Below are 115,343 nucleotides of genomic sequence, written 5' to 3' on the forward strand. Positions count from 1 at the left end.
TCCGCTACCGCGACGACAAGACGTACCCGATGCTCGCGGTCACGTTGAACGAGGAATATCCCCGCCTGTTCGTCTATCGCGGGCCGCGCCGCAAGGGCGTGCGCTATTTCGGCCCCTACTCGCACGCCTGGGCGATCCGCGAGACCCTCGACCTGTTGCTGCGAGTGTTCCCGTCGCGCACGTGCTCGGCCGGGGTCTTCAAGCGGCACGCGCAGATCGGCCGCCCGTGCCTGCTCGGCTACATCGACAAGTGCTCCGCGCCGTGCGTCGGACGCGTCTCCGCCGACGAACACCGCCGCATCGTCGAGGACTTCTGCGACTTCCTCGCCGGTCGCACCGACAAACTCGTCCGTGATGTCGAGAAGCGGATGCAGGCCGCCGCGGAGGAGCTCGACTTCGAGACCGCAGCCCGACTGCGCGACGATCTCGGGGCGCTGCGCAAGGCCCTCGAGAAGCAGGCCGTCGTGCTCGGCGACGGCACCGACGCCGACCTCGTGGCGTTCGCCGGCGACGACCTCGAGGTGGCCGTCCAAGTCTTCCACGTGCGCGGCGGTCGCGTGCGCGGTCAACGCGGCTGGGTCGTCGAGAAGTCCGGCGACGTGCTCGACCGTCCCGAGGACCGCGACGTCGAAGGCGTCGAGGCCGCCGAGGGGACCGACGACGTCGAAGAACTCTCCCTGCTCGTCGAACAGTTCCTCACCCAGTTCTACGGCGAGGAGGCCGCACTCGGCACCGATGACGCGGACGCCACCAGCGCCGTGCCGCGCGAGGTGCTCGTCCCCGCCCTGCCGCCCGACCCGGACGAGATGAGCCGCTGGCTCGGGCGTCTGCGCGGCGGTCCCGTGCGTCTGCGCATCCCGCAGCGCGGCGACAAGAAGGCACTGGCCGACACGGTCGAGCGCAACGCCAAGGAAGCGCTCGCCCAGCACAAGCTGCGGCGCGCGGGCGACTTCAATGCCCGATCGGCGGCGTTGCAGGGCATCCAGGACGCCCTCGACCTCGATTCGGCGCCGCTGCGCATCGAATGCGTCGACATCAGTCACGTGCAGGGCACCGACGTCGTCGCATCGCTGGTCGTCTTCGAGGACGGACTGCCCCGCAAGTCCGACTACCGGCACTACGCCATCAAGCACGCCGCGGGTGACGGGCACTCCGACGACGTCGCTTCGATCGCCGAGGTCACCCGCCGGCGTTTCCTCCGCCACAACCGCGACCTGGCCCGACAGGCCGATCCGGACGGCTCCGCTCCGGAGGGAGGCGACGGCGGGGACCTCGCGCCCGAGGCGGCACTGGACCCGGCGACGGGCCGTCCGCGCCGGTTCGCCTACCCGCCGAACCTGTTCGTCGTCGACGGTGGTGCGCCGCAGGTCGCGGCCGCGGCCGAGGTCCTCGACGAACTCGGCATCACGGATGTTGCGGTCGTCGGGCTCGCGAAGCGTCTCGAGGAGGTGTGGGTGCCGGGGGAGGAGGATCCGGTGATCCTGCCGCGCACGAGTGAGTCGCTGTTCCTGCTGCAACGCATCCGCGACGAGGCGCACCGTTTCGCGATCACCTACCACCGCAGCAAGCGGTCCAAACGCATGACCGCCTCCGCTCTCGACGGGGTCCGTGGTCTCGGCGACACCCGGCGCAAGGCACTCGTCACCCACTTCGGGTCGGTCGCGCGGCTACGCGAGGCGAGCGTCGAGGAGATCACCGCGGTGCCCGGGATCGGGCAAGCCACGGCGAAGGCCGTCCTCGAGGCGCTGCGGGGCGACGCACCGGCTCCGGCCGAGTCGCCGCAGGACACCGACGCCCCGACCGTCGCGGACGCGAGTGATCCGGCTGCGGCACCTGCGGGCGACCCGACTGCCGCGGATGCGGGCGACACGCCGGTAGGCGATGATGGCTCAGTCGGCGTGTCGGGAGTACGAGCGGAGTCGGAACAGTGACCGAAGTGGGTCGGATCCCGGGGATGGCGGACGGTTCGGAACAGGGTGTCGACGGAGAACGGCCGGCGCAGGCCGAGGTCATCGTCGTCACCGGCCTGTCCGGAGCCGGACTGAGTACGGCGGCGACCGCCCTCGAGGATCTCGGGTGGTACGTCGCGGAGAACCTCCCGCCCCAGTTGGTGCTGTCGATGATCGATCTCGCGGTGCAGGCCGAACCTCCGCTGCAACGCCTCGCCGTGGTGATGGACGTGCGCAGCCGGTTGTTCACCGGCGACCTCGAACGCGTGGTCGCCGATCTGGCGGCCCGCCCGGTCAACACCCGGGTGCTCTTCCTCGAAGCCGCCGACTCGGTGCTCGTCCGGCGGTTCGAGCAGGTGCGCCGCAGCCATCCGCTGCAGTCCGACACGGCCGACCGCACGCTCACCGACGGCATCGCCGTCGAACGCGAGCAGCTCGCTCCCGTCAAGGCCGCGGCCGACCTCGTCATCGACACGTCCGCGCTGTCCGGGCCCGATCTGCGTCGCAAGATCGATGCGGCCTTCGGCGACGCCGCATCCGACACCATCCGGGTGACCGTGGAGTCGTTCGGCTTCAAGTACGGCCTGCCCATGGACTCCGACGTCGTGTGCGACGTGCGGTTCCTGCCGAACCCCCACTGGATCGCCGAACTGCGTCCGCACACCGGGCAGGACGCGGCGGTGAGCGACTATGTACTCTCCCGCGACGGTGCCGAGGACTATCTCGCCACCTATCACCGGCTGCTCGATCTGACGACCGCCGGTTACCGTCGGGAGGGGAAGCGCTACATGACGATTGCAGTGGGCTGCACCGGAGGGAAACACCGGAGCGTGGCGATGGCCGAGGCCCTCGCCGCACGCCTCGAGCAGGCACCGGATCTGACGGTGAACGTGGTGCACCGGGATCTGGGGCGCGAGTGAACGCCGAGACTCCGAACTCCGACAGCGCTCCGAACTCCGACAGCGCTCCGAACCCCGACAGCGCTCCGAACCCCGGGGCAGCGCCCGGACCTGCGATCACCGCTCTCGGCGGCGGACACGGTCTGTACGCGACGCTCAGTGCCGTCCGGCGCCTCACCGACCGGGTCACCGCCGTCGTGACCGTCGCCGACGACGGAGGTTCCTCGGGACGGCTGCGCGCCGAACTCGGCGTCGTCCCACCCGGCGACCTGCGCATGGCCCTCGCCGCACTCGCCGGCCGCGACGACGAGGTCCGGGTGTGGACCGAGACCGTCCAACACCGCTTCGGCGGCACAGGTGCACTCGCCGGGCACTCCGTCGGCAACCTGATCCTCGCCGGGCTCGCCGAGGTGGCGGGCGACACCGTCACTGCTCTCGACATGCTCGCTCGCGTCCTCGACGTACGCGGTCGGGTACTGCCCATGTCGCCGATCCCCCTCGACATCGAAGCCGACGTCTCGGGACTCGAATCCGACCCGCGGGTGAGCCGCTGCATCCGGGGACAGGTCGCGGTGGCGACCACCCCGGGCAAGGTGCGCCGGGTCCGCCTGATCCCCGCCGATCCGCCGGCCTGTCCGCCGGCGCTCGACGCGGTGTGCGAGGCCGATCTCGTGGTGCTCGGCCCGGGATCCTGGTTCTCGAGCGTCATCCCGCACGTGCTCGTCCCGGACCTGCACGAGGCGCTGGTCCACACGACGGCGCTCAAGGTCCTCGTGCTCAACCTCGCGGCGGAACCGGGGGAGACGGCAGGCTTCTCCGCGGAACGTCACCTGCACGTTCTCGCCCAGCACGCCCCCGATTTCCGTGTCGACCACGTCGTCGTGGATGCTGCCTCGGTACCGGAAGGACGCGAGCGCGAGCACCTGAGCCGGTCCGCGGCCCGATTCGGAGCGGACGTCTCGTTCGTCGACGTCGCCGAGACCGGTACGCATCGACACGACCCCGCCAAGTTGGCGGGGGCACTGGAAACATGTCTGTCCTCGCGCGGTGGAGTCCGTGCCGCGCGCGGGGGCGGGAGGGAGAGCGTCTCGTGGCAATGACAGCGGAGGTCAAGGACGAGCTGAGCAGGTTGTCGGTCACCAGGATCAGCAACCGCAAGGCCGAGGTGTCCGCCCTCCTGCGCTTCGCCGGGGGATTGCACATCGTCGCCGGACGAGTGGTCGTCGAGGCCGAGGTCGACCTCGGATCGATCGCACGTCGCCTCCGCCGCGAGATCTTCGAGCTCTACAGCTATCCCGCCGAGATCCAGGTGCTCGGCGCGGGTGGGCTGCGCAAGAGCTCCCGGTACATCGTCCGCGTCGGCAAGGACGGTGAGGCGCTGGCCCGCCGCACCGGCCTGCTCGACGGTCGCGGACGACCCGTGCGCGGACTGCCCGCGCAGGTGGTCGGCGGCAGTGTCTCCGACTCCGCTGCGGCGTGGCGCGGGGCGTTCCTCGCCCATGGTTCGCTCACCGAACCGGGCCGTTCCTCGGCGCTCGAGGTGAGCTGCCCCGGCCCGGAGGCCGCCCTCGCGCTCGTCGGTGCCGCCCGCCGGCTCGGCGTCACCGCCAAGGCGCGTGAGGTGCGCGGCGCCGACCGCGTGGTGATCCGCGACGGCGAGGCCATCGGCGCGCTGCTCACCCACATGGGCGCGCAGGACACCCGGCTGGTCTGGGAGGAGCGCCGCATGCGCCGAGAGGTGCGGGCGACCGCGAACCGTCTCGCCAACTTCGACGACGCCAATCTGCGCCGGTCCGCACGCGCCGCCGTGGCAGCGGCTGCGCGGGTCGAGCGGGCGCTGGCGATCCTGGGCCCCGACGTGCCCGACCACCTCGCCGCCGCCGGCGCGCTGCGCGTGCAGCACCGACAGGCGTCGCTCGAGGAGCTCGGCCAGCTCGCCGATCCGCCCATGACCAAGGACGCCGTCGCAGGACGGATCCGCCGCCTGCTGTCGATGGCGGATCGTCGCGCGAAGGAACTCGGGATCCCCGATACGGAATCGGCCGTCACCGCTGAGTTGCTGGACGAGGCATAGCGGGGCAGGCTTGCAAGGGAGTTCGCGCCACGACCGGGCGGCTCCCCACAGTACGACCGAACCCCACTAGGGTGAAGGGCACACGAGCACGACCATCGGAATACTGGACAAAGGAGCTTCATTGTGACTGTCCGCGTAGGCGTGAACGGATTCGGACGCATCGGGCGCAACTTCTTCCGGGCGGTCGAGGCGCAGAAGGCACTCGGCACCACCGACATCGAGATCGTTGCCGTCAACGACCTCACCGACAACGACACCCTCGCGACGCTCCTGAAGTACGACTCGATCCTGGGGCGCCTCGACAAGGACGTGCATGTCGAGGGCGACGACATCGTCGTCGGCGACCGGAAGATCAAGGCCCTCTCGATCAAGGAAGGCCCCTCCGCTCTTCCGTGGAGCGACCTCGGTGTCGACGTCGTCGTCGAGTCCACCGGCATCTTCACCAACGCCGCGAAGGCGAAGGGGCACATCGATGCCGGCGCCAAGAAGGTCATCATCTCGGCGCCCGCCACCGACGAGGACATCACCATCGTCATGGGCGTCAACCACGACAAGTACGACGGCACGCAGAACATCATCTCCAACGCCTCGTGCACCACGAACTGCCTCGGCCCCCTCGCCAAGGTGCTGAACGACGAGTTCGGCATCGAGAAGGGCCTGATGACCACGATCCACGCATACACCCAGGACCAGAACCTGCAGGATGGACCGCACAAGGATCTGCGTCGCGCCCGGGCCGCTGCCCTGAACATCGTCCCCACCGGCACAGGCGCCGCCAAGGCCATCGGCCTCGTGCTCCCCGAGCTGCGCGGCAAGCTCGACGGCTACGCGCTGCGCGTCCCGGTCCCGACCGGCTCGGTCACCGACCTCACCGCGACCCTCACCAAGAAGGCCACCGCCGACGAGGTCAACGCCGCACTGAAGGCTGCTGCGGAGGGTCCGCTGAAGGGCATCCTGAAGTACAACACCGATCCGATCGTCTCCTCGGACATCGTCACCGACCCGCACTCGTCGATCTTCGACGCGCCTCTGACCAAGGTCATCGACGAGCAGGTCAAGGTCGTCTCGTGGTACGACAACGAGTGGGGCTACTCGAATCGTCTTGCCGACCTCGTCGGTCTCGTCGGCAAGTCTCTCTGAAACTCGTAGAACAGGACATTTGAACAGTGGCAGTTCAGACCCTCGAGGATCTGCTCGACGCAGGTGTGGAGGGTCGGGGCGTACTCGTGCGCTCCGACCTCAACGTCCCGCTCGACGGCGACACGATCACCGACGCCGGCCGCATCCTCGCGTCCGCGCCCACCATCCGCACGCTCGCGGAGGCCGGGGCGAAGGTCGTCGTGACCGCGCACCTCGGCCGCCCCAAGGGTGAGCCGGATCCGAAGTACTCGCTCGCGCCCGTCGCGGCGAAGCTCGGTGAGGTGCTCGGCCGCAACGTCCAGCTCGCCTCCGACGTCGTCGGCCAGGATGCGCTGGCGCGTTCCGAAGGGCTGACCGACGGCGACATCCTCCTGCTCGAGAACGTCCGCTTCGACGCTCGCGAGACCAGCAAGGACGATGCCGAGCGGCTCGCCTTCGCCCGTGAGCTCGTCGAGCTCGTCGGCGACGACGGCGCATTCGTCTCCGACGGCTTCGGTGTCGTGCACCGCAAGCAGGCGTCGGTCTACGACGTCGCGACGCTGCTCCCGCACTACGCGGGTGGTCTCGTCGCGGCCGAGGTCGACGTACTCGCCAAGCTCACCACCGACACCGAGCGTCCGTACGCCGTGGTGCTCGGCGGCTCGAAGGTCTCCGACAAGCTCGGGGTCATCGAAGCGCTCGCACCCAAGGTCGACACGCTCGTCATCGGTGGCGGCATGTGCTTCACCTTCCTTGCGGCACAGGGCTACTCGGTCGGCACGTCGCTGCTCGAGGAGTCGATGATCGACACCTGCAAGCAGCTGCTCGAACGCTTCGGCGACGTCATCCACATCCCGCAGGACGTGGTGGTGGCCGACAAGTTCGCGGCCGACGCACAGTCGCAGACCGTCGCGGCCGACTCCATCCCCGACGGATGGATGGGCCTCGACATCGGACCGGAATCCGTGCAGCGCTTCGCCTCGCTCCTCGGCTCGGCGAAGACGGTGTTCTGGAACGGCCCGATGGGCGTGTTCGAGTTCGAGAACTTCGCGGCCGGCACGAAGGGTGTCGCGGAAGCGATCATCGAGGCCACCGGCAAGGGCGCGTTCAGCGTCGTCGGCGGCGGCGACTCCGCTGCGGCCGTGCGGTCGCTCGGGCTCGGTGAGGACCGTTTCTCGCACATCTCCACCGGTGGTGGCGCCTCCCTCGAGTACCTCGAGGGCAAGGAACTGCCCGGCATCGCAGTTCTGGAGGGCTGACGGTCATGGCACGGACACCGCTCATCGCGGGCAACTGGAAGATGAACCTCAACCACCTCGAGGCCATCGCCCTGGTGCAGAAGATCGCGTTCACCCTTCCCGAGAAGTACCTCGAGAAGGTCGACGTGACGGTCATCCCGCCGTTCACCGACATCCGCTCGGTGCAGACCCTCGTCGAGGGCGACAAGCTCGGCATCACCTACGGAGCCCAGGACATCTCGGTCCACGACTCCGGCGCCTACACCGGTGAGATCTCCGGTGCGATGCTCGCGAAGCTCGGCTGCACCTACGTGGTCGTCGGGCACTCCGAGCGTCGCACCCTGCACGGCGAGACCGACGAGATCGTCCGCGACAAGACCAAGGCCGCTCTGCGGCACGGTCTCACTCCGATCGTGTGCATCGGCGAAGGACTCGACGTCCGCGAAGCCGGCAGCCACGTCGAGTACAACGTCGAGCAGTTGAAGAACTCGCTCGCCGGCCTGTCCGCCGACGAGATCGCGAAGATCGTCGTCGCGTACGAGCCGGTCTGGGCCATCGGCACGGGCAAGGTCGCCTCGGCGGCCGACGCACAGGAGGTGTGCGCCGCGGTGCGCAACACCCTCGCCGAACTGGCCTCGCCCGAGGTCGCGGCATCGGTCCGCGTCCTGTACGGCGGGTCGGTCAACGCCAAGAACGTCGGTGAGCTCATCGCTCAGACCGACATCGACGGCGGCCTCGTGGGAGGCGCCTCCCTCAAGGCCGACGAATTCGCTCAGCTGTCGGCGATCGCCGCAGGCGGCCCGCTCCTCTAGAGCGACCGGCATCAGGTGGGGTGCAGGATCGACGAGATCCTGCACCCCACCCGCGTTTCGCCTCAGCGCAGTGTTGCCGTCTCGACCCGCGTAGCCACGACGACCGTCCCCGGCACACCCGCAGCATCCCCATATGGCGAGCGGGTAAGCTGACGCCGACGTCGCCCACCATCCGAAGGACATCGAACACCGACATGGAACTGTTCCTGGACATCCTCCTGATCGTCACGAGCCTGTTGCTCATCCTGCTGGTGCTGCTGCACCGCGGTAAGGGCGGTGGTCTGTCCAGCCTGTTCGGTGGTGGAGTCCAGTCCAATCTCTCGGGCTCGACGGTGGCGGAGAAGAACCTCGACCGTCTCACCGTCTTCACCGGCATCATCTGGGTGATCTCGATCCTCGGCATCGGACTGCAGATCAAGTTCAGCTGATCCCGCACATGCACGGCCGCTGTCGCGGTCGCGCCCCGGCCGCCGGGCACAGATACTGGCCGTATGACGGACACTGTGCCTGCCTCTGCGACCGAACCCCTCCGCGAGGACATCCGCCTGCTCGGTGGCATCCTCGGCAACGTCATCCGTGAGCAGGCGGGACCCGAGACCTTCGACCTGGTCGAATCGGCCCGGGTGGAGAGCTTCCGGATCCGGCGCTCCGAGATCGACCGCACCGAACTCGCCGAACGCTTCGCCGACGTCGCCACCGACGACCTGATTCCCGTCGCCCGGGCGTTCAGCCATTTCGGTCTGCTCGCCAATCTCGCCGAGGATCTGCACCGCGAACGACGTCGAGCCCTGCACGTGCGCGCAGGCGACCGACCGCAGGACAGCAGCCTCGCCGCCACCTATGCCAAACTCGACGCCGCCGGCCCGGGCCTCGACGCCGACACCGTGACCGACGCGCTCGCATCCGCTCTCGTCGCCCCCGTCATCACCGCTCATCCCACCGAGACCCGCCGACGCACCGTCTTCGACGTCCAGACCGCCGTCACCGAGCTCATGCGGCGCCGGGAGAGGACCGACGAATCCGCCGCGATCGAGGAAATCGACCGCGCCCTGTACCGGCACATCCTGACCCTCTGGGACACCGCGCTCATCCGGCTCGCGCGCCTGAGGATCATCGACGAGGTCGACAACGGTCTGCGCTACTACGACCTCGCACTGTTCGACGTCGTTCCTGCCCTCAACGCCGAAGTGCGACGCGAACTCCGGCGACGCTGGCCGGACGCGGCGGTGCTGACCGAACCGCTGGTCCGTCCCGGAACGTGGATCGGCGGCGACCGCGACGGCAACCCCAACGTCGACGGCGAGGTCGTCACCACCGCCGCGAATCGCGCCTGTGAGACCGCGCTGCGACATCACCTCACCGAACTGGCCGCGCTCGAACGCGAACTGTCCATGTCCGAACGCACCGCGACCATCAGCAGCGCCCTGAAGAAGCTCGCCGACGACTCGGGCGACGACAATCCCGCCCACAGCGACGAGCCGTACCGACGCGCCGTGCACGGTATCCGCGCTCGCCTCACCGCGACCGCGGACAGGCTGCTGCCCGGCGTGGATCTGCCCCACACGGTGCGTATCCCGTGCGAGCCCTATGCCACTCCGGCCCGCCTGCACACCGACCTGAACATCGTCGACGCCTCGCTGCGTGCCGGTGGCGCGGCCGTGATCGCCGACGATCGACTCGCGCACCTGCGCAGCGCCGTCGAGGTCTTCGGCTTCCACCTCGCGCCGCTCGACCTGCGTCAGAATTCCGAGGTCCACGAGAACGTCGTCGCCGAACTGCTCTCCTGGGCGGGGGTGACCGACCGCTACCGCGACCTGCCGGAGGACGACAAGGTCGCGCTGCTCACCGCGGAGTTGCGGATCCGCCGTCCGCTCACCGCTCCCGACGCCCACCTGTCGGACGAGACGGCCAAGGAACTCGGCATCCTGCGCGCCGCCGCCGACGTGGTCCGTCGCATCGGACCGGCCGCCATCGAGCATTACATCATCAGCATGTGCACCTCGGTGTCCGACCTGCTCGAGGTCGAGGTCCTGCTCAAGGAGGTCGGGCTGCTCGACCTCGACCGCGGTTATCCGCGCAGCACGGTGCAGGTCATCCCGTTGTTCGAGACGATCGACGACCTGCGCGGTGGTGCCGCCACGTTGACCGCCGCCCTCGCCGTGCCCGAGTTCCGCAGCCTCGTCGACGGACACGACGGACTGCAGGAGATCATGCTGGGCTACTCCGATTCCAACAAGGACGGCGGCTATCTCACCGCCAACTGGGCGCTCTACCGCGCGGAACTCGACCTCGTCGACGCTGCGCGCACCGCCGGGATCCGGCTGCGCCTGTTCCACGGTCGCGGCGGCACCGTCGGACGTGGTGGCGGACCGAGCTACGACGCCATCCTCGCCCAGCCGCCCGGCGCGGTCCAGGGCTCGTTGCGTCTGACCGAGCAAGGCGAGGTCATCGCCGCGAAGTACCGCGAACCGGTGCTCGCCCGCCGCAACCTCGAGGCGCTCGTCTCGGCGACCCTCGAGTCGAGCCTGCTCGATGTCGAAGGCCTCGGGAAGGACGCACCGGAGGCCTACCGGATCCTCGACGAACTCGCCGACCTCGCTCGCGCCGCCTACAGCCGACTCGTGCACGAGACACCGGGTTTCGTCGAGTACTTCACCACCGCGACGCCGGTCTCGGAGATCGGTGCCCTCAACATCGGCAGTCGTCCCGCATCCCGCAAGCAGACGAAGGCGATCAGCGACCTGCGGGCCATCCCGTGGGTGCTCTCGTGGACCCAGAGTCGCGTGATGCTCCCCGGCTGGTACGGCACGGGAACGGCTGTGCAGGACTGGGTCGCCGGTGATCCGGACCGGTTGGCGACCCTGCAGGATCTCTACCGTCGCTGGCCGTTCTTCCGTTCGGTGCTGTCGAACATGGCGCAGGTGCTCGCCAAGTCCGATCTCGGCCTGGCCGCCCGGTACTCCGAACTCGTCGAGGACACCGAACTGCGCGAGCGGGTGTTCGGCAGCATCGTCGACGAGCACGCCCGCACGGTCGACGCCTACCGGCAGATCACAGGATACGACTCGCTCGTCGCGGACAATCCGGCGCTCGAGCGGTCGCTGCACAACCGCTTCCCGTATCTCGAACCGCTCAACCACCTCCAGGTCGAGTTGCTGCGCCGGTTCCGTGCCGGTGAGGACACCGACCGGGTCCGGCGCGGTATCCAGATCACGATGAACGGTCTCGCCACGGCATTGCGCAACAGCGGCTAGAAAATTTTCTCGTCGGGTTGTCGATACGGCAGGTGCCCGTTCGTCGTGATGGTGTAGGACGAACACCACACAGACGGGAGCGACCGCCATGAAGTACATGCTGCTGATCTACGCATCCACGACCGACGAGCCCACCTGCACCATCGAGGACTGGCAGGACTACGAGAAGGCGATGCGCGATGCGGGTGTCCTCGTGTCCGGGCACGCCCTGCAGGATCTCGTCACCGCGACGACCGTGCAGGTCGGCGCGGACGGACGACGCACGGTGACCGACGGGCCGTTCGGCGAGAGCCGTGAGGTTCTCGGCGGATACGACGTCATCGACGTCGGCAGCCTCGACGAGGCACTCGACTGGGCGGCGCGTTGCCCCGGATCGCGGGACGGCGGCACGGTCGTCGTGCGACCGATCGCCGACTTCGGAGACTGAGCGATGGGGGAGCCGGCCGCGACCGTCGAGTCGGTGTTCCGCGAGGAACACGGCCGGCTCCTCGCCGCGCTCGTCCATCGATTCGGCGACCTCGACCTTGCCGAGGAGGTCGCATCGGACGCGCTCGAGGCGGCGCTCGTGCACTGGCCGGTCGACGGTGTGCCCGAGCGTCCGGGCGCCTGGCTGCTCACCACGGCCAGGCGCCGAGCGCTGGACCGGGTGCGCCGCGACCGCGTGTACGCGACGCGACTGGCGGAGCTCGCCGTCGACACCGAACGTCGCGCGTCGTACGAACCACCCGAGGCCGGGGAACTGCCGGACGACCGCCTCGAACTGTTCTTCACGTGCGCCCACCCCGCCCTCGCGGCGGACGACCGCGTAGCGCTGATCCTGCGCTGCCTCGGCGGCCTCACGACGAACGAGGTCGCGCGGGCCTTCCTCGTCCCGTCGCCGACGATGGCCCAGCGGATCGTGCGGGCCAAGAAGAAGATCCGCGGTGCCCGCATCCCGTTCCGGGTGCCCGGACCGGACGAACTGCCGGAGCGCCTGCCGGTGGTGCTCGCGGCGCTGTACTCGATCTTCACCGAGGGCTACGCCGCGAGCAGCGGCGAGCATCTGCAACGCCCCGACCTCGCGGAGGAGGCAATCCGCCTCACGCGCATCCTGCACCGTCTGATGCCGGCGGAACGGGAGGTGAGCGGGTTGCTCGCGCTGATGCTGCTCGTCCACGCCCGCCGAGACGCGCGCACCGATCCATCCGGCGCCGTGATGCTGCTCGACGCGCAGGACCGCGCCCGATGGGACCGCGCGATGATCGAGGAGGGCAGCACACTGGTGGTCGCCGCGCTCACCGGAGGACCACCCGGCCCGTACGGGGTACAGGCCGCGATAGCCGCGTTGCACGACGAGGCAAGCGACGTCGACAGCACCGACTGGCCGCAGATCGTCGCCCTCTACGACGTACTGACCGCCCTGAGCCCGTCACCGATCGTCGCACTGAACCGCGCCGTGGCGGTGGCAATGCGCGACGGGTCTGCGGCCGGACTCGAACTCCTCGACGGACTCGCCGAGGAGCCGAGTCTGCGCGACTACGGGCCGTACGTGGTGGCGCGAGCCGAGTTGCTGGGCCGGGTCGGCCGGAAAGGCGAAGCGGCCGAAGCGTATCGGCGGGCGCTCGAGCTCGCCGGTACCGAACCCGAGCGGCGCCACCTCAGGGCGAGGTCGGCGGAGTTGTCGCGTTCGCGGGAGTTGTGACCGATCCCGGTGCGCCGAGACCTCCGATCGGGGCGGAGCGGCGCGGTCCGGCGGTTCGTATAGCCGGGTACCTCGAGGTCGTAGCGCTTCGGCGTGTACCACTCCGGATCGACCCAATGCGGATTCCGTAGCCGGGTCGCCAGACCGTCCTCCCGGAGCTTGACGCTCTCGTGGATCTTCAGTCCTTCGGGAGATCGTGCCCCGAGAATCTCACGAGTTCCTCGCCCGATGAGCCACCAGATGCGGCTCATCCGGGTCGGCGTCGCCGTCGCGCTCGTCTGTTCCGGTCTCGGAAGCTGCCGCAGGCTCACCGTTCGGCGCAGGAGCACGCCGTGGTCGAGGGCGCCCTCGAGGACCCAGCGGAGCGAGATGTCCGCGAGTCGGCAGTCCTCGAATCCACCGCCGACGTCGGAGTGGACGCCCGTGAACCAGACCTCCTCGATCCGGTCGTTGGCGACCTCGTCCACCTTGTACGGCCTGCGGTACTCGTCGATGGAGATCGCGTGCCGGCCGGCTTCCACGTTCGGCAACTCCGCCGTCTTCTCGAAGTGGTGGTCCTTCTCGAAGATCCCGGGTGCGCTGACGCTGTCCCAGATCCCGAGGTAGTGCACGGGGACGGAGAACGTCCCGTTCGACGCGCGGCACACGGTCGTCGCGAACTGTTCGGCGCACGCGAAGTCGTCGGAGCCCCAGGACCTGCGACGGGCATACGCGGCGATCGCGTACTGCACGAGATTCTCGGACGACGCTCGTGGAAGTCCGACGAGATGCAACATCGCTGCGAAGGCACGTGCTGTGTGGGCACCCCGGCTGAACCCGAAGAGATAGATCCGATCGCCGGGTTCCCACTGCTTCATCAGGAACGTGTAGGCCTCTGCGAGGTTCGTCTTGATACCGACACCGAACGCGAGGCCGAGCGTGCGAGAGATCCTCTGTCCCACACGCGTCGAGGCCCCGGCGGAGGAGAAGGTACCGACGCCGGGGTCGTAGTAGGTGACCTGTTCGCCTGTCGTGTTCTCGAGCGCACGGAACAGGCGGACGACGTTGGTGTTCCCCTTCGCCCGAATTTCGTTTCCCGTGCCGTCGAAGCACAGGACGATGTTCTTCGACCCCTTCCTCCTGACGACCTGCTGCGCGATCTCTGTCGGTGGTGTGTTCGTTCCGGGCTGCGGCATCTTAGTGCTCCCTGAATGCGACCGGCTGGTGGATTCGACGCTAGGAGGCGACTCGGGAGGTCTCACGGGTAGTGCGCTACTCGAATCCGATGGTGCTCGTCGGGCGGATCACTGCAGCGAAAGGCGCCGGTCAGCGGTATTCGTCGACCAGGTCGAGGTAGTCGTCCCACGACGGCGGGCGGGTGCCGGCCAGTGCTGCGTCGAGGCGGTCGAGGTAGTACTGCCACCCCGGCCCGATCTCTCCGGCCTCCGAGCGCGGGACGTGCCGGTGTGTGAACTCGAGGGTGGTGACCTTCCCGACTTGGCGCAGCACCACCTCGAGCTGCCACCCGTCCACGTCGACGGCGAATCCCTCCGGGGGAGAACACCGGAGGATGTCGACGTAGGTGGTGGCCGAGTCGTGGTCGTCCGTCATGGTCAGGAGCACACGGCCCGTGGCGGGGTCGCCGGTGTACGTGCCGTACCAACGACCCAGCTTCTCCGAGTCGGTGAGTGCCGCCCAGACCTCACCGATCGGGAGCAGGAAGTTGCGGTGGTAGATCAGCCGCACCAGCGACGAGTCGCTCGGGCAATCACGCTCCGGGCTCACTTCGCCTGTGATCGTCCTCGGCGTGTTCATCACGGCTCCTCTCGATGGGCGCTCGCCTTATCGGAATTGTCGTGCATCCGGCTGCCTCCGCGGTCCGTTTCACCGCGATGGTTCCTCCGCTGTGGCGAAGGAGGTGCGCAGCCGTTGGTTCGGCAGCAGCGCGACTGCGACGAGTCCGACGACGGACAGCACCGACAGCAGGAGGAAGACCCGGCCGGTGCCGCGGTCGCGGCTTCAGCCTGCGTCGCAGTGCGACCAGTGCCACGGCGGCCGGTGCCGCGGGAACGAGGAAGCAGGCCCGCCAGCCGAGGGGCGTATCGACGAGGGCTCCGCCGAGGAGCGGACCGCCGGCCATCGACACCGCCATGACCACGGCGCCGTACCCGGAATAACGACCCTGTTCCCGCGGCGGGATGAGCGCGCCGAGCACCGCGACGGTGACGGCCACGACGCCGCCGAGGCCGATCCCTTGCACCACGCGGCCGGCGAGGAGAACGGACAGGGCCGGAGCGCAGGCAGAGACCATCGACCCCGCCGTCAGCGTCAGCAGAGCGGCCTGGACGAGAAGGCGTGTGTCGTATCGGTCGGATATCGATCCCCAGACCGGGGTGGTGGTCGCGTTGGCCAGGAGAGCGACCGTGATGATCCAGGTCATGCCTACGGACCCGCCACCGAGTTCTGCCGTGACGGCGGGCAGTGCCGGGATCGCGACGGTGCCGGAGAGCAAGGCCGCGAACAGCGCGGCGAGCAGGGGAAGCAGCACCGCGAGAATGTCGCGATGTGTAGGAGGTGGATCGACGGACGTCGGTGACGAGAGTTGCGGAACCGCAGCATGGTGCGAGGACGTGACGGGGTCCTTGGAAGAAGTCGGCGCTCGACGGAGTCGAGGGCAGGGCCGGAACCGAACGCAACACGAAGCGAGGGCACGCCGGGATCGGACCGCCGGAAGGCGGGATCACCGATGCGATACTCGTCGCTCCACGTTCTGCATTCGCATTACTTCTCCTCGGACGGGGGGACGCTTCCGTGTCCACCGAATCGATATTCCCAGTGTGCGCCATCGACGAGCATCGGCACGAGTAGTGCGCTACTCGAATCCGTTCACAGGATCGTCTCGATTCGGTACGGCGGGGTGAACCGTCGGTACAGGGAAGAGATCCGCGAATTCGGACGGCGGCAGTCGTGAAGGTCGTTGTCCGGCACTTCGGTTCTCACGGATGCCGGTTCACCTTTCCGGTCGAGCCGGATGTACCGGCCCGAGACCAGGGTCCGGTCCCGCCAGGTGCGTATGTAGGTGATCCACTCGTCGTCACACAGGGCGGTGACGAGAAGTTCCAGACGGTTCTCGGCGTCTGCGGGCGACTCGTTACGACGGGCGACCGCCTCGACCAACGCCTTACGGTGGGCGCATCTCTGCCGGGCCGCCAGGAGGTCGGTCGCGCTACGAATGCCCAGTGCGCGCAGGTCGGACAGCACTCTCGCGCCCTCGGGATCCGTCTCGGTGGTCGAATCCACGATGTGGAGTCGCAGGATCGCCTGATCGACCCAGTCGACGAGGCGGCCGACCGGAATCCGTGTCTCGAGCAGCAGATCGACGAGATCGTGATGCGCAAGGGCTTCGACGTTGGGCACACCCTCGTCGATCAGTCGTGCCCGGTCGTAGAGGTCTAATCCCTCGATGTCGGTGAGCGGTAGTTGCTCTTCGAGCATGCGGCGTTTCTTGGTGAGGGCGAAGCGCCGCAGGGTGTCGCGCAGCAGCACCATCGCGGTTTCGGGAAGCACGCCGATCACGAACGCCAACGGGAGCACGGTGGCGTCGTAGACCCGCGACTCCGGTGATTCGACGACGGCCTGGAGCAAGCAGGCAAGGATGACGACGGTGATCACTCGCACGGTGATCGCACTGTATGCCTTGGGCCGTAAGTCGTTCCGTGAATACCGGCGCAGGCAGGTGTTGAGGGAGAAGAAGTACGCGCCCAGGAATGCGAACGCGAGCGGATCGGCAAGCGCAGTGAAGAGACTCGTATCGGGCGTGCCGGACGACGCGGGGGAGTACAGCGCCATGGTCCAGCCCAACGCGATGGTGACGGTGGAAACGAGGATGGGCCACAGTCGCTGGGTGGCGTTCACCGTAGTGGTCCGTTCGTCTGCGGCGTAGAAGACCTCGTCCATTTGTCCGCCGTACTTGGCCTGCACGTCTGCCAACGTGTGGACGTTCGGGTCCAGGCGGAAGATCTGCCATTCGAAGCGGTCGCGGAGCGTACTCAGACGTTGACGGTCGAACAGGAGGAACAACGGGCCCGGCAACATGGTTGCCACGGCGACAAATGCGACTGCGACGACGGGCGCCGCCGCGATGCTCACCAGTCCGGTAGCGAATGCCGAGACAGGCACCGCCACGCTGATCACGAGCATGCACCACAACGTGACCGTGTGGAGTTGACGGCGGGAACGAGCCTTGGTGCCGTCGAGGGGTGTATCCGTTGTGGCGTGCAAGGGGACGACATATCCGTGGCGGATCAGGCCTTCCCAGGGCCACTGTCGCTCCGGGTCGGTTGGGACGCGGCGTTCGAGCGGTGCGAACACGAGCGTCCGACCGTCCGCGTGGGTGATGTGCAAGCGGGAAGGCGTCGCATTGCGCAGCTCCGCAGGTGCTGTGTCCGGGGCCGGCGCGGGGGCGCCGCCGTGGCTATCGTTGCCGGGACGGGTAGCGAGAGCATCGTCCAGGCTTCGGAGTGTCTTCAGGACAGACGCGAACCGGTTGCTCTTCCTCTTCTGCAACATGATTCGCACCCCGTTGCATCGTTCGGCCGTGTTCGAATCCTGCGCGCCTCGGGTGCGCCCGGCACGGGTAGCGAGCTACCCGTTTCCGGCGATCGCTCCGCCGGTCCGTGCGACCGAGGGGCGATTCGGACGAAATACCGCAACCGTTCCGTGACATCTCGTACGCTGCACCACGGAAGCGACGAGGGGGCGACGTGGACGACCCGCAGCACGGGTACTGGAACAGGCGGCGTTTTCTCGCCGGGATGGCCGCGACGATGGCGGCGTTGGTCGGCACCACAGAAGTGTTCGCGCGGGAGGTGAACGCGAGCCCGCTGAGCGAGACGCCTCCCGCGCGCGACACGATCAACGGGGTGCTCGCGTTCGTCGTACCCGGCAACGATCCGTACTCGCACCAGCAGGGCGTGTGGACCGACCGGCCCGGCGGCGTCACCGTCGGCACGGCGGAATCGCTCGAGCGAACCCTGGACCAGGCGTCGCCGATGCCGCTGCTCGGACCCGAGGCGGGCAACCTGCCCGGCGCTGCGGCGATCGCGGTGCTGCTCAACACCTTCGGTGTCACCGCCGACCCGCGTTCGGTGAGCGGACCGTTCGCGGCGCCGTTCGCGAACCTGAGCCATGCCGCGAAGGCGCAAGTCTTCGAATGGCTCGACACCGACCCGCGTTTCGAAGGTCTGGTGCTGAAATTCGTGGTCAACGCGATTCCCACGCTGGCGGCCTTCGCGGCGTTCTCGGAGGTCTCCGCGTACGACCGCGCCCGGCGCGAGGTCACCGGGCGCCCGGTCGGCTGGGAGCTGAGCTGCTATGCCGGGCCGAGCGACGGGTGGGACGAGTTCCTGGGTTACTACGGCGGAATCGACGAGGTGGAGAAATAGATGACCGACGTCATCGTCATCGGGGCCGGTGGGGGCGGACCCGTCGTTGCCAAGGAACTCGCGGCGCGCGGTCTCGACGTGCTCGTTCTCGAAGCAGGACCCCGTTTCGCCGACCCGGAGAACGAGTGGACCCACTTCGAGGACGACATCAACAATCCGATCACCGGGCTGTTCCGCCACGGGCCCGGAGACCGCTCGGGCACGCCGTGGCTGCGTGATCTGCCCCAGAACTCGTTCGTGTGGCAGGTGTCCGGTGTCGGTGGCACCACGCTGCATTTCTTCGGCAACTCGCCGCGGGCGGCACCCGGCGCGTTCTCCGGATACGACGGCGCCGACCGCGACATGTACGACACGGCGCACCTGTTCCCCTTCGGATACGACGAGCTGCGTCCCTACTACGAGTGGGTGGAGGCCACGCTGCCCGTGCAGACCGCACCGATGGGCGCCAAGGAGCAGGTGTTCCTGCGAGGTGCAGCAGCCATGGGGCTGCCGCACCAGACCTCGCTCGACACCGCCGGGCCCGCCCACCGCGCCCAGCAGAACGCGATCCTCCAACCCGGTGGCACCGCCGGCCGCACCCGAGACCGCGCGCGTCTGCACCATCCCGAAGCGCGGGGCTGCACGATGTGCGGGCACTGCTATCAGGGCTGTTATCTGCCGCTGGGGGCGCCGCGCAATCTCAAGGCCAAACGGTCCACCGACAACTCGTACGTTCCGATGATGCTCACCGCCGACGCGTGGTCGCCCCAGGGGCGTGCCGTCACCCTGATCGCCGATGCGGTGGTCTCCGAGATCCTCGTCGAAGAGGTGAACGGGGAGACCGTGGCACGCGGCGTGCGGTTCACGACAGCGGGGGAGGAGCACGAGGCGACCGCCCCGGTGGTGGTACTGGCGGCCGGGTGCATCGAAAGCCCGAGACTGTGGCTGAACTCGACGCTGCCCAATCCGAACGGCTGGGTCGGCCGCGGGCTCACCGATCACCACATGGACGCGGTCTTCGGCGTCTTCGACGAGTACACCGGGCAGACGCGCGGACCGGGATCCAACGCGCGCGTCGATCTGCCCGGCTACGGCGGGATCGAGCAGGTCGGCCTGCCTCCGGCGTTGATCGCATACGCGCTGAACTTCAGCGACTCCGGCATCCACGGGTACGGACGTGCCGGAGGTGTCGTCGATTCCGCAGGGGCCGACAGTGTGGGTCGGCTCGTCGGACGCGACCTGCTCGACACGATGGCCGACACCGACCGAGTCCTCGCGGCGCTCGTCATCTCGGACGACGACGTCGAACCGGACAACCGCGTGACGCTCTCGCCGATCCTGTATCCGGACGAAGGAGGTCTGGCGCCACGCGTGACCGTGCAGCATCGCAGGCGCTCGGCTCGTACCCGCCGCAATCGTGACTACGCGACCCGCAAGGCCGTCGAGTTGATGAGGGCGGCGGGCGCGAAGAGGGTGCATCGCTGCGACTGGCCACCGCTGATCCTGCACTCGCAGTCGAGCATGAGGATGGGGGTGAGCGACCGGGATTCGGTGCTCGACGCCGATGCGGAGGCCCGGTGGGTGAAAAGGCTCTTCGTCGCCGACAACTCGGCGCTCGCCAACAGTCTCGGAGGCCCGAACCCGACGTTGACGACACAGGCGATCGCCACCCGCACGGCGGAGAAGATCTTCGCGAAGTACTTCGGTGGCGATCCCTGGGTGGCACGGGAGAACCCCGTGTCGTCGATCGACGACCGCGTCACCGCTGCTGTGATCGAACGGGGTATCTGACGGCTCGATCCCGGATCGGAACGGTCGATTTCGTCCCGAGTGGAACCGTCGGGCGTCCTGGCGCGTCGAACGAGACAGAGGGCCGTGACGACAGCGGTCCACGACGGGAGGAGCTCACCGGCATGGACCCACGAACGGTGCGATGTGTCCCGGGTCGATCACCACTGCGCGCGTTGCGCTCGACGGCAGGGCCGCGTTCGATGAATCGGATGCGGTGCGTGCGAACCGGTCTCGACGACCATGGCGTCGACGAATCCTCCGGAAATCCACGGGCGGAGACGGACGAGGCCGACGATCCCGACTTCGACGGCGCCGGCGCGTGACGGCCGGATCGCCGGTCACGGCGTCAGGATGCCACCGTCACGTCGGCGATGCGACCGGAGAAGTCACCGAGGTCGCGCACGGCGGCCTGCCAGCCGGCGAGCGCCTCGTCGAGAGTGCCGGTGACGGTGCGGCCCACACCCGACGAGAACGTGCCGTCGGCCTGTCTGTTCGGTCATGAGGCCGGGAGTTGCGCTGCGGCAGCCGGATCGAGGAACCACACGGTGCGTTCGGTGCCGCGGGCACCGGCGGAGGGGACGTCCTCCGGTGCGGCGCCGCCCACAGCCGCTGCGACGGCCTCCGCCTTGGCATCACCGGTGACCAGCAACCAGACCTGCCGCGCCCGCTGCACGGCAGGCAGCGTCAGCGTCACCCGCGCCGGCGGCGGTTTCGGGGAGTCGTCGACACCCACCACGAAACGCTCGGACTCGCGCACCGCGTCGGTGTGGGGAAACAGCGAATTGATGTGTCCCTCACCGCCCATGCCGAGCAGGTGCACGTCGAAGACCGGTGCGGTGCCGTCGGGGGAGTGCGCCGCGAGGAGTTCGGTGTACCGCTGGGCCGAGTCCTGCGGTGTGCTGCACCCGTCCTCGCCGAGCGCCGGCATGGTGTGGATGCGGGCCGGGTCGATCGGCACGTGGTCGAGCAGAGCCTCGCGGGCCTGCACCTCGTTGCGATCCGGATCGCCGGGCGGCAGGAAACGCTCGTCGCCGAAGTAGACGTTCACCGCCGACCAGTCGATGGCGCCCTGGTCGCGCCGCACGTTCTCGAGCATCGCGATACCGGTACCGCCGCCGGTCAGCACGACGTGGGCCTGCACCCGCTCGCGCTGCGCGGCGACGACGGCATCGACGAAGGCGGACGCCGCGGCGCGGGCGACCTCGTCGGCGTCGGCGAAACGCCGGATCTCGGACGGAGTGCGGACCGTGTCAGACATAATCCACCTTCGGCAGGGCCGACAACGCGGCTTCGTAGACTTCGTCGGGATCGAGGCGACGCAGTTCCTCGGCGAGACATTCGGCCGAGTTCCGGCGTGCCAGGCTGATCAGCGAATCGGGCTTGTGAGTGCGTTCGAGGGTCGCCACGCGACCTTCCTGCGGGCGTTCCAGGGCGATCGTCTGCGACGCCGTGCGCAGTTCCACCCTCAGCTCGCCGACGGATCGTTCGACGGGGCAGTCGAGGCGGCTCGCGAGCCAGCCCGCGATCAGATCGACGGCCGGTTCGGTCCGCAGACCCGACACGCGCGCCGAGAGCACCGGCTCGTAGGGCGGCTGATCGAGTGCCGAGACCAGCAGGGCCCGCCAGTAGGTGATGCGAGCCCAGGCCAGATCCGTGTCGCCCGGCCGGTAACCGGACAGGCGGGTCGCGAGATCGGCACGCGGGTCGTCGGAGTTGGTCACGTCGGTGATGCGGCGGACGGCGAGGCGTCCCACCGGGTCCTCGGCCGGGACCGCGGGGGCCTGGTTGGGCCACCACGCAACGACGGGGGTGTCCGGCAGCAGGAACGGCACCACGACCGACTCCTGATGTTCACCGAGTTCGCCGTGCAGGGCGAGGATCAACGCCTCGGAGGCGCCCGCTTCACCGGCGACCCGGATCTCCGCGTCGAGCCGTGATGGGCCGTCCTGCCGGCCGCGACCGACCACGATGACGCGGCAGGGATGTTCCTTCGACGCCTCGGTGGCGGCCGTGATCGCGGCGTCGAGACCCCGCGCATCGCCGGCGCACACGATGAACGTGAGAACACGTCCCTGCGTGACCATTCCGCTCGACCGCCGCAGCTCCACCAGCTTGCGGCTGATGGCGTTGGCGGAGGTGTTGCGCAACTGGAGCCTCACGGACGCCTCCATTCCCGGCCGGTACGCCGCAGCATCTCGTCGGCCGAATGAGGACCCCAGGTGCCGGACTCGTAGGGCTCCGGTCGCCCGTTCGCCGCCCAGTGCTCGAGCACCGGATCGAGGATCTTCCAGGACAATTCGACTTCCTCGTCCACCGGGAACAGTGACGGGACGCCGAGGAGCACGTCGAGGATCAGCCGCTCGTAGGCCTCGGGGGAGGAGACCGTGAACGCCTGGCCGTAACTGAAGTCCATGTTCACGTCCCGGACCTCCATCTCGGAGCCGGGAACCTTCGAGCCGAAGCGCATCGTGATGCCCTCGTCGGGCTGCACGCGGATCACCAGCGCGTTCTGACCGAGCTCCTCGGTCATGGTCTTGTCGAACGGCAGGTGCGGGGCCCGCTTGAAGACCACTGCGATCTCGGTGACGCGACGGCCGAGACGCTTGCCGGTGCGCAGGTAGAAGGGCACACCCGCCCAGCGGCGGGTGTCGACCTCGAGGGTGATGGCCGCGTACGTCTCGGTGGTCGAATCTGCCGCGAAACCCTTCTCCTCGAGCAGGCCGACGACCTTCTCGCCGCCCTGCCACCCGGAGGCGTACTGGCCGCGCGCGGTGGTCTCGTCGAACGGCTCGGCCGGCCGGGTCGCCGACAGCACCTTGATCTTCTCCGCGTGCAGTTCCGATGCCGCGAAGCTCACCGGCTCCTCCATCGCGGTGAAGGCGAGCAGCTGCAGGAGGTGGTTCTGGATGACGTCGCGCGCCGCGCCGATGCCGTCGTAGTAGCCGGCGCGACCACCGAGGCCGATGTCCTCGGCCATCGTGATCTGCACGTGGTCGACGTAGTGCGCGTTCCACACCGGCTCGAACATCTGGTTCGCGAACCGCAACGCGAGGATGTTCTGGACCGTCTCCTTGCCGAGATAGTGATCGATGCGGAAGACGGATTCCTCGGAGAACACCTCACCGACAACCGAATTGAGTTCGCGCGCACTCTCGAGGTTGTGCCCGAACGGCTTCTCGATCACGACGCGGCTCCACGAGCCGTTGCGTTGTGCGGCCAGACCCGAACGCGACAGCTGCCCGCACACCACGGGGAAGGCGTCCGGGGGGACCGAGAGGTAGAACGCGTGGTTGCCACCCGTACCGCGCTCGCGGTCGAGCTTCTCGAGGGTCGTCGCGAGTTCCGCGAACGCCGCATCGTCGTCGAAGGTGCCCTGCACGAAGCGGATCCCCTCCGCGAGGCGCTGCCAGACCTCCTCGCGGAAGGGGGTACGCGAATGCTCACGCACCGCGTCGTGGACCACCTGACCGAAATCCTCGTCGGCCCAGTCCCTCCGGGCGAAACCGACGAGCGCGAATCCGGGCGGCAGGAGGCCGCGGTTGGCGAGATCGTAGACGGCGGGCATCAACTTGCGCCGGGCCAGATCGCCGGTCACGCCGAAGATCACCAGCGCGCACGGGCCGGCGATACGGGGCAGTCTGCGATCTCTGTTGTCCCGGAGCGGATTCACCCACTCCGCCGCACCGGATTCGGGCACGTTCAGCCCTCCGCGCCCGGCGCGTGAGCCGCGAGCTGTTCCGCCGTCGCCGCGAGCAGGTCCTTCCACGACACGACGAACTTCTCCACACCCTCGTCCTCGAGCTTGCGGAAGACGTCGGGGAGGTCCACACCGACCGATGCCAGCGCGTCGAAGACCTGCTGGGAGGCGGCGATGTTGCGGGTGACGGTGTCGCCCGTGACCTCACCGTGGTCGGCGACAGCCTCGAGGGTCTTCTCCGGCATCGTGTTCACGGTGTTCGGCGCGACCAGCTCGGTGACGTAGAGGGTGTCCGGGTAATCGGGGTTCTTCACACCCGTCGACGCCCACAGCGCACGCTGGGGAACGGCACCCGCCTCGGCGAGCTGCTCGAACCGCGTTCCGCCCTCGAACGCGCGCTGGTAGGCGGCGTACGCGAGTCGCGCGTTGGCGAGACCGGCCTTGCCGCGCAGAGCCAGCGCCTGGTCGGTGCCGATCTCCTCGAGGCGCGGGTCGATCTCGGTGTCGACACGCGAGACGAAGAACGACGCGACCGAGCGGATCTTCGACAGGTCGTGACCGGATGCCTTCGCCGCGGTCAGGCCGTCGAGGTAGGCCTCGATGACCCGCTCGTAACGCTCGACCGAGAAGATCAGCGTGACGTTGACGCTGACACCCTCACCGATCACCCGGGCGATGGCCGGCAGACCCGCCACCGTCGCCGGGATCTTGATGAACAGGTTCGGGCGGTCGACGATGCGCCACAGCTCGAGTGCCTGCTGGACGGTCTCGTCCGTCTTGTGCGCCAGACGCGGATCGACCTCGATCGACACCCGTCCGTCGAGGCCGTCCGTCGCCTCGAACACCGGCGCGAGGACGTCGCAGGCCGCGCGCACGTCGTCGGTGGTGACGGTGCGGATCGCCTCGGTGGCGTCGGCACCGGCCGCGGCGAGATCGCGGATCTGCGCGTCGTAGGCATGGCCCTTCGACAGGGCGGCCTGGAAGATCGACGGGTTGGTCGTCACACCCACGACACTGCGGGTCGCGACGAGCTCGGCGAGCTTGCCGGAGTCGATGAGGTCGCGGGACAGGTCGTCCAGCCACACCGAGACACCCTGGGCGGACAGTTCGGCCAGCGCAGCGTTCTGCGTGGAGGTCTGCTGGGTCATCGGATCATCCCTTCACTCGGGTCAGCGAGCGACGCGCGGCGTCGACGACGGCCTCGGCAGTGATGCCGAACTCGCGGTACAGGGTCTTGTAGTCGGCGGAGGCGCCGTAGTGCTCGAGCGAGACCGGCTCACCGGCGTCGCCGATGAGGCGGTACCACGGCATCGCGAGACCGGCCTCGACGGACACGCGGGCGCGCACCGACGGGGGCAGCACCTCGTCGCGGTAGGCCTGGTCCTGCTCGAGGAACCGGTCGAGCACCGGCACGGAGACGACGCGGGTGGCCACACCGTCGGCCTCGAGGGTCTCGCGGGCGGCGACGGCGAGCTGGACCTCGGAACCGGTCGCGAGGATCACGACCTCCGGGGTGCCCGACGAGGCCTCGGCCAGGATGTAGGCGCCGCGGGCGACACCCTCGGCGGCCTTCTCCCGCGTGCCCTCGAGCACCGGCACGTTCTGACGGGTCAACGCCAGGGCGGTCGGGCCGGTGCGGTTCTCCAGCGCGGCCTTCCACGCGAACGACGTCTCGTTGGCGTCGGCCGGGCGGATCACGGCGAGATTCGGGATCGCGCGCAGCGCCGCGAGGTGCTCGATCGGCTGGTGCGTCGGGCCGTCCTCACCGAGACCGATCGAGTCGTGCGTCCACACGTAGATCGCCGGGGTCTGCATGAGGGCCGCGAGACGCACCGCGGGCCGCATGTAGTCGGAGAAGACGAGGAAGGTGCCGCCGTAGGGGCGGGTCGGGCCGTGCAGGGCGATGCCGTTGAGGATCGATCCCATCGCATGCTCGCGGACACCGAAGTGCAGGGTGCGTCCGTAGGGCTGCGCGTTCCAGTCCTTCGTGGAGATCGACTCGGGACCGAAGGAGTCGGAACCGGGGATAGTCGTGTTGTTGCTGCCGGCGAGGTCGGCGGAACCGCCCCACAGCTCGGGCAGCACCGGTCCGAGCGCGGCGAGGGCCTTGCCGGACGCCGAGCGGGTCGCGGGACCGCTCTCGGTGGGCTCGTAGGTCGGCAGCGCGTCGACCCAGCCCTCCGGGAACTCACCGGCGTGCAGGCGGTCGAACAGTTCCTTGCGCTGCGGCTCGCGGGAGGCCCACGCGTCGAAGTCGGCCTGCCATGCGGCGCGTGCCTCGGTGCCGCGCGTCACCACCTGCCGGGCGTGCTCGATCACGGCCGGGTCGACGTCGAAGTTCTTCTCGGGGTCGAAACCGAGGATCTTCTTGATCTCGGCGACCTCGTCGGCGCCGAGCGCGGCACCGTGCGCGTCGCCGCTGTTCATCTTCGTCGGCGCCGGGTAGCCGATGATCGTCCGGACGGAGATGAAGGACGGACGGTCGGTGACGGCCTTCGCGGCCTCGACGGCCTCGAGCAGCGCGGTGACGTTCTCGCCGCCCTCGACGGTCTGCACGTGCCAGCCGTATGCCTCGTAGCGCTTGGAGACGTCCTCACCGAGAGCGATCGCGGTGTCGTGCTCGATGGAGATCTTGTTGTCGTCGTAGAAGACGATCAGGTTGCCGAGCTGCTGGACACCGGCGAGCGAGGACGCCTCGGAGGTCACGCCCTCCTCGATGTCGCCGTCGGAGGCGATCACGTACACGTAGTGGTCGAACGGGCTCGAGCCGGCGGGCGCCTCGGGATCGAACAGACCGCGCTCGCGGCGGGCGGCCATCGCCATACCCACGGCGGAGGCCAGACCCTGACCCAGCGGGCCGGTGGTCATCTCGACGCCGGCGGTGTGGCCGTACTCGGGGTGGCCCGGGGTGAGCGAACCCCACGTGCGCAGCGCTTCGAGGTCGGCGAGCTCGAGTCCGTAGCCGGACAGGTACAGCTGGGTGTACAGCGTCAGGCTCGAATGTCCGCACGAGAGCACGAAGCGGTCGCGGCCGACCCACTCGGGGTCGGTCGGATCGTGGCGCATCACACGCTGGAAGAGGGTGTACGCGAGGGGAGCGAGGCTCATCGCGGTACCGGGATGCCCGTTTCCGACCTTCTGCACGGCGTCGGCGGCGAGCACGCGCGCGGTGTCGACGGCCTTGGTGTCCAGGTCGGTCCAGTCGGCAGGATGCGCAGGCTGGGTGAGGGTGCGGATCTCGTCTGTGATCGACACGAGCTTGAAGTCTCCTGACATGGGTGTACGGGGTCCCGGCGGGTGGAAGTCGGCCCGCGCGCTACTTCAGACTAGTGCGCTGCTCCGAACGGGTCGATTCGGTCCGGGCAACGGTCCGGTCTACCATCGTTCGTAGTAGAGGAGCGTCCGGAACCGGGCGACCGTGAACGGGCGAAACGAAGGTGCGGATCCGCGTGGGACAAGGAGACAGTGTGCGGGCAGGGCGACGGCCGGGAGGACACGGCTTCGGCGCCCCCGAAGCGCCGAGCGCCCCGCGCCCCGACACCGCGTGGGGCCGGATCTCCGGCACCGTCCTCGCCTACATCGCGTTGACCAAGCCGCGGGTGATCGAACTCCTGCTGGTCGCGACCATTCCCGCGATGCTGTTCGCCGACCGCGGCAACGTCGACATCGTGCTCATCCTGAGCACCCTGTTCGGCGGCTGGATGGGGGCGGCGAGCGCCAACTCGCTCAACTGCGTCGTCGACGCCGACATCGACAAGGTGATGAAACGCACGGCGTTGCGTCCTCTTGCCCGGCAGACGGTGCCGACGCGTAACGCCTTCGTCTTCGGCATGGTGCTCGGGATCGCGTCGTTCGCGTGGCTGTGGTGGCGGGCGAATCTGCTGGCCGGACTGTTGGTCGTGGCGACGATCGCGTTCTACGTGCTCGTGTACACGATGGTGCTCAAACGCCGAACCTGGCAGAACGTGGTCTGGGGCGGGGCTGCCGGATGTATGCCCGTGATGGTCGGCTGGGCCGCCGTGACGGGTTCGCTGAGCTGGGAACCCATCGTGTTGTTCCTGGTCATCTTCTTCTGGACGCCGCCGCACACCTGGGCGCTCGCGATGCGTTACAAGGAGGACTACAAGGCCGCCGGCGTGCCGATGTTGCCGGTCATCGCCACCGAGCAGCACGTCACCAAGCAGATCGTGTTCTACACGTGGGCGACCGTGATCGCGACGCTGGTGATCGTCCCGGCCGCCGGTGTGATCTACGCGGCTGTTGCGCTGCTCGCGGGTGCCTGGTTCCTGATCGTCGCGCACCAGCTGTTCAACAGCGTGCGCGGTGGGGCGTCGGTCAAGCCGCTCAAGCTGTTCCTGCAGTCCAACAACTACCTCGCGGTGGTGTGCCTGGGCCTGGCGATCGACTCCGTGCTCGCTCTGCCGACGATCGGCTCGTACTTCTGATCTACGCTTCACGACGAACGCCCCGGCCGATCGGCCGGGGCGTTCGTCGTGTCGGGTCGGGAGATCACGGGATCAGGACGATCGATCCGGTGGTCCGCCGTCCTTCGAGATCGGCGTGGGCGCGGGCGGCTTCGGCGAGGGGATAGCTCGCTCCCACCCGGAGCTTCAGCGACCCGTCGGCGAGCGCCGCGAGCACGTCGCCCGCCCGCCACAGCAGCTCCTCGCGGTCTCGGGTGTAGTGCACGAGGGTCGGCCGTGTGACGAACAGCGAACCCGCCGGGTTCAGCCGCTGCAGGTCGAAGGGCGGGACGGGTCCGCTCGCGGCGCCGAACAGTGCGACCGTGCCGCGCACGCGGACGGACGCGAGCGACGCCTCGAAGGTCGCGGCACCGACACCGTCGTAGGCCGCGGCCACCCCCTCACCATCGGTGAGCTCGCGCACCTTCTCGGCGAGGTCGTCGCCGTAGCGCAGCACCTCCGCGGCGCCGGCCTCCCGCGACAGGGCCTCCTTCTCGTCGGAGGACACGGTGGTGATCACCCGCACGCCCTTCGCGACGGCGAGTTGCGTCAGGATCAGCCCCACACCCCCGGCACCGGCGTGGACGAGAACCGTCTCGCCGGGCTGTGCCGGGTGGACGGAGTTCAGCAGGTAGTGCGCGGTCATGCCCTGCAGGAGGACCGAAGCGGCCTGCTCGGCCGGCACCGAGTCCGGGACCGGCACGGCTACCTGCTCGCGGACGCGGACCAGTTCGGCGTACGAGCCGGGTGCATCGCACCACGACACCCGGTCGCCGACCGCCGTGTCCCGCACACCCTCGCCGACCGCGACGACCGTGCCCGTGCCCTCCGAGCCCGGGATGTACGGCAGCTCCGTGCCGTAGAGGCCGGTGCGGAAGTAGGTGTCGATGAAGTTGACGCCGATCGCGTCGGTGCGGACCAGCAGCTCACCCGGTCCGGGCGAGGGGTCGGGTCGTTCGACGGGGACGAGGACGTCGGGGCCTCCGTGCTGTGTCACTTCGATTGCGTGCATAGCGCTCACAGTATTCTGCAGACATGAGCGTCGAAACACAGGTCGTGGCCGCACCGGCCGACATCGTCTCGTCCATCCGCAGCTTCGTCGCCGAGCACGGAGGTTCCGGGAAGGCAGTGCTGCAGCCGATCGGTCTGTCCGGCGTCCGGATCACCGTGGTCGCCGCCGACGGCACCCTCGGCGACCGCGTCGCGAAGGACCTCCCGACGGCGCGTGCCATCGTCGAGGAGATCCCCGACGTCACCGTCTCCGAGTGGGACCGCGAGGTCACCAGCATCGCCAACCCGCAGAAGGGTCACTGGGCGAAGATGGCCGGCTGGGTGGCACGCCAGACGAAGTTCCCGAAGGCCCGCAACGAGCGCTGACCGACCCGACACCCGTACGACGACACGCGGCCCCTCTCCGGAAATCCGGGGAGGGGCCGCGCCGTCGAACGGTCAGGCCGGAACGGGTTCGCGATCCGGTGCGGTCGTGCGCGTCCGTCCGGCCGCCCAGACCGCGGCGGTCGCTGCCGTGCACAGTCCGGCGCCGGCAACGTGGAAGACGACCAGCACGGCGGGCACGTCCGTCCAGAACTGGACGAGGCCGATGCCTGCCTGTGCGACCACCAGTGCGAGAACGACCTTCAGACGCAGCGTGACGGCTCGGGGTGCATGGACGGCGTAGACGGCGAAGGTGAGGCCGATCAGCAGTGCGAGATAGCCGACGAGCGCTTCGGCGTGCAGGTGGACGAGATTGGTGATGTCGAGCGCGAGGCGCGGGACGGGTCTGTCGACACTCTTGTCTCCGGCGTGCGGGCCGGCGCCGGTGACCATCGTGCCCAGCACGAGGACCACGGCGAGCGCGACACCCGTCAGAGCGGTGAGCCGGCGCAACGGCTGGGGCAGTACCTGTACCACCGTGCCGTCGTCCGGCTCGCTCACCTTCGCGTAGAGCACTGTCGCCAGCCACACCATGAGCATCGACGCGAGCAGGTGGATCGCGACCGTCCACCAGGCGAGACCGGCCAGGACGGTGATACCGCCGATGATCGCCTGCAGCACGGTGCCCGCGGGCATCACCCACGCCCAGGCGATGACCTCCTTGCGGCGCCGTGCGCGGGTGACGGCCAGGACGATCGCGGCTGCGACGGCCACGACCACGAAGGTCAGCAGCCGGTTGCCGAACTCGACCACCTGGTGCAGGGTGTTCACCCCGCTCGACACACCCACCGGGACCAACGACCCGGGGAAGCACTGCGGCCAGGTCGGGCAACCCAGTCCGGAGGCGGTGACGCGGACGACCGAACCGGTCACGGCGATGCCGCCCTGGGTGAGAATCGTGAGGAACGCGATGATCTTCTGCGTCCGCAGCGACGGCAGGGGGAGACGGTCGACAAGGCTCAGGTAGCCGCGATACAACACGGTTCGATGGTACGGCGTGAACCACTACACGCTGTAGTTGGGTCGTGCCCGATCGGGCCGCCCACGACTCAGGTGAAGCGGAACCAGCGCGCCGCGGCCGTGCCGCCGATCACCGTCCACACGAGCAGCGAGACGATCGACAACCAGTCGAACACGCCGGAGGTGGCGTTCTCGAGCGCGAGCGTCAACGCCCCCGACGGCACGATCCGCAGCAGGTGGACCACCGCTTCGGGGATCACGTCGCCGAGCACCACGACGCTGCCGATGCCCAACAGCACGAACCACACGATGTTCGCGAGGGCGAGCACGATCTCGGCGCGCAGGGTTCCGCCGAGCAGCAGCCCCAGTGTCGCGAACATCACCGTGCCCAGGGCGATGACGACCGCCCCGATGAGCAGGTCGACGGGGGAGGGGCGCCAGCCGAGGGCCAGCCCGATGGCACCGAGCAACACGGCCTGCAGGACGACGACGATGCCCACTGCCGCGCTCTTGCCCGCGATGATTCCCCACTTGGGCAGCGCGGTCGCGCCGATCCGCTTGAGGGCGCCGTAGCGGCGGTCGAAGCCCACCGCGATCGCCTGACCGGTGAACGCAGTCGACATCACGGCCACCATCATCACTGCGGGCAGCACGCTGTCGACCCGCGAGTCGCCGAGATCGCCGATGGGCAGCAGCGACAGGCCGATCAACAGCGTGATCGGGATGAACATCGTCAGCAGGAGCTGCTCGCCGTTGCGCAGCAGCAGCTTGAGTTCCATGGCGGTCTGCGCCGCGAGCATCTTCGACGGTGAGTTCGGCTGCGGTCGCGGGGTGAAGGTCCCCTCCGCGAACCGGTTGTTCGCCAGACGATCGTGGGTCACGCTCACCCTCTCAACTCCCGACCGGTCAACTCGAGGAAGACGTCCTCGAGGCTGCGCTGATCCACCCGGATCTCGGTTGCCAGTGCGCCCAGGTTCGCGCACCAGGTGGCTGCCGTCGCGACGACGGACGGTTCGATCGTGCCCTCGACGAGATACCGCCCGGGGTTGTCCTCCCGGACCCGGTGGGTGCCGGCCAGAGCGGACTGCAGGGCGCTCAGGTCGAGGCCCGGAGGCGCGGTCAGCCACAGCTGGCCCTCGGCGCCGTCACGGGTGACCTCGTCGGGCGTTCCCGCGGCGACCACCCGGCCGTGATCGATGATGACGATCTCGTCGGCGAGCTCTTCGGCCTCGTCCATGAGGTGGGTGGTGAGCAGCACGCTCACGCCGTCGCGGCGCAGCGCGTCGATCAGTTCCCACACGAGCAGCCGGGCCTGCGCGTCGAGACCCGCCGTCGGTTCGTCGAGGAACACCAGTTCGGGGCGCCCGACCAGCGCGCATGCGAGCGCGAGGCGTTGCTGTTGTCCGCCCGACAGTCGTCGGTAGGGAGTGCGGCGGGCGTCTGTGAGCCCGAGGCGCCGGAGCAGCCAGTCGGGGTCGAGGGGGTCGGCCGAGTAGGCCGCCACCAGGTCGAGCATCTCGCCGGCGCGAGAACCCGGATATGCGCCGCCACCCTGCAGCATCACGCCGATCCGGGGGCGGAGGGCGTCGGAATCGGCGACGGGATCGAGACCCAGGACGCGGACCGTGCCGGCGTCGGGAGTGACGAATCCCTCGCACATTTCCACGGTGGTGGTCTTACCGGCGCCGTTCGGGCCGAGGAGGGCGAGCACCTGAGCGCGTTCGACGGTCAGGTCCAGACCGTTCACGGCGGTGACGCCCCCGTAGGTCTTGACGACGCCGTTCAGGCGCACAGCCGGTACCGCACCGGCGGGAGAACTCGGGGTCACGGGGTTCCAGCCTAGGCGTCCGCGGTTTCCGCCGGACGCGGTGGTGTGCGCTCCTGCAGCCGCCACGGCAGCCGGGAGCGCGTGGCGACGATGATCAGCCCGACCACCACGATGGTCGCGATCGACGCCTGGACGATGATGAACGGTTGGTATTCGCTGCCGTTGGGCATGAGGATCATGCCGACCACCGATGAGAACGCGATGGTGGGGATCCGGAAGACCGGGCGGGTGGCCCAGGCTGCGAGCGGGATCACTGCCCACAGCAGGTACCACGGTTGCACGACCGGGAAGAGCAGCACGATCGCGCCCAGCGACACTCCCAGCGCGCCGACGGGATGGATCCGTCCCATGAGCACCGCGAGCAGCATGCGCACCGTGACGAAGGCGGCCACCAGCGCGGCGATGGGGCGAGTGATGGACAACACGGCCGTCGTGTGGTCGCCGAGGCCGAGCAGCACGCCCCCGAGGCCGGTACCCATGCCGAGCAGTGTCGGGATCGACATCCAGCTGCGGACCTCCGTGGCGGTGCCCAGGGTCTTCGTCCAGCCGAAGCCCAGCCCGCTGCCCCAGCTCACAGCGCCGATGACGACGCAGGTCCCGATGCCGAGGATCGCGGCAGCAGCGATCACGGCGCGGAAGCCGCCACCCCACTTGCGGGCAAGGGCCATGCCGACGAATCCGAGCGCGAGCAGCGAGGGCACCTTGATCATCGACGACAGGGCGATCAGCGTGGTGCCGGCCGCGAGCCACCCCGCGAGACGCAGGTGCGAGGCCGCCTCGTCGTCCGGGTGGACGGCCCGCAGCGCGAGTTCGACACCGGCGAGCATGAGCCCGAGCATCAGGGCCTCGTTGTGGATGCCCGCCACCAGGTGGAAGAGCAACAGTGGGTTCGCGGCACCGAGCCACAACGCGCTCACCGACGCGACGCCGCACCGGCGGGCGAGCCGCGGCAGCGCCCACACGATCAGGGCCACACCCACGAGCGCGAGCAGCCGGTGGACGAAGATGCCGGCCACGATGTTCTCGCCCGTGAGGTATGTGATCTTCTCGCCGATCCACAGGAAGGCCGGGCCGTAGGGGGCCGAGGTGTCGCGCCAGATGTTCGGCACAGTCCGGGTCAGGACGTGGTCGACCCCCAGCGCGCCGGCCGGACCGATGGCGTAGGGATCGAGCCCGCGCGCCGCGATCTCGCTCTGCGCGAGATACGAGTAGACGTCCTTGCTGAACATCGGCGGCGCGACGACCAGCGGAAGGATCCACAGCAGCAAGGTGCGGTCGAGCTGCGACCGGGACAGTCGGCGCACGGGACCGTCCGGTGCGCCCCGGCCGATCGCGAACCGGCCGAGCAGCAACCAGGCGAGGATCACCAGCGCCGTGCCGATCATGGTCGTCGTGAGGGCGGCGCTCGGCATGCGTGCCGCCAACCCGAGGGCGCGGACGCCCTGCACGGGGTTCTGCAGGACCGGCTGGGCGCCGGCGCCGAGCGCTCCGACGGCCATGAGGACGGCACCGGTGGCGCCGAGCAATCGGATGCGGTGGAGATAGATGTTCTCGATCGCATCGAGTCCGCGACCTTCGGTCTCGTCGCCGTGCAGGACGACCGAGACATCGGCGTGTGGGCCCGGGGCGTCGAGGCCCAGGGCGCGTCGGATCCACACGTGCAGCCGTTCGCGGACCCCGGATCGGCCCGGCGACGGAGACGTCGTGCGCGGGGCGCACAGGGGAGGAGTCGACGGCACGTCAGAAGCGTAACGGGACGGCGAGGGTGGTCTTCGACGGCTCCGTCATGAGGTGTAACAAAGGGCACCCTTGGTGGACCGTGCTTCCGAATTCCGTCACACTGGTGTTGTGAAATACCGGTCCGACACCACCGACACCGCAGAACGCGCAGGTCACGCACCTGCCGCGACGGCGTCGCGCGTCGAGGACACCCGCAGGAATCCTGCTTCGACGGGCCGCGAGATCCCGGAGGGTCAAACCCGCGCCGCCGTCGTGCAGTTGCTGCTCGAAGAAGGTCCCATCACCGCGCCGGAGATCGGCGAGCGTCTGGGGCTCAGCGCCGCGGGCGTGCGACGTCATCTCGACGCGCTCATCGAGTCCGGTGAGGCGCAGGCCGCCGCGCCGCCGCGCAGGCAGGGACGCGGTCGTGGCCGCCCCGCCCGCCGCTTCCAGCTCACCGCCGTCGGGCGTGCCCGCCTCGGGCACTCCTACGACGATCTCGCCACCGCCGCGATGCGGCACCTGCGCGAACTCGGAGGCGACGCTGCCGTCGAGGACTTCGCGCGGCGCCGCGTGGACTCGATCCTCGGCACCATCGCACCCGCCGACGAGAACGTCGACGACGTCGAGAGCGTCGCCGAGGAGATCGCCGGGGCGTTCACCGCCTCCGGTTTCGCCGCCTCGACCCGCCGCGTCGGCACCGGCGTGCAGATCTGCCAGCACCACTGCCCGGTCTCGCACGTCGCGGAGCAGTTCCCCGAACTGTGCGAGGCGGAGCAGGAGGCCTTCGTGCGGATCCTCGGAACCCACGTGCAACGCCTCGCGACGATCGCGAACGGCGACGCCTTCTGCACGACACACGTGCCCGTTCTCCCCAGAGCGGATGTGCCCCGTCCGGAGCCGCCCACGTGACGACCCCACCGCGAGTGCTCCGCGAACCAGGGCACACCAGGAAGACATCCACCCACCCGTCGACCGTCGACGCACAGCCCGCGCCGACGCCCACCAGACTCCGGAAGGAGCTCGCATGACCGTCGCATCGGATCAGACGTCCGGAACCGCGCCGCTGACGCAGGAAGAGACGATCGATTCTCTCGGCCACTACGAATACGGCTGGGCGGACCCCGACACCGCCGGCGCCACGGCGCAGCGCGGCCTGTCCGAAGAGGTCGTGCGGGACATCTCCGCCAAGAAGAACGAGCCCGAGTGGATGCTCGACATCCGCCTCAAGGCGCTGCGCACCTTCGACAAGAAGCCGATGCCGGTGTGGGGCTCGAACCTCGACGGAATCGACTTCGACAACATCAAGTACTTCGTGCGCTCGACGGAGAAGCAGGCCGCGAGCTGGGACGAGCTCCCCGAGGACATCAAGAACACCTACGACAAGTTGGGCATCCCGGAGGCGGAGAAGCAGCGCCTCATCGCCGGTGTCGCCGCCCAGTACGAGTCCGAGGTGGTCTACCACCAGATCCGCGAGGACCTCGAGAGCCAGGGCGTGATCTTCCTCGACACCGACTCGGGTCTGCGCGAGCACCCCGAGCTGTTCAAGGAGTACTTCGGCACGGTCATCCCGGCCGGCGACAACAAGTTCTCCGCCCTGAACACCGCGGTGTGGTCGGGTGGCTCGTTCATCTACGTCCCGCCGGGTGTGCACGTCGACATCCCGCTGCAGGCCTACTTCCGCATCAACACGGAGAACATGGGCCAGTTCGAGCGGACCCTGATCATCGTCGACGAGGGCGCCTCGGTGCACTACGTCGAGGGCTGCACCGCGCCGATCTACAAGTCCGACTCACTGCACTCCGCGGTCGTCGAGATCATCGTCAAGAAGGGCGGCCACTGCCGCTACACGACCATCCAGAACTGGTCGAACAACGTCTACAACCTGGTGACCAAGCGCACCAAGGTCGAGGCCGGCGGCTCGATGGAATGGATCGACGGCAACATCGGTTCCAAGGTGACGATGAAGTACCCGGCCGTGTGGATGATGGGCGAGCACGCTCGCGGTGAGGTGCTCTCCGTCGCCTTCGCCGGCGAGGGCCAGCACCAGGACACCGGCGCGAAGATGCTGCACCTGGCTCCGCACACCTCCTCGACCATCGTGTCGAAGTCGGTGGCGCGCGGCGGTGGACGTGCCTCCTACCGCGGCCTCGTGCAGGTCAACAAGGGCGCTCACGGCTCGAAGTCGACGGTCAAGTGCGACGCGCTGCTCGTCGACCAGATCAGCCGCTCCGACACCTACCCGTACGTCGACATCCGTGAGGACGACGTCACGATGGGTCACGAGGCGACCGTCTCGAAGGTGAGCGACGACCAGCTGTTCTACCTGATGAGCCGCGGACTCGACGAGGACGAGGCCATGGCGATGGTGGTGCGCGGATTCGTCGAGCCCATCGCCAAGGAACTGCCGATGGAGTACGCCCTCGAACTCAACCGCCTGATCGAACTGCAGATGGAAGGGGCAGTCGGCTAAATGACTGCGGAAGCGAAGAACACTCCGGCTACCGGAGTGCAGGATGCCGTGCGCGCCGAGAATCGTGCCCCGGCGGTCAAGACCGCCGGCAAGCCGGCAATCAACAAGGGTGAGGTCTTCACGTCGTTCGACGTGCATGCCTTCGAGATTCCGTCGGGTCGCGACGAGGTGTGGCGGTTCACCCCGCTGCGCCGCCTGCGCGGTCTGCACGACGGCACCGCTCCCGCGACCGGCACCGCGACCGTCGAGGTCACCCCGGTCGACGGCGTGCAGGTCGAGACCGTGGCGCGCGACGACGCGCGACTCGGACAGGCCGGTGTGCCGTTCGACCGGATCGCAGCACAGGCGTACTCGTCGTTCGAGACCGCGACCGTCCTGACCGTCGGCCGCGAGGTCGAGGTCGCCGAGCCCGTCACCGTGACGATCACGGGACCGGGCGAGGGCGCTGTCGCCTACGGACACGTGCAGATCCGGCTCGAGGCGTTCGCCAACGTCACGCTCGTCGTCGATCAGCGCGGCAGCGGCACCTACGCCGAGAACATCGAGTTCGTGCTCGGCGACAGCGCACAGCTGAAGGTCGTCGCGGTGCAGGACTGGGCCGACGACGCCGTACACGTCGCCGCGCATCACGCTCGCCTCGGCCGCGATGCCGTGCTGCGCCACTTCACCGTGGCGCTCGGCGGCGATCTCGTGCGCGTGTCGGCGACCACCAAGTACGACGGCCCCGGCGGCGACGCCGAACTGCTCGGCCTGTACTTCGCCGACGCCGGTCAGCACTTCGAGCAGCGCCTGCTCGTCGACCACTCGCAGCCGAACTGCAAGTCGAACGTCGTGTACAAGGGTGCGCTGCAGGGCGATCCGGCCTCCGGCAAGCCCGACGCGCACACCGTGTGGATCGGCGACGTGCTCATCCGCGCCGAGGCCGAGGGCACCGACACCTTCGAGCTCAACCGCAACCTGGTGCTCACCGACGGTGCGCGCGCCGACTCGGTGCCGAACCTCGAGATCGAGACCGGTGAGATCGTCGGTGCCGGACACGCGTCGGCGACCGGCCGCTTCGACGACGAGCAGCTGTTCTACCTGCGTGCTCGCGGCATCCCCGAGGAGGAAGCGCGTCGCCTCGTCGTCCGCGGCTTCTTCCACGAGCTGCTCGAGCGCATCACGGTCACCGAGGTCCGCGAACGGCTCGAGGCCGCCATCGAGGCGGAACTCGCCGCCGTCGGCGCCTGACCGGCCCTGCCTCCCGTACTCCCGATACTTCACTAAGGAAACGCATTTCGATGTCCACACCTTCGAACGTCCTCGAGATCAAGGACCTGCACGTCCGCGTCGCACAGACCGACGAGAACGCCGAGCCGATCGACATCCTCAAGGGCGTGAACCTCACGGTCCGCTCGGGTGAGACGCACGCCATCATGGGCCCCAACGGCTCCGGCAAGTCCACCCTGTCGTACGCGATCGCCGGCCACCCCAAGTACGAGATCACCTCGGGCAGCATCACCCTCAACGGTGAGGACGTGCTCGAGATGAGCGTCGACGAGCGCGCCCGCGCCGGCCTGTTCCTCGCCATGCAGTACCCGGTCGAGGTGCCCGGCGTGTCGATGTCGAACTTCCTCCGCACCGCCGCGACCGCCGCGCGCGGCGAGGCCCCCAAGCTGCGCCACTGGGTCAAGGAGGTCAAGCAGGCGATGTCCGATCTGGACATCGATCCGGCCTTCGGTGAGCGCAGCGTCAACGAGGGCTTCTCCGGTGGCGAGAAGAAGCGCCACGAGATCCTGCAGCTGGGTCTGCTCAAGCCGAAGATCGCCATCCTCGACGAGACCGACTCCGGCCTCGACGTGGACGCGCTGCGCGTCGTCTCCGAGGGCGTGAACCGCTACCAGGAGAACGAGAACGGCGGCGTCCTGCTCATCACCCACTACACCCGCATCCTGCGCTACATCAAGCCGCAGTTCGTGCACGTCTTCGTGGGTGGCCGCGTCGTCGAGTCCGGCGGCCCCGAGCTCGCCGACGAGCTCGAGACCAACGGCTACGTTCGTTTCACCCAGGCAGCAACGCAAGGAGCGTGATCGGATGACGGTGCCGGTGCGGACCTTGGACATCGCCCGGATCAGGGCCGATTTCCCGATCCTCGCGCGCACGGTGCGCGACGGCAAACCCCTGGTCTACCTCGACTCGGGGGCCACCTCCCAGCGCCCGGTACAGGTGCTCGACGCCGAGCGTGAGTTCCTCGCGACGCGGAACGCGGCCGTGCACCGCGGTGCGCACGCGTTGTCGGAGGAGGCGACCGACTCGTACGAGGACGCTCGCGCCGTCATCGCGTCCTTCGTCGGGGTCGACGTCGACGAGGTGGTGTTCACCAAGAACGCTACCGAGTCGCTCAACCTCGTCGCGTACGCCTTCGCCGACGACCGGTTCCCGCACCGGCTCGGACCCGGTGACGAGATCGTCGTCACCGAACTCGAGCACCACGCGAATCTCGTTCCGTGGCAGGAACTCGCGCGGCGCACGGGTGCCACCCTGCGCTGGTACGGGGTCACCGACGACGGTCGCATCGATCTCGATTCGCTGACGCTGACCGACGCCGTGAAGGTCGTGGCGTTCACGCACCAGTCGAACGTGACCGGTGCGGTCGCTCCCGTCGAGGAGATCGTGCGGCGTGCGAAGGAGGTCGGCGCGATCGTCGTGCTCGACGCGTGCCAGTCGGTGCCGCACATGGCCGTCGACTTCCGTGCTCTCGGTGTGGATTTCGCGGCGTTCTCCGGACACAAGATGTTCGGTCCGTCCGGCGTCGGTGTCCTCTACGGTCGCCGCGACCTGCTCGCCGACGTGCCGCCGTTCATCACCGGTGGCTCGATGATCGAGACGGTGACGATGGAGGCGACGACCTTCGCCGCACCGCCGCAGCGATTCGAGGCCGGATCGCCCATGGTCTCGCAGGCCGTCGGCCTCGGTGCCGCCGTGCGCTACCTGCAGGACATCGGCATGGACGCCGTCGCCGCACACGAACACGAGCTGACTGCTGCGGCACTCGCCGAGCTGGGCGGCATCGACGGCGTGCGCATCATCGGACCCACGACCGGCGAACAGCGCGGCGGGGCGGTGTCGTTCGTCGTGGACGGAATCCATGCTCACGATCTCGGCCAGATCCTCGACGACGAGGGCGTCGAGATCCGGGTCGGACACCACTGCGCCTGGCCGCTGCACCGCCGCTTCGGGGTGGCCGCGACCGCCCGCGCATCGTTCGCCGTGTACAACACGCCGGACGAGGTGCAGGCACTCGGCGCGGCGATCCGGCGCGCCCAGAAGTTCTTCGGGGAGGCGTGATCCGATGCGGATGGAGCAGATGTACCAGGAAGTGATCCTGGACCACTACAAGCACCCGCACAATCGCGGACTGCGCGAACCGTTCGGCGCCGAAGTGCATCACGTCAACCCGACCTGCGGCGACGAGGTGACCCTGCGCGTGCACATCGACGGCGACACCGTCAGCGACGTCTCCTACGACGGGCAGGGCTGCTCGATCAGCCAGGCATCGACGTCCGTGCTCACCGACCAGGTGATCGGCGTTCCGCTCGGCGACGCGCTGAAGATCGTCGAAGGGTTCGTCGAGATGGTCGGCAGCCGCGGGACCGTCGAAGGCGACGAGGACCTGATCGGCGACGGCATCGCATTCGCCGGCGTCGCGAAGTACCCGGCGCGCGTGAAGTGCGCGTTGCTGGGCTGGATGGCCTTCAAGGACGCGGTCGCGCAGACCGTGGACGCCGCCCCCGCCGACCTGGCGGGCGGCGCGCACACCCTTTCGAGCGGAGGACAGAACTGATGACCGAACCCGCACCGGGCACCGTGAACACCGACGAGAATCCGACGGCCGACGCCGGCGCGGACGAGACCTCGACGCTGGTCGCGGCCACGGCGCCGCCGCTGGATCCGGGCCGCCTCGACGAACTCGAGGAAGCGCTGCGCGACGTCGTCGACCCCGAGCTCGGCATCAACGTCGTCGATCTCGGTCTCGTCTACGGGATCTCCGAGGTCGACGAGACCGTGACCGTGGACATGACGCTCACCTCGGCGGCGTGCCCCCTCACCGATGTCATCGAGGAGCAGGCCAAGGGCGCACTCGTGCGCAGCGGCCTGTGCGACGAGCTGCGCATCAACTGGATATGGATGCCGCCGTGGGGTCCCGACAAGATCACCGACGACGGACGCGAGCAGCTGCGCGCACTCGGATTCACCGTCTGATCCCGCGGTCTCCGGTTCCGAGCCTCGGCGCCTGATCTTCGACTTCCCGTCGGAGGTCAGGCGCCTTTGCGTTCGCCGGAGGTCTTCTTGGCGGCCGTCTTCTTCGCTGGAGTCTTCTTGGCTGCCGAGCTCTTGGACGCGGTCTTCTTCGCCGTGCTCTTCTTCGCTGGAGTCTTCTTGGCCGCCGAACTCTTCGACGCCGAACTCTTGGACGCGGTCTTCTTCGCGGGGGCTTTCTTCTTCGTGCCCTCGTCCTCGCCTTCGTCCTCGTCGTCGTCCTTCGAGGACTTCTTCCCGCCGGAGGACGAACCGGACGGGACCTTCTTGCCCGCCGCATCGACGCTACGTTGCAGGGCGGCCACGAGGTCCAGCACCTCGGCGTCCTCTTCACCGGTGTCGTGTTCGGCGACCTGGAAGACCTTCTCGCCGCCGCGGGCGAGGGCCTCGTCGATCAGCGTGCGCAGTTCCACCTGGTACTCGTCGGTGAATTCGGTGGGATCGAAATCGTCGGACATCGACTCGACCAGGGTCTCGGCCATCGCGAGTTCGCGTTGTTTCGGCTTCTCGATGTCGTCGAGCGACTCGAACTCGGCCGCGCGCACCTCGTCGGGCCACAGCAGGGTCTGCAGGATGAGCAGTCCGTCGCGGGTGCGCAAGGCGGCCAGCCGGGTGCGCTGACGAAGCGTGAAGTGCACCAGCGCCGTCCGGTCGCTCTGTTCGAGAGTCGCGGCGAGCAGGCCGTAGGCCTTCGGTGACGACGAATCGGGTTCGAGATAGTAGGACTTCTCGAACAGGATCGGGTCGATCTGCTCGGTGGGCACGAACTGCAGCACCGGGATCTCGTGCTTCTCGGCGGCCGGGAGTTTCTCGAAGTCCTCGTCGGTGAGCACGACCCGCTCGCCGTCCTCGGAGTCGTACGCCTTGTCGATCTCCTGGTAGGGGACGACCTCACCGCACTCGGTACACACACGCTGATACTTGATCCGCCCGCCGTCCTTCGCGTGCACCTGGTGGAAGGAGATGTCGTGCGACTCGGTCGCCGAGTACACCTTCACCGGCACGTTGACGAGGCCGAACGCGAGTGAGCCTTTCCAGATCGACCGCATGTGTCCATCATGATCGACACCTCGGAAGCACGCTGGAAAGCTGCGAAACTCACTCGGCGGTTCGCCGAGACGTTCGCCACACGCCGCGCCCGGCGGATCAGCGGAGCGAACGCAGAATCGTCGCGCGCGCACCCGTCGGCAGCACCCGGAACAGCCGCCACATCGTGGCCGCCACGCCGGTCGCGTCGTCGCGACCGGACAGGTAGGCGCGTTGCTGCTCGACCGGCAGGGCGAAGAACGCGTCGAAGAACTCGATCGCTCCGCGTGCGTCGAGTCGCAGCAGGACCCGCAGTCCCATCTGCCGCAGGGTCGCCACCGAGCGGGCGCGCACCGGCCACAGGACGCGCTGCGGGTCGTCGCCGAGGCGCATCGCGTCGATCACTGCATCCGCGGTGGACAGGGCGGTGGCCACCGCGTATCCCGTGGCCGGATGCATGAGACCACCGCGAGCGCCGAAGCCGAGCACTCCGGGTGCCGTCGGTGCGCCCTCGACGGCGAAGCGCACCCGTTCGACCTGCTCGTCGCCGGTCGTGTGCACGCCTCGCGCTGCGAGGCGGATGTGCAGGCGCCGTTCGAGTTCGCCGAGACCGAGTGCTGGGCGGCCGACGAGGCAGGTCTCCTCGAGGATCGTGCGTCCGTCGCCGACCGGCACCGCGTACAGGAAGGACGGCACGTCGTCGGGGCCCGTGCCGTTGTCGCGGCGCCAGTCCATGAACCAGGCGTCGTGGCCCTCGAGTGCCGGAGCTGCGGTCGCATCGTCGACGATCAGCCCGAATGCCGTCTGCTGGGCACGTTCCGGTTCGGCGGGAACCCCGCGGGCATCGACGACGTAGCGGGCAGTCACCCGGCGTCCGTCGCCGAGGACCACGCCGTCCGCATCGACGTCGCGTACCCGATCCGTGACCACCGTGACGGCGTCGAGGGCGAGGAAGTCCTGCAGGTACGCCGTGTCCAGCACCCGGTAGGCGCGATCGACGATGCGGGGCCCGGTCGTCCACGCCGCGGGCCTGTCGATGCGTGCTGCCACCACCTCGTCGGGCAGCCAGGCGGGCAGTTCGTCGGCCCACGCCGCGTAGGTCGCGGTCCACCGACGCTGCGGACGCACGTCGACGGCCGTCACCGACAACCCGGCTGCGGCGGCACGGAACGCCAATGCACGGCCGGCGGGGCCGAGTCCGGCCACGACGAGGTCGGTGGAGGGAAGGAGGGTCACGGGCGCCAGCCTAGGTCGCGCGCGGGAAGAACCCGGCCGCGCGTGGCGAGGGGTAGTGCATCTCACCGTGGGGGAGAGGTGCTGTCACGGTAAAATGAGTAGTTCGTGTGCCCGGCTGTTTGCCACCATGGCACCCATCCATCGTCTTTCGTTCTAGGAGCCCGTGCGTGATCACCGCTACCGACCTCGAAGTCCGCGCCGGCGTGCGGACGCTGCTCACCGCCCCCGGCTCGGGGCTGCGGGTGCAGGCCGGGGACCGGATCGGCCTCGTGGGACGTAACGGTGCCGGCAAGACCACGACCCTGCGGATCCTCGCGGGTGAAGGCGAACCCTACGCCGGCACCGTGATCCGTTCCGGAGACATCGGTTACCTGCCGCAGGATCCCAAGGAGGGCAATCTCGACGTCCTCGCCAAGGACCGGGTGCTCTCGGCGCGAGGTCTCGACGAGATCCTCCGCAGCATGGAGAAGCAGCAGGCGCTCATGGCGGAGGCCGTCGACGAGAAGATCCGCGACCGTGCCGTGCGCAAGTACGGTTCGCTCGAAGAGCGTTTCGCGACGCTCGGCGGATACGTCGCCGAATCCGAGGCCGCGAGCATCTGCCACAGCCTCGGCCTGCCCGACCGGGTCCTCGGCCAGCCCCTGCACACGCTGTCGGGTGGTCAGCGCCGCCGTGTCGAACTCGCCCGCATCCTGTTCGCAGCCTCGGACGGCTCCGGCGGGAAGTCCGACACCACGCTGCTGCTCGACGAGCCGACCAACCACCTCGACGCCGACTCGATCACCTGGCTGCGCGGATTCCTGCAGAACCACGACGGTGGGCTCATCGTCATCAGCCACGACGTCGACCTGCTCGCCGACGTGGTGAACAAGGTGTGGTTCCTCGACGCGGTGCGCGGCGAGGCCGACGTCTACAACATGGGCTGGAAGAAGTATCTCGACGCGCGTGCCACCGACGAGGCGCGGCGCCGGCGCGAGCGTGCGAACGCCGAGAAGAAGGCGTCCGCCCTGCAGAAGCAGGCCGCGAAGCTCGGAGCGAAGGCCACCAAGGCCACTGCCGCCCAGAACATGGCCAAGCGCGCCGAGAAGTTGCTCGCCGACCTCGACGACGTGCGCGTCGCAGACAAGGTGGCCAAGATCCGGTTCCCCACGCCGGCCGCGTGCGGCAAGACCCCGCTGATGGCCAAGGAGCTGACCAAGGTCTACGGCTCCCTGGAGATCTTCACCGGCGTCGACCTCGCGATCGACCGGGGCAGCCGCGTCGTCGTCCTCGGCCTCAACGGTGCCGGCAAGACGACGCTGCTGCGGCTGCTCGCCGGTGTGGAGCAGCCGGATCTCGGCGAACTCGTGCCGGGTCACGGCCTGAAGGTCGGCTACTTCGCGCAGGAGCACGACACCATCGACGACTCGGCGACGGTGTGGGAGAACATCCGGCACGCCGCTCCCGACGCCGGCGAACAGGACCTGCGGGGACTGCTCGGCGCGTTCATGTTCACCGGTCCGCAGCTCGAGCAGCCGGCCGGAACGCTCTCCGGCGGTGAGAAGACGCGACTCGCCCTGGCGGGGCTCGTCTCGTCCGCGGCGAACGTGCTGCTCCTCGACGAGCCGACCAACAACCTCGATCCCGTCTCGCGCGAGCAGGTGCTCGACGCGCTGCGCAGCTACGAGGGTGCCGTCGTGCTGGTCACCCACGATCCGGGTGCGGCCGAGGCCCTCGACCCGGAACGTGTGATCCTGCTTCCCGACGGAACCGAGGACCACTGGTCCCAGGAATACCTCGAGCTCATCCAGCTCGCCTGATCGGGCCTCCGGTCGGATCCGTCCCACGATCCGCTCCCGCTGGTCCGATCTGCGTCCGCGCAACCTGACAGTCCTCTAGCCTGGGAAAGGGACCTTTGGCGAGGGCGCAGGGAGGATCCGATGGCGCGAAATTCCGGTGGTGGAGAGACGACCTACGCGAAGGGAGCCCGAGTTACAGGGGAATCGCGGGACCGCTTGCAGGAGGATCTGAAGCGCCGCTACGAGGAGGGCGCGAGCATTCGGAGGCTCGCGCAGGAAACCGGTCGATCCTACGGTTTCGTGCACAACGTTCTCGTGGAGTCGCAGGTGCGGCTGCGGGGCCGCGGCGGCCCGAACCGTCGTCGGGCGGCAGCGAGCGACGAGAAGGCGTGAGGAACGGATCCGGCGCGTCAGTCGCGCCGGCGCACGGATTCCTCGACGAGGTCGAGAACTGCGACGAGGTCCTGTTCGGTGTGCCCTGAAGCGAGGCGGGCGACGAGCCCGTCGAGCACGAGGTCGAGATAACCCAGGACGACTTCGGTCGGCACGTCGTCGCGCAGCCGGCCCGCTTCCCGCTGCCGTTCGAGGCGTCCGACGGTGGCCTCGGTGAGTTCGGCCGAATGCTGCGTCCACGCCTTCGCGAACTCGGGGTCGGTGCGGAGACGGCGCGTGATCTCGAGCCGCGTCCCGAGCCAGTCGAACTGGTCGGGGGAGGACAGCATGTCGCGCATGACCTGTACGAGACCCTCATTGGCCGCGACGTCGGCCATCCGTCTCGCATCCTCCTGGGCGAGGGCGAGGAACAGTCCGTCCTTGTCCTTGAAATGGTGGAAGATCGCGCCACGGGACAGACCCGTGGCATCTTCGAGCAGTCGCACGGTCGCGCCGTCGTAACCGTATTCGGCGAAGCAGCGACGGGCACCGTCGAGGATCTGCCTGCGCCGCGCGGCGAGATGGTCCTCACTGACCTTGGGCACGCGCCACTTCCTTTCGGCTCGAGGGAGACGGCGGGCCCGAGACGAGTCTCGTCCCGGGCCCGCCGCTTCACACAGATGTGACCGATCGGGTCACGAGCACTGCTCTCAGCCGCGGATCATGTTCCGCAGCACGTACTGCAGGATGCCGCCGTTGCGGTAGTAGTCCGCCTCACCGGGGGTGTCGATGCGGACGACAGCGTCGAAGGTGACCTTCTCACCGTTGTCCTTGGTCGCCGTGACCTTGACGGTCTTCGGCGTGACGCCCTCGTTGAGCTTCTCGATGCCCTCGATGTCGAAGACCTCGGTGCCGGTCAGGCCCAGCGACGCGGCCGACTCACCCGCCGGGAACTGCAGCGGGATGACGCCCATGCCGATGAGGTTCGAGCGGTGGATGCGCTCGAAGGACTCGGTGATGACGGCCTTGACGCCGAGCAGGCGGGTGCCCTTGGCGGCCCAGTCACGCGAGGAGCCCGAACCGTACTCCTTGCCACCGAGGACGACCAGCGGGATGCCGGCCTCCTGGTAGTTCTGCGAGGCGTCGTAGATGAACGCCTGCGGAGCACCGTCCTGGGTGAAGTCGCGGGTGTAACCACCGGAGACACCGTCGAGCAGCTGGTTCTGCAGACGGATGTTCGCGAAGGTGCCGCGGACCATGACCTCGTGGTTGCCACGACGCGAGCCGAGCGAGTTGTAGTCCTTGCGCTCGACACCGTGGGCGTCGAGGTACTGCGCGGCCGGGGTACCCGGCTTGATCGGACCGGCCGGGCTGATGTGGTCGGTGGTGACCGAATCGCCGAGCAGCGCGAGGACGCGAGCGCCCTTGATGTCGCTGACCGCGTCCGGCTCCATCGTCATGCCCTCGAAGTACGGAGCCTTGCGGACGTACGTCGAATCCTCGTCCCACGCGAAGGTGTCGCCCTCGGGGGTCTCGAGGTTCTGCCAGCGCTCGTCGCCCTTGAAGACGTCGGCGTAGGACTTGCGGAACATGTCCTGGTTGATCGCCGACTTGATGGTGTCGTCGATCTCCTGGGCGGAAGGCCAGATGTCCTTCAGGAAGACGTCGTTGCCGTCCTTGTCCTTGCCCAGCGCGTCGGTCTCGAAGTCGAAGTCCATCGTGCCCGCGAGCGCGTACGCGATGACCAGCGGCGGCGAGGCCAGGTAGTTCATCTTCACGTCGGGGGAGATACGACCCTCGAAGTTGCGGTTGCCGGAGAGCACCGCGGTGACCGAGAGGTCGTTGTCGTTGACGGCCTTCGAGATCTCCTCGGGCAGCGGGCCGGTGTTACCGATGCAGGTGGTGCAACCGAAGCCACCGAGGTAGAAGCCGAGCTTCTCGAGGTACGGCCACAGGCCGGCCTTCTCGTAGTAGTCGTTGACGACCTGCGAACCCGGAGCCATGTTGGTCTTGACCCACGGCTTGGTGGCCAGGCCCTTCTCGACCGCGTTGCGGGCGAGCAGCGCGGCACCGAGCATGACCGACGGGTTGGAGGTGTTGGTGCAGGAGGTGATACCTGCGACCACCACGGCACCGTGGTCGAGGACGAACTCGCCGCGCTCCTCGGAGACGACCTTGACCCGCTTGGAGGGGCGGCCGGAAGTATCGCCGTGGGGAACGAGCGGAGCGTCGCCGTTCGCGGTGGGCTTGATCGGGTCGGACGCCGGGAAGGTGTCGTCGAGCGCGTCGTCGAGCTTGGAGTGCGGGGTCGCCTCGTGCTCTTCCACGTAGTTGTGGATGTCGCGGCGGAAGGCTGCCTTCGACTCCGACAGGAGGATGCGGTCCTGCGGGCGCTTCGGGCCGGCGATCGACGGGACGACCGTCGACAGGTCGAGCTCGAGGTACTCGGAGAACTCGGGCTCGCGGCTCGGATCGTGCCACAGGCCCTGCTCCTTGGCGTACGCCTCGACGAGAGCGAGCTGCTCGTCGCTGCGGCCGGTCAGGCGCAGGTAGTTGATGGTCTCGCCGTCGATCGGGAAGATCGCTGCGGTCGAACCGAACTCGGGGCTCATGTTGCCGAGGGTCGCGCGGTTGGCGAGGGGGACCTCGGCCACGCCGGCGCCGTAGAACTCGACGAACTTGCCGACGACGCCGTGCTTGCGCAGCATGTCGGTGACGGTAAGCACGACGTCGGTCGCGGTCACGCCGGGCTGGATCTCACCGGTGAGCTTGAAGCCGACCACGCGCGGGATGAGCATGGAGACCGGCTGGCCGAGCATCGCGGCCTCGGCCTCGATGCCGCCGACGCCCCAGCCGAGCACGCCGAGGCCGTTGACCATCGTCGTGTGCGAGTCGGTGCCGACGCAGGTGTCGGGGTAGGCCTGCCCGTTGCGGACCATGACGGTCGGGGCGAGGTACTCGATGTTGACCTGGTGGACGATACCCATGCCCGGGGGGACGACGCGGAAGTCGTCGAAGGCGCCCTGGCCCCAGCGCAGGAACTGGTAGCGCTCGCCGTTGCGCTCGTACTCGAGGTCGACGTTGCGCTCGAGGGCGTCGGCGCGACCGAAGTAGTCGAGGATCACCGAGTGGTCGATGACCATGTCGGCGGGGGAGAGGGGGTTGACCTTGTTCGGGTCGCCGCCCAGGGTGGTCACGGCCTCACGCATGGTGGCGAGGTCGACGACACAGGGGACGCCCGTGAAGTCCTGCATGATCACGCGGGCGGGCGTGAACTGGATCTCGATGCTCGGGTCGGCGGAGGGATCCCAGTTGGCGATGGCCCGGATGTGATCGGCCGTGATGTTGGCACCGTCCTCGGTGCGCAGCAGGTTCTCGGCCAGGACCTTCAAAGAGTAAGGAAGTTTCTCGGTGCCGGGGACGGCCGACAGGCGGAAGATCTCGTAGGAGTTGTCTCCGACCTGCAGCGAACCCTTGGCGCCGAACGAATCACTACTGGTGCTCACGTCAGCTCCACTCGTCGTTTCGGCTGGCCGCCGACGGGGCTGTGTCGACGGCTGAAGCGAGGCACACGACGTCCGCTCGCGGCCCGTGGCCCGGATGCAGTAGTCGTGGCGTCTCGCACTCGATTCTAACAGTACGCTTGTCCTGTATTGAACCGAAGTCGGGTCCGTCGTGTCGACGAGGCGTCCCGCCGGCATCGGTCCTGCTCGCGACGAGTGCTTCGAGGCGCCGTCGCGCGATCGCGTAGTGTTCTCCCTTGCCGCACGGGTGTGGCGCTTCGTGTCGTCTCCGCGCGGCCGGATCGCCGTATCGCCCGGCTTCCGACCCTGCACCACCGGAGAGAGATGTCTGCGCCACTGCTTCGCATACCGGGCCCTGCGCTCACGGATCTTCCTACCGGGGTCTCGGTCGAAAAAGTGCTCGCCGATCTCGCCGACGACCAGGTGGCGGCGCCCTCGCAGTACGTCGACGACCTCGTCGCCGAGGTGCAGCGCGCGCAGGAGAACGGGATCGACCTCAGCGTGGTCGTGCTCGACCGGGACCCCCGTATGGATTCGCAGCTGCGCGACCTCGCGACGGAGGTCGGCGCCGAGGACGGCGGAACGGTGCTGGTCCTCAGCCCGGGATGGGTCGGGACGTTCAGCGAGGATCTCGACCGCGTCACTCTCGAGGCCGCCCAGGATCGCACCTACACCGGCGATCCGGTGGTCTCCACACGCAACTTCGTCGACTCGGTGCTCGAGCCGTCTCCGCCCTGGACTCTGATGACGCTGCTGATCGTCGCGGTGGTCGCTCTTGCGGCCGGCGCGACCTGGCTCGCCAAACGCCGCCGCGCGGACGGTGACGCGACCGTTGCCGGAGGTAACGGATCGTCATCGGCCGAAGATGTCTGAGGTCTCTTTCCCGTCACCGTAGAGATCTTCTCCGGGTTGTCCTCGTCCCGATCGTGACGGAATCCGGCAGGGAAGATCGTTCGGCGTCCTCACGGTGTTGCTCGGTGTCCGCACCGTGTTCTTTCGGCGTTCTTCCGGCCGATCTTCGTGACTGTCATGCGACATACCCCTGAGGTGTCGTACGGTTCTCATGACGCTCTTGGGGAAGGTGTGTCACAACCCGGCTCGTGGGGACGCTGTCCGCAGTCGGTGTACGACTGCAGCGTGTGAGCCGTGGGGCACCCGCGGCGAGCGGATGCTGCCTGCCTTCCTCGGGTCGTCCGGCCGGATGTCTCGGCCACCAGGTGCGACCGAGGGAGATGCACGTGAGACGGTTCGGTATCCACGGAGGGATTCCGCGACGGTCGGGGCCGGACGGCACCGCCACGACGCTCACTGCAGGCCGTCGACCCGACGGTCCGACGCCCGGTCGCATCCCGCGGACGCGCACCGGCACGCTCCTCGCCGGTTTGGGGTTGGTCACAGCCGTGCTCCTCACCGTGACCACGACGGCGTCCGCCGCACCGGCCCCGCCGCCGAACCCCTCGGACGCCGAGATCGACCGCGCAGGTGCGGCCGTCGCGGCCAACATCGACCGGGTCGGGCAGCTGATCGTCCGGATCGCCGACGCGGATCAGCAGCTCGCCGAGCTCGACGCGCAGGTCGCCATCCGCCGCGAGGACGTCAACCGCGCCCTCGTCGATCTCCAGAGCGCGCGCGACGCGGCGGATCTCGCCGAACGGGTGGTCGTGGATTCCCGCCGCGCACTCGACGACGCCGCCGACCGGATCGCTGCTGCCCAGAAGAACTTCGACGCGTTCGTCCGCGACAGCTACACCCGTGGCGCCAACTCGGTCTCCCTCGCGGCCTTCCTCGACGTCGACGGTCCCGACGATCTGCTCGACCGCGCCCAGGTCATGCGATTGCTGTCCGCCGGGCGCACCGCGGTGCTCGATGCGCTCCAGCGCGCCCGGGCCCAGGAGGCCAACTCCCATTCGCGGGCACGCGCGGCCAAGCTCGAGGCCGACGCGGCGGCGGAAGCCGCCGAGCAGCGCAGGGCCGAGGCCGAGGCCGCGATCGCCGTCGCGCGAGCGGAACTCGGTCGGCAGGCTGCCGAGAAGTCGCGCATCGAGCAGGAACGTGAAAACGCGCAGAGCGAACTCGACCGGGCCCGCGTGAACGTTGCGGGCCTGGAAGGGCAACGCGCGCAGTACCAGGACTGGGAGCGTCGCCGCGCAGCCGAGGAAGCAGCCGCCGCGGCGGCACGGGTCGCGGCAGCCGAGGCGGCCGAGCGTGTCGCCGCCGACGCCGCAGCCCGGGAACGTGCGGCGGAACTGGCCAACGGCCGTCGCCCTCACACGCTGATCGAGGAGTCTCCGTCGACCGGCGACAGCGACGTCGCCGCACCGGGTGAGGTCACCACCGAATCCGGAGCGCCGGAGGACAGTGACACCGCTGCGAGTCGCACCGATACCAGTGGCACCGACACGGTTGCACCGGACTACACCGACGACGCCACGGTCCCGGATTACGGCGACCGTGGAAGCGTCCTGGACGACGTCCTCGAGGACACGGACAGCGGAACGGTCCCGGATGACAGCGATGGTGGAACCGTCCCGGATGACAGCGATGGTGGAACCGTCCCGGATGACACCGGCGGTGGAACCGTCCCGGATGACAGCGATGGTGGAACCGTCCCGGATGACACCGACGATGGATCCGTCCCGGACGGCACCGACAGCGGCACGATCCCCGACGTAGACGAGGACAGCGGCAGCGACGGTGGGATCGACTGGGAGAACCCGGATCCGGGCGACCCCGTTGTGGAGACCCCCGGATCGGGGACCGGGGGATCGGGTTCCCGCCCCTCCACACCGAATTCGACGCCCAGCACCCCGTCGCGTCCGTCCGTCACGGGTCCCGCTGCGGTGGAGATCGTCATCGACCGCGCGATGTCCCAGATCGGCGTCCCGTACGCGTGGGGTGGTGGCAACGAGAACGGCCCGACCCGCGGTATCCGCGACGGTGGCGTCGCCGATGTCCACGGCGACTACGCCAAGGTCGGCTTCGACTGTTCGGGACTGATGATCTACGCGTTCGCGGGCATCGGTATCTCGCTCCCGCACTACACCGGCTACCAGTACACGGCCGGCACGCAGGTCCCGTCGTCGCAGATGAGGCGGGGCGACATGATCTTCTACGGGCCCAACGCCAGCCAGCACGTCGCGCTGTATCTCGGCGACGGGCAGATGCTCGAGGCGCCGCAGTCGGGATCGTTCGTGAAGATCTCGCCGGTACGCTGGGGCGGCATGACACCGTACGTGGTGCGCATGGTGTCGTGAGGGCGAGGTTTGCCGCGGCCCTCGTACCACCGAGGACGGGTGCCATCCGGTCGTTTCCGGGTGCCGTCTCCCGGTCGGTGCAGGGGCGACGACACACCGAGCCGGCACCTGCAATAGTGGTGCAGCAGGTGTTTCCAGCGGAGCGACGTAGGCGAAAGCGGTGGATTGTTGGTGACCTCACGCGAGGGTGGGACGTCCGGTTCGGCAACGCCGGGCGACCAGAGCGGTAACGACGGACGCAAGAACAACCAGGCTGCGGCGGGTGCCGCGTCGGCGCCGAAGGCGGCGGGCGCGAACGGTCCTGCTCCGCAGGGGTCCGGCGCGAACGCTCAGCCGGCTCCGCAGGGGACCGGTGCGAACACTCAGCCGGCGGCCGGTACGAACACCCAGCCGGCAGCCGGCGCGAACATGCGGAAACCCGGCGACGCTCCTGCGAAGGCGTACGACCCGGCCGACGACGTCCGTCTCCTCGAACGGGCCATCTACGAGGTCAAGCGCGTGATCGTCGGCCAGGACCTGCTGGTCGAGCGGATGCTGGTCGGTGTGCTCGCGCGCGGGCACGTGCTGCTCGAAGGCGTTCCCGGTGTCGCGAAGACGCTGGCCGTCGAGACCTTCGCGAAGGTCGTCGGTGGATCGTTCTCCCGCGTCCAGTTCACCCCCGACCTCGTGCCGACCGACCTCGTCGGTACCCGCATCTACCGGCAGGGACGCGAGGAGTTCGACACCGAACTCGGACCGGTCGTCGCGAACTTCGTGCTCGCCGACGAGATCAACCGCGCCCCGGCGAAGGTGCAATCGGCGCTGCTCGAGGTGATGGCCGAACGCCACGTCACCATCGGTGGCAGGACCTTCCCGATGCCCGAGCCGTTCCTCGTGATGGCGACGCAGAACCCCATCGAGAACGAGGGCGTCTACCCGCTCCCGGAAGCACAGCGCGACCGCTTTCTGTTCAAGGTCCTCGTCGACTACCCGACGGTGGAGGAAGAACGCGAGATCGTCTACCGGATGGGTGTCGCCGCTCCCGAACCGAAGCAGGTGCTCGACAACGAGCAGCTCCTGCGCCTGCAGAAGATCGCCGGACGTGTGTTCGTGCACCACGCGCTCGTCGACTACGTGGTGCGGGTCATCTTCGCGACGCGTCGGCCCGCCGAACTCGGCCTGCACGATGTGCAGGGCTGGATCGCCTACGGCGCCTCGCCCCGCGCGACGCTCGGCATCATCTCCTCGGCGCGTGCCCTGGCGCTCGTGCGCGGTCGCGACTACGTGGTACCGCAGGACATCGTCGACGTCATCCCCGATGTGCTCCGCCATCGCCTGGTGTTGTCCTACGACGCGCTCGCGGACGACGTCTCCCCGGACCAGATCATCACCCGCATCCTGCAGACGGTGGGTCTTCCGCAGGTCGCGCCCCAGGCGAACGCACCCGTGCCGACCGCGACCCCCGGCCCGGCGCCCGCCGATCCGCGGACCGTTGCCGGTCAGCAGGCGCCCGTCGGTGCACCCGGTCCGCAGGGAGGTGCGGGCGCGCGGTGAGCACACGTCCTCACGACGGGTCGCCACCGCGGTTCCGGTCCGGTGAACTGCGCGATCCCGCGCTCACCGCCGCGCTCCGCACCCTCGAGCTCACCGTGCGGCGCCGTCTCGACGGCGTCCTGCACGGCGACCACCTCGGTCTGATCCCGGGCCCGGGTTCCGAACCGGGGGACGCCCGCGAGTATCAGCCGGGCGACGACGTGCGGCAGATGGACTGGTCGGTCACTGCGCGCACGACGCACCCGCACGTGCGGCAGACCGTCGCCGACCGGGAACTCGAGACGTGGCTCGCGGTCGACCTGTCGGCCAGCCTGGACTTCGGTACCGGTATGTGCGAGAAGCGCGACCTGGCGATCGCAGCGGTGGCCGCGCTCGCGCATCTGACCACCGGTGGCGGGAATCGGATCGGTGCGGTGATCTCCACCGGCAACGAGACCGTCCGCGTCCCCGCGCGTGGTGGGCGGCTGCACGCCCAGTCGTTGCTGCGTACCGTCGCGACCACCCCGCATGCACCCGACGGGACCCGCGGCGATCTCCAAGGCCTCGTCGAGTCGCTGCGACGCCCCCAGCGCCGCCGCGGTCTGGCCGTCGTGGTGAGCGATTTTCTGGGTCCGCTCGACTGGGAGCGCTCCCTGCGGGCGCTGTCCGGCCGGCACGAACTGCTCGCCGTCGAGATCATCGATCGCCGCGACCTCGAACTGCCCGATCTGGGCGACGTGGTGCTGCACGACCCGGAGACGGGCCGCACCCGCGAATTCACGACCACTCCCGAACTGCGGGCCGACTACGCGCAGGCGGCCGCGGAGCATCGCGCGGCCGTGCACCAGGCACTGCGCAGTTCCGGTGCACCCGTGCTGACGCTGCGCACCGACCGCGACTGGATCGGCGACGTCGTGCGGTTCGTCGCGGCCCGGCGGCACAGCTTCGGCGCACCCGCACGGCAGGGGGGACGATGAGCCTGTCCGGTTTCACTTCACCGTGGTGGTTGCTGCTGCTGTTCGTCGTCGCCGCCCTCGGCGGTGCGTACGTGCTGGTCCAGCGCCGGCGCCAGACGAACACGCTGCGCTTCACCAATCTCGAGCTGCTCGAGAAGGTCGCGCCCGCCCGCCCGGGACGCGCTCGGCATATTCCCGTCGCACTGTTGCTCGTCGGCCTCGTCTTCCTCACCGTGGCGCTCGCCGGCCCGACCGCCGAACAGCGGGTGCCGCGCAACCGGGCCACGGTCGTGCTCGTCATCGACGTGTCGTTGTCGATGGAGGCCACGGACGTCGCACCCACGCGACTCGCCGCCGCTCAGGAGGCGGCCAAGCAGTTCGCCGACGACCTGACACCCGGCATCAACCTCGGTCTCGTCGCGTTCTCGGGTACCGCCTCGGTCCTGGTCTCGCCGACCACCAACCGGGAGGCGAGCAAGTCCGCGATCGACAACCTGCAGCTCAGCGAGCGCACCGCGACCGGCGAGGCGATCTTCACGGCGATGCAGTCGATCGACACGCTCGCCGCCGTGCTCGGCGGTAGCGACCAGGCGCCGCCCGCGCGGATCGTGCTGCTGTCCGACGGCAAGCAGACCGTCCCCGAGAGTCCCGACGATCCCCGCGGGGGGTTCACCGCGGCGCGACAGGCGGCGGAGAAGGGAATCCCGGTCTCGACCATCTCGTTCGGCACGCAGACGGGCACCGTCACCATCGAGGACGATCGGATCCCCGTGCCCGTCGACGACCCGTCGCTCAAGGAGATCGCCAATCTCTCGGGTGGGAGCTTCTTCACGGCGGCGAGCCTCGAGGAACTCGAGGACGCCTACAACACGCTCGAGGAGCAGATCGGCTTCGAGACGACCCGCGGCGACGCCAGTCGTCCGTGGCTCATGCTCGGAGCGCTCTCGGTGATCGCGGGGCTCGGCGCGGCGATGGTGTTGCGCCAGCGGCTGCCCTGATCCACCTTGTGCACGCTCACGGAGCGTTTTCCGTCCCGGACAGACCACCAGATAGGTTGGAATGCATGACTGACGCAGATAGTGCCGCAGCGTCCACGCGCGCGGGTGTCACCCCCCGATCCGTCCTCGTCACCGGTGGAAACCGCGGGATCGGCCTCGCCGTCGCCCGTCGCCTGCAGGCCGACGGCCACAAGGTCGCCGTCACCCACCGCGGTTCGGGCGCGCCCGACGGCCTGTTCGGTGTGCGATGCGACGTCACCGACGCCGACTCGGTCGACGCCGCGTTCAAGGAAGTCGAGGAGCATCAGGGTCCCGTCGAGGTGCTCGTCGCGAATGCGGGCATCACCGACGACACCCTGCTGATGCGCATGACCGAGGACCAGTTCAGCTCGGTGATCGACGCGAACCTCACCGGCGCCTTCCGGTGCGCCAAGCGCGCCAACCGCGCGATGCTCCGTGCCCGTTGGGGCCGCATGATCTTCCTCGGCTCCGTGGTCGGCCTCGCCGGGCAGGCCGGTCAGATCAACTACGCGTCCTCGAAGGCCGGTGTCATCGGTCTCGCCCGTTCGGTCACCCGCGAACTCGGTTCGCGATCGATCACCGCCAACGTCGTCGCTCCCGGTTTCATCGAGACCGACATGACTGCGGATCTGTCCGACGACCTGCGCGACACCGCGAAGAAGTTCATCCCGCTGCAGCGACTCGGCAAGCCCGAGGACGTCGCAGCCGTCGTCAGCTTCCTGGCCTCCGACGACTCCGCCTACGTCTCCGGCGCCGTCATCCCGGTCGACGGCGGCATGGGCATGGGCCACTGACGGTCTCGCGACCACATCCGAATCTCACTGGAGGACCGATACACTCATGGGCGGACTGCTCGAGGGCAAGACCATTCTCGTCACCGGCATCATCACCGATGCCTCGATCGCCTTCCACACCGCGAAGGCCGCGCAGGAACAGGGCGCGAAGGTGATCATCACCGGCTTCGAGCGACTCCGGTTGATCGACCGGATCGCGCAGCGTCTCCCGCAGCCGGTGCCGCCGGCCATCAGCCTCGACGTGCAGAACCAGGAGGATCTCGACGGTCTCGCCGACAAGATCCGCGAACTCGCACCGGAGGGGATCGACGGTGTCGTCCACTCCATCGGTTTCGCACCCCGGTCCTGCCTGGGCAGCCCGTTCCTCGACGCGCCGTGGACGGACGTCGCGGTGGCACTCGAGGTGTCGGCCTACTCCTACGGCGCGCTCGCCAAGGCCGTCCTGCCCGTCATGAACGAGGGCGGTTCGATCGTCGGAATGGACTTCGACCCGTCCCGGGCCGTGCCGTTCTACAACTGGATGGGTGTCTCCAAGGCGACGCTCGAGTCGGTGAACCGCTACGTGGCCAAGGAGGTCGGCCCGCGCGGCATCCGTTCGAACCTCGTCGCCGCCGGCCCGATCAAGACGCTCGCGGCCAAGGCCATCGCGGGCGACGCGACCGGCCCGGGAGCGGAGATGAACCGCTTGAACGAGGGCTGGTCGGCCGCGTCCCCGATCGGCTGGGACGTCGACGACCCGACGCCTGTGGCGAAGACCGTGTGTGCGGTGCTGTCCGACTGGCTACCCGGGACAACGGGATCCATCGTCTACGTCGACGGTGGTTTCCACTCCCAGGTCGGCTTCGGCAGCTGACCGTACGACGGAAGGCACTTTCATGACGAACACCCCCGGGGCGTACGACGCGCTGATGCTGCTGTCGTTCGGCGGACCGGAAGGACCCGACGACGTGCGGCCGTTCCTCGAGAACGTCACCCGCGGACGGGGGATCCCACCGGAACGACTCGACGAGGTTGCGCAGCACTATCTGCACTTCGGGGGTGTCTCGCCGATCAACGCCCTGAACCGGGCGATCATCGACGCCGTCCGCGCCGAGTTCGACGCGCACGGTATCGATCTGCCGATCTATTTCGGCAACCGCAACTGGCATCCCATGGTCGAGGACACCGTCGCGCGGATGCGCGACGACGGGATCCGCAACGCCCTGGTGTTCGCGACCTCCGCCTGGGGCGGCTACTCGGGATGCCGGCAGTACCACGAGGACATCGCGCGGGCACGGGACGCCGTCGAGAACGCCCCGCAGTTGACGAAGCTGCGGCACTTCTACGACCACCCGCTGTTCCTCGACGCCGTCACCGACGCCGTGCGCGCCGCCCGCGTCGAACTCGCCGACGACGTGCGCGATTCCGCGCGCGTGGTGTTCACCGCGCACTCCGTTCCGAACTCCTTCGACGCGACCGGTGGTCCGCCGGAGGAGGGTGGGCATCTCTACAGCCGGCAGGTGGCCGAAGCGGCGCGGTTGGTGGCCGAGGCGCTCGGCGAGGACGACTACGACCTGGTGTGGCAGTCGCGGTCCGGTCCGCCACAGGTGCCGTGGCTCGAACCCGACATCGTCGACCACGTCGACGCCCTGCACGAACGGGGAGTCCGCGCCGTCGTGGTCGTGCCGGTCGGGTTCGTCTCCGATCATCTCGAGGTCGTGTGGGATCTCGACACCGAGGCTCGCGACCGGGCCGCTGAGCTGGGCATGGGCTTCTCTCGTGCGGCGACGGCCGGAACCGACCCGCGCTTCGCGCAACTCGTCCGCGAACTCGTCGAGGAACAGCGGGACGGGATCACCGCCCGTCGCTGCGGCACCGAACCGCTGCTCGGGGCCGCGTGCAACGGGAGCCTGTGCGCCGTCGGGTGCTGCGAGCCGCCGAAACGCCCGTCCCGTCCCGCCGCGAACGGATAGATCCCTCCGCGCCTCACCGGGCGGGGTGCCCGACCGGTGAGGCCAGAGGGGAGTCGAACCAGCGCGACAGCGACCGGCGCAGGGTGCTCGGACCGTCGACGACCACGGCGCCCGAGCGCAATGCGTCCGGCCAGGTCGCTTCGCCACGCCAGATCTCGGTCAGCTCCCGCAGTCCCGTCGTCACCCGGATCGAGACCTCGAAGCCCGGGTCCTCGTCACACACGTCGACGTCGTGCGGCGTGATGACCATCCACCACCGGCGCGACGCGTGGGTGACCGTCGGGAAGGCGAACTCCACGACCACCCGGGATTCCGGCAGGGCCGCATGGTCGACGTGCCGGTGCATGTCCCACATCAGCAGTCGCGGATCGAGGTCGACGTCACCGAGTTTCCCGGTCCACCGCGTGCCCCACGCACCGAGTGCGTCGACGACGGTCTCGAGATCGCGTCCCGCCGGGGTGAGCACGTACCGGACGTCGTTTCTGTCCTCGAGACGCCGCACGATGCCCGCCGCCGTGAGCTGATGCAGCCGCTTCGACAACAGCGTCGGCGACATACGGGGCAGGCCGCGCCGGAGGTCGTTGAACCGTTCGCTGCCGAGCACGAGTTCGCGCACTACGAGCAGCGTCCACCTCTCGTCGAACAACTCCATCGCCTTGGCGACGGGACAGAACTGGTGGTAGGGCGGGCCCATGATCGGATCGTAGGCCGGTCGGACCGCCACGACCAGCACGGATGTGCGGCTGTGCAGTACAGATTGTGTACTGGAGGACACCGCGTCCGCGTTCCTACAGTCGATCTGTGACCCGGGCCGCCTCCGAGACGGCGCCGAAGCCGGGTCCCTCGACAGGAGGAATCCTCTGATGACCGACATCTCCACGACACACGACGCCGATCTCGCCCTGAAGGCCAAGCACCGGGCGATGTGGGCACTCGGCAACTATCCGGCGGTGGCGACCGAGGTCATCGCCGAACTCGGCCCCGCTCTCGTGGCCGCGACCGGAATCGGTCCGGGCGACCGCGTCCTGGACATCGCCGCCGGCTCGGGCAATGCGTCGATCCCCGCCGCGCTCACCGGTGCGAGAGTGCTCGCGACCGACCTGACCCCGGAACTGTTCGAGGTCGGCCGCCGTGACGCCGAAGCGGCAGGTGCGACGCTGGACTGGCAGGAAGCCGACGCCGAAGCACTCCCGTTCGATGATGCGAGCTTCGATGCCGTGATCTCTTGCGTGGGAGTGATGTTCGCGCCCCACCACCGGGCCGCGGCCGACGAACTGCTCCGGGTGACCCGCCCGGGCGGACGTATCGGCCTGCTGAGCTGGACCCCCACCGGCTTCATCGGGCAGATGTTCGCGACGATGAAACCGTATGCGCCACCGCCCCCGCCGGGTGCACAGCCGCCGCCGCTGTGGGGCGACGAGGTGCACGTGCGCGAGCTGATCGGCGACCGTGTCACCGACCTGCAGGCACGCACCGAGAACCTGCGCGTCGAACGCTTCACGACCGGGGAGGACTTCCGCGAGTTCTTCAAGTCCGCCTACGGCCCCACCATCGCGGTGTACCGCAACATCGCGGACGATCACGAACGGGTCGCGGCTCTCGATCTCGACCTGCTCGAACTCGCCCAGCGTCACGATCTCGGTGGGGGAGCGATGAATTGGGAGTACCTGTTGGTCACCGCGCAACGGAGTTGACGCGCACTGGAGTCGACGCGTACTGCCGGTGCGGTCAGCGATGGTGCTCGGCCCGCAGAGCCGCCGCGACCGCACCGGTGCGGGCCTCACGCACCGCGGCCCACAGCGGCTGCAGCGCGCCCTCGCGGCCGGTGGCGGCGGACACCGAACCGGCCCGCAGACCCCCTCCGCGACCGGCCACGGCGAGGATCGCCGCGACCTGGTCTGCGGTGTCGAGGACGCGCACGGCACGTGCGGGCAGTGACGGGGGATAGCGGTGCCGCGCGAGTTCGGCGACCTCCTCGGCGATCTCCGTCCGCGGATCGGTGCGGCGCCCGTCGGTGCCCACCGTCGGGATTCCGCTCAACGCGGAGGCGGCATCACGCACCGCCTCGCGGATCGCGAACTCGGCGGCACCGAGACCCCCGTCGACGGCGATCTCGGGTACCGCCGGCAGCGTGAAGACGTTCCACCGTAGGACGTCCGGACCCTCGATCACGGGTACCAGACCCAGCCCCGGGGCTCCGGGCGCTCCCACAACGACGCCTTCACCGGCCGCGAGCGCCGCGGAGGCGAACGCCGTACCGGCAGGCAGCGCGCGCACGTCGCCCGGGGCGGGAAGGACGAGGTGCAGACCCGCGCCGGCGGCGGTGTCGACGCGGCGGATCAGGGTGAGCAGCAGGGCGGCACCGTCGGCAACACCCCTGTCGGGCAGATCCGCCGCGGAGGCCGTCGCCGCATCGTGGGCACCCACGAGATGCATCGGCGCCCATCCGTGCAGCGCGTCGATCACATCGTCGGGGGAGGCGTGACCGGACAGCCACGACCCCGCCCACACGGTCAGCGTCAGGCTCGGAGAACTCACCCCGAAAGCATACGGCGACCGCGCACGGCGGTCCGGCGTGGCAGCGCGAGCGGCCCCGCGCGATGTCCTAGGGTCGACTGGCGTGAGCCCACGCGATATCTACGGCGGCGACATCTATGCCGGTCACGCCCGCACCAAGAAGAAGGCCGTTCCCGAACTCGCAGCGGAGCGCGGTGTCGTCGTCGAGGACGCCGCATCCGGTTGGTGCGGCGCGATCGTGGGAATCGAGAAGACCTACGACGGCGACTTCGTGCGGCTCGAGGACGCGCAGGGACGCACCCGCCTGTTCGCGATGCGACCCGCGGCGTTCCTGGTCGACGGAGCACCCGTCACCCTCGTCAAGCCGAAGATCCGTCCCGCCTCCGCACCGACGAGATCCGCCTCGGGATCCACCCGGGTGGAGGGTCTGCGCGCACGCGTGGCGCGGGGAAGCCGGATCTGGGTGGAGGGCGTGCACGACGCCGCCCTCGTCGAACGGGTGTGGGGGCACGACCTGCGGGTCGAAGGCGTGGTCGTCGAACAACTCGAGGGCCTCGACAATCTCGGCGCCAGGCTGGCCGAGTTCGAACCCGGCCCGGGCCGGCGTGTCGGTGTGCTCGCCGACCACCTCGTCACCGGATCCAAGGAGGAGCGTCTCACCGCGAATCTCGGTCCGCACGTGATGGTCACCGGCCATCCCTACATCGACGTGTGGCAGGCCGTGAAACCGAAGGCCGTGGGCATCGACGCCTGGCCCTCCATCCCGCGCGGACAGGACTGGAAGACCGGCGTCTGCCGTGAACTCGGCTGGGGCACCCCGCAGGACGGCTGGCGGCGCGTCTACAACGCCGTGAACTCGTTCCGCGATCTCGAATCGCACCTCATCGGCGCCGTCGAGCGCCTCGTCGACTTCGTCACCGAACCCGACGAGGGCTGACCGACCGGAACGTCAGCGGCCCCCGTCCGCCGGCGGCGGCGCAGGTTCCGACTCCCCGGCGCCGCCCGGCAGGCCGGTGCCCACTCCGCCGACGTCGGTGATGGTCCAGTCCGACGCGCGGTCCATCGTCACCGTGTAGGTCGCGGTGGCGGCGACGCCGTCGGGTGTCTGCTTGCTCTTCGAGATCATGTCGACGAAGACCTGCACGACGAAGGTGTCGCCGTCGTTGCTCGCCACCTCGGCGGCGAGCAGACGGGCCTCGGCGGTGTACTCCATCTGCGTCAGCCACGGAGCCACGACGTCCACGGCCCCTTCGAGTTTCGGTGCGAGTTGTTCGCTGACGCCGTCGGTGAGCGCCGCCCGCCAGGCGTCGAGGTCACGGAAGTCGACCTCGGAGACACTCAGTGCGTAGTCGGAGGCGACGGCTTCGGCCTCGGCCTCGGTGTCGAGCCGGCTCTGCAGGGCCTGCAGTTGCTCGGACGAGTCGTCGGTCGCCCACAGCACCCCGAAGGTGACCGCGGTGACGACGGCGAGCACCGTCACGACCGCGAGGGTGCGGACCGACGACCACCACGGACCGCGACTTCCCGACTCGGTGGCAGTGGCGGTAGGGGCGGAGACGGCCGGTTCCTGTTCGGTGACCCCGATGTTCGAGGGCCCGGTGTTCGAAGGTCCGGTGTTCGAAGCTCCGGTGTTCGACATGACGATTTCTTCCTTCTTCATCGGGGTACGTTCACGGTGAATCGGACACTGTCGCCCGGCATGGTCGCGATGGCCTGTTCGAGCAGGGTACCGAGATCCATCCGGCCCACCACGGAACCGGCGGCCTGGGTGACCGGGCGGAGCGCGACACCGATCGCGCCGAGTTCGGGTGCGAACCTCCTGAGGAAGTCGGCGAGTTCGATCTCCTCCTCGCGCCACGAGCCGAGGATCTCCTCACCCTTCAGTACCGAGGACCCCTCGAAGAGGTACTCGTACGAGACACCGAGGGTCTCACCGAACTGGTCCAGCATGGGAGGCGCCGCGACCATCGCGGGTCGCACCCAGTCCACATCGCCCATCATCCACATCAGGTCGCTCAGTACCGTTTCCAGCGATCCCTCGTGCCGGGTCAGGGTCGACAGCAGCAGCTCGGCGCCACGACCCGCCGCGGGCATGGTCTCCTCGAGACCCGCAACCGATTCGGTGAACGTCGCGACGAGCTCGTTCAGCGACTCGGCGTCGGTCTGTTCGAGCAGCTCCGAGGTGGTGGCGAGGAGATCGGGTACCGAGGTGGGCAGCTCGACGATCTCGGTCAGGTGGGCGCCGTCCTCGAGATAGGGCCCCTGGGTCGAGGCCGGGAGGAACGAGAACACCGGTTCGCCCAGCGACGACAGGTTCTCGACGCGCATGGTGCTGTCGACGGGGATGCGGTGTTCGGCTTCGTAAGAGATGTTCATGCGGACGAAACCGTCGAGGTTTTCCATGCCGTCGACCCGTCCGATGTTCACCCCGCGGTAGACGACGCTCGATCCGGTGCGCAGTCCTGCCGCGTCGCGCATGTCCACCACGGCGTGCACGCGGCGCTGGGTCGGATCGATCTGCAGCACACCGACGACGAGATACCAGGTTCCCAGGATCATCACGAGGGCCAGGGCGAGTGCGGACATCCAGGCCGGAATTCGGGTCACGGGATCGCTCCGATCATGCGCAGGAGAACCAGTCCGTCGGCCGCCGGACTCCCCTCGTTACCGGCGATGGTCACCTCACGGATGTCGATGCCGGGTTCGAGCAGGAAGGGGACGAGCTTCTCGTCGACGAGCTCCACGAGTTCTGCTGCGTTGCCGCGCAGTTCGGTGGCGTTCGGCGACGGTTCGCGCAGCAGCGGAGTGAGGATCTCGAGGTTGTCGTTGATGTGCGGGAGGCGGGGGATCAACCATTCCAGGCCCGTGACCATGGTGTTCACGTCGATGACGATGTTGAGCACGGCCTCCATGAAGTAAGGCACCCGGTCGAGACGCCGACGTGCGGTGTCGGAGAACAGGAACCCCACGTCGTCGCGTGCGGCATCGAGACGCTGGGACAGGTCCTCCGTCGCGACGACGATGCGATCGATCTGGTCGATGTTCGCGGCGGCCTCGCTCAGATCGTTGGAGATGACCGCCGACAACTCACGGGTCTCCTGCGTGTCCTCGGGCAGCACGTCGTTCAGCCGCGCAAGCGAATCCTGCAGGCGGGTCAGGCTTCCGCCGTTGACGAACATCGCGATGCGTTCGAGCATGTCCTCGATCTGCGGACCCGGATCCGTGTCCTGCAACGGGATCGTGTCGCCGTCCTGCAAGGGTGCGCCGCTGCCGTCCTTCGGGGGGAGCAGAGCGACGTAGATGTCGCCGAGCACGGTGTTCTGCCGCAGTTCGGCGCGGGTGCCCGCGGGCACGACCACCGACTCGCGCACGTCGATCCGGGCAACGGCGCTGTGCGGCTCGAGATCGATCGCCCGCAGGGTGCCGACCGAGATGCCTTCGGAGCGGACGTCCGCCCCGGCCGGCAGGCTCAGCAGCGATTCGAATTCGAGGTTCAGCCGGTAGGTCGGTCCGCGCACCCCGGAGCCGGGCAGCGCGTGGTCGCTGGGGTCGAAACTGCATCCGCACAATGCCACCAGCGCGGTGAGGACCGCACCGATGAGAAGGCGGGACCGGGAGAACGAACGGGTCACGGCGTTGCTCCGATCGTCGACAGGACCAGCTGAGGCAGCGGCACCGACACCGAGCGGGACGACACCACGGTGCAGCTGTCGGGTGCGATCTGCTCGAGTGCTGTGCACGTCAGCGCGGCATCGGGGGTCGGCACCTCGGCGCGGGCGGGATCGAGTTCGACGGCGACCGACCCCGGGTGGGACTGCACCATGGTCTCGAGCATCGTGATCGTGCCGGGAATGGTGGCGAGCAGCTCACTCGAGCTCTCCGCCTGGGTGCGCAGCATCGTCAGCGTGGGCAGCGTCGAGTTCAGGGCGTTCATCAGGTACGGGAAGTGCTCGTTGAACAGCCGGTCGAGAGGTCCGACGGCCAGTGACAGCTTCTCGACGAGGATCTTCGCCACGACGAGCATCTGCTCGATGCCCGCCAGGCCCGGGGCGAACGTCTGGATGGTGGACTTGACGTTCTCCCAGTCGCCGGTGAGCAGGGTCGTCATCTCGGCCGAGTTGTCGAGGATCTGTCCCAGCTGGTCCATGAAGTTGTCGGGGGAGGAGAGCAGGTCCGCGAGGTCGCGCAGTTCGCGGTTGAGTGTCGGTCCCAGGTCCTCGAACTCGCGTCCGGCGTCCTTCAATGCGGTTTCGAGCGGCGCGGTCCCGTCGGGTCCGCGCTCGGTCATCTGCCGCACGAGTTCGGAGAACGATCCGAGCGCGTCCGACACGCTGACCGGGGTGCGGGTGTGCGCCGTGTCGATGCACGTCTCCCGCGACAGGGTCGGTCCCGGCCGGGGATCGGCGTCGACGAGTTCGAGTCTGCGGTCGGTGAGGATGGACGCGTTGGTGATCACCGCGCCGGTCTCGGCGGGAAGCTCGCGGTCACCGACGGTCATGTCGACGCGCACGCGCGCACCGTCGGGTTCGATCCGGTCCACGGTCCCGACCGAGATCCCGCGGATGGTGACCGGGGAACCGGGGTAGAGGCCGTAGGAGTCCTCGAAGTACGCGCAGATCGAGGTGTCGTCCCCCGAGGTCGCGGAGAAGGCGGTCGCGCCGGCTACGGCCAGCGCCACGACCGTCACCGCGGGAACGAGTCGTCGTGTAGTCGTCGTCAGTGTTCGCACGTCAGCACCGTGTTCCCGGCATCGGGAGACAGACGTCGGGTCGCTGGACCGTCAGTCCGCTCTGGTCGACAAGGGCCTGGCCTTCGGGACCGGCGACGGCCGCGAGTCCCGTGAGGGTGGCACGGAGGGATTCCGTCATCGACTCGACGGAGGCCGACAGTTCCGCACTGCTGTCGGCGGCTTCGACGAGATGCGGGATGATCGGTTCGACCTTTTCCTGGTACGGGCCGCTGAGGAAGTCGAACAGCAGCCCGGCGAGCCCGGAGAGCCCGTCGGCGAAGATCTTCACGTCCTGATGGGCCTCGACGATCTTGGGGCCGAGGATCGCGTAGCCGCGGATGATCTCGAGCGCGAGTTCCTTGTTGTCGTTGGCGGTGCGGAGATATTCGTTGGACAGCTCGAGCAGGCTTTCGATCTGGTCCTTCTGATTCGCGATGACGTCCATGACGGCTTCGAGATCGGTGACCGTGATCCGCACCGAATCCGGGGATTCGCCGAGCAGCGCAGCGGTCTTGTCCAGGGCGGTGCGCAGTGCCTGCGTGTCGAGTTCTTCCACCACCTCGGTGGCCTCCTCGAACATGTCGTTCACCAGGAACGGCAGTGCTGCGCGGTTCTCGGGGATCGGTTCGGTGAGCGGCTGCCGGCCGGCCGGGTGCACCGCGAGGTACAGGCCCCCGATGGGAGTGAGCATCCGCACCGACACGGAGGTCTGGTCGCCGACGAAATGCTCGGAGTCCACGGTGAACTCGACGTCGACGTGGTCGTCGGCGAGGTGCAGACCGGTGACCGACCCGACCGGCACACCCGCGATGCGCACGTCGTCGCCGGCAGCGAGCCCCGCCGATTCCGGTAGTTCGAGCCGGTAGGTCGTCGAACCGACCGGTCGCAGATAGAGCACGAGGACGATTCCCGCGACGAGGGCGAGGACGATCAGACCCGACAGCGCCCACCACATCTGGGTGCGGGGATCGGCGTCCTCGGCGCCGAAGTCGAGTCGTCCGAACAGACGGGTGCGCATCAGGCACCTCCGTTGCAGATGGTCAGGGGACGGCCCTGGAGCAGAATGTCGGCCTCGATCGGCAACTGCACCGCGCCGTTGCTGCACTGTCGGGACTCGTCCACGCGCGGCACCAGGGAATTGATGCCCTCGAAGATCCCCGGCAGCACCGACAGGGTGTCGATGGCCGTCTGTGGATCCGGGATCACCTGGTCCACGCGGACGATGAAATCATCGTTGCGTTCGAGGAATCCCTCGTGCTCGGCGGGCGCGCCGAGACCGAGCTGGGAGAGCAGGTTCACCGTGCGGTCGACCTCCGCCATCTCGAGTGCACCGAGCTTGGTCAGGGACAGGAACTCGGTCATACGTGTCACCAGCGGTGTGAAGATCGAATGGAAGACCTCGAGGATGTTCTCGAGATTCTCGGACCGGCCTTCGAGTTGCTCGTTGAGGGCCGTGAAGTTGTCGAGCAGGGTGCTCATCAGCGCGCTGCGGTCCTCGGCGTAGCTCGCGAGTTCGGCGATGTCGCGCATCACCGGGGTCGGACTGGACTCGCTGCCCTCGATCAACGCGGCCACATTCGTGGCGAGCCGATTGTAGACGGCCGGATCGGCCTCGCGCAGAAGCGGTTTGAGCCCGTTGAACACCGTGGTGATGTCGAACGAGTCGACGGTGTTCACGACCAGCCCCGACGGGTCGACCTCCTGGCCACTCTCCTCGCTGCGATCGAGTTCGAGATAGCGCTGGCCCGTGAGGTTCTGGAACTTCACGAGCAGCCGGTCCGACTCGCGCAGACGGTACTCCTCGAGCACCGTGAAGTCGACGAGCGCACGGTTGCCGTCGGACACCGAGATGTCGGTGACCTTGCCGATCTGTACGCCCCGCAGGCGCACGTCGGCGTTCTCCTTGAGGCCGAAGACGTCACCGAACTGGGCCTTGTAGGCGACGGTCGATCCGCCGACGGGACGTTCGATCGCCTGCACGATCAGCACGATGATCAGGACGACGACGCCGGCGAGCAGGGCGAGCCGGACGGCTGCCTGGCGTGGAGTTCTCATCGGGTACCCCCGGTGGTTTCGAGCGGAACCCGGAAGGCCGGGAAGGTGTCGACGAGCACGTCCACCCCCAGGACCACCCGGTCGCCCTGGTGCTGCAGGGCACCGTCTGCGCCGTCGACGAGCCTGTCGACCTGATCGGGGGTGACCCCTCCCAGGCTCTGGTTCAGCGGGATCAGGATGTCGAGCAGCATGTCGACGGCAGACGAAGTGGGGCCGAGCGCGCCGACGATCTCACCCGAGAGTGCGAGCACCAGATGCGAGACCTCGGTGATCGTCTCGCTTGCCTGCTGCGTGCGGAAATCGTCCTCGAGTTCCTCGACGGACGCGATGGCCGACAGAGTGTTCAGTGCCGACGGGGTGAACGCCGCGACACCTTCGGAGACATCCGCGAATTTCGGCAGCAGCTCACTGAGCGGCTCGTTCTGGGTGCGGGCGATGTTGCGCATCACGAGCAGCGACGAGGCGAGCAGCGGCGCCATCTGCTGGGTCAGTTCGGCGGCACTGTCGATCGAGTCCGACAGCTGTGGGGTGACCACGTCGAGCAGGAGACGACCGGAATCGCGCAGCACGGTGGTGACGGTGTAGTCCCCGACATCGCCGAGGGCGAGGGTGCTGCCGGCTCGGATCGGCTCGCCGCCCGGCATCGGGATGAGTTCGAGTGCGGTGGAGCCGAAGATGTTCGACGAGACGAAACGGGTGTGCATCGCCGTCGACAGCTCGTCGACGTGCTCCTCGTCGACACCGAGCGTGACGATCTGTTGCTGCGGCCCCTGCGGTTCGACCTCGATCACCGATCCGATCGACATGCCCCGCAGACGCACGGCGGTGTCGGTGGAGACTCCGTCGCCGAGATTCGATGCGGTGACGGCGAACTGCACCTCACCGGAGCGGTCGGGCTGCGACGCCCACCAGGCCACGGTGACGACGAGTGCGGCGGCGACCACGACGGCGAGCCCGCGGATCCGCAGTCCGCGGCGACTGGGGCCGAAGCCCGAATACTGTGCTGCGCTCACTGATTCCTCACCCCGAGAAGCTGATCGTCGCGTCGAGGCCCCACATGACGAGCGTGAGCACCATGTCGGTGGTCACGATCAGCACGAGGCTCGCCCGGATGGCCCTGCCCGAGGCGATCCCGACCCCCTCGGGACCACCGCTCGCGTGATAGCCCTGGTAGGCGTGCACGAGCGTCACGACCAGGACGAACACGATCACCTTGACCAGCGAGTAGATCAGGTCGATCGGCTCGGTGAACATGTGGAAGTAGTGGTCGTAGGCGCCCGACCCCTGACCCTGCACCACGGTGACGGTCGCGCCGGTGGCGGCGAATCCGAGCGCGAGCGCGATCAGATAGGACGGGACGACGGCGCCGACGGCGGCGATGAGCCGGGTGGAGACGACGTAGGGGATCGAGTCGATGGCCTGGGCTTCGAGCGCGTCGATCTCCTCCGAGATCCGCATGGCGCCGACCTCGGCGGTGATGCGGCAGCCGGCCTGGGCGGCGAATCCGATCGCCGCAATGAGGGGAGCGAGCTCGCGTGGATTCGCCAGGGCCGACATGGCGCCGGTCAGCGGTCCCATCCCGAGCATGTCGAGTGCGGAGAAGCCGACGAGACCGACCATCGCCCCGGCGACGATGCCGAGGATGGCCAGTACCGGTGCGACGCCTCCGCCGACGATGACTGCGCGGCCGTTGCCCCATGTCAGGTCGGTGAAGATGGCGACGGTCTGGCGGCGGTTGCGGCGCAGGGCGTGGCCGATGCCGCGGAACGAGACGACGACGAAGTGCAGGTAGAGCCCGAGGGATTCGATCGGGTTCCACGCCCGGCCGGCGTGGCGCGTCCACCGCAGACCGCGGGGACGATAGGGCGACGGCGTGGCAACGGATCCGCTGCGTGTGGCGCTCATCAGAGGAACCTCATGGGGACGAACATCAGGACCACCTGGGTGATGAAGAGGTTGACGACCATGCAGGCGATGATGCTGAGCACCACGGCCGCATTGACGCTGTCCGCGACGCCCTTCGGGCCACCCTTGGCTTCGAGGCCCCGTTGGCTGGAGATGATCGCCACCACATAACCGAAGACCGCGGCCTTGAACAGGCAGACGATCAGGTCGGTGGTCGAGGCGAAACTGCCGAACGACAACCAGTACGAGCCGGGGGCGACCCCCTGGCCGAGCGAGGCCACGGCGAAGCTCGCAAGGATGCTCATGAGGATGATCAGCACCGACAACATCGGGGCGACGACGACCATCGCCAGGATGCGGGGGGAGACCAACCTGCGCTGGGGGTCGATGCCGAGGGTGCGCAGCGCGTCGATCTCCTCCCGGATGGTGCGCGAGGCGAGGTCGGCCGAGATGGCCGAACCACCGACACCACCGATGAGCAGGGCCGCGGCCAGGGGCGCGATCTGCTGCATCACTCCCATGCCGCCCACCGCGCCGGCCATGGAGTTGGCGCCGACGTTGTCGGTCATGCTGCCGACCTGGACGGCGATGACGACGCCGAGCGGCAGCGCCACCAGAACTGCGGGCACGGCCGAGACGGAGATGAAGAACCATCCCTGAACGATTGCTTCCCGCATCGGGAAACGACCGCGTGCGATGTCGACGATCAGGTATGCGGTGGAGCGGAACCCCAGACGGAGCGTGCGTCCGAATGTGCGTGTGGAATCGGCGGTGCGTGTGACCACGGCACCTCCGAACGGCCGCTCGCCCCGGACGTCTGCGTCCGCGGGTCGCGAGGTCTTCATCGAGCCCCCTGATGAACTGACACTGAATCGATTGGTACTGGGTGGAACCGGGCACGGAAGCAACCGGATACCCGAGTCGGGTACTTGCGGGACGGCCGACGACTGCAGCATCGGCTCGCGTCCGCTACGAGCGGACGCGTGTACGGCGGTGAGGACCGGTGGGTCAGATCCCCAGCGCGGCGCGGGCTTCCGGGATCATGCGCAGGCGCTCGGGAACCAGCCGGGAGCCGACGCGCATGAGTGCGAGGATCGCTCGGAACTCACGTTCGCGGGCCGCGCTCCACGGCACTCCCCAGATCCGGCGGACGGATTCGGGGAATGCGCCGAACATCAACGTCTTCACCGGCCGCCCCGTCAACTTCTCGAGGACGGCGGGAAGGGGCCGGGGGAGTGCGGCGAGTTTCGGCTCGAGGGTTGCGATCACGTCCTGTTCGTCGACGAGTTGCTGCATCCGCCGGGTTCCGGGCGACATCGCGAGCTTGTCGGCGACCCCTCGGTCGACGTAGGCGCGAAGAGCTGCCACGTCGTCCGGCATGTCCTGCTCACGGACGCCGAACAGCATGCCGAGCCGGCAGCTCTCCCGGTAGAAGGCCTCCACCTCCGGTGCGGGTTGCGGACCGAAGCAGACCTCGATCGCGTAGATGAGCGATTCGATGGTGGTGAGGTGGACCCACGTCCACACGTCGCGGTTCCACGCGTGGTATCTCCGGCCTTCGTAGTCGAGTCCGGTGATGGGGCGGTGCATCTCCCGCAGTTCGCGTGCCGAATCGGCGACGTTCTCGCCGAAGTAGATGCGGTAGGTGTACGCGAGGGTGTTCTCCGCGCGTACCGACGGCTCGGTGAACGACTTCGAATGTTGTTCGAGCGCAACCATGACGGTGGGGTGGGTGCCCTGGAGGGAGAGCGCCCGGAACAGGAACATCGGCCAGATGCGGCGATCTGCCAGCAACCGGACGAAGGTGCGGTCGGCGACGGGTACGTCGTCCTCGATGTTTGCGCGAACACGCTGTGCGGGAGTGACTTCCATTGCCGGACTCCTCGGGTTCGATGGCTGGGGAACGGATGCGGACATCAGCTGTCGGTGGAGGGCGTCGAGGGCACGATCAGGAAGGACAGCATGGTCCGGGCCACCCGTCGTACCCCGTCGTCGGTTGCGGTGGCGCTGCCCAGATCGGGTGCGAGCCACACGCTCGCGAAGAATCGCGAGACGATCTCCGCGGCGGTGGCCGTGTCGAACGTGATCCCCGCCCGTTGTGCGGTGAGGTCGAGTTCGTGGCGGACCGACGTGAGCAGCGCGGCGGTGATCTGCGGATCGTGCAGGAGGGGGAGGGCGGCTCCGTCGTCGACGAATCGTCGTGCGACCGGGTGGTGGCGAACGGTACGGACCGCTTCGACGATCCATTCGACCGCGCGCTCGTACGGGTCCTCGATGTCGTCGATGGCGGCGTGGAACCGCGTGACGAGCTGATCGAGCTCCCACGCGAACGCGCGACCGAGCAGTTCCTCTTTGGTGTCGAACCGCCGGAAGACCGTCGCGCGGCCGACGCCGGCCTCCGCCGCGACGTCGGCCACGGTCGTCCGCTCGAGGCCGTGATGGCTCAGGCAGCGGATGGTGGCCGCAAGGATTGCGGTGTCGGTCGGATCGGCGTCGGCGCTCTGGCCGATCAACGCTCCCACGAGGAGCGAACGCACGGGGGTGATACCCATAGTTCGGGGACGGTATCACCGATCTCACAACGGCAAAAGGATGTGTTTCGGCTAACTTCACTTATGGAGCGAGGCGGGAGTCCGGTCGGGACGGAAAAAAGAAAAATACAGAATCTCCGGCCCTGAGATCTCCCCTGCGGGAAACAGCATCCAAGACGAGGAGCCGAGACCGTTTCCTCCACCAGGGCGTCTGCCAGGATGTCCGATTTGTGGTTCGATGGTGATCGTGGCCGCATTGATTTGGTTGATCGCCGGAGTGGCGTTGGCGGCCGGCGAAGCGCTCACGGGCGATTTCGCGCTGCTCATGCTCGGCGGTGCAGCGCTCGTCACCGGCGGTGTCTCCGCGGTGACCGATCTGCCCGTCTGGATCGACGCGGTGATCTTCGCCGTGACCTCGCTGGTTCTGCTGCTCGGTGTCCGGCCGATGCTGAGGCGGCGGTACTCCCAGCCGCCCGCTCTGCCGACCGGGATCGACGCTCTCCCGGGCAAGCACGCCTTGGTCCTCGAGCAGGTGGGGGAGCATTCCGGGCGCGTCAAGATCGACGGTGAGGTGTGGACCGCCAGGCCGCTGGACGCCACCGAGGTATACGAGCCGGGAACGACAGTGACAGTGATGCAGATAGACGGCGCGACTGCCGTCGTGTGGAGGGGTGTCTGAGGATGGAAGCTCTGATCGTGCTCGCCGTAGTGGTGGCACTGGTCGTGGTGGTCGTGGCCAAATCGGTATCGCTGGTACCGCAAGCGGAGGCCGCGGTCATCGAACGTCTCGGCCGGTACTACCGGACGGCGTCGGGTCAGCTCACCTTCCTGGTGCCCTTCGTCGACCGCATCCGCGCGAAGGTCGATCTACGCGAACGTGTCGTCTCGTTCCCGCCGCAGCCGGTCATCACCCAGGACAACCTGACGCTGAGCATCGACACGGTCGTGTACTTCCAGGTGACGAACCCGCAGGCGGCCGTCTACGAGATCAGCAACTACATCGCCGCGGTCGAGCAGCTCACCGTCACCACACTCCGCAACGTCGTCGGTGGAATGACCCTCGAGGAGACGCTCACCTCGCGCGACTCCATCAACGGCCAGCTCCGCGGTGTGCTCGACGAAGCGACCGGCCGATGGGGCCTGCGTGTCGCCCGGGTCGAACTCAAGAGCATCGATCCGCCGCCGTCGATCCAGGAATCGATGGAGAAGCAGATGAAGGCCGACCGTGAGAAGCGCGCGATGATCCTCACGGCCGAGGGTCACCGCGAATCCGCGATCAAGACCGCCGAGGGCGACAAGCAGTCGCGCATCCTCTCCGCCGAAGGTGCGAAGCAGGCCGCGATCCTCGAAGCCGAGGCCGACCGGCAGTCGCGGATCCTGCGCGCGCAGGGTGATCGCGCGGCGCGCTACCTCGAGGCTCAGGGCGAGGCGAAGTCCATCGAGAAGGTGTTCGCAGCGATCAAGGCCGGCAAGCCCACTCCGGAGCTGCTCGCCTACCAGTACCTGCAGACCCTGCCGCAGATGGCCCAGGGCGATGCGAACAAGATGTGGGTGGTGCCGAGCGACTTCGGCAAGGCGCTCGAAGGATTCGCGCGGACGCTCGGCGCGCCCGGCGAGGACGGCGTCTTCCGCTTCGAGCCGAGTCCTGTCGACGAGGAACTGCAACGGCCCGAGGACGACAGTGCCGAGGTCGAGGATTGGTTCGCGACCAAGCGCGACCCCGAGGTGGCCCAGGCCGTCGCCGAAGCCGAGGCGGTCGCGCGCAAGCCGGTCGACCCCGCAGTTCGGACGGGTCTCGCCACGGAGGGGACGCAGGGGGGTGCCGGTGAAGGACAGTCGGCGTTGCCCGCAACGCCGCCGGCGCAGCGTTGGATGACGAACGACGCATCCGAGCAGCCGGCCGAGCCGCCGCAACAGCAGTAACGGAAACCGATTCGAGTGGGAGGGCGCGCCGACCGGCGGCCCTCCCACTCGTCATCGGCGGCCGAGCATCGGCAGTGCCATCGCTACCACGATGAGACCGGCGCCCGCGGCGGCGAGCACGGTCACGGACTCTCCGAAGGCGACCATGCCGATCATCAGCGCGACCACGACCTCGAGGTAGGACAGGCCCGACAGTTCCGCGGCACGAAGGTGCTTGCCCGCAACGACGAGCAGCCCCAGCGCGAACAGGCCGCAGACGACGAAGAACCCACCGGCCCACAACCAGTGCGTCGCGGTCATCCCCGACATGTCGGGTCGGGTCACCGCGACCATCCCACCTGCCGCGACGGCACCGAAGACGAAGTTCCACAGGGACCGGACGTCGGACGGCATATCGGTGCGATAGCGGTAGCACAGCAGGGCCCCGCCGTAGAAGACTCCCGAGGCCGCGCCCAGCACGGTGCCCAGCGTCTCGTGCTCACCCCCGGACGACCCACCGCCGACCAGACCGGCGGCGAGCAGCATACCGGCGAACGCCGTGCCGATCGACAGGGCGTCGAGGCGACCGACCCTCTCCTTCAGGAACACCCGGGCGAGGGCCGTCGCGACGACGGGGCCGAGGTAATGGAGAACCACGGCACGGGACAGGTCGGTCAACACCGTGGCGGACAGATAGGTCGCGAGGGACAGTCCGAGGAGCACACCGCCACCGACGACCGACCAGGACAGACGGGTCCGGCGCAACTGTCCGAGGCGGCGGGACAGCGCCATCAGGAGGAGCATGCCGAGTGCTCCGACTGCCATCCGTCCGAGCGTCAGTGCCTCACCGAGCACCGCGCCTTCGGGAGTGGCCTTGCGGCCGAACAATCCTGCGGCGCCCATCGCGGTCGCGGACAGCACGATCGCGGCGATCCCGAGTCGCCGGTTCGTACGCGACGGCGACTTCGGGGCGGGGGAGGGAGGGAGAACAGGGCCACGCGACTCGGTCGGTGCAATATCGGCGCGCGAAGGCGCGCCCACGGCATCATCGGCGCGCGAAGGCGCGCCCAGGGAAACGGTCACACGTCTACCTCGGGTCCAGGGTGCACGAAACGAGCACCAGCGGGTGTTGTCGTTCCCCGCTCTGTCATCGGACCTGAGAGCTTTCGCGGACGGAGCCGCTTACACCTTCGGTGAACCCGGAAGAGTTGCTTTCCAGAGGAGCCTCGCCGTGGCGGTCTGGGGGCCTGAGAGATTCCCGGGGAGGTTGCTCCTTCGGCGCCCGCTGTGTGCGGGACTCTCCCGCCGCGGTTCGGTGGCTGTTCAGTTGTGGCGTCAAGTATGCCATGCGGCTCGATGCCGGTCTGTGAGGTCGTACCGGGGGTCGGGCATGTCTCGCATTTTGCCTGGTGAGAGGGCTGCCAGAAAATTCCAGCCGATACCTTCACAAATATAGGCATAATTGCTATGGTGTGCATCACACGGTCTCGCGACCGAGGGTTCGGCACCCGGTGATCGCGAGCGCCGGTCGATTCGTCTCTTCTCTCGTACGGCAGAGCTTCTGAAGACAGGTGGTCATATGGGTATCGGGATGGTCCTCGACATGGCGTCCGCCGCCACCCCCGATCGGATCGCGATGGGTCCTCGTTCGAACGGTGTCACCTACCGCCGGCTCGACGAACTCGCTTCGCGCGGTGCGGGCTTGCTCGGTGAGCTCGGAGCCCGGAACGTCGTTTTCGTCGGAGTGAACGGTCCGGTCCTTCCCACGCTCATGTTCGCTGCCGGTCGTGCCGGTATTCCCCTGGCGCCCTTGAACTACCGGCTTCCCGCTGCGCAATTGCTCGAATTGATCGACAGGTTGGACGAACCGATCGTCGTGGCGGACGCCGACTATGTCGGCAAGCTCGACGGGTGCGCGCACCGAATCGTCTCGACCGACGAGTTTCTCGGTCTCGCGGAGGGGACGGCACCTCTCGCGGGGGACCGCTCGGAAGACGAGGGGACCGCGATCGTGCTGTTCACCTCCGGGACCACCTCGGCTCCGAAAGGGGTGCTGCTCCGACACCGGCACCTGCTGTCCTACCTCATCAACACCGTCGAATTCGGTTCGGCGGCACGGCAACAGGCCACCCTGGTCAGCACGCCGCCCTATCACATCGCGGGTCTCGGTGCCGTTCTGAGCAACGTCTACTCGGGTCGACGCATGGTCTACCTGCCCGACTTCACGCCGCAGGGCTGGCTCGACCTCGTTCGCACCGAGGGTGTCACCAGCGCGATGGTGGTGCCGACGATGCTCGCCCGCATCGTCGACCACCTCGACGGCGCGCCCGCCGAGGTCCCGACGCTCGAGTCGCTCGCCTACGGAGGTGCGAGGATGCCCCAGCCGGTCCTCGAGCGTGCCCTCGCGGCATTCGGCGACACCGGATTCGTCAACGCCTACGGATTGACGGAGACCAGTTCGACGATCGCGGTGCTCGGACCCGAGGAGCATCGGGAGGCGTTCGCGAAACCCGAACTGCGAGGACGGCTCTCCTCGGCCGGTCGGATCGTGCCCGGTATCGAAGCGCAGATCCGATCCGAGGACGGCGAACGCGTGCTGCCCGACGGGCAGACGGGTCTGCTGTGGGTGCGCGGGGCGCAGGTCAGCGGCGAGTACATGGGTAACGGTTCGGTCCTGGACGCGGAGGGCTGGTTCCCGACCAGGGATCGCGCCCGGATCGAGGACGGCTATCTCTACATCGGTGGTCGCGCGGACGACACGATCATCCGGGGCGGGGAGAACATCGCGCCGGCCGAGATCGAGGACGTGCTGGCACACCACCCGCAGGTGCGTGAGGTGGCCGTGATCGGTACTCCCGACGACGAATGGGGCGAACGGATCTGCGCGGTGATCGTTCCGGCTGTCGACAACCATGAGGAGGCCGATGCGATCCGCACGTGGTGCCGTGAACGTCTGCGCGGTTCGAGGACCCCCGACGACGTCGTGTTCGTCGACGATCTGCCCCGTACTCCCACCGGCAAGCTCGTGCGCCGCGATCTCGTCGAGCAGGTCACGGCCGGACTCGCGGGATGATCGCGCTGCCGTCCGCATCACGAAGAGAACGGGCATCCTTGTGACCGACATCGTGGACACCGAACTCGTCCGACGCGAATGGATCCTCCGGGCGCGCCCGAGTGGCCGTCCCCGTGACACCGACGTCGAGTTGGTCGGAACCGCTCTCGTCGAACCCGCCTCGGGGCAGATCCGCGTGCGGAACCTCGTCATGTCCGTCGAGCCCTACATGCGGGGCAGGATGGGCGGTGAGGCAACCTACGCGGAGCCCTACGCACTGGGGGAGCCGATGCTCGCTCCCACGGTCGGGGTCGTGTCCTGGTCCGATCGACCCGAGTTGCCGATCGGATCGCTTGTTCTCCACGAGTACGGCTGGCGGACGGAAAGTTTCGTCGACCCGTCCGACTGTCGCAGGCTTCGGCACGACGATCTCCCCGCAGCCCTGCACCTGAGTGTCCTCGGCATCCCGGGTATGACCGCCTGGGTAGGAATCGATCGGATCGCGCAGGTGCGCAGTGGCGATGTGGTGTTCGTGTCGTCCGCGGCCGGTGCGGTCGGATCCACTGCGGTCCAGCTGGCGAAACAGCGTGGTGCCGTGGTGATCGCGAGCGCCGGATCTCCCGAGAAGGTCTCGCTCGTCAGGGAACTCGGTGCCGACGCGGCGTTCGATCATCACGAGGGGCCGGCGAAGGACCTGCTGCGCAGCGCTATGGCCGAGGTCGGTGCCACCGCGCTCGATGTGTATTTCGACAATGTCGGGGGCGAACAACTCGAAGCGGCCATCCGCGTGCTCGCCGACCACGCCCGCATCGCTCTGTGCGGGATGATCAGCGTCTACAACTCCGCCACACCCGTGCCCGGACCGAACAACCTGCTCAAACTGATCTGGCGTCGCGCCCGGATGGAAGGCTTCCTGCTGGCCGACCATCTCGACGCACGCGACGCTTTCGAGGACGAGATGGCCGCGCTCGTCCGGAGCGGACGGATCCGGCCCGTCCACACCGAGTTCGCCGGTGGCATCGGCGGTGCATGGGATGCCTTCGTCGGGATGCTCGACGGCGCCGCGACCGGCAAGGCCCTCGTCCCTCTCGTCCCCTCGACCTGACTCCGTCGGGACCGTCCCGACGTCGCTGCGGCGACGCCGGTGTCCCGCCGCACCTTCTCACTCTTTAGGCGCTTTCGACGCCGACCTCATCGACAGGAGCCCGCATGACCACGCATCCCCGTCCTCTCGAAGGAAAGGTAGCGCTCGTCACCGGTGGCAGCCGCGGCCTGGGCCGCGAGATGGTTCTCGCCTTTGCGAACGCCGGTGCCGACGTCGTCATCGTCAGCCGCAAGGTCGACAGTTGCGAGAAACTCGCCGCGGAGGTCGCCGAGACCACCGGACGCAAGGCTCTGCCCCTCGCACTGCACGTCGGCGACTGGGACGCCCACGAACCGGTCGTCGACCGGGTCTACGACGAGTTCGGCCACCTGGACGTCCTGGTGAACAACGCCGGCATGGCGCCTCTGTACCCCAGCCTCGACCAGGTGACCGAGGAACTGTTCGACAAGGTGATCGGGGTCAATCTCAAGGGTGCCTTCCGTCTGACCGCCCTCGTCGGTCCTCGGATGGCGGCGGGTTCCGGGGGATCGATCATCAACATCAGCTCCATCGCCTCCGAGCGGCCGATGACCACCGATCTGCCGTACGCGGCCGCCAAGGCGGGACTGAACACCCTGACCAAGGGCTTCGCGCAGGCATACGGCCCCAGCGTGCGGGTCAACACGATCATGGCCGGTGCGTTCCTCACCGACATCAGCAAGGCCTGGGACATGGACTCGGCCAACGAACTCTTCGGGGCGATGCCGCTCCGGCGTGCCGGAAATCCGGACGAGATCGTCGGCGCCGCACTGTATCTCGCGGGGCCCGGTTCCACCTACACCACCGGTGCCGTGATCCCCGTCGACGGCGGCCGCACCTCCACCCCCTGACCCGATCCGCGGCCCACGGGCCGACGACCAGGAGCCTCCCATGGACTTCATCCGAGCACCGCGCCGTACCCGGCGCACCTTCCTGTCGACCCTGACCGCCGCCGCGCTCGCCGCGACCCTCGCGGCCTGCGGTGGAAACGGTGGGGACGACCGCATCACCTCGGAATCGATCGGAGCGACCGGCCCGGCCGGCGACGATGCCTGGCAACAGGTGATCGAGGCGGCCAAGGCGGAGGGCGAGGTCACGATCTATTCGTCGAACGCCGCGGACGCTCTCGCCGAACTGGGCCGCCGCTTCGAGGCCGACTACGGCATCCGCCTGAACGTCGTCCGTGACGTCGACGCGAATCTGCACCAGAAGATCGGTGCGGAGACCGAGACCGGCAACCGGGTCGCCGACGTGGTCACGCAGGCGAGTGTGCCGTGGGCCGTGAGCCTCGGCGCGGAGGGGGAGTTCGCCGAGCCCGTCGGCCCGGCCTTCACCGACTCCGCCAGTGAGTACGACGTCACGACCCTGAAGGACGACACGGGTTACTTCGTCTCCAATGCGTCGGTCCTGACCTTCGGCTGGAACACCCAGCGCTACCCGGACGGCGTCGACAGCTACGGCGATCTCCTGGATCCGGCGCTCGGCGACGGCAGGATCGGCATCGTCCTTCCCACGTCGACCGCCCACGTGGATTTCTACGACAACTATCTCGAGCAGGTCGGAGGTGAGGGCTATCTCGAGAAGTTGGCCCAGCAGCGTCCGCGGATCTACCCCAGCGCGCTGCCGTTGGCGCAGGCCCTCGCCTCCGGTGAGATCGCCGCCGCCGCATTCGTGCAGGACCAGAAGAGCGAGCAGCAGACCGGCGCCCCTGTCGACTCGGCCTTCGGAGACGTCGTGTGGGGCGCACCCATGTACACCGCGATCCTCGCCGACGCCGTTCATCCCAATGCAGCCCAGGTCCTGGCCAACTACATGATCACCCCGGCGGGTCAGGAAGCGGTCTCGTTCCGCAATGCCTCCGTTCTGCCCGGCATCGGTTCGGCGGTCACCACCGTCGACAAGGTTGCCCCTCAGAACACGGACGCCATGACGCCGGAAGCACTCGAAGAACTCAAGGCCCGCTTCGGCCGTCTGTTCAACCAGTAGTTCCGGGATCGCCGGAGAAGGAGTCACCCCCCATGGGAAGAGTTGAAGGAAAGGTCGCACTGATCACCGGCGCGGCCCGTGGCCAAGGGCGCGCGCACGCCGTGCGTCTCGCCGAGGAAGGGGCGGACGTCGTCCTCCTCGACGTGTGCAGGTCGATCGACTCGGTGCCGTACCCGCTTGCCACCGGGGACGACCTGAAGGAGACCGAGGCGCTCGTCGCCGCGACCGGCCGTCGGGTCCTGTCCCGCGTCGCCGACGTCCGGGACCAGACGCAGCTCGACGCTGCGGTTGCGGACGCGATCGGAACGTTCGGGCACATCGACATCGTCTGCGCCAACGCGGGCATCGTGGGCTTCCGGCCCACCTGGGAGTTGAGTGACGCAGAGTGGCAGGACATGCTCGACGTCAACCTCACCGGGGTGTTCCACACCGTTCGAGCCGTCGTCCCGGAGATGATCCGCGCCGGCCGCGGTGGATCGATCGTCATGACCAGCTCGATCCAGGCGATGCTCGGCTCGGCCAACATCGGTCACTACAACGCGTCGAAGAGCGGTGTCGTCGGCCTCATGCGGACTCTGGCCACCGAACTCGGCCCCCACGGCATCCGCGTCAACACGGTCAATCCGAGCGCCGTGGAGACGCCGATGCTGCACAACGATGCGACCTTCCGGATCTTCGGGCCCGATCTCGAGAATCCGGGACCGGACGACCTGTGGGAGCGCTCGAAGGACCGCAATCCGATGGGCATCGGCTGGGTGGCGCCCGAGGACATGAGCAACGCCGTGTTGTTCCTCGCCTCGGACGAAGCACGATTCATCACCGGTGTGGCGCTGCCGGTCGACGCGGGAGTGCGACTGTGACCGCGCTGGACAACGAGGCCCGGCCCGAGACCGCCCAGGTGCCGCGCAGACTCGAAGGTCGCCGGATCTTCGTGACCGGCGGTGGAAGCGGCATCGGTGAGGCCGTGGCGAAGCGACTCGCCGCCGAGGGCGCAGCGGTCGCGGTGACCGACGCCCGGGGCGAGGCCGCGGAGGTCGTGTCCGCTTCGGTCGCGGAGACCGGCGCACCGACGCTGGGGCTGCGGTGCGACGTCGGCGACGAGACCTCCGTCGCGGACGCCGTGGCTGCCGCGGCGGACGAGTTCGGAGGTCTCGACGGCGTGGTGACCTGCGCCGGCATCAACGGGACGGCGATGCTCCACGAGATGGAACTCGCCCATTGGGAACGCATCCTGCGCGTGAACCTCACCGGTACCTTCCTACCGTTGCGGGCCACCCTGCCCCACCTGCTCCAGGCCGGCGGGGGCTCGATCGTGACCGTCGGCTCGGTCGCGTCGCTGGTGGCGACCAACCTGAACACCCCCGGTTACGACGCGTCCAAGGGAGGCGTCCTGCAGCTCACCCGGTCGGTTGCCATGGGGTACGCGGACCGGAACATCCGGGCCAACTGCCTGTGCCCCGGACTGGTGCGGACGGGTCTGCGGGTGAACTCGCAGGCGCTGCAGGGCCCCGAGCCCGAGGCGACCCGCAGTCGGGTGGTGGAGAACACCGCGCTCGGACGCTCGGCGGACCCGGCCGAGATGGCGTCGGTGGTGGCCTTCCTGCTGTCCGACGACGCCTCCTTCGTGACCGGCGCGGCGATCGCCGCCGACGGCGGACTGACCGCGAACTGACTCCCCGCCCGCTGCGGCGGGCACGACACAGAGGTGACCCACACATGTCCACCGATCCGACCTGGCGCAGGGATGCCTGCGCCATTGCAGGAATCGGAACAACCGCGTTCTCCAAGGATTCCGGTGTCTCCGTCACAGCGCTCGCCGTCGAGGCCGCCGCGGCGGCCCTCGAGGACGCCGGACTGACCCCGGACGACGTCGACGGCGTCGTCCGCAACGATATGGATCTCGTCTCGTGTGCGGCGCTCGCCGACGGACTCGGCGTCCCGCACCTGACCTACTGGGGCGAGGCCGGCCCGGGTGGTTCGGGGCCGGCCGCGATGGTCGCCCAGGCCGTCGCCGCCATCATGAGCGGACAGGCGACCACCGTCGTCGTGTTCCGTTCGCTCAACGGTCGATCGGGCCGTCGGTTCGGCCTGTCTCCTGTCGTCACCCCCGAGGTGGGCGGCAACGAGACCTTCGAGGAGTTCTTCGGCCCGTACGGGCTGCTGTCGTCCGGCCAGTACTTCGCGCTCATGGCTCAGCGCTACATGACCGAGACCGGCCTGACCTCCGAGCAACTCGCGCAGATCGCGCTGGTGACCCGCAAGCGCGCCAATGCGAATCCGGCCGCCCAGATGTACGACCGGACGATGACGCTCGACGACTACTTCGACTCACGGATGCTGTCGTCGCCCCTGCGCCTGTTCGACTACTGCCTCGAAACCGACGGTGCCGCAGCGGTCGTCGTCACCACCGCCGAACGCGCCAAGGACCTGCGGCAGACGCCGGCGCTCATCCGGTCGGTCGCGATGTCGACCTGCCGTCACCCCCAGCCGGGCCTGATGTACCCGACACTCATGCGCGAGGACATCACCGCCCTGCCGTCACGGGAATGCCAGGACACGCTCTACAACCGGGCCGGTCTCGGTCCCGCGGACGTCGACGTCGCGCAGATCTACGACTGCTACTCGATCACGGCCCTCATCCAGCTCGAGGATTACGGGTTCTGCAAGCGCGGCGACACCGGCGACTTCCTCGCCGAGGGCCAGATCGACCTCGGTGGAGCGATACCGATCAACACCAGCGGAGGACACATGTCCGAGGGATACATCCACGGAATGAACCACGTCGTCGAAGGGGTGCGGCAGATCCGCGGCACCTCCACGAGCCAGGTCGAGGGCGCGCAGGTCTCCCTGGTCACCTCGGCCCCGCCCCCGGCGGCGTCCGCGCTGATCCTGGTGGCGGCATGAGCGCCGCGGCAGCCGCGAGCGCGGCGACCACCGACCGGCTCCGTCCCCTCGTCACCGAACGGGGCAGCGCAGGCTTCTTCTCCGCCGCTGCCGAGCGCCGCATCGAGATCCTCACCTGCGAGGATTGCGGGCGACGCATCCACCTGCCGCGACCGCGCTGCGTGTACTGCGCGAGCACCGAGGTGTCGTGGCAGCCGGCGCCCCACACGGGCACCGTGTACAGCCACACCATCGTCGAACATCAGGTGCATCCGCTGTTCCCGGTCCCGTACACCGTGATCGTCGTCGACCTCGACGGAGAGCAGGCCGGCGTGCGCCTGATCGGCAACCTGCCCGGTCGCGCGGACGTCACCGCCGGGACTCCGGTCCGCTGCACCTTCGAGGACCTCGGCGAGGACGCGGCCGGAAACCCCGTGGTACTGCCCGTCTGGGAGATCGACACCGAGCGCGCGAACGACGGCACCGGGGAGGGCGAATGACCACGACGCCCACCCGCCCGATCGATCCGGTCCTGTTCGTCGACGACGACCCGAACGTCGCACTGCGCGGCGCCCGCTGCTCCCGTTGCGCGACCGTCACCTTTCCGATGCAGCCCAGCTGCCCCCGCTGCGGGGCCGCGGAGATGAACCCCGAGGCCTTGCCGAGGGACGGCGTGCTCTGGTCGTACACCGTGCAGTCCTTCGCTCCGAAGAAACCGTTCCTGCACACCGAACCGTTCACCCCTTTCGGGGTCGGCTACATCGACCTCGGTGACGTGATCGTCGAGTCCCGCCTCACCGTGAACGACCCGGAATCGCTGGAGATCGGGATGCCGATGCGGTTGTGCAGCATCGTCAACCACGTCGACGACGACGGCACCGAGGTCGTCACCTTCGCATTCGCACCGAGCAAGGAGGAGACGGCATGAAGGTCGCGATCGTCGGTATCGGCATCCACAGGTTCGGTCGCACCGAGGGCGTGAGCGGCCTGGACCAGGGCGCCTACGCGGCCCGGCAGGCGATGGCCGACGCCGGAGTCGAGTTCGAGGACATCCAGTTCGCCTACGGAGGCAGCGATTCCGCCGGCAACGCCGACACCCTCGTGTCCACCCTGGGCCTGACCGGTCTGCCCTTCGTCAACGTGTCCAACGGATGCGCCACCGGCGGCAGCGCCCTGACCTCGGCGGTCAGTCGAATCCGTTCCGGCGAGTCCGATCTCGGTCTCGTCGTCGGCTTCGACAAGCATCCTCGTGGAGCATTCAACCCTCGTCCCGAGGACAACGGGTTGGGTCGCTGGTACGGCGAGACCGGGATGATGGTCACCACCCAGTTCTTCGCCATGAAGATCCAGCGGTACCTCGTCGAGCACGGACTGCCGAAATCCCTGCTGGCCACGGTGGCGGCCAAGGCGTTCCGCAACGGTTCGCTCGCCCCGCACGCCTGGCGGCGAACTCCGCTCAGCGAGGAGGAGATCGCCGGGTCGACGATGGTCAACGACCCGCTCACCCAGTACATGTTCTGCTCCCCGGCAGAGGGCGGGGTCGCGCTCGTGCTCGCCCGCGCCGACCGGGCCCACCGCTACACCGACACGCCGGTCTTCCTCGAGGCTGCCGAACTGCGCTCGCGGCTGTTCGGTTCGTTCGAGGTGTTCAGTCCGTGGACCTCGCCCGAACGTGCCGACGGTCCGACGGTGACCGCCTCCCGCGCGGCCTTCGAAGCGGCGGGGATCGACCCGAGCGACATCGACGTAGCGCAGATCCAGGACACCGAGGCCGGTGCGGAAATCATGCATCTGGCGGAGACGGGACTGTGCAAGCACGGGGAGCAGGAGACACTCATCCGCTCCGGCGCCACCGAGATCGGTGGAGCGATACCGGTCAACACCGACGGCGGATGCCTCGCGAACGGGGAACCGATCGGCGCGACCGGTCTGCGTCAGGTCTACGAGAACGTCGTCCAGCTGCGCGGTGCGGCGGGGGACAGGCAGGTGCCGGGCGACCCCAAGGTCGGATTCACCCATGTGTACGGGGCGCCGGGGATCAGCGCGTGCACCGTCCTCACACGCTGAATCGGCGACCGGATCGCCGACGAGAACTTTTCATCACACGGTAGGAGACGATCGACATGGCATGGGATTTCGAAACGGACCCGGAGTTCCAGGAGAAGCTGGACTGGGTGCAGACCTTCGTGAACGAGGAAGTGGCCCCCGTCGACCGGGTGATCGAACACGCCTGGGACGTGACCGATCCGACGCGCAACAAACTTATCCGTCCGCTGCAGCAGATCGTGCGGGAGAAGGGCCTGTGGGCCTGCCATCTCGGCCCGAAGCTCGGAGGTCCGGGCTACGGGCAGCTCAAACTCGCACTGCTCAACGAGATCCTCGGTGCCACCCACAGCGGTCCGGTGGTGTTCGGCTGCCAGGCGCCGGATTCCGGTAACGCCGAGATCCTCGCGCACTACGGCACACCGGAGCTGAAGGAACGCTACCTGCAGCCGCTCATCGACGGCGAGATCGCATCCTGCTACTCGATGACCGAACCCCAGGGTGGCTCCGATCCGACCAGCTTCGTCACCCGCGCGGTGCGCGACGGCGACTACTACGTCATCAACGGTGAGAAGTGGTTCTCCTCGCACGCACGGTTCTCGTCCTTCCTCATCGTGATGGCCGTGACCGATCCCGAGGCTCCCCGGACGAAGCGGGCGTCGATCTTCGTCGTCCCGATGGACACGCCGGGTATCGAGATCGTCCGGAACGTCGGTGTCTGGGGTCATCAGGAGTCCGAGGGCACGCACGCCTACATCCGGTACACCGATGTGCGGGTCCCGGCCGATCACCTGCTGGGGGAGGAGGGCGAGGGCTTCGCGGTCGCACAGACGCGTCTGGGCGGCGGACGGATCCACCATGCCATGCGCACGGTCGGCCTGGTCAAGGCGTCGCTGGACATGATGCTCGAACGTGCCGTGTCGCGGCAGACGCGCGGCCGTTCGCTCGCCGACATGCAGTTGGTGCAGGACATGATCGCCGAGTCGTGGGTCGAACTCGAGCAGTTCCGCCTTCTCGTGCTGCGGACCGCGTGGAAGATCGATCGGCTCGACGACTACAAGAAGGTCATCGCCGACATCTCCGCCGTGAAGATGGTGATGCCGAAGGTTCTCAACAATGTCGTCTCCCGCGCGATCCAGCTGCACGGTTCGCTCGGTATCTCCACCGAGATGCCGTTCGGCAAGTGGCTTCTGGAGAGCTACCACATGGGCCTGGCGGACGGCGCGACCGAGCTGCACAAGCAGCAGATCGCCAAGCAGTTGCTGAAGACGGCGACGCCGGCCGAGGGGCTGTTCCCGACGACCCATCTGCTCGCACTGGATGCTGCAGCAGAGGCCAAGTTCGGGTTGCCGGCGCTGGGGGTGCAGTGATGACGGGCGTCGCCGAAGAGTCGCGCGTCGAGGGCGCGGAGGAACCGCGGGTCGAGATCGCGCCCGTCCGTCCCGGGGAGGAACTCGACTGGGACGCGCTCGAGGCCTACCTGCGGTCGAACCTCGACGGTCTCGACGGAGAGTTCTCGGTGCTGCAGTTCCCGCGTGGTTCGGCGAACCTGACCTACCGGATCGCCTTCGGTGACCGCCTGCTGGTCGTGCGCCGTCCTCCTTTCGGGCAGATCGCGCGCGGCGCGCACGACATGGCGCGTGAGCATCGGGTGCTCTCCCGTCTGTACCGCGCGTACGACCGGGCTCCGCGTGCGCTGCTGCACTGTGCCGACACCTCTGTCGTGGGCGCCGAGTTCTTCGTCTCCGAGTACCGCGACGGAATCGTGGTGTGGGACGAGATCCCGGAGTCGATGGCACAGTACCCGGACGCCGGTCGGCGGATCGGCTTCGCCGTGGTCGACGGGCTCGCCGACCTGCATGCCGTCGATCCGGCATCGTGCGATCTCGCCGATCTCGGCCGGCCGGAGGGATACCTGGAACGGCAGGTCGCCGGGTGGTCGTCCCGGTGGGATGCCGTCGCCGAGTACGTCTCCGACCGTGAGGTCGCCGATCTCGTCGAGGAGGTCGGCCGTCGGATCCGGGCCGACGTTCCTGCGAGTCAGCGGGCCGGAATCGTGCACAACGACTACAAGGTCGACAACTGCCAGTTCCCGCACGGCGACCCCGACCGGGTCAAGTCGGTGTTCGACTGGGACATGGCCACGACCGGTGATGTGCTCGTGGACCTGGGCACCCTGCTCAACTACTGGCCGGACCGGGCCGTGGCTCCCGACTCGGACGCGGCGTTCATCGTCGTTCCCGGTATGCACGCGCTCGATCTGCCGTCGCGGGCGGAGATCGTCGAGCGCTACGCCTCGGGCAGCGATCTCGACCTGTCGCGCATCGACTGGTACGAGGCCTTCGGCTGCTGGAAGACCGTGGTCATCCTGCAGCAGCTCTATGCGCGGTTCGTCCGTGGAGAGACCACCGATCCGCGGATGGGACAGCGAGGGGAGCTCGTCGCGCCGCTCGCGCGCCGAGCGCTCGGGCTGTTGCCTGCCTGAGCAGAGATCCTGTCCGCACGGGGCACGTCCGGTGGTGCGAACCGCCCCGGGCGTGCCCCGTCTCCGTTCCCGACCACGAGGAGAAGACATGCCCACCATCGGATTGTGCACCTACGGAATCACGCCGCTCGACGCGCTCGAACTGGCCCGCACCGCCGACGAACTCGGATTCGACGCGCTGTGGCTGGGGGAGCACGTGCTGCACCCGACCTCGTACACGAGCGACCATCCGTCGACGGGGACCCGCCAGCACCATTCGGGACCGATCGTCGACGACACCACCGAACTCACCGATCCGCTCGCGCTGCACGCGGCGATCGCGGCGGTGACCGAGCGGCTGAAGCTCGGTACGGCCGTCCACGTCACCGCGCTGCGTCATCCCCTGCACACCGCGCGTACCACGATCACCCTGCAGGAACTGAGCGGTGGGCGGTTGTTGTTCGGTGTCGGTGCGGGATGGCTCGCCGAGGAGTTCGCCGCCCTCGACGTGCCCTTCGCGGGGAGGTTCTCGCGCACCGACGAATGCGTGGAGATCCTGCGGAAGGCGTGGGCCGGCGAGTCGTTCTCCCACGAGGGCAGCCACTACCGGTTCGACGAGGTGCGGTTGCACCCGCGAGCAGTGTCCGTGCCGGTCGTGTACGGGGGCAACGGTCCTCGTGCACTGGATCGTGCGGCGCGTCTCGGTGACGCCTGGATCTCGTCGGGCACGCCGACCTTCGAGGAAGCGGTGGAGCTGGTCGGTGTCCTGCGTCGGCATCGCACGGAAACCTGTGGGAACGCCGAGTTCCCGTGCTACGTGCGGGTCGAGGTCACCGAGGCGACGACGGCGGCCGATCTCGAACGCTACCGGGATCGTGGACTGGACGATCTGGTCGTGTGGGCGGATGCGGGTTGGAAGGGCGCCACCGTCGCGGAGCGACGCGAGAATCTCGCGGCCCTCGCGGACCGGCTCGGTGTGCGATCTCCGGCGCTCCATCGGTGAACCCGATTCGCCGGTGAGCCAGATGCAGAAGAGGACCCCGCGGAATCGCCCGCGGGGTCCTCCTGTATCCGGTGGCCGGGATCAGCGATCGGATGCGGTTCCGGTGACGGGGATCAGCGCGCCGGTCACCGAGCGGGACGCGTCGCTCAACAGGAAGGTGATGACGTCGGCGATGTCGGCCGGGCGGGCCCACGACGAGGTGTCGGCGTTCGGCATCGCGCTGCGATTGGCGGGGGTGTCGATCATCGACGGCACGAGACCGTTGACGCGTATGGCGTCGGGTGCGTACTCGACCGCCATGCTCTGGACCAGCGCCGCGACAGCGGCTTTGGAGGCGATGTAGCCGGCGGCTCCCGGGAACGGGCGGGTCGCGGCGGCCGACCCGATGCACACGACCGATCCGCCACCGCGTCGGATGAGTTCGGGCAGCGCGGCCTGGGTGACGAGATAGGCGATCCGCAGGTTGAGGGAGAGCTGGGCGTCGAGCACCTCCACGGGTGTCTCGTGGACGCGGCTACCCGAGTGGAAGCCCCCGACGAGGTTGACCAGGCCGGTCAGGGCGCGGGACTCGTCGGCGGTGGCGAGGCCGAGCACCCGCTCGACGTCGTTCTCGTCGGACAGGTCGGCCTTGACGAGGACGAGATCGGGGTGGGGTGTCAACCGGTCGGCTTCGGCCTCGTCGTACCACGGGACGACCACCCGGGCGCCGGAGGCGAGGAGGCGTTCGGTGACTGCGGTGCCGAGACCACCGGTTCCGCCGGTGACGACGACGGAACCGGATCCGAGGGAAAGTTCGCTCATGACGAGGCCTTTCGTGCCGTAGGCAGAAGAAGGAATGGACGACCAAAACATCGTCATATTTGGGATATTAAAGAGCATAGCGCGTGGAGTGGCCCACGTCACCCCCGGATCGTAGAGGAGCTCGCTACGGGCGGATGATCGGGGCTGTCCTCGCCGGAACCACCACGTCGAGGGCGCGGAGGCAGGCTCTTACGGCCGAATGCGAGGGCGCCCAGTCCGAGTGCGGTCGCGCCCGCCGCCGCGGCGAACGGCACGGACGGAGTGGTGGCCTCCCCGAGCCATCCGGCCAGCCACGGAGCGCAGGCGCCCCCGCCGAAACGGACGAAACTGTAGCTCGCCGCAGCTGTGGCGCCGTCCACGGGGGAGACGTGCATGCCGATCTCGGTCACCAGAGCGTTGAGCACGCCGACGAACAGCCCGGAGACGACGATGCAGACCGTCACGACAACTCTGTCCTCGGTGAAGACCGCGACGAGCGCGATCGTCGTCGCGAACAGGGCCAGCGACGCCGCAACGGTCGGCACGGCACCGACCGATCCCCGCAGACGGGGTGCGGCCACGACCGACGCGAAGACCAGACAGACACCCCAGCCGGAGAACACGAAACCCGTTTGTGCGGGCGAGAACCCGAGCACGAACGGTGCGTAGGAGAACACCGTGAAGAGACCGAGATGGTAGAGCAGCGACACCGCCGCGACCGAGAACAGACCGCGATGGGCGAGGGCTCGGAACGGCGCGACGAGCGAAGTCGGTTCGGCGGCACGCGGGGTGCGGGGAAGTACGACCGCCAACAGGACGAAGGACAGGGCGACCAGGAGCGCGGACCCGAGAAAGGCGGCCCGCCACGAGATCTGCCCGAGGAGACCACCGACGAGCGGACCGGTGGCGATGCCGGCTCCCACCGCGGCCTCGTAGTAGGTGATCGCGCGTGAGCGCCGTCCCGGCATCGCGGCCACGATCGCGGCCAGGGCCGTTGCGACGAACAGTGCGTTGCCGAGTCCCCAGCCCGCGCGCAAACCGATGATCGTCCCCAGTGCCCACGATGCACTCGAGCCCACCGCGGCTGCCGCGATCAGGGCCAGGCCGACCAGGAGGGTGGCGCGCACCCCCGTGCGGCTCGAGATCCAGCCCGTGACGACCATCGCCAGACCCATCACCGCCATGTAGCTGGTGAACAGCAAGGAGACCTGAGCGGGGGACCCACCCAGTTCGTCGGCCAGGGACGGAAGGATCGGACTCACGACGCCGATGCCCATGAAGACACCGACGGTGGCGAACGAGATCGCCCACGCTGCGCGGGGGAGCGCGGTGCGTGGGCGCGGACTCGTATCGGAAACAGCTTTCGACGACACGCGGAGCTCCGGTTCGGTACGGCGACCTGCGTCGGCGATCCGGCGGCCACGTGGGCACGCCAGGCCGTGGGTGATCGATGTTCAGGTCGCGGGCGGATGCCCGAATGCAGGTCGTCGCCGAAGGGGAGGGCTCAGCGCCAGTCCACGCGTTCGTCCAGCATCCGGGGATTGAGAGCGGAGAGGCGATCGATGACCTCACGCATGTGTTCGCGGGCCAGGCGGCGGGCGCGTTCCGAGTCCCCGGCGGCGATGGCATTGTGGATCGCTTGGTGCGGACCTTCGAAGCCCTCGCGTTCCTCGTCGTCCCAGACGTCGGGGTGTGCCTCGAGCATGCGGAAGGTGTAGATGTGCGCGAGCGCCGAGCCGGTGAGGGTGAGCACGTAGTTGCCGGACATCTCCCGCAGTGTCTGGTGGAAGCCGACCGCGGTGTCGACGACCTCGTCGTCGGTCATCTCAGGCACGATCTGTTTCCCGGCCAGGGCATCGAGATCGACGTCCTCGCCGGCAGCGACACGGTCGGCGAGCATCGCGGCTGCGAGGCCCTCCATCTCCAGTGCGGCCGCGGCGACCTCCCGGAATCGAACGCCTTTGGCCTGCAGGTACATCGACAGTGTGTCGCCGAATTCGCTCCCCGTGGGTTCGGAGACGATGGGGCCACCGCCGAGGCCCTGCCGGACCGTCACCAGGCCCTGGGCCTCGAGCAGTCGCAGCCCCTCGCGGACGGAGGCGCGGCCGACGCCGAACCGGCGAGCCATCTCGGACTCGGCTTCGAGGGCCGAACCGGGAGCGAGCTGCCGGTCGGCGATCTCCTTGGCGACCATGCGTGCCACTGTGCGCGAGACCTTCTCGGTGCGAGTCATGGCTACCGCGCGTCGTCGCGCGGCGGTGTCCGACTGCGAACTCGTGAAGTTGCGGGTCATGGTGTCCTCGTCGTCTCTGCAGGGGCCCGCACTCGTCCGAGCGGGGTGAGCGTGCGGCCGAGTATAGGGAGGAAGCCCGGTGTTGAGGGCTACCCAGAAATATATGTATGTTTCGGTTAGTTGATGTTATACCACTCTCTATGACTCAGAACACACGTATACCCGGAGATTCTGCGAACTACACCGGCACGGGCGCTCTCGTCGGGCAACACGCCCTCGTGACCGGAGGGAGCGAGGGCATCGGCTACGGCATCGCCGAGCGTCTGCTCGATGCCGGAGCGACGGTCTCCCTCGCGGCACGTCGGCCCGAAGTGCTCGACGCGGCGGTCGAGAGACTGCAGATGCGGTGCCAGGCCGCGGACCGGGTCTCCGGCGTCGTCGCGGACATCAGCGACGCGGACTCCATCGCCGCGATGTTCGAGACCGCGGAGGATCGGAACGGGCCGCTCAATGTACTCGTTGCCAATGCCGGGAGTGGGAGTGTGGTGCCCTTCCTCGAGCTCACGCCGCGGCAATGGCAGGACTGCATCGACCTGAATCTGACGGGGACGTTCCTCTGTGTGCAGGCGGCGGCGCGATCCATGGTCGAGTGTGTGGACGAGAACCGGTCCATCGTCGTCGTCTCCTCGATCCGCGCGCTCGGTGCCCGGCCCTCGCTCGTTCCCTACGGCACCTCGAAGGCGGGCCTGAACCAGCTCGTCCGCCTCGCCGCCTACGAGCTCGCGCCCACGGGAGTGCGCGTGAACGCGCTGTCGCCCGGCATCACTGCGACCCCTCTCGCCCAGGACCGCAACAACCTGTTCGACGAGCGCGCCGCGACGGTCCCCATGGGCCGGGCCGGCACCCCGGCGGACATGGCCGCTGCCGCACTGTATCTCGCGAGTCCGGATTCGGCGTTCGTCACCGGCACGAACCTCGTGGTGGACGGGGGTGAGTCGCTCTACTGACCCGCCCTGCGTGGCGTCGCCTCGCGACCTCTCGAAAAAATTGTGATGTACAACGCACAAAACATTGCTATAGTTACGGTGTTTTCAGCTCGCGTTCGAGCTTCCGCCGAATTTCCGACCCGCATCTCACGGAGTCGCTCGGCGCTCACTTCCCATGCTGTACGCGGCCTCTCGTGGCCGTGAGACGACGAAGGAGAACACTCGATGACCACGGTGATGAACGGGATCAAGGTCGTAGAGGTGGCGCTGTACGCGTTCGTCCCCTCGGCGGCCGCGATCCTCTCCGATTGGGGAGCCGACGTCGTCAAGATCGAGCACTCGGATTTCGGCGACCCCACCCGCTCCACCGCGGCCTGGGGCGTCCCCGCCCAGGTCGACGGCCTCGCGAGCCTGTTCGAGATCAACAACCGCGGAAAGCGCGCCGTCGCACTGGACATCGCCCACCCCGAGGGGCGCGAGGTGCTCATGAAGCTCGTCGAATCCGCCGACGTCTTCATGACGAACTTCCTGCCGGACGCGCGCGCCAAGCTGGGTATCGACGTCGACGACATCTTCGCACGCAATCCGCGGATCGTGTATGCCCGCGGCACCGCTCAGGGCGTCGCCGGCCCGGACAGCGACAAGGGTGGTTTCGACGGCATCACCTACTGGGCGCGCTCTGGTGCTGCCGGATCCATCGCCCCGGACGATCTGGACTGGCCCGCCAACATGCCCGGTCCGGCCTTCGGTGACTCCCAGAGCGGTATGGCCCTGGCCGGCGGTATCGCGGCGGGTCTGCTCCACCGCGAACGCACCGGTGAGGGGATCGTCGTCGACACGTCGCTGTTCTCGGTCGGTGCCTGGGCGATGCAGGCGACGATTGCGGGCTGCCAGATGGTCGGTACCGACGAGTTGCCGTATCCCGACCGCCACAACCCGGTCAATCCCGTCTCCAACATCTACCGCACCAGCGACGGGCGCTACATCCATCTCGCGCTGCTGCAGAGCCAGAAGTTCTGGCCCGGTCTGTGCGAGGCGATCGGCCTGTCCCACCTGATCGACGACCCGCGGTTCGCGACCTTCGAGGACCGCGCCCGCAATTCCCGTGAGTGCACGGCGATCCTGACGGAGATCTTCGAGCAGCGCACTCTCGCGGAGTGGACCGACATCCTGGGCAAGCAGGAAGGGCAGTGGGATGTCTTCCGCAAGCCGATCGACGTGCTGTCCGATCCGCAGGCCCTGGCGAACGGCTTCGTCCGCACCGTCGAATACGAGGACGGGCGGACCCTGGACATGGTGACGGCACCGACCTCCTTCGGCGGGGAGGCCCCGACACTGACGCGAGCCCCGCATCACGGCGAGCACACCGACGAGGTGCTGCTCGAGCACGGTCTGGACTGGGACCGCATCGTCGAACTCAAGATCGCCGGCGCGATCAAGTAGGCCTCTTTCAGGCAATCGCAGAACCTTCTCGGCTGCGACCGGACGTCGCCGCCCTTCCGCGCACGTGCGCACCCGAATTTCCACTTCCCGATCTCCACAAGGAGGAGTTCTCGTGTACGACCTTCGCGATATCAAGATCATCGATACCGATACCCATGTCGTCGAACCGCCGGACCTGTGGACGTCCCGGATGTCGAAGAAGTGGGGCGATCTCGTTCCCCACGTGCGGTGGGACGAACAGCGCGGCGACGAGGCGTGGTTCGTCTCCGGTACCCGCATGAGCGCCGTCGGTGCGCCCGCGATGGCCGGCTGGCACGAATACCCACCGAGCTGCCCGCCGCGCTTCGCCGACACCGATCCGCGTTCGTGGGATCCCGCAAAGCGTCTGGCGCTGATGGACGATTACGGCATCCACGCACAGATCCTGTACCCGAACGTCGCGGTCTTCAGTCAGAAGACACTGCAGTCCAACGGATCCAACGATCTGCAGCTCGAGTGTGTCCGCGCCTACAACGACTACCTCACCGAATGGGCTCAGTTCGCACCCGGCCGCTACGTCCCGGTGGGCATCCTGCCCTTCTGGGACATGGAGGCGACCATCGCCGAGGTCGAGCGGGTCGCGGCTGCCGGGCACAAGGGCCTGGTGTTCACGCAGAACCCGGCCGCATTCGGATTGCCGGTACTGACCGACCCGTACTGGGACCGGCTGTGGGCCTCCGCGCAGGAGAAGAAGCTGCCGATCAACTTCCACATCGCCTCGGGCGAGGTCGATCTGAGCGGCTTCGGGCACGAGAGCAACGGTGTGGCGGCCAACTACGGCATGATGGGCATTTCGTTCTTCATGGACAATGCCCGCACGATCTCGCAGCTCATCTTCGGTGGCATCTGCGACCGGTTCCCCGAGCTGAAGTTCGTCTCCGTGGAGTCGGGTATCGGCTGGATGCCGTTCGCGCTCGAAGGCATGGACTGGCAGTGGCGGAACAGTGGCGTGCACAAGGAGCACCCGAACTACGAGCTTCTGCCCAGCGAGTACTTCAAGCGGCAGATCTACGGCTGCTTCTGGTTCGAGCAGGATTCGGCGCGCAGCGCGATCGAGCAGCTCGGTGCCGACAACGTGCTCTACGAGACGGACTACCCGCACCCGACCTCGATGTCCCCGGGACCGGCGAGCGATGCGGTGCGGCCGGACGACTACCTGCGTCGCAACTTCGCGCATCTCTCCGAGGCGGACGCGCGAAAGATCCTGCACGACAACGCTGCCGCGCTCTACAACCTGGACTGACGTCCTCGAGTACCAGGTGCCGGTCCATACCCTTTGAGCGGACCGGCACCGGCGGTTCGCGGCCGGTCCCGGTCCTCCGGCGGGGTGACACGCATCTCTCGCATCACTGGACTGTGACCTAAATCTCCGTTAATATGCGTATGTTCCTAATGGATGCCGAGCGGGTAGCTTCTGCCACCGGCCGCGGACCGACCAACAGCCCGATCGCCCCACCCGGGACGATCTCAGCCAGTGGAGTATTCATGTCCCTCTCGGAATTCGAGACCCGCGCCCGCACCTGGATGACCGACACCCTGGCCCGACTGTCGTTCACCGTCCGCGACGACGAGTACGACGTCTCGGTCTTCCACGATCTCCCCGAAGACGAGGAGCGGGCGCTCCTCGACCGCCACCGCACCTGGCAGCGCGAGAAGTTCGACGCCGGCTACGGTGCGCTCGGATGGCCGAGCGAATACGGCGGCACGGAGACCGGAACCGATGTCGCGGAAGCCTTCGCGCGCATCGAGAACGAACTGTGCCCGCTCCCGCCGCACGAGCTCGTCTCGGTCACCCTGCACCTCATCGCCCCCACCATCAGGCTCCTCGGTACCGACGAGCAGAAGCAGCAGTTCCTGCCACGGATGCTTCGTGGCGAACTGCTTGCCTGCCAACTGTTCTCCGAGCCCGATGCCGGCTCCGACCTCGCAAATCTCGGAACACGCGCGGTCCGGGACGGTGATGACTGGATCGTCTCGGGGCAGAAGGTCTGGACGTCGGGAGCGCAGTTCGCCGAATGGGGCGAACTCATCGCCCGCACCGATCCCGACCAGCCCAAGCATCAGGGCATGACCGCATTCCTGATCCCTCTCGACGCTCCCGGTGTCGAGATCCGCCCGATCCGGCAGATGTCCGGGGGCAGCAGCTTCAACGAGGTCTTCCTCGACCGGGTCCGCATCCCCGACAGTCTTCGTCTCGGGGAGGTGGGCAAGGGGTGGTCCGTCGCTCTGACCACACTCGCCTTCGAACGCGAAGGCGGCTCCAATACCGCGAATGTCGGCGGGCAGTTCGATCAACTCGTGGCCACGGCCCGGCGCCTCGGGCGCGACGAGGACCCGCGTGTGCGCGAGCAACTGGCCCGGGTGTACCTGCGCCAGCAACTCGCCGCGGTGGACCTGCTGCGGGACCGTCAGGCCCGCGACGGCGGGGCCGCGCCCTCGGCGATCGGATCCGTCCGCAAGATCCAATGGGTCGACAAGCTCGCCGCGGTCTCCGACGCAGCACGAACGGTCTTGGGACGCAACCTCATCGCCGACACAGGCATTCCCGGTACCTACGAATGGAATGCGCACGTTCTCGGCGCCCCCGGTTACAGCATCGCCGGCGGGTCGGATCAGATCCAGCGCAACATCGTCGCGGAACGACTTCTCGGGCTCCCCGCGGAGGCTCGGGCAGACCGTGGCCTGACCTGGCGCGAGGCGCGACATCGCGTCCACGGTCGGGTCGCTTCCGGAAGCTGAGCATCCCGGCCGTCCCACCGCATCGCCCTTGCGTCCCCCGGCGCACGGTCGCTCGACTCTTCAGAAAATCGAAAGGTCTGCCATGAGATTTCCGTCGCTTCGTCGCTCGCTTGCCGGAATCGGCATCTCTGCAGTGACGTTCGCTGCTGCTGCGTGCGGGTCCGGTACCACGGAGGTGTCCGCGGAGGATCTCGGTCCGGCCGGGGACAGCGCCTGGGAGGAACTCATCGAGGCCGCGAAGGAGGAAGGCTCGGTCACCTATCTCACCGGGCAACCGACGGACAACCTCCAGGAACTCGCGGCCCGATTCGAGTCGGTGTACGGCATCGGGGTGGAGATCGTCCGCGACAACGACGCCAACCTCCAGACCAAGCTGGCTGCGGAGGCGGAAACCGGTCGCCACACGGCCGATGTCATCGCCACCGCCTCCCGGCCCTGGGTGGACACGCGGCTGGCCGAGGACTACTTCGTCCCGGTCACCGGCCCCGCCTTCGACGCCGCCGAGTTCGACCGCGAGAAGTTCCTGCGGGACGACGACCGGATCTTCCTTTCGTCGGCCGCGGTCCTCACCTACGGCTGGAACACCTCCCGGGTACCGGACGGCGTCGACGGATACGAGGACCTGCTCGACCCCTCCCTCGCGGACGGGAAGATCGGCGTGATGCTGCCGGTGTCGTCCGCCATCGTGGACTTCTACGATTTCCTGGGGGACACGGTCTCACCCGACTACGTCGAGAAGCTCGCCGGTCAGAAGCCCCGCACCTATCCGGGCGCCCAGGCGATGGCCCAGGCACTGACCTCCGGTGAGATTGCCGCGGCCATCTACACCATGCCGCTCACCGCGGAGAAGGAAGCCGGTGCTCCGGTCGACTCCGGTCTGCCCTCGCCGGTCTTCGGGGCACCCTTCCTCACCGGGGTCCCGGCGACCGCACCGCACCCCAATGCCGCACAGTTGTTCGCGAACTTCCTGGTGACCAAGGCCGGTCAGGAAGCCGTCGCCGACCGCGCCGGCTCCGTGCTGCCCGACATCACCACGGCCGCGACGTCCGCGGACGACATCTGGGTCAACAGCCGGATCGTCACCGCCGACGAGACCGAGGCCTTCCGCGCCGAGTTCGCGCAGTTGTTCGGCTCCAGCCAGTAGAACCCACCGATACCCGCCGCCGTCGGCAGCGCCACCTCCGGTGCCCGACGAACCTTCCGGAGACCCGAACCGGTCCCGGACACGAGAGGAAAGAAACATGAAGGTCGGAGAACGTCTCAAGAGCCCCGTGTGCGGTGCCGAAGTCGTGGTCGTCCGAGTCGACGGCACGGTGACCGGACCCCTGCTGTGCGGAGGAGAACCGATGTCCGCCGATGCGGCGCCGGCCGCCGGCGGGGCGACGGACCAGGGTCTTCTGATCGGCAAGCGCTACGAGGGTGGGGGAGTCGAGGTGCTGTGCGTACGTCCCGGCACCGGACCCCTCGCGATCGGCGACGCGGTTCTCGCCGAGAAGCAGGCCCGGCCCCTTCCGTCCTCGGACTGAGCAGATCCCGACGCCGGCAGCAGCCCCACGGCCGGCATCCCCAGGAAAGGCGACACCATGATTCTCTCGAGCGCGACCGGCGCGGAGGACACGGCGCTCCTCGTCGACACCATCCGAGCCGCCGTCGGCCGGGCCGACCCGGCCGACGGGCGGACCGATCGGGTCTACCGCGACGGTGCCCTCGACCGCGAACTGTGGTCCGTACTCGGCCGCGAGATCGGCATCGGCGCTCTCGCCGTCCCCGAGAACCTCGGCGGCCTCGGCACCTCCTTCGCCACCGTGGCCGCCGTTCTCGAAACCCTCGGTGCGGAACTGACCCGCGTCCCGGTCCTCGGCGCTGTCGTCGCCGCCGCGGCTCTCACCCGCTGCACCGAACACCCCCTCGCCGGGGACCTCCTCGAGGGGATCGCCTCGGGCACACGGATCGTCGCCACGGTGGTCCCCGGGGACGAGTGCGACGCGCCGTCCGCCGAGAGCGCCTTCCGGGCAGTCGAAGGCAGCGGAGGCGTCACTCTCACGGGCCGGGCCGATTTCGTGCTCGACGGAACGGTGGCGGACACGCTCCTGATCCATGCCGTCGACCGGTACGGAGCCCTGGGCCTCTACGCCGTCGACCGCGTCCATCTGGTGGTCGAACCGATGGAGAGCACCGACGCCACCCGGGGTCTGGCACGCATCCACGCCGAGAACGCCCCGGCCACCCTGCTCACCGACCGGCCCGAACCGGGCCGCGTACGCGATCGGGCCCTCGTGGCGCTGGCCTGCGACAGTCTCGGCGTCGCCCGCGCGTGCCTCGACGCCGCAGTGGCCTACGCGAAGGAACGCGTGCAGTTCGGCCGCCTCATCGGCGAGTTCCAGGCCGTGAAGCACATGCTCGCCGAGGTGGCCGTGGCCGTGGAACTGGCCGACTCCGCTGTCGCACACGCGGTGTGGGCGGTCGAGGAGGGCACCGACGACGAGTGCGCCGAGGCAGCGGCCATCGCGGCGATCGCGTGCGGAGACGCTGCCGGCCTCGCCACCGCGACGAATGTCCAGGTGCACGGAGGCATCGGTTTCACCTGGGAGCACACCGCCCACCTGTACTACCGCCGGGCGCTGAGCTCGAGCGTGTTGTGGGGCACCGCCGACGAACACGCTCAGCGGCTGTATCGGCTCGCGACCGGCCGCGCAGACCGGGAAGGCGGCACCCCGTCCCCTGAACCCGTCCGCGAACCGGCACCCGCCCTGTTCGCCACCGAGCACTGATCTCCGACGGTCGGAAAGTGAGTACACGATGTCCCATGTCTCGATACGCCAGCTGCTGAAGAACTTCGACGGCAAGCCCCCGACGGTGGCCGTGGATCATCTCGACCTCGAGATCGAGGACGGCGAATTCCTGGTCCTGCTGGGCCCGTCCGGGTGCGGCAAGACGACAACCCTCCGCTGTCTGGCCGGCCTCGAACAGCCTGCGAGCGGCTCCATCACCCTCGGCGACGAGGTGGTCTTCGACGGTGCCCGCCGTGTGAACCTGCCGCCCGACAAGCGCTTCATCGGCATGGTTTTCCAGTCCTACGCCCTGTGGCCGCACATGACCGTCCGCAAGAACATCGCCTACCCCCTCAAGTCGCGCAAGCTCACCGACGCGCTCGCCGACGGCCGGGTCGAGGAGACCGCGGCCCTGGTGGACTGCGAACGTCTGCTCGACCGGCTCCCGGCGGAACTGTCCGGCGGGCAGCAGCAGCGCGTCGCCCTGGCACGCGGTCTGGTCTCCCATCCCGATCTCGTCCTGTTCGACGAGCCGCTCAGCAACCTCGATGCGCGCCTGCGCGATCAGGTCCGGGCGGAACTGCACGACCTGCATCAGCGCAAGCCGTTCACGGCGGTGTTCGTGACGCACGATCAGAGCGAAGCCCTGGCGCTGGGCACCCGCATGGCGATCATGCGCGCCGGCCGGATCGTCCAGATCGGTCCGCCGCGAGAGGTCTTCGAGGAGCCGGTCGACGAGTACGTCGCAGGCTTCACGGGCATGTCGAACCGGGTGCCCTGTGAGTACGTCGACGGACGCTGGTATGCGCTGGGCACCGAGATCCACGGCATGCAACCGCGGGCAGAGGCTTCGGTGGGTTCGTTCGTCCTGCGCCTACGACCGGAGAAGGTCCGGCTGGTGACCGACGTCGCGGACCTGCTGCCCGGTGAAGCCGGGATGGCCGTGCACATCGACGATGTCGAGTACGGTGGCCTGCACTTCGACGTGATGTGCTCGGTGGTGGGCGACGGATCGGTGCGCCGCCAGTTGCATGCCCGGATCCAGACATTCGACACGGCGCGCATGCCGCGCACGGTGAACCGCGGCGCGACGATGATCTTCGCGTTCGATCCGCTCGACGCGCGCACCTTCGACAACGACGGCACGGCACTGGCACTGCCCCGACAGGCGCTGACCGGCGCTCTGGTGGGGTGAGGCGGACATGGCTGTCATGACGTTGCCGACCGCCGAGGTCGGTGAAGCCCCTCCGAGTGTCCCCCGCGCGCTCGGGAACGACGCGGTGCGGGTCGTCGCGCGCCGCCTCGGCGTCGTCGCCTTCGTGGCGCTGCTCTGCTACCTGGTCGTGCTTCCGGTGGTGCGGTTGCAGGCGACGGCCTTCGAGGACGGAGCAGCCGGTTACGACCGTGCCTTCGGTCTGCCCCGCATCGGCCAGATCCTGTGGAACACCGTCGGCCTGGCGTTCGGCTCGTTGGTGATCGCGATGGTTCTCGGCACGGCACTGGCGTGGGCGGCGAACCGGCTTCCCCGACGCCTGGCCGTGTTGCAGATCCTGCCGATCCTGCCGATCGTGATCCCGGCCGTCGCTGCGATCGTCGGCTGGGCGTTCCTGCTCTCACCCCGTCCCGGCTACCTCAACGCGATGCTGCGGAACCTGCCGTGGTGGTCGCATCTCGAAGAGGGCCCGATCGACATCTACTCGATCCAGTGGATCGTGATCATCACCGGCTTCTCGCTGAGTTCGTTCGTGTACATGTTCGTCCGCTCGGGCTTCGAGAACATCAACTCGGAGATGATCGAGGCCGCTCAGGTCTCCGGGATGCCGGAATGGAAGGTCTTCTTCAAGATCACCCTGCCGTTGCTGCGCCCCACACTCATCTACGGCGCGGGCGTGGCACTTCTGCTCGGGCTCGGGCAGTTCACCGGTCCGCTGTTGCTGGGCACCAACACCGGGGTCAGCGTGCTGACCACGGAAATGTACTTCCAGATCAGCGACTCGCCGGCACAGTTCGCCACCGCGGCGGCCCTCGGCTCGCCGCTGCTGATCGTGGGGATCGTGGTGGTCTTCGCGCAGAAGGCGATGCTGGGCAATCAGCGCCGGTTCGTCACCCACGGCGGTAAGGCCTTCCGTTCGCAGGGGCGCCCGTCGAAGACCGGTGTGGCGATCATCCTGCTGTTCTCGTTGCTGTCGACGGTGCTGCCGCTGCTGGCGCTGGTGTTCGTCGCCCTGTCGCGCTACTGGAGTGGCACCGTCAACTTCTCGGCGCTGACCTTCGAGAACTTCGAAACGATCTTCTCCGGTACGGCGGTGCCCGCCGCGGTGGGCAACAGCGTGATGTTCTCCCTGATCGCGATGGCGATCGTCCTGCCCCTGGGCTTCGTCGCCGCGAACCTCATCGTGCGTGGCACGAAGTACCCGGTGCTGCGTGTGGTCACCGACGTGCTCGTGTCCATGCCGTTGGGAGTGCCGGCGGTCATCTTCGGCGCCGCCTTCCTGCTGACCTACACGCAGGGGCCGATCGTCCTCTACGGCACCTCGTGGGTGGTGATCCTGGTGTACGTGACGTTGATGCTGCCGTTCGCGACCCGGATGCAGCTGTCCTCGATGCTCGCCCTGGGTGAGACCTATCTCGAGGCGTCCCGGGTGAGCGGTGCCGGTTTCGTGGCCACCAACGTGAAGATCCTGTTGCCGCTCATGCGCGGCAGCCTCGGCGGGACCGCGGCCCTGTTGTTCGTTCTGCTCACCCACGAGTTCACGGCGTCGCTGCTGGTGCGGGCCTCGCAGACGCAGGTGATGGGCACCATCCTGTTCGAGTACTGGTCCAACGGTGGGTACCCGCTCGTCGCCGCTGTCGCCCTGGTCATGACCGGTGTCACCGCGGTCGGTGTCGCCGCGGCGATGCTGGTGGGCGGAACCGACGCGCTCAGCAAGATGTGACCACACGGATCGAGATGTCATCCCGGGGCCCGGCGGCGAGTCGCTCGTTGCCGGGCCCGGTCTCGCCTGCCGCCCCGGCACGTCCGGGCCGGCACGAACGGAAGGACGACAGTTGACACACAGGACGACTCCGGATCATCTCCGGGACGCGGGTGTCGTCGTCACGGGAGCCGGTAACGGCATCGGCCGGGCTCTCGCCCACCGCCTCGCGCAGGCCGGCGCCCGTGTCGTGGTCAACGATCTCGACGCCGACGCGTGCGTCCGTGTCGCCGAGGAGATCGGTGGCGTCGCGGCACCGGGGGATGCGGCAGGGGAGCAGGGGGTCGCCGATCTGGTCGCCCGTGCGCGCGCCGCTCTCGGCGCCGTGGACGTGTGGTTCGCCAACGCCGGGGTCGAGACCGGAGGGGCCGAGAGCGAGGCGGCCTGGCAGCTGTCCTGGGACGTCAACGTCATGGGTCACGTCCGCGCCGCCCGGGCACTGCTGCCGGAGTGGCTCGATCGGGGCACCGGCCGGTTCGTGGTGACGGCGTCGGCAGCGGGACTGCTGACCATGCTCGGTTCCCCGGCGTATTCGGTGAGCAAGCACGCTGCCGTCGCCCACGCGGAATGGCTCTCGGCGACCTACGGGGACAAGGGCGTGATCGTCCAGTGCGTGTGCCCGCAGGGCGTCGCGACGGATCTGCTGCCCACCGACGCGGCAGGCCGGGTGATCTTCGAGAGCGGGGTGCTCACCCCGGACGAGGTCGCCGACCATATCGTCGGAGCCCTCGGCGACGACCGGTTCCTGATCCTTCCGCACCCCGAGGTGGCGGAGTACTACCGGCGGCGAGCATCGGACCCGGATCGGTGGCTACGCGCGATGCGACGAGTGCAGGACCGCATCGAGGTCGTCGCGCGAGAGGAGCGGATCCACCCCCTCCGGACGACCGGGTGAGAAGGTAGCACTTCCGGGGCGGAGACCGGTCGTGGTCGCTGTGCTTCGCGAGTCGGGTTGCCGCAGCCGTGGCTGTCGATAGCGTGGTCGACATGAGTGCTCTGCCGAGATCGTGGATACAGTTGCGGGTCGCAGCGGGCGTATACCGATTCCGGGAGAGCCTGTTCGCGCTGCCCGCGCTGGTCGTCGTCGCCGGAGCCGTGCTCGCGGAGGTGAGCGGCTACATCGATCGGGCCTCCGGCCCCTTCCCGCGGGGCATGAAGATGAACAGCAACGCCGCGATCTGGCTGCTGAGTACCGTGGCGGGTGCCACGATCACCACCGCCGGTGTCGTCTTCTCGTTGACCGTCGTGAGCCTGCAGTTGGCGAGCAGCCAGTTCTCACCGCGGGTGATGCGGTCCTTCATCCGGGATCGGGCCAGCCAGACGGTGATCGGGATGCTGGTGGCGACCTTCGTCTACTGCGTGCTGACGCTGCGCCACATCGGCGCGGACGACGCCGCACCCGCCCCGACACTGTCGACCACCCTTGCAGTGGTTCTCGCGGTGTCGACCGTGGTGCTCATCATCGCCTATCTCAACCGGCTGGCCCATGGTCTGCAGGTCGGGGAGGTGGTGCGCAGCATCGCCTCGGAGGCCGAGAAGGTCATCGCGAACACGAGCCGGAGTGCGCACCGCGAGATCCACGTCGACCGGGTGCCGGAGCCGGATTTCACCGAGGGGGCGACGGTGCACGCCCCGCGCGACGGCTGGGTGACCCAGGCGCCGGCCGAGCTCGTTCTCGCCGTGGTACCGCCGGGTGCGGTCGTGCGGATGGAGACGCGTCCCGGCGCGTACATCCACTGCGGGGAACCGCTGCTGCGGATCCATCCGAAGCCGGAACGGGCGGTGGTCCTGCGGCGGCTCGAGGCGGCCGTGGAGATCTCGAATGCGCGCACCATGCAACAGGACGTGGACTTCGCGCTGCGGCAACTCGTCGACATCGCGCTGCGCGCCCTCAGTCAGGCGATCAACGACCCGACGACCGCCACCGAGGTGGTGCTCCGACTCGGCAGTCTGCTGCGCACCCTGCTGGTCACCGACAGTCCGGTGCCGGCGATCGAGGGGGCGGACGGCCGGATTCTGCTGCGTCCGTGGATCCTGTCGCCCGACGAGTACATCGAGCACGCCTTCGAACAGATCCGGCAGGCCGGTTCGGCGCAGCTGCACGTGGCCACGGCGCTCGCCCGGGTTCTGCGCATGCTCATCGATCATCTCTCCGAGCAGCGGCGCACCGAGTCGGTACCGGCCTTGCAACACCAGTTGCGGCTGCTCGTCGACGCGGTGGTCGACCGGCCCGAGTTCCGTCCGGAGGACCTCGAACGTTTCCGTGCCGTCGCCGAGGGATCCGCGGATCCCGCGGAGCATCGGACGGACTGATCGACCTGGGGTGTAGGACCGATCGGAGACGGCTATCCGACTGTCACAGGAAGCGGGCCGAGCGGGAGGACGACGACATGGCGACCCACTTCTCCGTCGGTGACCACGTCCGATGGAACTCCGAGGCCGGATACGTCGAGGGTGTGATCATCGCGAAGCACACGGAGGACGTGGAGTTCAAGGGACGCACGCGGCGGTGCAGCGAGGACGAGCCGCAGTACGAGATCCGGAGCGACAAGACCGATCACGTCGCGATGCACAAGGGCAGTGCGCTGAAGAAGACCTGACGGTGGAGATCCCGGCGTCAGGTGATCAGCGCCTGCCCGACGCCGCACACCGCGACCGCCCACAGCACCGAGGTGGACGTGCCGATGATGAACTGTTCGGAAGCATTCGGTTCGCGTAGTTCGGGATAACGGGCGAGACCCTTCACCGCCATGATGACGGCGATCCCTTCGGGCCATCCGGCGAGGACGGAGGCGGTGACCGCTCCGCGTTCGAGCACGCCGATGACGCGTCCGCCGCGGAGCGGGCCCGGGGGAGGGGTGGGCTCGGGACCGGCGTCGGGTTGCCGGCGCGCGATCCGGAACGCCACGAGGACCGCGGGTCCGCCCCCGGTGATCGCCGCCGTGGCGGTGAGGATCAGCGTGGCCGCGAGCGCGACTCCCTGAACCGGTGTGGTCGCGGTGGCGGCGAGGGCGGCACCGGCGAGACCCGCGAGGCTCAGCGAGGCGGCCGGCCACACCGGCAGGCTCGGGCGCAGCGCGAGCGTGGGTGCGAGAGCGGCGACGGCCAGGCACACCAGTGAGAGGACGGTCAACGATCGGCCCTTTCCAGGAGTCGGCGCACGAGTTCGCGTCCGGCCAGTTCGGCCTGCCACCCGGCGGTGGCGAGGCGCTGGGATACCGCTTGCTTGCTGATGTCGAGACGCTCGGCGATCCGCGCCTGCGACAGACCCTGGCGAGCAAGATCGACCGCCTCGTGCCCCTGCTCGGTGCGGCGCAGGACGACGGTGGCGAGCAGGGTGAGCGCGGCGTCGACATCGGCGGTGGCCTCGGGGTCGTCACCTTCGGCCGCGACCTGCCCGGGTGCGCTCTTGGCGCGTTCGACAGCAGTGCGGGCATGTTCGAAGGCGGGTCCGCGGCCGGCGCGTGTCTGCTCGGGGAGCGGGGTCTCCACCGGGCCGATTCCCACCCCGATACTCCAGCGTTCTCTTCGGAGGAGGTCGAGGACGAGATCGACGACGAGAGCGGGATCGTCCGCGACGGCCTGGACCTCGTCGCCCGCGGTGCGATCGAAGGGCCGTACCAGCGGAACGTCCTGCAGTGCGGTGAGGAGGTCCGCCACGCGGTCGACATCGCGGCGGCTGCCCCGTTGGTCGACCGTCAAGACGAACATGGGTCAAGTGTGAGGGCTTGATTCAGGATAATCAAGACCTGAAGCTTGACGAATCGGGGTGCCGCGTGGCGATGCGTACGGGCTAGCGGGCCGGCTCGTTCCCCGTCAGCTCATGATGTGCGGTGATCGCGTCCACCGCATCGCCGTCGTACTTCATCCGTTTCGCGATGGTGAGGCGGAGTGTCGACGGCAGTGCCGGGGCGAACTTCTTGAAGTAGGCGCACAGCCATTCCTGGCGACCGACGAGAAACGGGAAATCGGTCGTCATCATGTTGCGGGCGACCAGCATCGGCAACGGGGCGTCGAGCGGATGGAAGTCGTGATTCCACAGACCCGGCTGGGTGCAGCCCGGGTAGAACTGGCCGAGCATGAAACCGTGTTCGACGAACCGCGACTTGAATTCCGCGTGGACGACGTCGATCACCTCGAAGCCGGTGAGGTCGGGCAGTACGGTCACGAGCGTCTTCAGGCTCCGGTCGCGATCGTCCTCGCGTGAGAGCGTCGTGTACAGGTCGAACTGGTCCTCCACGATCGTGCCGAGTGCCCCGGCGTCGATTGCGGGTCCGTGGACGAACGCGGCTCCGAAGAGCTGCTTGCCGATCGACGGACGAACGAACGGGCAGACGGGCCCGCTGCGGCCGAGGTCGGGGTTGGGTTCGGTGAGATACCCACTCGCCCACGTTCTCAACAGGTGGGCGCTCGCTTCGTCTGCGTACTCGGAGGTTTCACCGAACAGGTCCACCCAGACCGTGCCCGAACGAGGCCCGACTCGTCTCTGGATCGGCATCTGCGCTTCCTCCCTCCAGGGGATGAATGTCGCGTGTCTGTGGGAACCGGGGAAGGTTCTTGGAAAGGATTGTCGGAAGGCTGTTTCGCGCAGCAGGCATACGACGAGTGGAAATTGTTGCAGCGCAAAATGTTCGACTGTTCCGGTCCGGCCTCGTGCATCGTCCGCTCTCGCGGGTCCCGTGCTCGTTCGACCGTCGGGCCGGGCGTGAATTCCCCTTCGTCCGGAGTTTACCGAAAGTTTTGCATTCTAAGTTTGTAAAACGAGCATAGCGCGGACGGAGGGTTTCTATCCATCCCATCAAACAAACCCAAGGTTTATGGCGTGAAAATGCCGAATGTCGGGATGTGTGAGCGTCGTCCTCTGCGTCATGTCCTGGTCGCATCTCGATCTCGTTCTGCTGCACAGCATTGCAGCAACCCCGTCCCCGTCCTACGCTGACGCATACATTTTCGAAGCGACGTGCCGACTCGGTCCTTCCCACTCGTGAGCTGTGCACGACGCTCGATGGCATCCGGCTCGACGAGACGCTCCCGTTCGACGCTGCCGCTGCACACACATCCTCGTGAAGGGGGCGCTGTGGCCACTCCCGTCGTAGGCACCGCGCACAACTCCGACGACGAGCGCGCGGGTGCGTTCCCGCTGACTCCGGCCCAGTACGGTATCTGGCTCGCTCAGCAACTCGTGCCCGAAGTCCCTTTCGTCATCGCCCAATACGTGGAATTCCGTGGAGAACTCGATCTCGAGCTGCTGAAGTGGGCGTCGACGACCGCCGGGCGGGAGTTCGAGACCGTCCTCCTGCGTCTCGTCGACGTGGACGGCCGTCCGTGCCAGGTCGTCGACCGAAACCTCGATGTACCCACCGAGGTCGTCGATCTCCGTGACGAATCCGATCCTCGGGGAGTGGCCGAGGAGTGGCTCCGGCGGGATGTGGAAGCACCCGTCGACCTGATGGCGGACCGGTTGTGCCGCATCGTGGTTCTGCGCACGGGTGATGCCAGTTACCTCGTGTACGTCAAGGCTCACCACATCGCGCTCGACGGGTTCGGAGCGATGATCATCGTCCGCAGGGGAGCCGAACTCTATTCCAGGGCACTCGCCTCCCGGAGTTCCGGCCAGGACGGGGTGTCGACGCCGGACAAGCCGCCGGCGGATCTACGGACGTTGTACGAGAAGGACCGGCAGTACCGCGCGTCGAGCCGGTTCGTCGCGGATCGTGAGTACTGGAGTGAGCGGATCCGCGACCTGCCGCACGTCGACACCACGGAGGTGCCCCCGGCGGTCCGGACCCTCACGGCGGAGACGGATCTGTCGGACACTGCGGACGTCTACCTGTCGGGGTCCCCGGCGATGCGGGATGCCTCCTCGGCCGCAGTGGTACTCGCGGCCGCCGCCTGTTTCTTCTCGCGGCGGTCGGGGCGGTACGACGTGCTCGTGAACATCCCGGTGTCGGCGCGGACGACGGCCGAGCTGCGACGGTCCGCCGGAATGCTCGTCAACGTGGTTCCCCTGCGGATCCGGGTGGATCCGAGCGAACCCGTCGAGGATCTCGTCCGGCGGATGCAGGTCGAGCTCGTCGGAGCCCTCCGACACCAGGCGTGCGGACTCGACGACATCCGCCGGGCGACATCCGAACCGGTGTCCCGATTCTCGGTCCCGCTGGTCAACGTCATGCTGTTCGATCAGCAACCCGTACTGGGGGACATCGTGGGAACACCACATGTCCTGTCGCGCGGGCCCGTCGGGGACCGGCTGATCACCGTCCACCGCCGCAGTGCGCCGGCCGGCACCGTGATCGAATTCCGGGCGAATCCGAACCGATACGAGGAGAACGAGATACAGGCGCAGTGCATCTGTTTCACGGAGATCCTCGAGCAGTTCGTCGCAGCCGACCCTCGAACGCCGGTCGGTTCGATCCATCCGCCGAGCGCCGGAGCGGCCGCCCCCCGCTACCGGCGGAACACCGTGCTCGATCACTGGCGGCACCTTCTGGCCGGCGCACCCACCCCGCCCGCACTGTCACCGTCCACGCCGGCACCCGCCGGTGGACGGACGGGCAACGCGGGATCTGCTTCGGCGTGGGCGCAGTTCGTCCATCCCCTCGGCAGCGGACCGGGCCGAGCGAGCGCCGAATGTGCCGACGATCGTCTCCCGATCCTGCACGCTGCCACCGCGATCCTCGTTGCCAGGTCGGGTGGTACCGACGACGTCGTCCTCGGTGTCCCGGTCCCGGCCGGTACCACTCATGTGCGCACGGTCCTGCCGGTGCGCACCCGAGTGCGCCTCGACGAGCCGTTCCGAGATCTCCTCGAGGACATCTCCCGTGGGACTCGGGACGCTCTCGCACATGCCGACGTATCTGCCGCGACACTGCTCGACGCGCTGGCGCCGACACGGAACGGATCGCACACCCCACTCTTCCGCATCACCGTCGAAGGACGGGGCGATGCGGACAGGAAGGTGGAGAACACCGTCCTCGGCGACGTCGGCCTGCGTATCGATCTGGAGCGTCCGCAATCCGGCGACGGTGCCGGACGCGAGTCGACGTCCGCGGACGTGCTCCGCATCCGATACACCACGGACGCCTACACCGCGCCGACCGTCGAGCGCATCGCCCGCCGACTGGAACGGATCCTCCTGGCCGTCGAAGAGGATCCGGAGATACGGGTCGGCGACCTCGATCTGCTCGACGCAGCCGAACGGACCGCACTCGTTCCCGTGACGGGTCCGCCGCCGGTGACCGAACGTCTGCTGCCGGAAATCCTCACCGACGCTGCACTCCGCACCCCCGCGGCCACCGCAGTGTCGTGCGGCGAGACCCGGATCGACTACCGGGAACTCGATGAGCGGTCGAATCGGCTGGCCCGCATGCTCATCGAGCGCGGCGCAGGACCGGAACGTTTCGTCGCGATCGGCATGGCCCGGTCCGTCGACTCGATCGTCTCGATCTGGGCCGTGGCGAAGACGGGCGCGGCCTTCGTCCCGGTGGACCCCGCCTATCCGCCCGCCCGGATCGAGTACATGCTGCGCGACTGCGGCGCCGTGCTCGGACTCACCACCATCGGCGAACGGTCCCTGCTTCCCGGCACCGTGCCGTGGACCGTGGTCGACGATCCGGAGGTGGTCACGGAGACGAAGCGATACACCGGGTCTCCGGTGACCGATACGGACCGGTGCGCGCCCGCGCGTTCGGATCAACCCGCCTACCTCATCTACACCTCCGGATCGACGGGACAGCCGAAAGGCGTGGTCGTCACCCACCGGGGACTGTCGAACCTCGTCGCGCACACCCGCACGCTCGCCGGCCACGACGCGCGGGTCTGGCACGGGACATCCCCGAGCTTCGACCTGGCGGTACTGGAGTTGCTCGTCGCGTTCGGCTCGGCGGCGCACCTGGTGATCGGCCCACCCGGCGCGTCCGCCGGTCACGACCTCGCACATGCGTTGCGCGCCGAGCGGATCACCCACTTCTGCACCACTCCTGCGGTCCTCGCAACGATCGATCCGGCGGTCCCCGAGGACCTGTCCTTCGTGAGCGTCGGCGGTGAGGACTGCCCGACCTGGCTCGTGGAGAAATGGGCGCCGGGCCGCCGCATGGTCAACGGGTACGGGCCGAGCGAGATCACCGTGCAGATGGCCTCGGAGGACCTCGTGCCCGGCAGACCGGTCACCGCAGGCACACTCGGACCCGGATTCCGTTCCGTCGTGCTCGACGCACGCCTGAATCCGGTGCCGCCCGGGGTGATCGGCGAGCTGTATCCGTCAGGACGTGCCCTGGCGCGGGGTTACCACCGGCGGCCAGGGACGACGGCGACGCGGTTCGTCGCGGACCCGTTCGGGCCACCGGGGTCGAGGATGTACCGCACCGGCGATCTCGTGCGGTGGTCGACGTGCGACGAGAGCACCGCAGAGATCGCCTCGGATCTGCGCCTGATCTACGCCGGGCGCGCCGACCTCCAGGTCAAGGTGCGGGGGCGGCGCATCGAACTCGGCGAAGTGGAAGCAGCACTGCTCCGCCACCCCGACGTCGAGCAGGCCGCGGCGGTGGTTCGGCGCGAGACCGGATCCGACCGGGTGGTGGCGTACGTCGTGCCGCGCACCGGTACGGCGCCGGCTCCCGCAGCGATTCGTGATGCGCTCGCGACGGAACTCCCGGATTTCATGGTCCCGGCTGTGGTGGTGCCGCTGGCAGCTATGCCGATCACGGCCAACGGCAAGCTGGACCGTGCCGCGCTGCCGGCCCCGGACCGCCGGGGCGTGCTCCATCGTCCTCCGCGCACGGGGCTGGAACGGACTCTCGCGGGGGTCTTCGCGGACGTTCTTCATCTGTCCCCGGATCGGGTCGGCGTCGACGACAACTTCTTCGAACTCGGAGGCGATTCCCTGTCGGCGACCGGTGTCGTGGCGGGGATCCGGTCCGCACTGCACGTCGAAGCACCCATCAGGATGCTCTTCGAAGCACCGACGATCGCCGAGCTGGCACCGCGACTCGCGGACTGCGGTGTCGCCCGGACGCCGTTGACACCCCGACGTCGACCGGACCGGATCCCGTTGTCCTACGCGCAGTCCCGGTTGTGGTTCATCCACCGCTACGAAGGTCCGTCGCCGACCTACAACATCCCCATGGCGGCACGCCTGACCGGACGGGTGGACATCGACGCGATGAGGGCGGCGTTCGCCGATGTCGTGGGGCGCCACGAGTCCCTGCGCACGGTCTTCGAGGAATCCGACGGAGTCGCCTTCCAGCGCATCCTGCCGGTCGAGCGGACCTCATTGTCGCTGCCTGTGCGGGCAGTGACCGCCGACGAAGAGCAGGCCACCGTGCGCGCCGAGGCGCGGCGGCCCTTCGACCTGTCCACCGACATCCCGGTGCGGGCCACCCTGCTGCAGACGGGTTCCGACGACCACGTGCTGGTGCTCGTGCTGCATCACATCGCCGGCGACGGCGCGTCGATGGTGCCGCTGGTGCGCGACATGCTGCTGGCATACGCGGCCCGATCGGCCGGGACCGAACCGCGATGGGATCCGCTGCCGGTGCAGTACGCCGACTACACCCTGTGGCAACGGGAGGTGCTGGGGGACGAGGACGAGACGGGAAGCATCCTGCACCGGCAGTTCTCCTACTGGCGAGAAGAACTCGCCGGGGTCCCGGAATGCCTTTCTCTTCCGCTCGACCGTCCCCGCCCCGCGGTGCAGTCCTTCCGCGGTGGCCGGGTGGAGTTCACGATTCCCGCGGAGCTGCGTATCGCGGCCGACGACCTGGCCGGCGAGCACGGCGTCACCGCGTCGATGGTCTTCCAGTCGGCACTCGTGGTACTCCTGCACAAGCTCGGTGCGGGCGATGACATCACGATCGGTGGTCCGGTGGCCGGGCGGACCGACGAGGCCCTTGCCGATCTCGTCGGATTCTTCGTCAACACGTGGGTGCTGCGCGTGGACGGCATCACCGGACGATGGACGCTCGCCGATGTCCTCGACCGCGTGCGGGCCAAGGCACTGGCCGCCTACGAGAACCAGGACGCGCCCTTCGAACGGCTGGTGGAGCTGCTCGCCCCGGCGCGCTCGACCGCCCATCATCCGCTGTTCCAGGTCGCATTCGCGTTGCAGAACAACCCACTGCCGAGCCTGGACCATCCGGACATCCACGTCGAGATGCTGCCCGTCGCGACCGACATCGCGCGGTTCGACCTGTACATCAGCGTGTCGGAGCGCGCGTCTGCCGAGGACGGCGGGATGCTCGGCAGCATCGAATACGCGAGCGATCTGTTCGAGCGCGACACCGTCGAACGATTCGCCGACCGGTATCTCCGCGTCCTCGATGCCCTCGTGAGGTCGCCGCACCGACGGGTCGACGGTGTCGACCTTCTCGATCGGTCGGAGCGCGATCTGCTCCTCGACGCGTGGAGCGGTCCGGACGCCACCACTGCTGACCGGACGGTTCCGGCGGTGTTCGCCGAGCGGGTCGCGGCGACACCGGACGCACCGGCGCTGACCAGCGCCGCCGGCCGATGGACGTACCGCGACCTCGATGCCCGGGCCAACAGGCTGGCTCGTCTGCTCGTAGAGCTGGGGGTGGGGCCCGAGTCCGTGGTGGTCGTCGCTCTCGATCGATCCCCGGCGTTGGTCGTCGCACTTCTCGCGGTGTCGGCGGCAGGTGGCGCCTATCTGCCGTTGGACCCCGCCTATCCGAGCGATCGCACCGCCTTCGTCCTCGCCGACGCCGCGCCCCGCGTCCTGGTCACCGACAGTCGATCCACCTCGCACGCGGACCCGGCCGTCGTCGTGGTCGTCGACGAGACGGGCGGCCCGACGTCCCACGCCCTGCCCGACGATGCGCGACCGCTCACCGACGACGACAGGATCGCGCCCCTGCACCCGTCGAACACCGCGTACACGATCTACACGTCCGGTTCCACGGGTGTCCCGAAGGGCGTGGCCGTCACGCACCGGAACCTCGTGCACCTCGTCGAGCACGGATGGACCGATTCGCGACCGCGACACCGGATGTCGCTGGTGTCCTCACCGGGTTTCGACGCGTCGGTGTACGAGATCTGGCCCGCCCTGATCGGCGGTACCGAACTGGTGCTCGCGCCACCCGGCCTGCTCGATCCGTCGACGGTCGCGCGGATGATCGCCGAACACGGTGTGACGACGATGTTCGTCCCGACACCGCTGTTTCACGCCCTTGCCGACCCGGCCGTCGTTCCGGAGCAGGTGTGGGACGGTGTGGACCAGGTGGTCACGGCCGGTGACGTGCTGTCCCCGGAGGTCGCACGTCGCTTCCGCGAATCGCATCCCTCGACGTTGCTCGTCAACGCGTACGGACCGACGGAAACGACGGTGTGCGCGACGATGTACCTCGTCGGGGACGCGTTCGCCCGAGGAGAGCGCGCGTCGGTCCCGATCGGCACATCGATCCCGGGAGTCGCGGTCCTCGTCCTCGACGCCGGACTGCTGCCGGTGCCGCCCGGTGTCCCCGGCGAGTTGTACATCACCGGGGACGGGGTCTCTCGCGGATATCCCGGTCGTCCGGCCACGACCGCGGCGCGATTCGTGGCATCCCCGTTCGGCGGGCCGGGGGAGCGGATGTACCGCACCGGTGACATCGTGCGGTGGATCCGCTCGACGAGCGATGCCGAGGGCCCGGGCGGGCACCTGGAATTCGTGGGCCGCTGCGACGATCAGGTCAAGGTCCGCGGTTTCCGGGTCGAACCCGGTGAGATCGAAGCGGTCCTGGGTGCGCATCCGGCGGTGGCCCACACGGCCGTGGTCGTGCGGGAGACTCCGGGGCACCACGAGACCGGACGACTGGTCGCGTATGTCGTGCTCGACCGGGAGCAGACACTGCTCGCCGACCCGACCCGCGCGACCGGCACCGTCGAGCGGTGGAGGGCACTGTACGACGACGTGTACTCCACGCCGCCACAAGAGGACACCGGTGACACCGGCACCTTCGCGGGTTGGAACGCCACCGACACCGGGCAGCCCATTCCGGTCGAGCAGATGCGGGACTGGCGCGACGCCGCCGTGCGGGCCGTCCGGCGGCTCCGGCCCCGACGCCTGCTCGAGATCGGCGTGGGCTCCGGTCTCCTGCTCCGAGAACTGGCCCCCGACTGCGCCGAGTACTGGGGCACGGACTTCTCGGCCCCGACGATCGAGACGCTGCGCTCCGCCGTGCGATCGCAGCCGTGGGCCGATCGGGTGACGTTGAGGACGCAACCGGCGCACGCGACCGAGGGGTTGCCGCAGCGGTACTTCGACACCGTCGTGCTCAATTCGGTGATCCAGTACTTCCCGGATGCGGCGTATCTGCTCGAGGTGCTCCGGAAGATCCTGCTGCTGCTCGCACCCGGCGGATCGGTCCATCTCGGCGATGTCCGGAACCAGGCGCTGCTGCCGTACTTCGCTGCCGCGGTGGAACTCGCCCGTGCCGACGGCACCGAGACCGCGGACACGATCCGCGAACGCGTCCGCCGTGCCACGCTCTCCGAGAGGGAACTGCTGCTCGCCCCCGAGTTCTTCGCCGGCCTGGCCGGTCGTCTGCCGGGTGTCACCGGGGTCGACATCGAACTCGGCCGGATGCGGACGGCCAACGAACTCGGCTTGTACCGCTACAGCGTGGTGCTGCACACCGGTACCGGACCCAGGTCGCTCGCCGACGTTCCGTGCCG

At 68.4% G+C, this 115,343-nt stretch carries 99 protein-coding genes, 1 pseudogene and 1 riboswitch (2 of these 101 only partly in view); of the genes and pseudogenes, 62 read left to right on the forward strand and 38 right to left on the reverse strand.

Translation table 11 applies throughout. The annotated features are described in order from the left end of the window. The 11 genes from uvrC to C6Y44_RS11650 all read left to right on the forward strand — a co-directional run. On the forward strand, nt 1–1,931 hold the 3' portion of the coding sequence (uvrC, locus tag C6Y44_RS11600; protein WP_159418449.1) for an excinuclease ABC subunit UvrC. It extends 283 nt beyond the left edge of the window; the window shows 1,931 of its 2,214 coding nt (coding positions 284–2,214); the start codon falls outside the window, past its left edge; the stop codon is at nt 1,929–1,931. 23 nt (nt 1,932–1,954) lie between these two features. Beyond that, complete coding sequence (rapZ, locus tag C6Y44_RS11605; RefSeq protein ID WP_159419241.1) at nt 1,955–2,869, forward strand: RNase adapter RapZ; 915 nt, start codon at nt 1,955–1,957, stop codon at nt 2,867–2,869. After that, on the forward strand, nt 2,866–3,948 hold the full coding sequence (locus C6Y44_RS11610; RefSeq protein WP_372473021.1) for a gluconeogenesis factor YvcK family protein: 1,083 nt from the start codon (nt 2,866–2,868) through the stop codon (nt 3,946–3,948). Before rapZ ends, C6Y44_RS11610 begins: the two co-directional genes overlap by 4 nt. Next, nucleotides 3,939–4,922, forward strand: coding sequence for a DNA-binding protein WhiA (whiA, locus tag C6Y44_RS11615; protein ID WP_159418448.1), 984 nt, complete (start codon nt 3,939–3,941; stop codon nt 4,920–4,922). The genes C6Y44_RS11610 and whiA overlap by 10 nt, the downstream gene beginning before the upstream one ends. Nucleotides 4,923–5,045: 123 nt before the next feature. Continuing rightward, nucleotides 5,046–6,062 carry a type I glyceraldehyde-3-phosphate dehydrogenase gene (gap, locus tag C6Y44_RS11620; protein ID WP_159418447.1) on the forward strand — a complete coding sequence of 339 codons (1,017 nt, stop codon included), beginning with the start codon at nt 5,046–5,048 and terminating at the stop codon, nt 6,060–6,062. A 26-nt stretch (nt 6,063–6,088) separates the two neighbouring features. Continuing rightward, nucleotides 6,089–7,300, forward strand: coding sequence for a phosphoglycerate kinase (locus C6Y44_RS11625; RefSeq protein WP_120282440.1), 1,212 nt, complete (start codon nt 6,089–6,091; stop codon nt 7,298–7,300). 5 nt (nt 7,301–7,305) lie between these two features. Next, nucleotides 7,306–8,091 carry a triose-phosphate isomerase gene (gene tpiA, locus C6Y44_RS11630; protein WP_159418446.1) on the forward strand — a complete coding sequence of 262 codons (786 nt, stop codon included), beginning with the start codon at nt 7,306–7,308 and terminating at the stop codon, nt 8,089–8,091. Between the two features lie 194 nt (nt 8,092–8,285). After that, entirely contained in the window at nt 8,286–8,519 is a 234-nt protein-coding gene (gene secG / locus C6Y44_RS11635; protein WP_006551479.1) for a preprotein translocase subunit SecG, read from the forward strand. Between the two features lie 63 nt (nt 8,520–8,582). After that, a complete protein-coding gene (gene ppc, locus C6Y44_RS11640) occupies nt 8,583–11,345 on the forward strand; it encodes a phosphoenolpyruvate carboxylase (RefSeq protein WP_159418445.1) in 2,763 nt (920 codons plus the stop codon). An 88-nt stretch (nt 11,346–11,433) separates the two neighbouring features. Next, complete coding sequence (locus C6Y44_RS11645; RefSeq protein ID WP_120282443.1) at nt 11,434–11,772, forward strand: YciI family protein; 339 nt, start codon at nt 11,434–11,436, stop codon at nt 11,770–11,772. Nucleotides 11,773–11,775: 3 nt separating this feature from the next. Next, entirely contained in the window at nt 11,776–13,026 is a 1,251-nt protein-coding gene (locus C6Y44_RS11650; protein WP_120282444.1) for an RNA polymerase sigma factor, read from the forward strand. Between the two features lie 359 nt (nt 13,027–13,385). Here the strand turns inward: C6Y44_RS11650 and C6Y44_RS28090 are convergent. The 4 genes and pseudogenes from C6Y44_RS28090 to C6Y44_RS11665 all read right to left on the reverse strand — a co-directional run. Further along, nucleotides 13,386–14,201 (reverse strand): annotated as a pseudogene (locus C6Y44_RS28090) (DUF2235 domain-containing protein); the annotation flags it as partial. Nucleotides 14,202–14,331: 130 nt separating this feature from the next. Continuing rightward, nucleotides 14,332–14,820 carry an SRPBCC domain-containing protein gene (locus C6Y44_RS11655; RefSeq protein ID WP_192378846.1) on the reverse strand — a complete coding sequence of 163 codons (489 nt, stop codon included), beginning with the start codon at nt 14,818–14,820 and terminating at the stop codon, nt 14,332–14,334. After that, nucleotides 14,774–15,553 carry an MFS transporter gene (locus C6Y44_RS11660; protein WP_159418442.1) on the reverse strand — a complete coding sequence of 260 codons (780 nt, stop codon included), beginning with the start codon at nt 15,551–15,553 and terminating at the stop codon, nt 14,774–14,776. The genes C6Y44_RS11655 and C6Y44_RS11660 overlap by 47 nt, the downstream gene beginning before the upstream one ends. A 338-nt stretch (nt 15,554–15,891) precedes the next feature. After that, on the reverse strand, nt 15,892–17,205 hold the full coding sequence (locus C6Y44_RS11665; protein WP_159418441.1) for a hypothetical protein: 1,314 nt from the start codon (nt 17,203–17,205) through the stop codon (nt 15,892–15,894). A 563-nt stretch (nt 17,206–17,768) separates the two neighbouring features. Here C6Y44_RS11665 and C6Y44_RS11670 point away from each other — a divergent pair. Together C6Y44_RS11670 and C6Y44_RS11675 are read left to right on the forward strand one after the other, a co-directional pair. After that, nucleotides 17,769–18,449 carry a hypothetical protein gene (locus tag C6Y44_RS11670; protein ID WP_159418440.1) on the forward strand — a complete coding sequence of 227 codons (681 nt, stop codon included), beginning with the start codon at nt 17,769–17,771 and terminating at the stop codon, nt 18,447–18,449. Continuing rightward, entirely contained in the window at nt 18,450–20,219 is a 1,770-nt protein-coding gene (locus C6Y44_RS11675) for a GMC family oxidoreductase N-terminal domain-containing protein (protein WP_120282450.1), read from the forward strand. Between the two features lie 496 nt (nt 20,220–20,715). Here the strand turns inward: C6Y44_RS11675 and pgl are convergent, their stop codons facing one another. Genes pgl through tkt form a run of 5 tightly spaced genes read right to left on the reverse strand, consistent with a single transcriptional unit; the run spans nt 20,716 to nt 27,171 of the window. Next, nucleotides 20,716–21,477, reverse strand: coding sequence for a 6-phosphogluconolactonase (gene pgl, locus C6Y44_RS11680; protein WP_159418439.1), 762 nt, complete (start codon nt 21,475–21,477; stop codon nt 20,716–20,718). Further along, nucleotides 21,470–22,378 (reverse strand): glucose-6-phosphate dehydrogenase assembly protein OpcA, encoded by a 909-nt coding sequence (gene opcA, locus C6Y44_RS11685; protein ID WP_024100808.1) that lies wholly within the window; start codon nt 22,376–22,378, stop codon nt 21,470–21,472. Before opcA ends, pgl begins: the two co-directional genes overlap by 8 nt. Next, complete coding sequence (gene zwf, locus C6Y44_RS11690; RefSeq protein ID WP_174247042.1) at nt 22,375–23,916, reverse strand: glucose-6-phosphate dehydrogenase; 1,542 nt, start codon at nt 23,914–23,916, stop codon at nt 22,375–22,377. The genes opcA and zwf overlap by 4 nt, the downstream gene beginning before the upstream one ends. A gap of 2 nt (nt 23,917–23,918) precedes the next feature. Continuing rightward, nucleotides 23,919–25,064, reverse strand: a complete 1,146-nt coding sequence (tal, locus tag C6Y44_RS11695; protein WP_159418438.1) for a transaldolase — start codon at nt 25,062–25,064, stop codon at nt 23,919–23,921. A gap of 4 nt (nt 25,065–25,068) precedes the next feature. Next, a complete protein-coding gene (gene tkt / locus C6Y44_RS11700; protein ID WP_120284229.1) occupies nt 25,069–27,171 on the reverse strand; it encodes a transketolase in 2,103 nt (700 codons plus the stop codon). Nucleotides 27,172–27,383: 212 nt separating this feature from the next. On the opposite strand from tkt, the gene C6Y44_RS11705 reads away from it, so the two are divergent. Further along, nucleotides 27,384–28,361, forward strand: coding sequence for a heme o synthase (locus C6Y44_RS11705; RefSeq protein WP_120282452.1), 978 nt, complete (start codon nt 27,384–27,386; stop codon nt 28,359–28,361). Nucleotides 28,362–28,425: 64 nt separating this feature from the next. Here the strand turns inward: C6Y44_RS11705 and C6Y44_RS11710 are convergent, their stop codons facing one another. Then, nucleotides 28,426–29,391, reverse strand: a complete 966-nt coding sequence (locus C6Y44_RS11710; protein ID WP_159418437.1) for a quinone oxidoreductase family protein — start codon at nt 29,389–29,391, stop codon at nt 28,426–28,428. A 23-nt stretch (nt 29,392–29,414) separates the two neighbouring features. On the opposite strand from C6Y44_RS11710, the gene C6Y44_RS11715 reads away from it, so the two are divergent. Then, complete coding sequence (locus C6Y44_RS11715) at nt 29,415–29,756, forward strand: hypothetical protein (protein WP_006551494.1); 342 nt, start codon at nt 29,415–29,417, stop codon at nt 29,754–29,756. 72 nt (nt 29,757–29,828) lie between these two features. Here the strand turns inward: C6Y44_RS11715 and C6Y44_RS11720 are convergent, their stop codons facing one another. The 4 genes from C6Y44_RS11720 to mptB form a co-directional block, all read right to left on the reverse strand. After that, entirely contained in the window at nt 29,829–30,794 is a 966-nt protein-coding gene (locus tag C6Y44_RS11720; protein WP_120282454.1) for a COX15/CtaA family protein, read from the reverse strand. Nucleotides 30,795–30,862: 68 nt separating this feature from the next. Then, on the reverse strand, nt 30,863–31,660 hold the full coding sequence (locus tag C6Y44_RS11725) for an ABC transporter permease (RefSeq protein WP_006551497.1): 798 nt from the start codon (nt 31,658–31,660) through the stop codon (nt 30,863–30,865). After that, entirely contained in the window at nt 31,657–32,601 is a 945-nt protein-coding gene (locus C6Y44_RS11730) for an ABC transporter ATP-binding protein (RefSeq protein ID WP_120282456.1), read from the reverse strand. Before C6Y44_RS11730 ends, C6Y44_RS11725 begins: the two co-directional genes overlap by 4 nt. 11 nt (nt 32,602–32,612) lie before the next feature. Further along, complete coding sequence (gene mptB / locus C6Y44_RS11735; RefSeq protein ID WP_404817792.1) at nt 32,613–34,340, reverse strand: polyprenol phosphomannose-dependent alpha 1,6 mannosyltransferase MptB; 1,728 nt, start codon at nt 34,338–34,340, stop codon at nt 32,613–32,615. Between the two features lie 109 nt (nt 34,341–34,449). Here mptB and C6Y44_RS11740 point away from each other — a divergent pair, with 109 nt between their 5' ends. The 7 genes from C6Y44_RS11740 (at nt 34,450) to C6Y44_RS11770 (ending at nt 41,035) form a co-directional block, all read left to right on the forward strand. After that, nucleotides 34,450–35,232, forward strand: coding sequence for a helix-turn-helix transcriptional regulator (locus C6Y44_RS11740; protein ID WP_372473013.1), 783 nt, complete (start codon nt 34,450–34,452; stop codon nt 35,230–35,232). A gap of 115 nt (nt 35,233–35,347) precedes the next feature. Further along, nucleotides 35,348–36,793 (forward strand): Fe-S cluster assembly protein SufB, encoded by a 1,446-nt coding sequence (sufB, locus tag C6Y44_RS11745; RefSeq protein WP_006551501.1) that lies wholly within the window; start codon nt 35,348–35,350, stop codon nt 36,791–36,793. Further along, entirely contained in the window at nt 36,794–38,023 is a 1,230-nt protein-coding gene (gene sufD / locus C6Y44_RS11750; protein WP_159418435.1) for a Fe-S cluster assembly protein SufD, read from the forward strand. It abuts the gene before it with no gap. 50 nt (nt 38,024–38,073) lie between these two features. Further along, nucleotides 38,074–38,862 carry a Fe-S cluster assembly ATPase SufC gene (gene sufC / locus C6Y44_RS11755; RefSeq protein WP_120282460.1) on the forward strand — a complete coding sequence of 263 codons (789 nt, stop codon included), beginning with the start codon at nt 38,074–38,076 and terminating at the stop codon, nt 38,860–38,862. 4 nt (nt 38,863–38,866) lie between these two features. Continuing rightward, a complete protein-coding gene (locus C6Y44_RS11760; protein WP_088898525.1) occupies nt 38,867–40,120 on the forward strand; it encodes a cysteine desulfurase in 1,254 nt (417 codons plus the stop codon). Between the two features lie 4 nt (nt 40,121–40,124). Next, nucleotides 40,125–40,616 carry a Fe-S cluster assembly sulfur transfer protein SufU gene (gene sufU, locus C6Y44_RS11765; RefSeq protein ID WP_024100819.1) on the forward strand — a complete coding sequence of 164 codons (492 nt, stop codon included), beginning with the start codon at nt 40,125–40,127 and terminating at the stop codon, nt 40,614–40,616. After that, a complete protein-coding gene (locus C6Y44_RS11770; RefSeq protein ID WP_192378847.1) occupies nt 40,616–41,035 on the forward strand; it encodes a metal-sulfur cluster assembly factor in 420 nt (139 codons plus the stop codon). The genes sufU and C6Y44_RS11770 overlap by 1 nt, the downstream gene beginning before the upstream one ends. Before the next feature lie 56 nt (nt 41,036–41,091). On the opposite strand, the gene ku is transcribed toward C6Y44_RS11770, so the two are convergent. Together ku and C6Y44_RS11780 are read right to left on the reverse strand one after the other, a co-directional pair. Further along, nucleotides 41,092–42,141: a non-homologous end joining protein Ku gene (gene ku / locus C6Y44_RS11775; RefSeq protein WP_159418433.1), complete on the reverse strand. Its 1,050-nt coding sequence runs from the start codon at nt 42,139–42,141 to the stop codon at nt 41,092–41,094. 97 nt (nt 42,142–42,238) lie between these two features. Next, on the reverse strand, nt 42,239–43,354 hold the full coding sequence (locus C6Y44_RS11780; RefSeq protein ID WP_159418432.1) for a lycopene cyclase family protein: 1,116 nt from the start codon (nt 43,352–43,354) through the stop codon (nt 42,239–42,241). A 167-nt stretch (nt 43,355–43,521) separates the two neighbouring features. On the opposite strand from C6Y44_RS11780, the gene C6Y44_RS11785 reads away from it, so the two are divergent. Next, complete coding sequence (locus C6Y44_RS11785; RefSeq protein ID WP_060653265.1) at nt 43,522–45,153, forward strand: ABC-F family ATP-binding cassette domain-containing protein; 1,632 nt, start codon at nt 43,522–43,524, stop codon at nt 45,151–45,153. A gap of 120 nt (nt 45,154–45,273) precedes the next feature. Continuing rightward, nucleotides 45,274–45,525, forward strand: a complete 252-nt coding sequence (locus C6Y44_RS11790; protein WP_026061044.1) for a helix-turn-helix domain-containing protein — start codon at nt 45,274–45,276, stop codon at nt 45,523–45,525. A 17-nt stretch (nt 45,526–45,542) separates the two neighbouring features. On the opposite strand, the gene C6Y44_RS11795 is transcribed toward C6Y44_RS11790, so the two are convergent. Then, complete coding sequence (locus C6Y44_RS11795) at nt 45,543–46,109, reverse strand: TetR/AcrR family transcriptional regulator (protein WP_120282465.1); 567 nt, start codon at nt 46,107–46,109, stop codon at nt 45,543–45,545. A gap of 105 nt (nt 46,110–46,214) precedes the next feature. Then, nucleotides 46,215–49,010, reverse strand: coding sequence for an aconitate hydratase (locus C6Y44_RS11800; RefSeq protein WP_159418431.1), 2,796 nt, complete (start codon nt 49,008–49,010; stop codon nt 46,215–46,217). Nucleotides 49,011–49,352: 342 nt separating this feature from the next. Here C6Y44_RS11800 and C6Y44_RS11805 point away from each other — a divergent pair, with 342 nt between their 5' ends. The 8 genes from C6Y44_RS11805 (at nt 49,353) to C6Y44_RS11840 (ending at nt 58,515) form a co-directional block, all read left to right on the forward strand. Continuing rightward, a complete protein-coding gene (locus C6Y44_RS11805) occupies nt 49,353–49,901 on the forward strand; it encodes an Rv1476 family membrane protein (protein WP_225623783.1) in 549 nt (182 codons plus the stop codon). 365 nt (nt 49,902–50,266) lie between these two features. Next, nucleotides 50,267–52,282 carry an NlpC/P60 family protein gene (locus tag C6Y44_RS28400; RefSeq protein WP_159418430.1) on the forward strand — a complete coding sequence of 672 codons (2,016 nt, stop codon included), beginning with the start codon at nt 50,267–50,269 and terminating at the stop codon, nt 52,280–52,282. A gap of 171 nt (nt 52,283–52,453) precedes the next feature. Then, a complete protein-coding gene (locus tag C6Y44_RS11815) occupies nt 52,454–53,815 on the forward strand; it encodes an AAA family ATPase (RefSeq protein WP_159418429.1) in 1,362 nt (453 codons plus the stop codon). Beyond that, on the forward strand, nt 53,812–54,771 hold the full coding sequence (locus C6Y44_RS11820) for a DUF58 domain-containing protein (protein WP_120282469.1): 960 nt from the start codon (nt 53,812–53,814) through the stop codon (nt 54,769–54,771). Before C6Y44_RS11815 ends, C6Y44_RS11820 begins: the two co-directional genes overlap by 4 nt. Beyond that, a complete protein-coding gene (locus tag C6Y44_RS11825; RefSeq protein ID WP_006551517.1) occupies nt 54,768–55,748 on the forward strand; it encodes a VWA domain-containing protein in 981 nt (326 codons plus the stop codon). Before C6Y44_RS11820 ends, C6Y44_RS11825 begins: the two co-directional genes overlap by 4 nt. Nucleotides 55,749–55,813: 65 nt before the next feature. Then, nucleotides 55,814–56,563 carry a 3-oxoacyl-ACP reductase FabG1 gene (gene fabG1, locus C6Y44_RS11830; protein ID WP_016694070.1) on the forward strand — a complete coding sequence of 250 codons (750 nt, stop codon included), beginning with the start codon at nt 55,814–55,816 and terminating at the stop codon, nt 56,561–56,563. A 46-nt stretch (nt 56,564–56,609) separates the two neighbouring features. Next, nucleotides 56,610–57,416, forward strand: a complete 807-nt coding sequence (gene inhA, locus C6Y44_RS11835; protein WP_016694069.1) for an NADH-dependent enoyl-ACP reductase InhA — start codon at nt 56,610–56,612, stop codon at nt 57,414–57,416. A gap of 22 nt (nt 57,417–57,438) precedes the next feature. Beyond that, nucleotides 57,439–58,515 (forward strand): ferrochelatase, encoded by a 1,077-nt coding sequence (locus C6Y44_RS11840; protein ID WP_159418428.1) that lies wholly within the window; start codon nt 57,439–57,441, stop codon nt 58,513–58,515. A gap of 13 nt (nt 58,516–58,528) precedes the next feature. On the opposite strand, the gene C6Y44_RS11845 is transcribed toward C6Y44_RS11840, so the two are convergent. Continuing rightward, nucleotides 58,529–59,209 carry a winged helix-turn-helix transcriptional regulator gene (locus tag C6Y44_RS11845; RefSeq protein WP_159418427.1) on the reverse strand — a complete coding sequence of 227 codons (681 nt, stop codon included), beginning with the start codon at nt 59,207–59,209 and terminating at the stop codon, nt 58,529–58,531. Between the two features lie 169 nt (nt 59,210–59,378). Between C6Y44_RS11845 and C6Y44_RS11850 the strand changes: the two genes are divergently transcribed. After that, nucleotides 59,379–60,209 carry a class I SAM-dependent methyltransferase gene (locus C6Y44_RS11850; protein WP_159418426.1) on the forward strand — a complete coding sequence of 277 codons (831 nt, stop codon included), beginning with the start codon at nt 59,379–59,381 and terminating at the stop codon, nt 60,207–60,209. A 34-nt stretch (nt 60,210–60,243) separates the two neighbouring features. Here C6Y44_RS11850 and C6Y44_RS11855 read toward each other — a convergent pair whose 3' ends face one another. After that, nucleotides 60,244–61,053, reverse strand: coding sequence for a hypothetical protein (locus tag C6Y44_RS11855; protein WP_159418425.1), 810 nt, complete (start codon nt 61,051–61,053; stop codon nt 60,244–60,246). Nucleotides 61,054–61,135: 82 nt separating this feature from the next. Here C6Y44_RS11855 and C6Y44_RS11860 point away from each other — a divergent pair, with 82 nt between their 5' ends. Beyond that, nucleotides 61,136–61,969, forward strand: coding sequence for a DUF3097 domain-containing protein (locus C6Y44_RS11860; RefSeq protein ID WP_159418424.1), 834 nt, complete (start codon nt 61,136–61,138; stop codon nt 61,967–61,969). A 12-nt stretch (nt 61,970–61,981) separates the two neighbouring features. On the opposite strand, the gene C6Y44_RS11865 is transcribed toward C6Y44_RS11860, so the two are convergent. From C6Y44_RS11865 to C6Y44_RS11915, 11 genes are all read right to left on the reverse strand, one after another. Then, nucleotides 61,982–62,692 (reverse strand): hypothetical protein, encoded by a 711-nt coding sequence (locus C6Y44_RS11865; RefSeq protein WP_192378848.1) that lies wholly within the window; start codon nt 62,690–62,692, stop codon nt 61,982–61,984. Then, nucleotides 62,689–63,639 (reverse strand): MlaD family protein, encoded by a 951-nt coding sequence (locus C6Y44_RS11870; protein WP_159418422.1) that lies wholly within the window; start codon nt 63,637–63,639, stop codon nt 62,689–62,691. Before C6Y44_RS11870 ends, C6Y44_RS11865 begins: the two co-directional genes overlap by 4 nt. Further along, a complete protein-coding gene (locus C6Y44_RS11875) occupies nt 63,636–64,664 on the reverse strand; it encodes an MlaD family protein (RefSeq protein ID WP_120282476.1) in 1,029 nt (342 codons plus the stop codon). The genes C6Y44_RS11870 and C6Y44_RS11875 overlap by 4 nt, the downstream gene beginning before the upstream one ends. After that, nucleotides 64,661–65,761 carry an MCE family protein gene (locus C6Y44_RS11880; RefSeq protein ID WP_120282477.1) on the reverse strand — a complete coding sequence of 367 codons (1,101 nt, stop codon included), beginning with the start codon at nt 65,759–65,761 and terminating at the stop codon, nt 64,661–64,663. Before C6Y44_RS11880 ends, C6Y44_RS11875 begins: the two co-directional genes overlap by 4 nt. A gap of 1 nt (nt 65,762) precedes the next feature. Continuing rightward, nucleotides 65,763–66,779: an MlaD family protein gene (locus C6Y44_RS11885; protein ID WP_120282478.1), complete on the reverse strand. Its 1,017-nt coding sequence runs from the start codon at nt 66,777–66,779 to the stop codon at nt 65,763–65,765. Then, nucleotides 66,779–67,816: an MlaD family protein gene (locus C6Y44_RS11890; protein WP_159418421.1), complete on the reverse strand. Its 1,038-nt coding sequence runs from the start codon at nt 67,814–67,816 to the stop codon at nt 66,779–66,781. Before C6Y44_RS11890 ends, C6Y44_RS11885 begins: the two co-directional genes overlap by 1 nt. Then, nucleotides 67,813–68,829, reverse strand: coding sequence for an MlaD family protein (locus C6Y44_RS11895; RefSeq protein WP_159418420.1), 1,017 nt, complete (start codon nt 68,827–68,829; stop codon nt 67,813–67,815). The genes C6Y44_RS11890 and C6Y44_RS11895 overlap by 4 nt, the downstream gene beginning before the upstream one ends. Before the next feature lie 7 nt (nt 68,830–68,836). Then, nucleotides 68,837–69,721 carry an ABC transporter permease gene (locus tag C6Y44_RS11900; protein ID WP_060653283.1) on the reverse strand — a complete coding sequence of 295 codons (885 nt, stop codon included), beginning with the start codon at nt 69,719–69,721 and terminating at the stop codon, nt 68,837–68,839. Beyond that, complete coding sequence (locus tag C6Y44_RS11905; RefSeq protein WP_225623784.1) at nt 69,721–70,566, reverse strand: MlaE family ABC transporter permease; 846 nt, start codon at nt 70,564–70,566, stop codon at nt 69,721–69,723. The genes C6Y44_RS11900 and C6Y44_RS11905 overlap by 1 nt, the downstream gene beginning before the upstream one ends. Before the next feature lie 163 nt (nt 70,567–70,729). Continuing rightward, complete coding sequence (locus C6Y44_RS11910) at nt 70,730–71,593, reverse strand: oxygenase MpaB family protein (RefSeq protein WP_159418418.1); 864 nt, start codon at nt 71,591–71,593, stop codon at nt 70,730–70,732. Nucleotides 71,594–71,637: 44 nt separating this feature from the next. Then, the gene (locus C6Y44_RS11915) at nt 71,638–72,273 is read right to left on the reverse strand and encodes a TetR/AcrR family transcriptional regulator (protein WP_159418417.1); all 636 of its coding nucleotides are present in this window, start codon (nt 72,271–72,273) and stop codon (nt 71,638–71,640) included. Nucleotides 72,274–72,490: 217 nt separating this feature from the next. Between C6Y44_RS11915 and C6Y44_RS11920 the strand changes: the two genes are divergently transcribed. Both C6Y44_RS11920 and C6Y44_RS11925 read left to right on the forward strand, forming a co-directional pair. Continuing rightward, a complete protein-coding gene (locus C6Y44_RS11920) occupies nt 72,491–72,931 on the forward strand; it encodes an NfeD family protein (RefSeq protein ID WP_060653287.1) in 441 nt (146 codons plus the stop codon). Nucleotides 72,932–72,933: 2 nt separating this feature from the next. Next, a complete protein-coding gene (locus tag C6Y44_RS11925) occupies nt 72,934–74,175 on the forward strand; it encodes an SPFH domain-containing protein (protein WP_024100834.1) in 1,242 nt (413 codons plus the stop codon). A gap of 51 nt (nt 74,176–74,226) precedes the next feature. On the opposite strand, the gene C6Y44_RS11930 is transcribed toward C6Y44_RS11925, so the two are convergent. Further along, nucleotides 74,227–75,237, reverse strand: coding sequence for a DMT family transporter (locus tag C6Y44_RS11930; protein ID WP_159418416.1), 1,011 nt, complete (start codon nt 75,235–75,237; stop codon nt 74,227–74,229). Between the two features lie 142 nt (nt 75,238–75,379). After that, nucleotides 75,380–75,469, reverse strand: a riboswitch (glycine riboswitch). Between the two features lie 264 nt (nt 75,470–75,733). On the opposite strand from C6Y44_RS11930, the gene C6Y44_RS11935 reads away from it, so the two are divergent. From C6Y44_RS11935 to C6Y44_RS11995, 13 genes are all read left to right on the forward strand, one after another. After that, on the forward strand, nt 75,734–77,227 hold the full coding sequence (locus C6Y44_RS11935; protein WP_159418415.1) for a class I adenylate-forming enzyme family protein: 1,494 nt from the start codon (nt 75,734–75,736) through the stop codon (nt 77,225–77,227). Nucleotides 77,228–77,267: 40 nt separating this feature from the next. Then, nucleotides 77,268–78,311, forward strand: coding sequence for an NADP-dependent oxidoreductase (locus C6Y44_RS11940; RefSeq protein WP_225623785.1), 1,044 nt, complete (start codon nt 77,268–77,270; stop codon nt 78,309–78,311). A 104-nt stretch (nt 78,312–78,415) separates the two neighbouring features. After that, nucleotides 78,416–79,180, forward strand: coding sequence for an SDR family NAD(P)-dependent oxidoreductase (locus tag C6Y44_RS11945; protein ID WP_159418414.1), 765 nt, complete (start codon nt 78,416–78,418; stop codon nt 79,178–79,180). Between the two features lie 40 nt (nt 79,181–79,220). Beyond that, entirely contained in the window at nt 79,221–80,315 is a 1,095-nt protein-coding gene (locus C6Y44_RS11950; RefSeq protein WP_159418413.1) for an ABC transporter substrate-binding protein, read from the forward strand. Between the two features lie 32 nt (nt 80,316–80,347). Then, nucleotides 80,348–81,175, forward strand: coding sequence for a mycofactocin-coupled SDR family oxidoreductase (locus C6Y44_RS11955; RefSeq protein ID WP_120282488.1), 828 nt, complete (start codon nt 80,348–80,350; stop codon nt 81,173–81,175). Then, the gene (locus C6Y44_RS11960) at nt 81,172–81,987 is read left to right on the forward strand and encodes an SDR family NAD(P)-dependent oxidoreductase (RefSeq protein WP_225623786.1); all 816 of its coding nucleotides are present in this window, start codon (nt 81,172–81,174) and stop codon (nt 81,985–81,987) included. The genes C6Y44_RS11955 and C6Y44_RS11960 overlap by 4 nt, the downstream gene beginning before the upstream one ends. Nucleotides 81,988–82,031: 44 nt before the next feature. Continuing rightward, nucleotides 82,032–83,219, forward strand: coding sequence for a thiolase C-terminal domain-containing protein (locus C6Y44_RS11965; protein ID WP_120282489.1), 1,188 nt, complete (start codon nt 82,032–82,034; stop codon nt 83,217–83,219). Beyond that, nucleotides 83,216–83,698, forward strand: coding sequence for a Zn-ribbon domain-containing OB-fold protein (locus C6Y44_RS11970; RefSeq protein ID WP_120282490.1), 483 nt, complete (start codon nt 83,216–83,218; stop codon nt 83,696–83,698). The genes C6Y44_RS11965 and C6Y44_RS11970 overlap by 4 nt, the downstream gene beginning before the upstream one ends. Then, nucleotides 83,695–84,126, forward strand: coding sequence for a Zn-ribbon domain-containing OB-fold protein (locus C6Y44_RS11975; protein ID WP_120282491.1), 432 nt, complete (start codon nt 83,695–83,697; stop codon nt 84,124–84,126). The genes C6Y44_RS11970 and C6Y44_RS11975 overlap by 4 nt, the downstream gene beginning before the upstream one ends. Further along, a complete protein-coding gene (locus C6Y44_RS11980) occupies nt 84,123–85,265 on the forward strand; it encodes a thiolase family protein (protein WP_120282492.1) in 1,143 nt (380 codons plus the stop codon). Before C6Y44_RS11975 ends, C6Y44_RS11980 begins: the two co-directional genes overlap by 4 nt. Before the next feature lie 56 nt (nt 85,266–85,321). Next, nucleotides 85,322–86,611: an acyl-CoA dehydrogenase family protein gene (locus C6Y44_RS11985; protein ID WP_159418412.1), complete on the forward strand. Its 1,290-nt coding sequence runs from the start codon at nt 85,322–85,324 to the stop codon at nt 86,609–86,611. Then, nucleotides 86,611–87,726 (forward strand): phosphotransferase family protein, encoded by a 1,116-nt coding sequence (locus C6Y44_RS11990; RefSeq protein WP_159418411.1) that lies wholly within the window; start codon nt 86,611–86,613, stop codon nt 87,724–87,726. Before C6Y44_RS11985 ends, C6Y44_RS11990 begins: the two co-directional genes overlap by 1 nt. Before the next feature lie 88 nt (nt 87,727–87,814). Beyond that, nucleotides 87,815–88,708 carry a TIGR03619 family F420-dependent LLM class oxidoreductase gene (locus tag C6Y44_RS11995; protein ID WP_159418410.1) on the forward strand — a complete coding sequence of 298 codons (894 nt, stop codon included), beginning with the start codon at nt 87,815–87,817 and terminating at the stop codon, nt 88,706–88,708. Between the two features lie 81 nt (nt 88,709–88,789). Here the strand turns inward: C6Y44_RS11995 and C6Y44_RS12000 are convergent, their stop codons facing one another. From C6Y44_RS12000 to C6Y44_RS12010, 3 genes are all read right to left on the reverse strand, one after another. Next, on the reverse strand, nt 88,790–89,509 hold the full coding sequence (locus C6Y44_RS12000) for an SDR family NAD(P)-dependent oxidoreductase (RefSeq protein ID WP_159418409.1): 720 nt from the start codon (nt 89,507–89,509) through the stop codon (nt 88,790–88,792). A 98-nt stretch (nt 89,510–89,607) separates the two neighbouring features. Beyond that, nucleotides 89,608–90,861 carry an MFS transporter gene (locus tag C6Y44_RS12005; protein WP_159418408.1) on the reverse strand — a complete coding sequence of 418 codons (1,254 nt, stop codon included), beginning with the start codon at nt 90,859–90,861 and terminating at the stop codon, nt 89,608–89,610. A gap of 131 nt (nt 90,862–90,992) precedes the next feature. Further along, nucleotides 90,993–91,781 carry a FadR/GntR family transcriptional regulator gene (locus C6Y44_RS12010; RefSeq protein WP_159418407.1) on the reverse strand — a complete coding sequence of 263 codons (789 nt, stop codon included), beginning with the start codon at nt 91,779–91,781 and terminating at the stop codon, nt 90,993–90,995. 140 nt (nt 91,782–91,921) lie between these two features. Between C6Y44_RS12010 and C6Y44_RS12015 the strand changes: the two genes are divergently transcribed. From C6Y44_RS12015 to C6Y44_RS12070, 12 genes are all read left to right on the forward strand, one after another. Next, nucleotides 91,922–92,728: an SDR family NAD(P)-dependent oxidoreductase gene (locus C6Y44_RS12015; protein WP_159418406.1), complete on the forward strand. Its 807-nt coding sequence runs from the start codon at nt 91,922–91,924 to the stop codon at nt 92,726–92,728. A 204-nt stretch (nt 92,729–92,932) separates the two neighbouring features. Then, nucleotides 92,933–94,150 carry a CaiB/BaiF CoA transferase family protein gene (locus tag C6Y44_RS12020; RefSeq protein ID WP_120282500.1) on the forward strand — a complete coding sequence of 406 codons (1,218 nt, stop codon included), beginning with the start codon at nt 92,933–92,935 and terminating at the stop codon, nt 94,148–94,150. Nucleotides 94,151–94,262: 112 nt separating this feature from the next. Next, nucleotides 94,263–95,432 carry an amidohydrolase family protein gene (locus C6Y44_RS12025; RefSeq protein WP_059381447.1) on the forward strand — a complete coding sequence of 390 codons (1,170 nt, stop codon included), beginning with the start codon at nt 94,263–94,265 and terminating at the stop codon, nt 95,430–95,432. A gap of 242 nt (nt 95,433–95,674) precedes the next feature. Continuing rightward, nucleotides 95,675–96,928, forward strand: a complete 1,254-nt coding sequence (locus C6Y44_RS12030) for an acyl-CoA dehydrogenase family protein (protein WP_120282501.1) — start codon at nt 95,675–95,677, stop codon at nt 96,926–96,928. A gap of 82 nt (nt 96,929–97,010) precedes the next feature. Next, nucleotides 97,011–98,072 carry an extracellular solute-binding protein gene (locus C6Y44_RS12035; RefSeq protein WP_159418405.1) on the forward strand — a complete coding sequence of 354 codons (1,062 nt, stop codon included), beginning with the start codon at nt 97,011–97,013 and terminating at the stop codon, nt 98,070–98,072. 97 nt (nt 98,073–98,169) lie between these two features. Next, a complete protein-coding gene (locus C6Y44_RS12040) occupies nt 98,170–98,454 on the forward strand; it encodes a hypothetical protein (RefSeq protein WP_120282503.1) in 285 nt (94 codons plus the stop codon). Between the two features lie 57 nt (nt 98,455–98,511). Further along, nucleotides 98,512–99,699 carry an acyl-CoA dehydrogenase family protein gene (locus C6Y44_RS12045; RefSeq protein ID WP_159418404.1) on the forward strand — a complete coding sequence of 396 codons (1,188 nt, stop codon included), beginning with the start codon at nt 98,512–98,514 and terminating at the stop codon, nt 99,697–99,699. 28 nt (nt 99,700–99,727) lie between these two features. Then, nucleotides 99,728–100,894 carry an ABC transporter ATP-binding protein gene (locus tag C6Y44_RS12050; RefSeq protein ID WP_120282505.1) on the forward strand — a complete coding sequence of 389 codons (1,167 nt, stop codon included), beginning with the start codon at nt 99,728–99,730 and terminating at the stop codon, nt 100,892–100,894. A gap of 7 nt (nt 100,895–100,901) precedes the next feature. Then, the gene (locus C6Y44_RS12055; protein ID WP_120282506.1) at nt 100,902–102,635 is read left to right on the forward strand and encodes an ABC transporter permease; all 1,734 of its coding nucleotides are present in this window, start codon (nt 100,902–100,904) and stop codon (nt 102,633–102,635) included. Between the two features lie 112 nt (nt 102,636–102,747). Then, nucleotides 102,748–103,569 (forward strand): SDR family oxidoreductase, encoded by an 822-nt coding sequence (locus tag C6Y44_RS12060; RefSeq protein WP_159418403.1) that lies wholly within the window; start codon nt 102,748–102,750, stop codon nt 103,567–103,569. A gap of 92 nt (nt 103,570–103,661) precedes the next feature. Continuing rightward, entirely contained in the window at nt 103,662–104,987 is a 1,326-nt protein-coding gene (locus C6Y44_RS12065) for a DUF2254 domain-containing protein (RefSeq protein ID WP_159418402.1), read from the forward strand. 77 nt (nt 104,988–105,064) lie between these two features. Continuing rightward, nucleotides 105,065–105,274: a hypervirulence associated TUDOR domain-containing protein gene (locus C6Y44_RS12070; RefSeq protein WP_006551530.1), complete on the forward strand. Its 210-nt coding sequence runs from the start codon at nt 105,065–105,067 to the stop codon at nt 105,272–105,274. Nucleotides 105,275–105,291: 17 nt separating this feature from the next. On the opposite strand, the gene C6Y44_RS12075 is transcribed toward C6Y44_RS12070, so the two are convergent. The 3 genes from C6Y44_RS12075 to C6Y44_RS12085 form a co-directional block, all read right to left on the reverse strand. Beyond that, nucleotides 105,292–105,807, reverse strand: coding sequence for a hypothetical protein (locus tag C6Y44_RS12075; protein ID WP_120282509.1), 516 nt, complete (start codon nt 105,805–105,807; stop codon nt 105,292–105,294). Further along, on the reverse strand, nt 105,804–106,385 hold the full coding sequence (locus C6Y44_RS12080) for a hypothetical protein (RefSeq protein WP_120282510.1): 582 nt from the start codon (nt 106,383–106,385) through the stop codon (nt 105,804–105,806). Before C6Y44_RS12080 ends, C6Y44_RS12075 begins: the two co-directional genes overlap by 4 nt. 82 nt (nt 106,386–106,467) lie before the next feature. After that, the gene (locus C6Y44_RS12085) at nt 106,468–107,172 is read right to left on the reverse strand and encodes a DUF6875 domain-containing protein (RefSeq protein ID WP_159418400.1); all 705 of its coding nucleotides are present in this window, start codon (nt 107,170–107,172) and stop codon (nt 106,468–106,470) included. A gap of 579 nt (nt 107,173–107,751) precedes the next feature. Here C6Y44_RS12085 and C6Y44_RS12090 point away from each other — a divergent pair. Beyond that, nucleotides 107,752–115,343: the 5' portion of a non-ribosomal peptide synthetase gene (locus C6Y44_RS12090; protein WP_192378850.1), read on the forward strand. The gene runs 6,133 nt beyond the window's last position; only the first 7,592 of its 13,725 coding nucleotides appear in the window; it begins with the start codon at nt 107,752–107,754; its stop codon lies off the right edge, out of view.

Source organism: Rhodococcus rhodochrous (genome assembly GCF_014854695.1).
Classification (GTDB): Bacteria; Actinomycetota; Actinomycetes; order Mycobacteriales; family Mycobacteriaceae; genus Rhodococcus.

Bases quoted from the DNA above. Each gene is read 5' to 3' on its own strand.
- C6Y44_RS12020 (WP_120282500.1), top strand. From the start codon at position 92,933: ATGACCACGGTGATGAACGGGATCAAGGTCGTAGAGGTGGCGCTGTAC.
- C6Y44_RS11790 (WP_026061044.1), top strand. From the start codon at position 45,274: ATGGCGCGAAATTCCGGTGGTGGAGAGACGACCTACGCGAAGGGAGCC.
- C6Y44_RS12050 (WP_120282505.1), top strand. From the start codon at position 99,728: ATGTCCCATGTCTCGATACGCCAGCTGCTGAAGAACTTCGACGGCAAG.
- inhA (WP_016694069.1), top strand. From the start codon at position 56,610: ATGGGCGGACTGCTCGAGGGCAAGACCATTCTCGTCACCGGCATCATC.
- C6Y44_RS11715 (WP_006551494.1), top strand. From the start codon at position 29,415: ATGAGCGTCGAAACACAGGTCGTGGCCGCACCGGCCGACATCGTCTCG.
- C6Y44_RS11900 (WP_060653283.1), bottom strand. From the start codon at position 69,721: ATGAGCGCCACACGCAGCGGATCCGTTGCCACGCCGTCGCCCTATCGT.
- C6Y44_RS11965 (WP_120282489.1), top strand. From the start codon at position 82,032: ATGTCCACCGATCCGACCTGGCGCAGGGATGCCTGCGCCATTGCAGGA.
- C6Y44_RS11710 (WP_159418437.1), bottom strand. From the start codon at position 29,391: ATGCACGCAATCGAAGTGACACAGCACGGAGGCCCCGACGTCCTCGTC.
- C6Y44_RS12010 (WP_159418407.1), bottom strand. From the start codon at position 91,781: ATGACCCGCAACTTCACGAGTTCGCAGTCGGACACCGCCGCGCGACGA.
- secG (WP_006551479.1), top strand. From the start codon at position 8,286: ATGGAACTGTTCCTGGACATCCTCCTGATCGTCACGAGCCTGTTGCTC.
- C6Y44_RS11935 (WP_159418415.1), top strand. From the start codon at position 75,734: ATGGGTATCGGGATGGTCCTCGACATGGCGTCCGCCGCCACCCCCGAT.
- C6Y44_RS12080 (WP_120282510.1), bottom strand. From the start codon at position 106,385: ATGTTCGTCTTGACGGTCGACCAACGGGGCAGCCGCCGCGATGTCGAC.
- C6Y44_RS11975 (WP_120282491.1), top strand. From the start codon at position 83,695: ATGACCACGACGCCCACCCGCCCGATCGATCCGGTCCTGTTCGTCGAC.
- C6Y44_RS11850 (WP_159418426.1), top strand. From the start codon at position 59,379: ATGACCGACATCTCCACGACACACGACGCCGATCTCGCCCTGAAGGCC.
- C6Y44_RS11945 (WP_159418414.1), top strand. From the start codon at position 78,416: ATGACCACGCATCCCCGTCCTCTCGAAGGAAAGGTAGCGCTCGTCACC.
- C6Y44_RS12065 (WP_159418402.1), top strand. From the start codon at position 103,662: ATGAGTGCTCTGCCGAGATCGTGGATACAGTTGCGGGTCGCAGCGGGC.
- sufU (WP_024100819.1), top strand. From the start codon at position 40,125: ATGCGGATGGAGCAGATGTACCAGGAAGTGATCCTGGACCACTACAAG.
- C6Y44_RS11990 (WP_159418411.1), top strand. From the start codon at position 86,611: ATGACGGGCGTCGCCGAAGAGTCGCGCGTCGAGGGCGCGGAGGAACCG.
- sufB (WP_006551501.1), top strand. From the start codon at position 35,348: ATGACCGTCGCATCGGATCAGACGTCCGGAACCGCGCCGCTGACGCAG.
- C6Y44_RS11770 (WP_192378847.1), top strand. From the start codon at position 40,616: ATGACCGAACCCGCACCGGGCACCGTGAACACCGACGAGAATCCGACG.
- C6Y44_RS12040 (WP_120282503.1), top strand. From the start codon at position 98,170: ATGAAGGTCGGAGAACGTCTCAAGAGCCCCGTGTGCGGTGCCGAAGTC.
- C6Y44_RS11865 (WP_192378848.1), bottom strand. From the start codon at position 62,692: ATGAAGAAGGAAGAAATCGTCATGTCGAACACCGGAGCTTCGAACACC.
- fabG1 (WP_016694070.1), top strand. From the start codon at position 55,814: ATGACTGACGCAGATAGTGCCGCAGCGTCCACGCGCGCGGGTGTCACC.
- C6Y44_RS12030 (WP_120282501.1), top strand. From the start codon at position 95,675: ATGTCCCTCTCGGAATTCGAGACCCGCGCCCGCACCTGGATGACCGAC.
- C6Y44_RS12085 (WP_159418400.1), bottom strand. From the start codon at position 107,172: ATGCCGATCCAGAGACGAGTCGGGCCTCGTTCGGGCACGGTCTGGGTG.
- C6Y44_RS11910 (WP_159418418.1), bottom strand. From the start codon at position 71,593: ATGGAAGTCACTCCCGCACAGCGTGTTCGCGCAAACATCGAGGACGAC.
- C6Y44_RS11645 (WP_120282443.1), top strand. From the start codon at position 11,434: ATGAAGTACATGCTGCTGATCTACGCATCCACGACCGACGAGCCCACC.
- C6Y44_RS11825 (WP_006551517.1), top strand. From the start codon at position 54,768: ATGAGCCTGTCCGGTTTCACTTCACCGTGGTGGTTGCTGCTGCTGTTC.
- C6Y44_RS12070 (WP_006551530.1), top strand. From the start codon at position 105,065: ATGGCGACCCACTTCTCCGTCGGTGACCACGTCCGATGGAACTCCGAG.
- C6Y44_RS12015 (WP_159418406.1), top strand. From the start codon at position 91,922: ATGACTCAGAACACACGTATACCCGGAGATTCTGCGAACTACACCGGC.
- C6Y44_RS11995 (WP_159418410.1), top strand. From the start codon at position 87,815: ATGCCCACCATCGGATTGTGCACCTACGGAATCACGCCGCTCGACGCG.
- C6Y44_RS11980 (WP_120282492.1), top strand. From the start codon at position 84,123: ATGAAGGTCGCGATCGTCGGTATCGGCATCCACAGGTTCGGTCGCACC.
- C6Y44_RS11805 (WP_225623783.1), top strand. From the start codon at position 49,353: ATGTCTGCGCCACTGCTTCGCATACCGGGCCCTGCGCTCACGGATCTT.
- C6Y44_RS11915 (WP_159418417.1), bottom strand. From the start codon at position 72,273: ATGGGTATCACCCCCGTGCGTTCGCTCCTCGTGGGAGCGTTGATCGGC.
- sufC (WP_120282460.1), top strand. From the start codon at position 38,074: ATGTCCACACCTTCGAACGTCCTCGAGATCAAGGACCTGCACGTCCGC.
- C6Y44_RS11655 (WP_192378846.1), bottom strand. From the start codon at position 14,820: ATGAACACGCCGAGGACGATCACAGGCGAAGTGAGCCCGGAGCGTGAT.
- rapZ (WP_159419241.1), top strand. From the start codon at position 1,955: ATGGCGGACGGTTCGGAACAGGGTGTCGACGGAGAACGGCCGGCGCAG.
- pgl (WP_159418439.1), bottom strand. From the start codon at position 21,477: ATGTCTGACACGGTCCGCACTCCGTCCGAGATCCGGCGTTTCGCCGAC.
- C6Y44_RS11950 (WP_159418413.1), top strand. From the start codon at position 79,221: ATGGACTTCATCCGAGCACCGCGCCGTACCCGGCGCACCTTCCTGTCG.
- tal (WP_159418438.1), bottom strand. From the start codon at position 25,064: ATGACCCAGCAGACCTCCACGCAGAACGCTGCGCTGGCCGAACTGTCC.
- ku (WP_159418433.1), bottom strand. From the start codon at position 42,141: ATGCGGTCGATCTGGAAAGGCTCACTCGCGTTCGGCCTCGTCAACGTG.
- C6Y44_RS12055 (WP_120282506.1), top strand. From the start codon at position 100,902: ATGGCTGTCATGACGTTGCCGACCGCCGAGGTCGGTGAAGCCCCTCCG.
- tpiA (WP_159418446.1), top strand. From the start codon at position 7,306: ATGGCACGGACACCGCTCATCGCGGGCAACTGGAAGATGAACCTCAAC.
- C6Y44_RS11845 (WP_159418427.1), bottom strand. From the start codon at position 59,209: ATGGGCCCGCCCTACCACCAGTTCTGTCCCGTCGCCAAGGCGATGGAG.
- C6Y44_RS12045 (WP_159418404.1), top strand. From the start codon at position 98,512: ATGATTCTCTCGAGCGCGACCGGCGCGGAGGACACGGCGCTCCTCGTC.
- C6Y44_RS11905 (WP_225623784.1), bottom strand. From the start codon at position 70,566: ATGAAGACCTCGCGACCCGCGGACGCAGACGTCCGGGGCGAGCGGCCG.
- C6Y44_RS12000 (WP_159418409.1), bottom strand. From the start codon at position 89,509: ATGAGCGAACTTTCCCTCGGATCCGGTTCCGTCGTCGTCACCGGCGGA.
- sufD (WP_159418435.1), top strand. From the start codon at position 36,794: ATGACTGCGGAAGCGAAGAACACTCCGGCTACCGGAGTGCAGGATGCC.
- C6Y44_RS11650 (WP_120282444.1), top strand. From the start codon at position 11,776: ATGGGGGAGCCGGCCGCGACCGTCGAGTCGGTGTTCCGCGAGGAACAC.
- C6Y44_RS11920 (WP_060653287.1), top strand. From the start codon at position 72,491: ATGGTGATCGTGGCCGCATTGATTTGGTTGATCGCCGGAGTGGCGTTG.
- C6Y44_RS11885 (WP_120282478.1), bottom strand. From the start codon at position 66,779: ATGCGCACCCGTCTGTTCGGACGACTCGACTTCGGCGCCGAGGACGCC.
- C6Y44_RS11970 (WP_120282490.1), top strand. From the start codon at position 83,216: ATGAGCGCCGCGGCAGCCGCGAGCGCGGCGACCACCGACCGGCTCCGT.
- C6Y44_RS11925 (WP_024100834.1), top strand. From the start codon at position 72,934: ATGGAAGCTCTGATCGTGCTCGCCGTAGTGGTGGCACTGGTCGTGGTG.
- C6Y44_RS11890 (WP_159418421.1), bottom strand. From the start codon at position 67,816: ATGAGAACTCCACGCCAGGCAGCCGTCCGGCTCGCCCTGCTCGCCGGC.
- C6Y44_RS11955 (WP_120282488.1), top strand. From the start codon at position 80,348: ATGGGAAGAGTTGAAGGAAAGGTCGCACTGATCACCGGCGCGGCCCGT.
- C6Y44_RS11760 (WP_088898525.1), top strand. From the start codon at position 38,867: ATGACGGTGCCGGTGCGGACCTTGGACATCGCCCGGATCAGGGCCGAT.
- C6Y44_RS11840 (WP_159418428.1), top strand. From the start codon at position 57,439: ATGACGAACACCCCCGGGGCGTACGACGCGCTGATGCTGCTGTCGTTC.
- C6Y44_RS11985 (WP_159418412.1), top strand. From the start codon at position 85,322: ATGGCATGGGATTTCGAAACGGACCCGGAGTTCCAGGAGAAGCTGGAC.
- C6Y44_RS12035 (WP_159418405.1), top strand. From the start codon at position 97,011: ATGAGATTTCCGTCGCTTCGTCGCTCGCTTGCCGGAATCGGCATCTCT.
- C6Y44_RS11675 (WP_120282450.1), top strand. From the start codon at position 18,450: ATGACCGACGTCATCGTCATCGGGGCCGGTGGGGGCGGACCCGTCGTT.
- ppc (WP_159418445.1), top strand. From the start codon at position 8,583: ATGACGGACACTGTGCCTGCCTCTGCGACCGAACCCCTCCGCGAGGAC.
- C6Y44_RS11665 (WP_159418441.1), bottom strand. From the start codon at position 17,205: ATGCTCGTGATCAGCGTGGCGGTGCCTGTCTCGGCATTCGCTACCGGA.